Raw genomic sequence first — 111,777 nt, 5'->3', positions numbered from 1 at the left:
TGGCTACCGTGGACGGACAAACGATTGTCGGCGCGCTCAATATCTTCAATACCTCCCTTACCAACCCGGGGGCGATTCCTGATGACACGGTGCGTATGGCGACGCAATTCCTTGCCCAGGGGAAAATTCCGGTGATGATGTTTGGTTTGCCCGCTGCGGCGCTGGCTATTTATCACACCGCGCGGCCAGAGCATAAGCAACGGGTAAAAGCGCTGGTGCTGGCGGGGGCGCTCACTTCTTTTACTACCGGGATCACCGAGCCGCTGGAATTCTGCTTTATTTTTGTCTCACCGGTGCTCTATGTGCTTCATGCGCTGCTGACCGGCCTTTCATTTATGCTGATGTCGGTGCTGCATCTGATGATCGGTAATGTACAGGGCGGTGCCATTGACCTGGTGGTATTTGGCATCCTCGGCGGCAGTAAAACCCACTGGTGGTGGACCATTGCGCTGGGCATTATCTATGTCCCGCTCTACTACTATGGCTTTAAATTTATTATTCAGCGCATGCAGGTAGAAACCCCGGGACGGGAATCTGATGAGGAGCAAAAAGCGGAGGTGGTGCCTGCCGATGAACGTACTCAGGTCATCATCAGCGGCCTCGGCGGGCAGGGCAATATTGAAGATGTCGATTGCTGCTTCACCCGTCTGCGCGTGCGCGTCAAAGAGATGAAAGAGGTGGTTGATCAGACGTTGCTGACTACCGGCGCTAACGGCGTAAACCGCGTCAGTGATCATGATGTACAGGTGATTTACGGACCCCAGGTAGAAAAGATAGCTAACGAAGTAAAAAGGGCACTGGGTGTGGCCTGATAACAAATGGCGCTTCAGGCAGCCTCACTGACTGAAGCGCTTTTTTCATTACATCTGATGTCTGGCCAGTAGCGCGCCAGTAAAATGACCAGATTTTTTTAAAGGTTACTCCAGAGAAATATCGCTTTTTCTGTAAAAACAGGCCAGAATATCGCACACAACAGCGCTTGTTTTTTATATTCCCCTGAGTTTATAACCATGATTTATGATTGTTTTCTTTATTATGACGAAGATATGCTTTTATCTCTGCGTCTGAATACTTTACATAAGTATGTCGATAAATTTGTTATTGTAGAGTCGCTTTACACCTTTACCGGCGAGAAACGGGAAAAGTTGCATTTTGATGCGGAAAAGTACGCTGCTTTTAAAGAGCAGATTATCTACGTTGTTAATGACGCCCCTCCTGCTGAAAACCCCTGGGTGAATGAGGCGGCAGCACGTAATTCTATTATGAAAGGGTTGGCGGATGCCCGGGATGACGACATCATTATCGTTTCTGATGTTGATGAGATTATAAAGCCAGAAGCGATTGCGCAATTTAGTCGCAGCCATCTTTGCACTACGGTTTATCTGAATTTTTATAACTTCAAATTTAATGTGCAGGTGTTTAATCAGGATGAAACACCGCGTCAGTGTAAACTGCCTAAAATGGTAGCCCTTAAAAATCTGAATGGTTTTTTCCTTGGCCAGCCAGAGTTGCTGCGCAATGTGAAGCAAAAAGGTAATCCTGTACGTAACAGCTGGTTAAAGTGGAACTGGCTGAAATGGCGATCAAAAATCGTTTCTGACGGTGGCTGGCATTTCTCCTGGGTGATGACAGATGCACGCATCAGTGAAAAAATGTCGACCATTTCTCATACAGAGTATGATTTACCTGAGTTTAATAATCCCGATCACATACGATACTGTGTCGAGAATAATGTTGATATCTGGAACCGGCCGCGTAAATTTAAAGTTATCCCGTTGACTGAGGCGCATTTCCCCCGCTGGCTGGTGGAAAATAAAGCACAACTTCGCGACTTTATTCGCTGAAGCAATGCATGACTCAGTAAGGAACACGGTGTTCTGCTTGCTTACACCCGGCCGTCACCAGAAAAAAGCCCCGTCCTGCACACAGGGCGGGGCTGTCTTCCCTGTATTACCTGGCATCAACGATCTGCTGGAGCCAGACCAGCTCATCGTCAAGACCGGCATCTTTTAATCGCTGAAAATAGGAGTGCTGTATGTCAGTCGGCACGTGATTCAATAATAAACCCAGCATGCCTTTGGTCTTACAAATTTCGATTGCTGCTACTTCTAAAGACTCAAGATTAAAATTAACGTCATTCAAGCTTGCACTTGCCATTTTTATACTCCTTGCAGAGGTGTCCAGCCATTCCTCCTTTGCTGTATGCGTCTGCTTCCCACTCTCAGGCTGGCTGAAGGGCAAACATAGCGCGCTCTTGTGAACAGCTGAATCCTGATAAATATACAGTGTTATTATCGCTGCGGTCCTTTTTTACCGGCTCGTTTTGCACAACAATGGCGCGTTAAGGTCATCCGTAGAGCAGGTGAAATGCCTTTATTACTGATACTCTCTTTGGATTATTCCCCCGGCGTAGTTGAGGCGGGCCATCAGGCCAATAAGATAATTCCGGTTGCTCTGCACCATTTAAAAGCAAAGCGTAATAAAAAAATTTTTTTAACTGTGATTTTCCCCACTCTCTTGCCGTTTCGCTTATACCAGACGGATTAAATATTCTGCTTGTGGTCACCACAGCGCAGGGACAAAAAAAGCCCCGGACATTACTGTCGGGGCTAAACAGGATGTATCAGTGGAATTTACGCACCGCAGTGCGCTCTGGTGCAAAAGTGCACCGTCAAGCCGTCACGCATAACGGCTTTGCAGTGTCACTCTTGTCGGGAGCAGCATACAGACGGGTCGGTCTGCTGCTGTCTTCCCCTTTACTCATCGCATCCCGCGGCAAACCGTGCAAGGCAGCTGGCGCTTATTCTGATAAACCTGACGCAAACAGATCCGCGTATTTTATAAGGCGCAACGCGATTCTGATGCGCAATAAAATTTCTGACTGGTACGGCGGTAAGGTATTAATCCTGAAAAATGACAAATGGGATAACCAACTATTTTCCAGCGCTGAATGGTTACTATAGTAATGCTGTTGCGGCTAATCCCTCTGAGCGGAGGGGCGCAATGGTCATTTTTTCCCAGGCTGTGTGTATCAGGCGTGAGCAGGTTTGGCCATTTAACCACTCATCGGGAGGCACCTGAAGCCGTAGCTTTTAATCAGCCACAGCCTGTGGCCTGATTGCATCAGCGAGACTGGCCATGCTGTGGCTTTTTAATAATTAAAGTAAGCCGGGATTCAGCAGAGGAAATAAGCTGTCGCAACAGGGTAATAAGGTCGCCAGTATCATCAGGGTGATAAAATCTGCCAGCATCAGGATGTGACTTTCGTCACATTATCCTCGCTCCATATATCATTCCATCCGTCAGCTGCTATTGTCATATATTTTGCTGGTAGGGATCGGATGGAACGTAATTACCTGATTGATAATGCGAAAGGCCTGATGATTATCTTTGTTGTGCTGGGCCATTTTATGGAGTCTGAAAATGGCTGGGAGTGGAAGATCAGCCACCATATCATGGAAGGGATTTATATGATTCATATGCCAGCTTTTATCTTTCTGGCAGGCGCGCTTTTCAAGCGGGAAAAGTGGCTGTTGCGAAGCGTACAAATCATTTTCCTCTACATAATATTTCAGTTCCTGTACAGCCTGTACTTTGTTCTTGATCACACGATGGATATCCAGACTGCATTAACCAAACCCTATTGGTTAATGTGGTTTCTTCTGTCATTAGCCTGCTTTTATATTATTACAGGCATTTTTGGCATATCAGGGATTGTTCTGTTATCTTCTTTACTGATAGCGCTGGTTGCTGGTGCCGCATCAATATCAAGCTATGATTTTTCATGGTTAAGGACCCTGAATTTTCTGCCATTCTTTATTGCCGGGGCGTTGTATAAAATCAACGCGCCACTCTTGCGCCGGCTGAAATTACCTTCTCTGTGGTCAGCCATTCTCAGCCTGATAATAACCCTGTATTTTTCCATTGATTACAGGCTGTGGTTTGGGTCGTATACCTTTGTGGATATGGAGTATTCTTTTTTACAGGGGGTCGGGTTAAGGCTTTTCGCTACGCTGTCATCCTTTTGCCTGATTATTTCCTTACTTACCCTGCTACGTAATAAACAGGGTTTTCTGTCTGATATTGGAGCCCGGTCATTATCTGTTTACCTGCTTCATGGCTTTGTTGTCCTGGTTTTCGCTCAGGCGCGACCCACGCTTGAGGATTTTATGGGGCAGAGGGGATTATTAGCGTTCTCCATCGTGATAGCTTTGTTTGTCGTCCTGTTAATTACCCGCTCAAATGCAGAGTGGTTAATCAGAAAAGTGCTGGAATTCCCGGTAAAAAGCGTGCCGTCGCCTGACAGATCTCATGAGCATTTATAACAGGCTGTTTACCCGCCTTCCCGGCGCTAAGCTGACGCACCGGGAAGGCGCACTGATTAAAATTTGACCCTTTGCGACTTTCTTCTGCTGCCAGAATCTTTAATCAACAAGCTATGCGCTCAGTGCGTTATTTACCCCCTCCAGGGCCGCTTAAATGGAAAAGGCGCTTCATAACGGTTTCGGGTAAGATTAGTCCTGGCAGATGTGACATTATCTGAAAAACAGACAGATTCACATTGAGTACACGGATAAGTACCTGTTTTTATTTCCCTGATTCAATTTGAATATAACTTACTGAATATAAAAGATAATGGACATTAAGCAACTTATTTACCTGTGTAACCTTGAGCGTGAGCGCCACTTTGGTCGTGCTGCGGAAGCCAGTTTCGTCAGTCAGCCGACGCTCTCCATGCGCCTGAAGAATCTGGAAGGCGAACTGGGGCTCTCTTTAATCAACCGCAGCAATAACTTTGCCGGTTTCACCCCGGAAGGCGAGCGCGTACTGGCATGGGCCCGGGAGATCGTTTCGGTCTATCAGGGGCTGAAACTGGAAGTGGAATCCCTGAAGCATGGCGTCAACGGTACCCTGAGGCTGGGGGTGATGCCGCAATGCAGCGTCTCACTGCCCGGGTTGCTGAAGGCCGTTGCGTTGCGTTATCCGCAGCTCGATTACCGCATTTCAGTGCTGAGTGCCGATCAACTGCTTGAGGCGCTGAACAGCCATACCGTAGATGTCGGCATCGGCTTTTTTGAAATGGCGACGCTGCGGGAACTGCATTTCCAGACCTCTCTTCTGGCGGATCGCGGCGTCGAAGCCCTCTTTAACCCGGATTACTTCCCTGAACTGGTGCAGGAAAACAGGCTGACACTCGCCGCGCTGGCCACGTTGCCGCTCTGTCTGGCCGAACCCACGCGTTATTTCCGCCGTTACCTCGACAGTGCGTTTCGGGAAGCGAACATTACGCCGCGGGTAATTGTTGAAAGCGCCTCGATTCTGGAGTTGTTGCAGAGCGCACAGGCAGGATTAGGGGTGCTGGTGGGGCCCGTAGGACATCTGCAGCCGGAATTACTGCAAAAATTACAGCAGCGCATGATTGATGTCCCCGGCATGGCGCGTCAGGCGGCGCTGGTGATTGCCGAACCGGGCAAGGCAACGCCGCTGTCACAGCACTTTTTCGACGAGGCCCGGGGTCATCTTGCTGACTGAGGCTGTTTGCTTAACGCCGCAAACAGACGGTTATTCCAGTTCGCCAGTGCCACTGTCTGTATCAGTGCAAAGCAGTCTGCCTGCGACCAGCCAGCGTCGGTCAGCGGTTGCAGCTGGGCGGCGCTCAGGCGCTCAGGCGCACGCGTCATCTGTGCCGCCAGCATGATCACCGTGGCAGATTCCCGATCACTCAGATTCGCGGCTGCCTGATCGACACCGGCCAGCAGGGCGGTGCGCATTTCCCCCTGACAGTGCTGAAAACAGCGTGCGCTGCCATTAATGCGCGCGCTTACCGCCTGCGCCAGTGCCATGAAGGGCGACGTATGCTGCTGCGCCAGCCATAACTGCAATTGCGCCCAGCCGTAAAGCGCTACGGCATCCTGCGCCAGCAGCCAGATCGCATCCTGCAGCGCGGGCAGCGCCTGACAAAAGGTGATCGCCGCCAGCTGTTCGCTACTGGCATAGCGCAACTCTACTGGCCTGATGGCGGGCTGCCACTCTGTTGAGACGGCAAAGGCCGCACTGTCAGCATCGGGCGGGGTTGCCATTCCCGGCAGCCAGCGTACCGGGAATCCCATCAACGCCTGCAAACCGGCCACCACGCGCGCCTGATAGCAGACGAAACCGATCAGCTGATTCAGGGTAACGATATCCGGTTCACTCAGTCCTACCGCATCCAACGCCGCCAGCGCTTCCGGGGTGATCAGCTCGGGCTGCGTCGCCAGCTGGCGCGTGTACTGGGTGATTTGCGTCAGACGGTTATTGCTCTCTCGCGATGAATCCGGTCCGGGCAACGGGTTAAGACGCGCCGCATAGTGATTACACAGACGTTGCACGCCCGCCACCTGAGCCACCGTCAGCGCGACACTGAGGCGATCATAGAGCGTCAGCGTATGCAGCAGGTCAGTGCTCAGGGCATCAGGAAGCAGGCGCTGGCTCAGCTCGCGCGCCATCTGCAGAACAGGCTCACTGGCCTCAAGCAGCGACGCGGGCACGCTGGTCTCCTGACCCAGGCCAAGCAGGAAACGATCGTCAACCTCTGCCGCAGCGGGGACCAGCGGCGCAGTCTGCGAAGCGCGGGGACTGGCCTGGCTTTCATAAAACCAGTGGCTATGGCCGGGGTAACGGCGTTGATCCATAGTGATTCCTTTTGCAAATGACTGGCACGGCGCACACAGAAGTAATCTGAAATGCAGCCTGATGCGAAGCGCTTGCTTATCGTCGCCGAAGGGCGCAGCAGGGCAAAAGAATGATCGGTGATAATTAATAGCGTTGAGCTATAACGAGACGAGAATGGGAGCGGGGCAAAAAAAGAGAAGGGCGAGCCGTCAGGCCCGCCCGGAGAACTTATTTCAGTTCCAGTTCGTTCATTGCGGCGATGCTGAAGCCGCCATCAACGTGAACCACTTCGCCGGTGATACCGCCCGCAAGATCAGACACCAGGAAGGCTGCGGAGTTACCCACATCTTCGATGGTCACAGTGCGACGGATCGGCGTAACCGCTTCGCAGTGGGCCAGCATTTTACGGAAATCTTTGATGCCCGATGCCGCCAGGGTACGGATCGGACCGGCAGAAACGGCATTTACACGCACGCCTTCAGGACCCATCGCGTTCGCCATATAACGTACGTTCGCTTCGAGCGAGGCTTTTGCCAGACCCATGACGTTATAGTTCGGGATAGCACGCTCAGCACCCAGGTAAGACAGGGTCAGCAGGGCGGCACCCGGATTCAGCATCGCACGGCACTCTTTCGCCATTGCCACAAAGCTGTAGGCGCTGATGTCGTGAGCGATTTTAAAACCTTCACGGGTTACGGCATTCACATAGTCGCCATCCAGCTGATCGCCCGGGGCGAAACCGATGGAGTGAACAAAACCGTCAAATTTTGGCCAGGTTTTTGCCAGTTCAGAGAAAAGCGCTTTGATGCTCTCATCTTCAGCCACATCGCAAGGCAGAATAATGTCTGAACCCAATTCTTTAGCAAACTCTTCCACACGACCTTTTAATTTGTCGTTCTGGTAGGTGAAAGCCAGCTCTGCGCCCTGTTTATGCATTGCCTGTGCAATACCCCAGGCAATGGAGAGTTTACTGGCAACGCCAGTAATCAGAATGCGCTTACCGGAAAGAAAACCCATAGCTGTAATCCTTATGGTCACTGTAGTTGGCGGTCGTGATGATTAAAAAGTAAACGACCGACGTTAATAGACGTGGCGATTCTAACACGTCTCGCTGAATTCGGGTAAAACAGGCGGCGAATTCCGCTAGCTGAGGCGTGAATTGCCGCTTACCCGCCAGGCTTCAGCGGTCAGCGCTTCACCAAAATGGCTGGCAATCAGCCGTTTCGTCAAATCATGCAGCGGTGAGGCGAAAACATCCGCCGTACCGCCGCGTTCGACCACCTCGCCCTGATGCATCACCAGCACCTGATCGCTGATATGCTTCATCATACCTATATGCTGGGTAACATAAATATAGGCGATCCCGTGCTGCTCCTGCAGTTCCAGCATCAGGTTCACCAGTTGCGAACGCATGGTCATATCCAGCGAGGCGAGAGCTTCATCCGCTACAATCACCCTGGGCTGCAGGATCAGCGCACGCGCCAGACCAAGACGCTGTTTCTGTCCGGGTGCCAGCATATGCGGATAGTAACTGGCGTGATCGCGCAGCAGACCCACCTGGCGCAGGGTGGTGATAATGCGTTTCTCGCGGGCGCTGGCATCCAGATCGGTATTCAGGCGCAGCGGAAAATCGAGGATCTGACTGACGCGCTGGCGCGGATTGAGGGAAGTAGAGGGATCCTGAAAAATCATGCGGATGCGCTGGCTGCGATAGCGGTAATCACCAAAGCTGAGCGGATGGTCGTCGATGATAATTTCTCCGGCGGTAGGGGCCATCATGCCGCTGAGCATTTTCGCCAGGGTCGATTTGCCCGAGCCGTTTTCCCCGATAATCGCCAGCGTCTGCTTTTCCCGCAGGGTAAAGCTGACATCTCGCACCGCCTCCACATGCTGACGGCGAAACAGCCCGGTGCGGTAGCGAAAGGTTTTACTCAGGTTGCGCACTTCCAGCAGGGTTTCCATGACTATTTACTCTCCATATTCAGCGGGAAGTGGCAGGCAAAAAGGTGAGACTTGCCGCCATCCAGACGCGGCGTCTCCACACATTTACGCTGTGCGTAAGGGCAGCGCGGGCCCAGGCGACAGCCAATTGGCAGATGTTCCAGCGAGGGAATCGCGCCGGAAAGAGTATTCAGACGGCTTTTATGCGGCAATGCGCGGCCAAAATCGGGCATCGCGCGGATCAGCGCCTGGGTGTAAGGATGATGCGGCGTGGTCATCAGCTCTTCGCTGAGCGCGGTTTCCACCGTCTGACCGCAATACATCACGTTGATGCGGTCGGCCCACTGGCTCAGGGTGCGTAGATCATGGCTGATTAACAGAATCGTGGTGTTATTGTTCTGATTAAGGCGTCTCAGCAAACGAAAGATCTGCGCCTGGGTGGTCGGTTCCATGGCGTTGGTTGGCTCATCGGCGATTAGCAGGCGCGGCTGATTGGCCAGCGCAATGGCAATCATCACCTTCTGGCATTCCCCCTCGGTGAGTTCGTAGGGGAAGCTGCGCATAATATCTTTATGATCTTTAATTCCGACCCGGTGCAGCAGCTCAATGGCGCGCGCCTTGCGCCAGAACCACAGGCGGCGATACCAGTGGCCTTTCACTGTCCAGCCGGGGATCGCCTGCATCAGCTGGCGGCCAATGCTTTCCGACGGATCGAGACAGGACTGCGGCTCCTGAAAAATCATCGACACATGGTGACCGATAATGCGCCGACGTTCACGCGGCGACAGACGCAGCAGGTCAATATCGTTAAAGCGCATCCGATCGGCGGAGACGCGCCAGTTGTCGTTGGTGACGCCACAAATCGCTTTCGCCACCAGACTTTTGCCTGAGCCCGACTCGCCGACCAGACCGCGAAATTCGCCTTCGGCCAGCGTCAGATTCACGCGATCAACCGCTTTTACCGGCCCTTCGGCAGTCATAAATTCGATAGTCAGATTACGGATATCAAGTAACGGCATTATTCTACTCCCGCTTTGATGGCGCGGCGGATGCCGTCACCCAGCAGGTTAACAATCAGTACGCTGATCATCAGCGCAGCCCCGGGCAACATTACCGTCCAGGGGGCCACATAGATCAGCTCCAGCGCGTCGCCCAGCATCGCGCCCCATTCCGGCGAGGGGAGCTGCGCGCCCAGGTCAAGAAAGCCCAGCGCCGCAATATCGAGAATGGCCATCGACAGCGCGCGCGTCACTTCACTGACCAGCAAGGGTAGCACGTTAGGCAGGATCGCCGACCAGAGGATATTCACATTACTGGCGCCATCCAGGCGCGCTGCCACCACATACTCTTTTTTCAGCTCGTCATGCACGGCGGTGTAGATGGCGCGCACCAGACGCGGCATCAGCGCCAGCCAAACCGCCAGCATCGCATGGCCCAGACTTGGACCCATAAAGGCCACCACAATAATCGCCAGCAGCAGCGAGGGGATCGAGAGCAGGGTATCCAGCACATGGTTCAACACCGCCGAGCGCAGGCCATGGGTCATGCCCGCCAGGATGCCGGGCACCAGCGCACAGAGCACGGAAAAAAAGGTGACCAGTAGCGCCGAGCCCACCGTTGGAGCAACGCCGCTCAGCAGACGGCTCATCACATCGCGCCCGAGATCGTCGGTGCCGAGAAAGAAGGAGACATCACCGTAACGCGACCAGGAGGGCGGCAGCAGTTGATAGCCAAGGAATTGCTGATCGATATTATAAGGCGCCAGCAGGCTGCCAAACAGACAGAGCAACAGCAGCGCCGCAAAACCGTACAGGCCGACCATCGCCTGGGCATCAGGGTAGAACTGACGCCAGGTGCGCAGGAAGGCGCCTGGCGAGCGCTTCTCGTCGTAAATATTATCGGAGCGCATACCACTCCTTGTGGATCAGCGGGTTCATGGCCGCGCCGACGATATCGGAAATCACATTGACCAGAATCACCAGTCCGCCGATCACCATCACTCCGGCGGAAATCGCCGCGTAATCCTGCTGGCGAATGGCGTTAATCAGCCAGCGCCCCAGTCCCGGCCAGTTGAACACCACTTCGGTGATCATCGCCAGCGTCAGCATGGTGGAAAACTGCAGGCCGAGGCGCGGGATCACCGGCGGCAGCGCATTATGCAGCACATGACGGCGGATGACGGTCAGACGCGACAGCCCGCGCGTGGCGGCAGCCTTGATATAATTTCTGTCCATCACCTCGCTGGTGCTGTTACGCAGCAGGCGGATTACCTCGGTAGTAGGGGCAACAGCCAGAGTAAGCACCGGCAGAATCATATGGGTGAGGGTGCTGATCAGCATTTCATCACGCCAGGGCGAGCGGTTCATCCAGGCGTCGATCAACGCGAAGCCAGTGATATTTTTTACCGGATAGAGCAGGTCGAAACGACCGGAGACCGGTAGCCAGCCCAGCGTCAGAGAGAAAAACAGCGTTAACAGCAGCGCCAGCCAGAATACCGGCATCGAGAAGCCGAGCAGCGCCAACGCGCTGATCGCCTTGTCCGGCCACTTATTGCGCATTACCCCTGCGCAGATCCCGAGCGGGATACCCAGCAGCAGTGCCAGCGCAAACGCCAGCAGACAGAGCTCCAGCGTGGCGGGAAACACTTCGCGCAGCTGGAGACGGATCGCCTGACCATTGGTGCTGGAGACGCCAAAGTCGAGTTGCAGCATCCCTTTAAACCAGAACCACCAGGCATCCAGCAATGAAGCCCCCTGCAGCGGCGCATTAGGGGTATAGTAGCTCAGGCTGAAGCTCACCAGTGACAGCAGCAACAGCGTGACCACCAGCAGCAACAGACGACGCAAAATATAGATAATCACGGTTGCGCTTCCTCACTCTCATCACGGTAGACCCCGGCAAACGAGGCGTTACCAAAGGGGCTGAGCACCAGGCCTTTAATATCGTGGCGGTAAGCCTGCAGACGCAGCGACGAGGCCAGTGGCAGCACCGGCAACTCCTGCGCCAGAATGCGCTGGGCGTGGTTATAGCTGTCGATACGTGCCGACAGCTGCTGCGACAGCAGCGCCTTTTGCAGCACTTCGTCGAAGGCAGGAAAACACCAGTGGGCATAATTGGTTTGCGAATGGATAGCGGCGCAACTTAACAGCGGACGAAAGAAGCTGTCCGGGTCGTTACTGTCGGTCGCCCAGCCGGCAAGCGTCAGGTCATGGTTCATCGCCATCAGCTGCGCTTCCTGAAAGCGGCCATCTACCGGCACGATGGTCACCTGCACGCCAATCTGCGCCAGATCGGCCTGAATCAGTTCCGCCGTTTTCAGCGGGCTGGGGTTCCAGGATTGCGAGGCGGCTGGCACCAGCATGCGCAGCTGAAGTTTGCCGAGGCCCAGTTCATTCAGCGCCTCACGCGCGCGACGTGGATCGTAGGCGGTAACACGGGCATCCCTGTCATAGGCCCAGGAAGCGCGCGGCAGCACGGAGGCAGCGGTTTCTGCGGTGCCGTAATAAATAGACTCCATCAGGCGCTCATTGTTGATCGCCAGCGACAGCGCGTGACGTACCTGCGGACGGTCGAGCGGCGGTTTGCGCGTATTAAAAGCCAGATAGGCGATGTTCATGCCGGGACGCAGCGTCATACGCAGACGCGGATCGTCGCGCAAGATGGAGAGCTGGCTGGCGGAAGGGTAAGCCAGTACGTCGCATTCGCCGGTTAACAGCTTGGAGAGGCGTCCGGTGCCTCCGGCACCCATATCGATGACGACCTGCTGCAGGCGCGGCACCCCTTTCCAGTAACGCGGATTGCGCGCGAGGCGAATATACTGGCTGGCGCGATATTCACTCAGCTGGAAGGGGCCGGTGCCCACCGGTTCCCGGTCCAGCCGCTCCTGTTGGCCTTTCGCGCTCAGTTGGTCAGCGTACTCTTTCGATAAAACCGGCGCGTAGTGGGTCGCCAGATGCCAGAGAAAAGAGGCGTCCGGGCTGTTCAGGCGGATTTCGACCGTATCGCGATCGATCTTGCGCACGCTCTGCACCGCTTCAGCAAACTGCAGGCTATCAAAATAGGGATAGCTGCCGCCGTTCACGCTATGCCAGGGGTGCTTGCGGTCAAACATGCGGGCAAAACTAAAGACCACATCATCCGCATTCATGGTGCGCGTCGGGGTAAACCAGTTGGTGTGCTGGTAAGCGACCTGATGGCGCAGATGAAACCGGTACGTGGCCCCGTTGTCACGTACTTCCCAGCTTCTGGCGAGATCGGGGATCAGACGATAGGTATAGGGATCGACATCCAGCAGGCGGTCATAGAGTTGCGCCGCCAGCGTATCGACCGCCAGTCCGCTGCTCGCCATCTGCGGATTAAAGGTATTCATTACGCCATTAACACAGTAGATAAAACCCGTCTGACGGATATCGCCAGCAGGCGCAGACCAGGCAGGCGCAGTAAAAACGCCGAGGGCAAGCAACAGCGCAGGGAATAATCTCGACATAGAACTCAACGATTCACAGGCAATAAGCAGAGTGTATCCCAAAGGCGGCTACGACCCAAAATTTGCTGTATTCAGCCGGGCGAAACGGGCCAGGCGAGAGGAAATCAGCCTGCAAATCGTGTGGGGATGAGAAAAGTTCTCAATCAGCGCTTTACAGATGATAATAAGAATGATTATTATTCTTGTGTCCTTTGCGCCGGACTCTGCCGCCGAAGGGCACGACATTGCTCACATTGCTTCCAGTATTTTTTGCCCGCCTCTGCGGGCTTTTTTTTGCCTGAACCTCAGCGCTCGGCCTGAATACCATGTTTTTTCAGCATGGCGCGCAGCTGATGATAAGTCACGCCAAGCAGGTCGGCGGCGCGACGCTGATTATATTTTGCCTGCTGCAGACTCAGCTCCACCAGCTGGCGCTCCTGCTGATTCTGCCACTGGCGCAAATCGAGCGGCAGCCCAGGCAGGGCGCCGTGCGGCCCATCCACTGTTGTCGCTACCGGCAGCGGCGTACGCGGGGAAAAGGGGTTAATAATGATATTATTCAGCTCCGTCTCGCTGTTATGGTGACGATAGACCGATCGTTCCACCACATTTTTCAGCTCACGCACGTTGCCCGGCCAGGGGTAGTCAAGCAGGATACGCTCCGCCTGGGGCGAGAAGCCGGGAAACAGCGGCAGCCCGAGCTCACGACACATCTGAATCGCAAAATGGTTAGCCATCACCAGAATGTCGCTGCGCCGCTCGCGCAGCGGCGGCAACTGCACCACATCAAACGCCAGCCGGTCCAGCAGGTCGGCGCGAAACTTGCCTGCAGCAGCCAGCGCCGGCAAATCCTCATTGGTGGCGCACACCAGGCGCACATTGACCTGCAGAGACTGATTACCGCCGACGCGCTCCAGCTGGCCATACTCAATTACGCGCAACAGCTTCTCCTGCACCAGCATCGGCGCGGTAGCCAGCTCATCAAGAAACAGCGTACCGCCGTCGGCACGTTCAAAACGGCCAAGATGGCGTTTTTGCGCCCCGGTAAAAGCGCCAGCCTCATGACCAAAGAGTTCGGAATCGAGCAGGTTTTCATTCAGCGCGGCGCAGTTGAGTGAGACAAAAGGGCCCTGCCAGCGGTCTGACAGATAGTGCAGGCGACTGGCGATCAGCTCCTTACCGGTGCCGCGCTCACCCACCACCAGCACCGGTTTATCCAGCGGCGCCAGTTTTGACACCTGTTCCAGCACTTCCAGAAAGTTATCTGACTCACCCAGTAAGTTATCGTTGCTGCCAGTCATGATGATTTTCACCAACTGTTAATCAATTTACTTACCTTACCGGCTCGACTGAACAGAGTAAAATTTATAATTGCTGTAAAATCATTTAGTTAAAAACTGGCACGCAATTTGAATAGAGTAAGCAGCGCCTGGCGCAATAACCATTACGTTAAGAGGAACATCATTATGGGTATTTTTTCTCGTTTCGCCGACATCGTGAACGCTAACATTAACTCGCTGCTGGAGCGTGCGGAAGATCCACAGAAACTGGTACGCCTGATGATTCAGGAAATGGAAGATACGCTGGTGGAAGTGCGTTCTACCTCTGCCCGCGCGCTGGCCGAAAGAAAACAGCTGCTGCGTCGTATTGAGCAGGCGCAAATTCAGCAGGCAGAGTGGCAGGAAAAAGCGGAGCTGGCGCTGCGCAAAGATAAAGACGATCTGGCACGCTCTGCGTTGATTGAAAAACAGAAGCTGACCGACCTGATCGCCGCGCTGCAGCAGGAAGCGGCGCTGGTGGAAGAGACGCTGGAACGCATGAAAGGTGAAATCGGTGAGCTGGAGAAAAAACTGAGCGAAACCCGTGCCCGTCAGCAGGCGCTGATGCTGCGTCATCAGGCGGCGTCGTCCTCACGGGATATTCGTCGTCAGCTCGACAGCGGCAAGCTGGATGGCGCGATGGCGCGTTTCGAATCGTTTGAACGTCGCATCGATCACATGGAAGCGGAAGCGGAAAGCCAGCGCTTTGGTAAGCCCAAAGGTCTGGATCAGCAGTTTGCCGAACTGAAAGCGGATGATGCCATTAGCGAACAGCTGGCAGCGCTGAAAGCGAAAATGAATCGCGACGAGTAACCGATCGGGCCGCTGGCCCGGTCGTCATGCGACCTTTTAATGATTAAGGAGAGTCGATGAGCGCACTTTTTCTTGCCATACCGTTAACCATATTTGTGCTGTTTGTGGTGCCGATCTGGTTATGGCTGCATTACAGCAACAAACGCAACGGCGGGGCAGAGCTGTCGGCAGGCGATATGCAACGTCTGCAGCAGCTGACTCAGGATGCGCGCCGCATGCGCGAACGCATTGAGGCGCTGGAAGCCATTCTTGATGCGGAGCACCCGAACTGGAGGCAGCCATGAGCATTCTGAACGCGAAGCGTAAGCTCTGGCGTCTGCCTGAACAGGGTAAACTGATGGGCGTTTGCGCCGGCCTGGCCGATTATCTTGATATCCCGGTGCGTCTGATACGTGTCATTGTGGTGCTGTCGCTGTTTTTCGGCCTGTTTATGTTTACCCTCATCGCCTATCTGGCACTGGGTTTTATGCTGGATGCAAAACCTGCCGATGCGCCGGATGAACGTCCACCCAGCGCCAGCGAGTTGCTTGATCAGCTGGCTGGCGAGTTGCAGCGTGACGAAAAAAGCGTGCGTGAAATCGAGCGCTACGTCACTTCCGAAACATTCAGCGTCCGCAGCCGTTTCCGTCAGCTCTGAGCAGGCGCTACACGGGCCCGGCAGCGGGTCCGCATTCCCTACCCATCGCCGGAGGTCACCATGTCCGTTCAGGGACAATCCCGTTTTCGCCGTCATGCGGCGCCCGCATTGAAGTCAGCCGGAAAATTCATCATTATCAATGCTGTCACTTACGGTCCCGCCGGACTGACCGGCTGGGCAGTGAAATCTGTGGCGCGTCGTCCGTTACGTATTCTCCTTTCGCTGGCGCTGGAACCGCTGCTGGCCAGAGTGATGAAGCGCATCTCGGCGCGCTTCATCAGGGAGAACGATGAAAAGAGTCCACAATGAACTGATGTCGCTGGTCAACCGTGGCGTTGACCGCCATCTGCGCCTGGCCGTTACCGGTCTGAGCCGCAGCGGGAAAACTGCTTTTATCACCTCGCTGGTCAATCAGCTGCTTAACGTCCACAGCGGCGCGCGGCTGCCGCTGTTTTCTGTGGTACGCGAAGAACGCTTGCTGGGCGTGAAACGTGTACCGCAGCGCGATATGGGCATTCCGCGTTTTACCTATGATGAAGGGCTGGCGCAGCTTTACGGCACGCCGCCCGACTGGCCGACCCCGACGCGCGGCGTCAGCGAAATGCGCCTGGCGCTGCGTTATCGCACTAACGACTCCCTGCTGCGTTACTTCAAAGAGAGCGCGACGCTGTGGCTGGAGATTGTCGACTATCCGGGCGAGTGGCTGCTGGATCTGCCGATGCTGGCGCAGGATTATCTCAGCTGGTCACGTCAGATGACGGGTCTGCTGCAGGGCGATCGCGCGGCGTGGGCCAAACCCTGGCACGCCCTCTGTGCCGATCTTGATCCGCTGGCGCCGGCAGATGAAAATCGCCTGGCGCAGATTGCCGCCGCCTGGACCGATTATTTACATCAGTGTAAACAGCAGGGGCTGCATTTTATCCAGCCGGGCCGCTTCGTCCTGCCGGGAGATATGGCGGGCGCGCCAGCGCTGCAATTTTTCCCCTGGCCCACGCAGGATGACGCCAGCGCCGCGCGTCTGGCGCAGGCCGATAAACACAGCAACTTCGCCACGCTGCAGGCGCGTTTCAACTACTACTGCCAGCATGTGGTGAAAGGCTTCTATAAAGATTATTTTCTGCGTTTCGACCGGCAAATTGTACTGGTGGACTGTCTGCAGCCGCTGAACAGCGGGCCGCAGGCGTTTAACGATATGCGCCTGGCGCTGACGCAGTTGATGCAAAGTTTTCACTACGGCCAGCGCACGCTGTTCCGCCGCCTCTTTTCTCCTGTTATTGATAAGCTGCTGTTTGCAGCGACCAAAGCTGACCATGTTACCGCCGATCAGCACGCCAATATGGTGTCACTGCTACAGCAGATGGTGCAGGACGCCTGGCAAAACGCGGCGTTCGAGGGGATCAGCATGGATTGCCTTGGACTGGCGTCGGTGCAGGCGACCGAAAGCGGCCAGGTGCAGCATCAGGGCGAAACGCTGCCGGCGTTACGCGGTCACCGGCTCAGCGATGGCGAGGCGTTAACTTTTTATCCCGGCGAGGTGCCGCCGCGTTTGCCGGGTAACGCTTTCTGGCAGCAGCAGGGGTTTCAGTTTGAAGCCTTCCGGCCGCAACAGCTTGATGTGGATCGACCTCTGCCGCACATTCGGATGGATGCCGCGCTGGAGTTTTTATTAGGAGATAAATTGCGATGAAAGAGCCGTCGCTAAAACCAAGAATTGATTTTGCCCGTCCGCTGGATCAGCAGACGGAACAGGCGCTGCGTCCGGCGCAGGTATTTGATGCCGACGCGCAGGCGCGTTTTCTGGTGCAACAGGCTGAGGAGGCTGAGCCGCAGGACGAGGACGCGGGCGAACGCGTGGTTGAAGCGGCGTTACGCCCAAAGCGCAGCCTGTGGCGCAGAGTGGCGGGCGTGGGCGTGGGGTTGTTTGGCCTCAGCGTGGTGGCGCAGGGTGCGCAGTGGTTGCACGATGCCTGGCGGGCGCATGACTGGTTCGCGCTGGGGGGCGGTGTGGCGGCAGGGATGATTGTCGCAGCGGGCGCGGGGGCGCTGGTAAGCGAATGGCGTCGCCTGTGGCGCCTGCGTCAGCGCGCCGAAGAGCGCGATCGCGGGCGTGAACTGCTCAACAGTCACGGCATCGGTCAGGGACGCACTTTCTGCGAAAAACTGGCGCAGCAGGCCGGACTGGACCAGGGACACCCGGCGTTACAGCGCTGGCATGCGGCACTGCATGAAACCCATAACGATCGGGAAGTGGTGGCGCTCTATGCGCAGCTGGTGCAACCGGTGCTGGATCGCCAGGCGCGGCGCGAAATCAGTCGCCATGCCGCGGAATCGACCCTGATGATTGCAGTGAGCCCGCTGGCGCTGGTGGATATGGCCTTTATCGCCTGGCGCAACCTGCGGCTGGTGAACCGGATTGCGGGCATCTATGGTATAGAGTTGGGTTACTTCAGCCGTATTCGCCTGTTTCGCCTGGTGCTGCTGAATATGGCGTTTGCCGGTGCCTCCGAGCTGGTGCGCGAAGTGGGCATGGACTGGATGTCGCAGGATATCGCTGCGCGGCTCTCCACGCGTGCAGCGCAAGGGATAGGTGCCGGGCTGTTGACCGCGCGCCTTGGCATCAAAGCGATGGAACTCTGCCGTCCGCTGCCCTGGCTGGAGGATGACAAGCCGCGGCTGGGCGATTTTCGCCGCGAACTGATTGGCCAGCTGAAAGAGACCTTACAAAAAGGCGGCGCAAAGCCAGACCAACCCGCCAGATAAGCACGCCGGATTTCTCTTTCGCACCGGCTGCGGCGCGGAAGAGGGGATTTTTGCCTTGTGCTGGCACTTAACGCGTGATCATCTGCCAAAATTTCCCCCTGTGCGGTGCATTATTTTTTCGATAGTGTCAACTTTTCATGACAGGGGCCTTCTGAGGGAGCGCAAGTTAGCGTATTATCGCTGAATTCTGAACCTGACTAGGGCCATCGCAATGCGTTTGGAAGTTTTTTGCCAGGACCGTATTGGTCTGGCGCGCGAGCTGCTTGATCTGCTGGTCGCGCGCAATATCGATCTGCGCGGCATCGAAATTGCCCCTCTGGGCCGCATTTATCTCAGCTTTTCCGCTCTGGCGTTTGAGCAGTTCAGCACGCTGATGGCGGAGATCCGACGTACCCCCGGCGTTACCGATGTGCGCACGGTGGCCTATTTACCTTCCGAGCGCGAGCACCGGGCGCTGAGTGCGTTGCTGGTGGCGATGCCGGAGCCGGTATTCTCTATCGATCTGAAAAGTAAAGTGGAGCTGGCAAACCCGGCGGCGCAGAACCTGTTTAATCTCGACGAGCAGAAAATGCGGAACCACAGCGCCGGTAATTTAATCAGTGGTTTTAATTTTCAACGCTGGCTGGAGAGCGAGCGCGTCGAGGCGCAGGCGCAGCATGTGGTGATCCAGGGCCGTGATTTTCTGATGGAAGCGCGGCCTATCTACCTGGCGGCGGAAGATGAGCAGGACGATCAGCCGGTCGGCGCGATGATCATGCTGAAATCCACCGCGCGCATGGGGCGCCAGCTGCAAAATCTTACTGTGACTGACGATTCCGGCTTCGATCATATCGTAGCGGTCAATCCCAAAATGCGTCAGGTAGTTGAGCAGGCGCGTAAGCTGGCGATGCATGATGCGCCGTTGTTGATTGTCGGGGATACCGGCACCGGCAAGGATATGCTGGCGCACGCCTGTCATCTGCGCAGCGCACGCGGCAAAAAGCCGTTCCTCGCCCTGAACTGCGCCTCGTTGCCGGATGATGTCGCCGAAAGCGAACTGTTTGGCCATGCTGCAGGCGCCTATCCCAACGCGCTGGAAGGCAAAAAGGGCTTTTTCGAACAGGCAAACGGCGGTTCGGTACTGCTGGACGAAATCGGCGAGATGTCGCCGCGCATGCAGACCAAGCTGCTGCGCTTTCTGAATGATGGTACCTTCCGCCGCGTGGGCGAGGAGCATGAGGTGCATGTGGATGTGCGCGTTATTTGCGCCACGCAAAAAAATCTGGTTGAGCTGGTCCAGCGTGGCGAGTTTCGCGAAGATCTCTTTTATCGCCTCAATGTATTAACCCTGAACCTGCCACCGCTACGCGAGCGTCCGCAGGACATTCTGCCGTTGACGGAAATGTTTGTGGCGCGCTTTGCCGATGAACAGGGCATACCGCGTCCGCGTCTCTCTTCTCAGCTGAATGCCTTTCTGACGCGCTACAGCTGGCCCGGCAATGTGCGCCAGCTGAAAAATGCGCTCTACCGCGCGCTGACGCAGCTGGAGGGCTATGAGCTGCGCCCGCAGGATATTATGCTGCCGGAACAGGCGCTCGATATTTCGTTGGGCGATGAGGCGCTGGAGGGATCGCTGGACGATATTACCAGCCGCTTTGAGCGTTCGGTGTTAACGCGCCTTTATCTCTCTTATCCCAGCACGCGCAAACTGGCGAAACGCCTTGGCGTATCCCATACGGCGATTGCCAACAAGCTGCGCGAATATGGCCTGAGCCAGAAAAAAAGCGAAGGGGAAGCGGGCGAGGGAGAAAACCGGTGAAAGCAGCGGATAACGCCTGTTATCCGCTTTTTTTGATTACTTCAGCGCAGCCAGTGCCGCCTCATAATCGGGTTCGGTGGTAATTTCATCCACCAGCTGGCTGTAAATCACTTTGTCCTGCTCATCCAGTACCACTACCGCACGTGCGGTCAGGCCCTGCAGCGCACCACTGGCAATCTCTACACCGTAATCCTGTTTAAAGTTGCCGCCGCGCAGCGTTGAAAGGGTCACGACGTTTTCCAGGTTATCGCTGCCGCAAAAACGTGACTGAGCAAACGGCAGATCGGCGGAGATACACAGCACCACGGCGTTATCCATTTCGCTCGCCAGCTGGTTGAACTTGCGTACCGAGGCGGCACAAACGCCGGTATCCACACTCGGGAAAATGTTCAGCACTTTACGTTTTCCGGCATACTCAGCAAGAGAGACATCCGCCAGGTTTTTTGCCACCAGCGAGAACGGTTTTGCCTGCTCGCCAGCCTGCGGAAACTGGCCGGCTACGGAAACCGGGTTACCCTGAAACTGTACTGTCTGCGACATAAAGATTCCTTTTTTATCATGGTAAATAACCTGACGGTTTGCTGCCGCCAGGGCAAGTGTCACGCCATTATATGACATAAATTTGAAGGATTTACGATAACAGATCATGAAAAGGGTTTAGGATAACAGAGGGTGTAATCGTCGCTGCACTGTATAAACCGCGTTTTTAACAAGGAGTTGCCATGAGAACGGTTAAGAGTTATCCCGAAGCCTGGCCGCTGCATTCCCCCTTTGTCATTGCCCGTGGCAGCCGTCATGAAGCCAAAGTGGTGGTGGTCGAGCTGGAGGAGGCGGGTGTCAAAGGCGTGGGAGAAAGTACCCCCTATGCGCGCTATGGCGAAAGCGAAGCCTCGGTGCTGGCGCAGATTGCCTCGGTGCTGCCCGCATTACAGCAGGGAATGACGCGTGAGGCGCTGCAACAGGCGCTGCCCCCTGGTGCCGCACGTAATGCCATTGATTGCGCCCTCTGGGATCTGGCTGCGCGCCAGCAGCAGCAGAGCCTCTGGCAGCAGACCGCCGCTACGATGCCCGCACAGATTGTGACGGCGCAAACGGTCAGTATCGATACGCCTGAAGCGATGGCCAACAGCGCACGCGCACTGTGGGAAAACGGGGCAACCCTGCTAAAAGTGAAGCTGGATGACACCTTTATCACCGAAAGGCTGATAGCCATTCGTGCGGCGGTGCCGCAGGCGACACTGATTGTCGATGCTAATGAGTCCTGGCACCCGGAAGGGCTGGCGGCACGTTGCCAGCTGCTGGCGGATCTGCAGGTGGCGATGCTGGAGCAGCCTCTGCCGGCACAACAGGATGAGGCGTTGTCCCATTTCCGCCATCCTCTTCCCATCTGCGCGGACGAGAGCTGCCACACCCGCGCCAGTCTGCCCGCGCTGCAGGGGCGTTATGAGATGATCAACATCAAGCTGGATAAAACCGGCGGTCTGACCGAAGCACTGGCGCTGGCGGATGCCGCGCGCAGCGCGGGTTTTGAGTTGATGCTCGGCTGTATGCTCTGCACCTCACGCGCGATACAGGCAGCCTTGCCGCTGGCCCCGCGCGCGCGTTTTGTCGATCTCGACGGCCCGACCTGGCTGGCCGTCGATGTGGAGCCTGCCGTGCCCTTTGTCGGCGGCGCTATCCAGCTTATGCCGACCAGCGCAGCAGGTTAATCATCGCCTCAAGATAGCGCTCGGTGGCTTCATCAACCGAAATCACTGGCATTTCGGCGGTGATGCAGGGCAGGTTCAGATCCTCGCACCAGCTGCCAAACGAGCCCGGCGTGGCGTAACCCACCGTGCTGACCAGCGGTAAATCGGTCTGCGCGGCCAGCCAGTGCCCGAGCGCGCTGGCGTGGGGATCTTCAATGCAGGCCAGCGGCTCGTGCCAGGAGACGACCCAGCGCGGTTTTAACTGATGAATCAGGGCGCAGAGCGCAGCCGTTTCCGGCTCCGAGGCGGGGCGTTCGCCGGTAGAAAGCAGTACATCGCGCTGCTCCGCCACGCTGTTCCAGCGGTACACCGTGTCGCCCGGCTGCCAGTTAGCGGCAGGAAAATTGCGGTTGAGGTCGACACCGCGGGCGTTGGCGCGCAGTCCCAGCTGACAGCCGTCCGGGTTTACCGTCAGCACCACATGGTGACGGCGCAGTGAGTCTGGCAGGGTGCGCAGCGCCGCAGAGAGCACGGCAATGGTGGCATATTCGTCGCCGTGCGTACCGGCCAGAATCAGACCGCTTTCGGCATCCGCCTGCGGGGCGGGAAACCAGAGCAGCGGCGCGCCCAGCGGTGATTGACCATAGATCTGCCAGTGGGCGTCAAGCTTGCCGCGCAGCGGGCGCGGGTGTAACGATGACATAGACTTATCCTCAAGCAGGCTTTAGTTAAAACTAACGGAAAACCGCGTCTCAGAAAATAGCTATTTACCGATCAGCAATTTGCGCTAAAGTGCCGAAGAGAATCGACCCTGAGGCGCAGGTGCCCCGGACGCCGCGCCTGTTTCTGGCATTGAGGAAAGTTCATGAAGATAAGATTTCGCGTTACGCTCTGCGCGCTGCTGAGTGCCAGCGCTGTCACGCCCGCGCTGGCGGCCGATGTTCCCGCAGGTGCGCAGCTGGCGGCTAAGCAGGAAATTGTACGCCATATCAAAGATGAACCCGCCTCACTGGATCCGGTGAAAGCGGTGGGCCTGCCGGAAATTCAGGTGATTCGCGATCTGTTTGAAGGGCTGACCAGTCAGGATGCCGCAGGCAATATCGTGCCTGGCGTTGCCGAGAGCTGGAGCAGCAATGACAACAAAACCTGGATCTTCACGCTGCGTAAAAATGCCCGCTGGTCAGACGGGAAACCCGTCACGGCGCAGGATTTTGTCTACAGCTGGCAGCGGCTGGTGGATCCGCAGAACAGTTCGCCTTTCGCCTGGTTCGCCGCCCTGAGCGGGGTGCAAAACGCGGAAGCCATCGTAAAAGGCGAGATGCCGGTAGAAAAACTGGGCGTCAGCGCCCCGGACAGGACCCATTTGAAAGTCACGCTGGCGCGGCCGGTGCCCTGGTTTCCCAGTCTGACGGCCAACTTCGCCCTCTATCCGGTGCCGCAGAGCGCCATTACGCAGCATGGTGCTGACTGGACCAAACCGGGCAAACTGGTGGGTAACGGCGCTTATCAGTTGCAGGAGCGGGTGGTGAACGAAAAGATCGTGCTGGTGCGCAACCCCCACTACTGGGACGATGCCCATTCGGTGCTGACCAAAGTGACCTTCCTGCCGCTGAATGAGGAGTCGAGCGCCACCAAACGCTACCGCGCCGGAGATATCGATATCACCGAATCCTTCCCGAAAAATATGTACAGCCTGCTGAAAAAGAATCTGCCGGGCGAGGTCTACACCCCCGATCAGCTCGGCACCTATTACTATGCGTTTAATACGCAAAAAGGACCAACTGCCGATGTGCGCGTGCGGCGGGCGCTCTCCTGGAGTATCGACCGGCGCATCATTGCCGAAAAAGTGCTGGGCACCGGGGAGAAACCCGCCTGGCATTTTACGCCGGAAGTGACTGCTGGCTTTAAGCCGCTGCCTTCCTTCCTGCAGCAGCACAGCCAGCAGGAGCTGAATGCGCAGGCGAAAGCCTTGCTGGCGGCCGCAGGCTATGGCCCCAACAACCCGCTGCGCCTGAAGCTGCTCTATAACACCTCCGAGAACCATCAGAAGATCGCCGTGGCGGTCGCCTCCATGTGGAAAAAAAATCTGGGCGTTGAGGTAACGCTGCAGAATCAGGAGTGGAAAACCTATATCGACAGCCGGAACAGCGGCAACTTTGATGTGATCCGCGCTTCCTGGGTGGGCGACTATAATGAGCCTTCCACTTTCCTCAGTCTGTTAACCCGCAGTCACAGCGGCAATATCGCGAAATTCAGCAACAGTGACTATGACGCCGTGCTGGAAAAGGCGAGTCTGGAATCCAGCGCAAAAGAGCGCAATGCGGATTACAACCGTGCAGAGCAGATTATCTCCGACCAGGCACCGATAGCGCCGATTTATCAGTACACTAATGGCCGTCTGATTAAGCCGTGGGTGAAGGGATATCCGGTGACCAACCCGGAAGATGTCGCCTATAGTCGTGAACTGTGGATTGAAAAACATTAAGGCGAATGTGTGACGGTGATTGAAGCGAAAGCACTACAGATCCCCGATGCGATTATCGCCTGCCAGCTGGATGGCAAGGGCGGGTTAGTCGCTATCGAAGACCGGGATGTGATCCACGCGGAGCGTCCCTGCTGGCTGCATCTCAACTATACCCACCGTAACAGCGCGGCGTGGCTGCATGCCACGCCGCTGCTGCCCGATGCGGTACGCGATGCGCTGGCGGGCGAAAGCATGCGCCCGCGTGTCAGTCGGCTGGGTGATGGCTTTATGATTGTGCTGCGCAGCATTAACCATAACAGCGATGCCCGACCCGACCAGCTGGTAGCGATGCGCGTCTTTATCAACGACAGGCTGATCGTCTCCACGCGTCGGCGCAAAGTGGCGGCCATCGACGAGGTGCTGGGCGATCTGCAAAACGGCAACGGGCCGGTGGATTGCGGCAGCTGGCTGGTGGGCGTCTGCGACACGCTGACCGATCACGTCAGTGAATTTATCGAAGAGCTGCACGATAAAATTCTTGAGCTGGAGGATGCGCTACTCGATCAGCGTATTCCGCCGCGCGGTGAACTGGCGCTGCTGCGTAAACAACTGATTATTATGCGACGCTATATGGCGCCGCAGCGCGATGTGTATGCGCGTCTCGCCAGCGAGAAGCTGAGCTGGATGGATGATGGCGAGCGGCGGCGCATGCAGGAAATTGCCGACCGGCTGGGGCGCGGGCTGGACGATCTCGACGCCGGGGTAGCGCGTACTGCGGTGCTGGCCGATGAAATCGCCTCGCTGATGGCGGAGGCGATGAACCGCCGCACCTATACCATGTCGCTGCTGGCAATGGTGTTTTTACCCACCACCTTTCTTACCGGGCTGTTTGGCGTCAACCTCGGCGGTATTCCCGGCGGTGAGTGGCGCTATGGCTTCAGCGTGTTTTGTCTGCTGCTGATGGTGCTGGTCATTGGTGTCGCCTGGTGGCTGCGCCGCCGCAAATGGCTTTAAGGGGGCTGCGTTTCAGAGAAGAGGAAATTATGCTAACTGTTTGTTAAAAAACAGGGCGGGCAGGGGAAACTGCAAAAAAGCTGATCGAAATCAATATGACGCGGCGCAGAAAGCGGCACACTCTCTCCCGCAGGTGAATGCAACGTCAAGCGATGGGCGTTGTACTCTTCATTGTCTTACTTCCTTTTGAATTACTGCATAGCACATTTGATTCGTATGACGCCGGCATAACTTCTGTGTCGGCTTTTTTTTCCGGTTTGCTCCTGCTGCTCATCCTTTCTATGCTTAAACAACCACAATGAAAAGGAGAACGGCATGTCAATGATAAGCGCAACCGATCCAATCCCGACCGATCCACCGCCGATCCCTGAACCTATCCCACAACCGCAGCCGCAGCCCGATCCGCCGCCCGACACGGTTCCGGTGGGCGATCCGCCGCCGAATCGCATGTAAAAAAAGCGCGCTCTGTAATCAGGAGCGCGCTTTCTATTTCTGTGTCTTACTTAATCTGCAACACGTCAAGACGGGCGCTGAGATCTGGCGCGTCTTCATCTTCCGGCTGCCAGCCCACAGGCTGAAGCGGCAGCGTCTCGCGGTCAAAGGCCAGGTCACCACCGTCCACCACGGCATCACCATGGCGGATGCCTTTAAAATCGAACAGCGTAGCGTCGGCCAGGTGGGAAGGCACCACGTTTTGCATTGCGCTGAACATGGTTTCGATGCGTCCCGGATAACGTTTATCCCAGTCGCGCAGCATATCGGCAATCACCTGACGCTGCAGGTTGGGCTGCGAACCGCACAGGTTGCAGGGGATGATCGGGAACTGGCGCGCCTCTGCGAAGCGGATAATATCTTTTTCACGGCAGTAGGCCAGCGGACGAATCACGATGTGTTTCCCGTCATCGCTCATCAGCTTGGGCGGCATACCTTTCATCTTGCCGCCATAGAACATATTCAGAAACAGCGTCTGCAGGATGTCGTCACGGTGATGGCCGAGGGCGATTTTTGTGCAGCCGAGTTCGCTGGCGGTGCGGTAAAGGATGCCGCGACGCAGGCGCGAGCAGAGTGAGCAGGTGGTTTTGCCTTCCGGGATCTTCTCTTTAACGATAGAGTAAGTGTCTTCTTCGACAATTTTATACTCCACGCCAAGGGCATCGAGGTATTGCGGCAGAACGTGAGCCGGAAAGCCTGGCTGTTTCTGATCCAGATTCACCGCCACCAGGCTAAAGTTCACCGGCGCGCTTTGCTGCAGATTGCGCAGGATTTCCAGCAGGGTATAACTGTCTTTACCGCCGCTGAGGCACACCATAATGCGATCGCCCTCTTCGATCATATTGAAATCGGCAATGGCTTCGCCCACGTTACGGCGTAAACGCTTTTGAAGTTTGTTAAGATTGTATTGCTCTTTTTTTGTAACGTCTTGATTATGATGCATTATTTTATTGCCTGACCTGAAGGAGAGGGGGCGGGGAAAACCGGGATTAATCGGCTGCTTCCCGCTGACCGCGTTCTGTACCTGGAAATATGCACTGTATGGTACGGATTGCAGCGCTGAAAGCCAGCGCGTTTTCAGGGAAAACAGGGGGAAGCGGTGGAAAAGTCGGTGAAACGCCCCGGCCCCGGCATGAGAAGCGCTGCAGCCCGGCCCCTCGCGGGAAAACAGGATTATTCCGCTTGTAAAAAGTTAGAGAGAATTTTGTAAAAAGTGATTTCTCCCCTCGACCCGCCAGCCACCCTGACATATGCTGAGCGGGATTTTCCCTCACAGCTTCCCGGAGTCATCACTGATGAAAGCAGCCCCTTTTTTGCTGGCCGGCGCAGCACTGCTGCTGTCAGCCTGCAGCAGCAACGTTGATAACGAGCCGCCCCAACAAGCAACCGCTGCCCATATGCAGCCGCAGGTTGTCATGTCTTCTCTGGCCGCCAGCAATTGTGCTCAGGCCGGCGGCTCGCTGGCTTTCTCGCATCAGCTGGATGGCTCACGTATCGGTATGTGTCAGCTAAATAACGGACGCCGCTGCGATGAGAACGCCCTGATCAGCGGTAACTGCGCCCGCTTCTGATCGCGGGCGACAGATCCGCACTATGCTCAGGCCGGACGTACCTGATTCGGACAGGGCTCACCCTTACTTAGCTGGCTCAGGTTGCTGAGGGTCGTTTCCGAAATAGCCGTCAGCGCTTCGGCAGTGAGAAAGGCCTGGTGGCCGGTAAACAGCACGTTGTGACAGGCAGAGAGGCGGCGGAACAGGTCGTCCTGAATCACATCATTCGATTTGTCTTCAAAAAACAGGTCGCGCTCGTTTTCATACACGTCCATGCCCAGCGAACCGATTTTTTGCTGTTTCAGCGCATCGATGGCGGCCTGCGAGTCGATTAAACCGCCGCGGCTGGTATTGATGATCATCACCCCATCTTTCATCTGGCTGAATGCGCTCTGGTTAAGCAGATGGTGATTCTCTGCGGTCAGCGGACAGTGCAGGGTAATTACATCGGACTGCGCAAACAGCGAGGGGAGATCGACATATTCCGCGCCGAGATCCAGCGCCTGAGCGCTCGGCCAGGGATCGAAAGCCAGCAGTCGCATGCCAAACCCTTTTAAAATGCGCATGGTGGCGATACCGATCTTGCCGGTGCCAATGACTCCGGCTGTCTTGCCATGCATATTAAAGCCGGTCAGACCCTCCAGTGAAAAGTTCGCATCGCGGGTACGCTGGTAGGCGCGATGTATGCGGCGGTTCAGGCTTAGCATCAGGCCAACGGTATGTTCTGCCACCGCTTCCGGCGAATAGGCGGGCACGCGCACCACTTCAATGCCCAGCGCAGCAGCGGCGTCCAGATCGACGTTATTAAAACCGGCACAGCGCAGTGCCACATATTTCACCCCCAGCGCCGCCAGCTCCTCCAGCACCTCTTTGCCGCCGTCATCATTCACGAAGATACAGACGGCGTCACACCCCTGCGCGGTTTTGGCGGTGCTGGGGGTTAACAGAAAATCGAAAAACACCAGCTCGAAGCCGTAACGCTGGTTAACCTGTTCCAGATACTTCTGGTCGTAATGTTTTGTGCTATAAACTGCGATTCTCATCATTTACTCCTGAAGCGGGGAAGCGGATATCAGAAAAGAGTTATATTTTCGCTATAGCTTTACCTTTTCTCAGCAGGCAAATTGCCGATTTCATTCAGCAAAACTTCACCTCATTGTTGTAACATGCCATCATCTTTGTATGGACGGGATCAAGGAAAAGGATAGTCGATACCATGACGCGAAGCATTCGGCGAGCACTGGCGGCACTACTGGCGCTGACGCTTTTGGTGCTGGGCTTACTCCTGAGCGTCACGCTGTGGCTGCCCCGTCTGGCCGGGATCTGGTTGCCGCCCGACACCCATATTGTCCTGACCGGCACGCCGCGCTGGCGTCACGGCGGCCTCTGGTTCCCGGAGATACGTTATCAGGTAAAACAGTGCGAACTGGCGGCGGTGCGCTCTGTTTCACTGGCGCGCGCGGCGCAACGCTGGCAGCTGCAGGCGCAGAGCGTGCAGCTGAACAGTGATTGCCTGAGCCAGCTTCCCGCCAGTGATCAGCCATCCACTCCCCGAACCCTGGCGCAGTGGCAGGCGCTGCTGCCCGGCGCTCACATCCATCTCGATCAGCTGATTATCTCTCCCTGGCAGCACTATGCCGGTGCTTTTGATCTTACCCTGGAAAAAAATCAGCAACGGCTGCGCTATCAGGGCGAAAATCTCCGCCTGCAGGCAAGCTTACAGGGCCAGCAGCTGCAGCTTGAACAGTTCAGCGTCACCCATCCGGCACTGCCCGAGCCAGTGACGCTGACGGGGCGGTTGCAGCTGCCCGCAACCCTGGATCAGCTGCCGCAGGCGGGTGAAGTGCAGAGCAGCGTGACGCTGTCACAATATCCCGTGCCGCTGGACCTTGCGCTGCACTGGCAGCAGCACCAGGGGGAGTTGCGTATTCAGCCCCGGGGCGAAAGCGACCCGTTGCTGACGTTACCCTGGCAGGCGAGCCAGCAGCAGATCCAGATTAGCGGTGGCCAGTGGCGCTGGCCGCTGGCCGATCAGCCGCTGGCCGGTGGCCTGAGCCTGACGCTGGATAACTGGCAGGCGGGGCTGGAGGAGATGCAGGTCCAGGGACGCGCTAATCTGCTGACACGGGGACGCGGCGGCAAAGGCAATATGGTGCTCAGCCTGGGACCGGGCAAACTGGGCTGGCTGGCGAGCGCGTTGCCGTTTCAACTCACCGGCGAGAGCAAGCTGGCCGCCTTACAGCTGTATGGAACGATTCCCGCCACCCTGACAGGGCCGCTGCTGGACCCGCAGATCGTGGTCAGGCCCGGCGCGCTGCTGCGCCTGCGCGGCCGTCTGCTGTCAACGCTGGAGGTGGATGAGGCGCGCTGGCCGCTGGCGGGGGTGAAAATTTCCTCGCGCGGCGTGGATGGCCGCCTGCAGGCGATTCTGCGCGCCCACGATGCTGGTTTTGGTCGCTTTACTCTGCACCTCGACGGAGGGGCCAGCGATTTCTGGCCCGACCGCGGACGCTGGAACTGGCGCTACTGGGGTGAGGGGGTGATGGCACCATTGCAGGCCAGCTGGGATGTAAAGGGCACCGGCAGCTGGCAGGGCAAGCGCATTGAGCTCAGCACGCTCTCAACCGGTTTTGACCAGCTACGTTATGGCATGGTGACGGTAAGTGCGCCGCGCCTGGCCCTGAGTGCCCCCGTGGTCTGGCAGCGCGAGGCGCAGCATCCCGCTTTCAGCGGCGCTTTTCAACTGACGTCCCAACAAACAGCATTCAGCAACGGCGGCGGTCTGCCGCCCTCAGCGCTGAACTTTGAGGTAAAAGGCGCGGGACCGGCGGACTTTCTCTGGCGCGGCGCGCTGCGTGCCGATGAGATTGGTCCGCTGCGCGTGCATGGGCGCTGGGATGGGCAACGGCTGCGCGGCGAAGCCTGGTGGCCGTCGCAGTCGCTGACGGTGTTCCAACCGCTGCTGAGTCCGGATCTGAAAATGAAGATTCAGGGGGGACAGCTGCGTGCGCAGATGGCGTTTTCCGCCGCGTCTGAGCAGGGATTCGAGGCGGGTGGTCACTGGGCGGTGACGCAGGGCAGCGTGCGTACGCCGGACAGCGAGGTAAGCGGCATCGACTTCTCGCTGCCGTTCCGCCTGCGCCAGCATCAGTGGCAGCTGGGGGTGCACGGTCCGGTATCGCTGCGCATCGCGTTGCTGCAAAATCAGTTTGCCATCGAAAATATCCGCGCCGATCTGCAGGGTTTCTACCCCTGGAGTGAGCAGCAGCCGCTGCGCTTAAGCAATGTCAGCCTGGGTATGCTCGACGGTCATATTGCCCTGGCTGAGCTGCGTTTACCGCAGCACGACGCCGCACGACTGACGCTACGCGACATCAGTATGAGCCGCCTGATCACCGCGCTGAAAGCGCGTCAAATCGCCCTGTCGGGGAAGGTCAACGGCGAACTGCCACTCTGGGTGAATCAGCCGCGCTGGCTGGTAGAGAAGGGCTGGATCGCCAACAGCGGCCCGCTGACGCTGCGTATGGATAAAGATATGGCCGATGCGATTGTCAGCAATAATATCGCGGCGGGCGCGGCCATGGAGTGGCTGCGTTATATGGAAATTTCCCGTGCCTGGGCAACGCTGGATCTGGACACGCTGGGCAATCTGACGCTGCAATCTCAGCTCAGCGGCATCAGCCGCTTCAGTAACCGCAGCCAGCGGGTGAATCTGAATTACCGTCATCAGGAAAATCTGTTTCAGCTCTGGCGCAGCCTGCGCTTTGGCGATAATTTGCAATCCTGGGTGGAAGAGAATGCCACCCTGTCATCGAAAAAGGATCCCACACCATGAGCCTGAGGGCATTACTGGTTCTGGCGCTCTGGCTGCCGCTGGCCGGCTGCGTGCCGCGCATTGAAGTGGCCGCGCCAAAAGAACCCATCACCATTAACATGAACGTCAACATTCAGCACGAAATCCATATCAAAGTGGATAAAGATGTCGAGGCGTTACTGAAAAATCAGAGCGATCTGTTCTGAGGAGAAATGTTATGAAACGCAGATGGGCCGCGCTGTGGCTGACAATGGTGCTGGTGGCACCCGCGCAGGCGCTCACGCTCAACGAGGCGCGGCAGCAGGGACGGGTTGGTGAAACCTTGAACGGTTATATTGCACCGCGGCAGCAGGATAGCGAAACCCTGGCGCTGGTAGCGCGCATTAACCAGGGACGGGAAGCGGAATATCAGCGCGTCGCGCGCCAGAACAACCTGACCACCGAGCAGGTGGCGCGTATTGCGGGTGAAAAACTGGTGCAGCGCGCCTCGTCCGGCGAGTATGTGCGCGGCATTAACGGGCAGTGGCTGTTAAAAAAATAGTCAAAAAAAGCCGGGCATCTGGCCCGGCAAAACCAGCGTCAATAGTGTTGTGGATCAGGCAGCCACAATCTGTTTAATCGCTTCACGGGCATCACTGGCCGCTTTGCTGGCCGCTTCCGGCCCATAAGCGATACCTTCAGCAAAGACAAATTCCACCTCGCTCAGACCCAGGAAGCCGAGGAACAGCTTCAGGTAAGGGGTCAGCAGGTCCGCCGGGGTATCTTTATGGATGCCGCCACGGCTGGTGATCACCACCACGCGTTTGCCTTTCACCAGACCTTCCGGACCCGCTTCGGTGTAGCGGAAGGTAACGCCCGCACGGGCAATCAGGTCGAAATAGTTTTTCAGCTGAGTCGGAATATTGAAATTATACATGGGTGCCGCCATAACAATCACATCATGGGCTTGCAGCTCAGCGATCAGGGTATCAGAAAGCGTCAGCGCTTCCTGCTGACGCGGCGACAGCGGCGTGTCGGACGGGCGCAGCGCGCCAACCAGTTCACCATCCAGCACCGGAACCGGATCGGCCGCCAGATCGCGTACCGTCACGTCATCACCTTTGCTGCGCGCCTGCTCAATATAGAAGTCGGCCAGCTGGCTGGACTGGGAGTAGCCTGCAAGGATGCTCGATTTGAGAACTAATACTTTGCTCATACTTATTTCCTGTCGGTAACGCGGAAGGCTTCCCGCTCAATGGGTTACACTTTAAGGTCATTACAGGCTCGCGAAAAGCGCAATATTTCGAGAGCAATGTTCGAATTTATTGAACAAGCATAGCGGGCCGCAACATCGGGCGCAGGCAAACTGTGCTATGATGCGCCCAATTAACGCTGCATCAGCCAGTTAAACTGGCCGACCGGGCGAACCGCGTTGCGGCTCTCAGCCTGGCAGAAAAGGTACATCATTACTATGTCATCACAGGTTACAACTCCCATCGCCGCGCTCTGGCCCCGGCTGGATAATCTGATGTTACGTGACCGTCAGCGGTTGCAACGTCGCCTGCAGGGGGCGGGCAAAGTCAAAAATCCCACGGCGCAGCAGGCGATTGCCGATGAGCTGGCGCAGGATATTGCCCGGGCGGAGCAGCGGGTGGCGCAGCGTGCTGCCGCGACCCCGCGTATTACCTTCCCGGACAATCTGCCCGTCAGTCAGAAACAGCAGGATATTGCCGACGCTATTCGTGATAACCAGGTGGTGATTGTCGCCGGGGAAACCGGCTCGGGTAAAACGACCCAGCTGCCGAAAATTTGTCTCGCGCTGGGCCGCGGCGTAAAAGGTCTGATCGGCCATACGCAGCCACGCCGGCTCGCGGCACGCACCGTGGCGAACCGCATTGCTGACGAGCTGGAAACCTCCCCCGGCGGCTGCATCGGTTATAAAGTGCGCTTTAACGATCAGGTCAGTGACACCACGCAGGTGAAGCTGATGACCGACGGTATTCTGCTGGCCGAAATCCAGCAGGATCGGCTGCTGTTGCAGTATGACACCATCATTATCGATGAGGCGCATGAACGCAGCCTGAACATTGACTTCCTGCTGGGTTACCTGCGCGAGCTGCTGCCGCGTCGCCCCGATCTCAAAGTGATTATCACCTCGGCGACAATCGATCCGCAGCGCTTCTCGCGCCATTTCCATAATGCGCCGGTGATTGAAGTTTCCGGCCGCACCTGGCCGGTGGAGGTGCGCTACCGTCCCGTCGTGGAAGAGGCGGAAGACAGCGAACGCGACCAGCTGCAGGCGATTTTCGATGCGGTTGATGAGCTGAGCCAGGAGAGCCGCGGCGACATTCTGATCTTTATGAGTGGCGAGCGGGAAATTCGTGATACCGCCGATGCGCTGATGAAGCGCGATCTGCCGCATACCGAGATCCTGCCGCTGTTTGCCCGCCTCTCTAACGCGGAGCAGAACCGGGTATTCCAGTCACACAGCGGGCGGCGGATTGTGCTCGCCACCAACGTGGCGGAAACTTCGCTGACGGTGCCGGGGATCAAATATGTGATCGATCCCGGTACGGCGCGCATCAGTCGCTACAGCTATCGCACCAAAGTGCAGCGTCTGCCGATAGAGCCGATTTCGCAGGCCTCGGCGAACCAGCGTAAAGGGCGCTGCGGACGCGTCTCGGAAGGTATCTGTATCCGTCTCTACTCGGAAGAGGATTTCCTCAGCCGTCCGGCGTTTACCGATCCGGAGATTTTACGCACCAACCTGGCTTCGGTGATCCTGCAGATGACTGCGCTGGGGCTGGGCGATATCGCCGCTTTTCCTTTTGTCGAGGCGCCGGACAAACGCAACATTCAGGATGGGGTGCGGCTGCTGGAGGAGCTGGGCGCTATCACTCTTAATGAAGATGGGCACTACAAACTCACCGCTGCGGGACGCCAGCTGGCGCAGCTACCGGTGGATCCGCGTCTGGCGCGCATGGTGCTGGAAGCGCAGAAGTTTGGTTGTGTGCGCGAAGTGATGATCATCACCGCCGCGCTCTCGATTCAGGATCCGCGTGAGCGTCCGGCTGACCGCCAGCAGGCGTCTGACGAAAAACATCGCCGCTTCGCCGATAAAGAATCTGATTTCCTCGCCTTTGTGAATCTGTGGAATTATCTGCGCGAGCAGCAGAAGGCGCTGTCCGGCAACCAGTTCCGCCGCCAGTGTAAGAGCGACTATCTGAACTACCTGCGCGTGCGCGAATGGCAGGATATCTATACTCAGCTGCGCCAGGTGGTGCGTGAACTGGGCATCCCGGTGAACAGCGAACCGGCCGGGTTCCGTGAAATTCACTGTGCACTGCTTACCGGTCTGCTCTCCCATATCGGCCAGAAAGATGCGGAAAAGCAGGAGTTCACCGGCGCGCGTAACACCCGTTTCGCCATTTTTCCCGGCTCAGGCCTGTTCAAAAAGCCGCCAAAGTGGACGATGGTAGCGGAGCTGGTGGAAACCAGCCGCCTTTGGGGACGCATCGCGGCGCGCATCGATCCCGAGTGGATCGAGCCGCTGGCGCAACATCTGCTGAAGCGCAGCTACAGCGAGCCGCACTGGGAGAAATCTCAGGGCGCGGTAATGGCGATGGAAAAAGTCACGCTGTACGGTCTGCCGATTGTGCAGGCGCGTAAAGTGAATTACAGCCGCATTGATCCAGCCCTGAGCCGTGAGCTGTTTATCCGTCACGCGCTGGTGGAGGGAGACTGGCAGACGCGTCACGCCTTTTTCCGTAACAACCAGAAACTGCGCAGTGAAGTTGAGGATCTGGAACATAAATCGCGTCGCCGCGATATTCTGGTGGATGACGAGACGCTGTTCGCCTTCTATGACCAGCGTCTCGGACATGAGGTGGTTTCTGCCCGTCATTTTGACAGCTGGTGGAAACAGGCGAGTCGGGAAAACCCGGATCTGCTCAACTTTGACAAGCAGATGCTGATTAAAGAGGGTGCGGAGAAGGTCAGCCAGCTCGACTATCCCAACTTCTGGCATCAGGGCAACCTGAAGCTACGCCTCAGCTATCAGTTTGAGCCGGGGGCCGACGCCGATGGCGTGACCGTTTATATTCCGCTGCCGCTGCTAAACCAGGTGGAAGATCAGGGTTTTGAGTGGCAGATCCCGGGGGTGCGGCGCGAGCTGATTATCGCTCTGATCAAGTCGCTGCCCAAACCGCTGCGTCGTCATCTGGTGCCTGCGCCCAACTATGCCGAAGCCTTTCTCGGTCGCGTTACTGCGCTGGAGATGCCGCTGCTGGATGCGATGGAGCGCGAGTTTCGCCGCATGACCGGCGTGACCATTGAGCGTGATGCCTGGCAGTGGGAACAGGTGCCCGATCATCTGAAAATGACCTTTCGCGTGGTGGATGAGCACAACCGCAAGCTGCAGGAAGGCAAAGACCTGACGGCCCTGAAAGCGCAGCTGAAGGACAAAGTGCAGGAGACGCTGTCGCAAGTCGCCGATGAGGGCCTCGAGCAGAGCGGCCTGCATATCTGGAGCTTTGGCGATCTGCCGCAAAGCTACGAGCAGAAGCGCGGCAACTATCAGGTGAAGGCGTGGCCGGCACTGGTGGATGAGAAAGAGAGCGTGGCGATTCGGCTGTTTGACAGCGAACATGAACAGCAGAAAATGATGTGGCGCGGCCAGCGTCGCCTGCTGCTGCTGAACATCCCTTCACCGGTGAAATACCTGCACGAGAAGTTGCCCAACAAAGCCAAGCTGGGGCTCTATTTCAACCCCTACGGCAAGGTGATGGAGCTGATCGATGACTGCATCGCCTGCGGTATTGATAAGCTAATGGCGGAAGCGGGCGGTCCGGCGTGGCAGCAGAGTGCTTTTGAACAGTTGCGTGAGAAAGTGCGCGCCGAACTGAACGAGACCGTGGTGGAGATCGCGCAACAGGTTGAGCAGATCCTTACCACGGTATTTAACATCAACAAGCGGCTGAAAGGGCGCGTGGATATGACCATGGCGCTGGCGCTCTCCGACATCAAAGCGCAGATGAGCGGGCTGGTGTATCGCGGCTTTGTAACCCGTAACGGCTGGAAGCGGCTGCCGGATACCCTGCGCTACCTGCAGGGGATTGAGCGCCGACTGGAGAAGCTGCCGGTGGATCCGCACAGCGACCGCGCCCGCATGCTGAAAGTGCAGGCGGTGGAGCTGGCGTGGCAGAGCTGGCGCAACAAGCTGCCGCCGCAGCGCCAGGATGATGAGGACGTTCAGGAGATTCGCTGGATGCTGGAGGAGTTACGCATCAGCTATTTTGCCCAGCAGCTCGGCACGCCTTATCCGGTTTCCGACAAGCGCATTCTGCAGGCGATGGAGCAGATCGCCGCCTGAGAGCAAGGCAGTGCTGCCGGGAGGCCGCCTGCCAGTAGAGCAAGGCGGCGCATAAAAAGCGGCTGTCTCTCCGGAGAGAGCCGCTTTTTTACTGGCCTTTTCGCAACGGGCCTGCGCAGCAACTACTCATTGCCCCATTGATTCAGAAAATCAGCTATCTCATCAATGCGAAATTCGGCGATACCGGTTTCACGCGCCATCTCTTGCTGCGCCTCTTCGCTGATTTCTTCATTATTGGTTAAACGGGTGATCAGCAGCTGGAAATAGCGCGCCAGCGATTCGCGTTCAGTTTCGCTCACCGGCTTTGCCGATTCCGTCGCATACTCATCCAGGATGTCATAAAATTTCAGCGGTATTTCAGTGTTCATCGGTCATCCCCGGGGGTTAAATTCGGTCGCTGTGACGGCTTATTTCGCCAGGCCACAATAGCATTATGGAAAAGGGCGGGCGCGTTTTACAGGCATGCGGACAAAAAGCCCCGCAGGGCCTTTGTCGCTATCAGCGTCAGTAAAGCGCATTACCACATCAAATCATCAGGCACTTTAAAATCGGCATAAGGATCGTCTTCATCCTGCGCTTCCTGCGTCAGGACGCTGTTCAGGACAATACTGCTGGCGTCCCGCTGCGCAATTTTATCGGCCACGCTCGCCGGGATAATCGCATATTCACTCTCGCCTTTGCTGTTAACAACCAGACGGGCAATGGCGAGACGGCCATTGATCAGCTGCGCTTGCGTCGCCTTATCCACCACAACCTTTTTAATCAGATTGTTATCGGTGAAGTTAAAATCGATATTGCCTTTGGCAATAACGATTCTGTTCATTTCAATCAGTTGTTTGACCTGAGCTTTATACTCTTTTGATAAAGCATCCTGCTTTTTTTGTTCGTTCAGTTGTTTATCACGCTCAAGCTGCGCCTTTTTATTCTCTTCCACCGCCTCGCGGGCTTCACGCGCCTGCACACGCGATTTTTTAGCGGTCTTCTGCACTTTGGCCATTTTTTTGCTGGTGACTAATCCAGCTTTCAGCATCTGCTCTTGCAAGGTAAGTTTTGTCATTTGGCTGTCTGAATCTGTTAAATAATGAGGAAGATTATACCTGTTATTTTTCAGGCTGTATCAGGTTGTGAAACCTGCCCGCAGCAACGCGGCTTTCCCGACGTCGGCGAGGCGGCGCTGATGTCAGCTTCAGGTTATCAGGATGACATCTTCATCATAATGAGGCCGGCGACAATCACAACTGCCGCCAGAAGGCGCATCGGAGTGGCAGGCTCTCCCAGAAAATAAAGCCCCGCAAGAAACGAACCGACCGCACCGATGCCGGTCCAGATAGTGTAAGCTGTTCCCAGCGGCAGCGAGCGCATCGCCGCCGCCAGCAGGGCAAAGCTGGCTATCATGCCGACAAGGGTGATGACGGTGTAGAGCGGACGCGAAAATCCCTCTGAAAGCTTCATTGCATAAGCCCATACGATCTCAAGCACGCCCGCGGCGACCAGCATTAACCATGCCATTAACGTCTCCTTTTCGTGTCCGGGTCGTCCCGTAAAAGGCCTCAGGTGTGAGCGGGTCGTCCCGTCACGGCCGGAATCTGTCAGACGGCTGGCGTCAGTCTGGTGCCGCTCTTATAACGCCAGATCTTCCAGCTTATCGCGGAATGAGGTAACGGCGATGGCGCGGTTATCCGCCAGATAGCGATCTTTCGCCGCTGGCGCCGAGCTCTGTACCGCCACCAGCTGCCAGCCGTCAGCGCTTTTCAGCAGCAGCGGGGAGCCGCTGTCGCCGGGTAGCGTATCGCACTGGTGAGAGAGCACGGCACGTTGCGCCCAGCCGGTAACCAGGCAGTCACTGTGTGAATAGAGCGCAGCAAGGTGGTCTTGCGGATAGCCCGCCTGGGTCACTTTGCGTCCCGCGGCTTTCAGGGCGGCGGTCAGCTCACCGCGCGAGCCGTCAAACAGCGGGACTGGCGTAATCCCGGAAGGCGGGTTGTGTAAAATCACCAGGCCATAATCGAAAGGAGCTGCATCAGGGGGAACGATCCAGCCTTCGCCATCGGCCTTCAGCTTGTGCGCCAGGGAAGGCTCCACACGCGCGTCAACATCATGAATTTCGTAACGCCAGCCTTTCGCGCCTGCCATAAAACGCAGCGCCACCGGCTTATCAAAATCGCCGGGCGGAGTAAGCAGGCAGTGACCGGCGGTCAGCGCCAGATGCGGCGAAATTAAGGTGGCGGTGCAGAGGTTGCCGCTTTCGGTTTCCAGCTGGCCGATAGCCTCCCAGGGCATGGCGCTGATATCGTCAACCGCCTGGCGCTGATCTTTGCCAAAAAACAGCGTTTTGATCTCATCGGCATTGAGTACTTCATCATCATCGGCATGGACAGCAACAGTAAAACTGAATAAACCAACAAATAGCAGAATAGCCAGGCGCATAGGGCTCTCAATAGCGAGAATAAGGGAAATTATTGTTGTCACGCTTGAGCAATAACTATAGCGGGTGCCCTGTAAAAAAGGGAGTTTTATTGGCGGAATCAGCACGCTACAGCAACTAAAGAAAAAAGCAGAGCGCAATAATACCGCACAGGATCAGCAGCAGCAGGATAATTTCGAAGCGATAGCGACGCACCATTCTTCGCTCCTTCCGTAAACGCACACCCGGCAGAACCGGGTGTGCTGGTACTTTCAGGCCGCGTCAAACGCGGATAGCCTTATTGGGCCGCCGCTTTTTTCCCTTTTTTAACGTGCTTTTTCGCCGCCTGCGCTTTCTGCGCAGCAGGTTTTTGCATCACTTTTTTATGATGTTTTTTGGCCGCCTGCGCTTGCTGTGCAGCAGCTTTTTTGTGCTTATGCAACATTTTATGGGGCGCTTTGGCCGGTGCAGCGGTGGTGGTGCCCGCGCTTGCGGGAGCTGCAGCGGTATCCGCCGCGAAAGCGACAGAAGAGAGGCTCAGAGTAGCGGCAATCGCCAGTGCGAGTAATTTTTTCATTGCGGATTCCTCAAACATTTTCATCAGCGGGCCCACAACGGGGCCGGTCACTGCACTCTAGGGAAAAAGGACGGCGGCTTCAGTGGGTGTTTGGTATCGGCGTGTAACGGATTGTACAAGCGAGGCGGGGCTGGCAGCAAAATGGGAAAAATGGCGACGCCCGGCGTCGCCATACAGGTTAATCGGCGAGGTAACGCTGTTCCAGATGCTGGCGGAACCAGTGCGGATTGAGCGCTTCGCCGGTGGCGTGGCGGAACAGCTGCGCAGTGGGGAAGCGACTACCGTGCTGCCAGATATTTTGCTGCATCCAGTCAAACAGCGGTTGCAGTTCGCCCTGACGGATCAGGGTGCTGATATCTGGCAGGGCGCGCTTCATCGCCTGGAACAGCTGGGCTGCGTACATGGCGCCGAGGGTATAGGTCGGGAAGTAGCCAAACGCGCCATCGGTCCAGTGAATATCCTGCATACAGCCGTCACGGTAGTTGCCGCGCGTATCCAGTCCGAGGCTCTGTTGCATCTTTTCATCCCACAGCGCGGGGATATCCTCGACTTCAATCTCGCCTTCGATCAGCAGACGCTCGATTTCATAGCGCAGGATGACATGTGCCGGATAGCTGAGCTCATCGGCGTCGACGCGAATCAGGCCCGGTTTCACCTGTTGCGTCAGGCGAATAAAGTTATCGCGCTGCAGGGCGGACTGATCGCCCATAAAGGTCACCACCTGCGGCAGAATATGTTCAAGGAATTCACGGCTGCGCCCCAGTTGCATCTCCATAAACAGGCTCTGCGACTCATGCACCGCCACCGAGCGCGCCAGCGCCACCGGCTGTCCCGCCCACTGTTGTGGCAGATTTTGCTCATAGCGCGCATGGCCGGTTTCATGGATCACGCCCATCATGGCGCTGAGAAACTCATTCTGATTGTAACGGGTCGTGATGCGCACATCTTCCGGCACGCCGCCGCAGAACGGGTGGGCGCTGACATCCAGACGACCATGGTTGAAATCGAAGCCCAGCAGCTTCATCAGGCTCAGGCCCAGCTGACGCTGTGACTCGACGGCAAAGGGACCCACAGGTTGCGTTACCGGCTGGTGCGCCTGGCGGGCGACCACTTTTTGCAGCAGTTCAGGCAGCCAGCTTTTCAGCTCGCCAAACAGGTTGTCCAGCGTGGCGCTGGTCATGCCCGGTTCGTAGAGGTCGAGCAGAGCGTCGTAGCGCGAGCCGCCGTTGGCCTGCGCCCGCAGCTGCGCCTCTTCCCGACTCAGTCTCACCACTTCTTTCAGGTTGGTGGCAAAGCCCTGCCAGTCATTGGCCGGGCGCTGCTGACGCCAGGCATGCTCACAGCGGGAGCCGGCAATCGATTTTGCCTCCACCAGCGAGGCGGGCAGCAGGGTCGCCTGCTGCCAGGCGCGGCGCATCTCATACAGATTGGCCTGCTCCACATCGTTTAATGACTCCTGTTCCGCCGCCGCCAGCAGGCTGCCAACGCTTTTGTCGGTCAGTATTTCATGGCGCAGCACGCTCAGTTCGGCGAGGGCTTCGCCGCGGGCACGGCTGCCGCCGCCAGGCATCATGGTCTGCATATCCCAGCCGGCAATAGCAGCGAGATGACCAAAACGGGAAAGGCGCAAAAATCTGGCACTAAGTTGTTGATAAGCTGACGTCACAACGGGCTCCTTGTAATGTTAACGCGACGGAATCTCCTGCAAGGGTAAATGAACTGGCCAGCAAAAGCGAACGCTGGCACCCCCCAGCGCACTGTTCCCGATAGTCACCTGACCACGCAACGCCAGGGCGACAGAGCGGACAATCGCCAGGCCCAGACCGCAGCCGCCGGTGGCGCGATCGCGACTCGGGTCGAGGCGGACAAAAGGCTCGAACACCCGCTCACGCTCCTGCGGCGGGATCCCCGGTCCGTCATCTTCAATCTGCAAGATGCCGTCATCGCCGTCAAACCACAGGCTGATACGCAGCCGCTGCCGCGTATAGCGCAGCGCATTGTTCACCAGATTATCCAGTACCCGCTCCAGCAGGCGGCGATCGGCCATCCCGGTGTTTTCCCGTTGCGGCAGATCCAGAGTAATGGCGAGCTGCGGGTGCAGGGCGCGCACATCGTCGATGCGTTCCTGCAGCCAGCGGGCAACATCGAGCAGCTGCAGATTGAGATCCACGCGCGGACGATCCAGCCGGGCATAGGTCAGCAACTCTTCAATCAGGCTCTCCAGCTGACCAATATCGCGATTGAGCGCCTGGGATTCACTCTGGCTCAGGTTGTCGCTCATCGCCAGTCGGTAGCGCAGCCTGACCAGCGGTGTGCGCAGCTCATGGGCGATGCCATCGATCAGCTGCTTTTTGCTCGCCACCAGCCTGTTGATATTGTCCGCCATCTGGTTAAAGGCGACGCCAGGGCGGAACAGGCTGGAGGCGCTGTCAAAATGGATCCGCACATCCAGTTCGCCCTGGCCAAAGCGCTGCGCCGCGTTTTCCAGCCGCAGCATCTCCTGCCAGTGCGGGCGCATCCAGATAAACACCGGCAGCGCCAGCGACATGCCGATAAACGCGAGCAGGGCGATATCCAGCAGCCGCATCTGATGGAGATAAAACAGGTAGGGGATCGGTCCCACTGAAAGCACATAGTGACTGCGCGGAATGCGTTGCAAAAAACTGTACTGGTCATCCAGCGCCACAATTTCGCCGGCGTTGAGGCGACGCATATTGCGGTCGTCCAGGTGGAATTTACTGAGCGGCTCAATATGCAGATCGAACGAGAGGTCGAGATCCAGGTTTCTGATGGTCCTGTTCCAGTCGCGCGGCGGGATTTCCCGTAGCTCGCTGCGTATCAGAAACAGCGAGCTGGCCATCAGATCATTCATCGACTGACGACCGGCGCGCTCGGCGGTAAATTTGTAGACCAGGCCGACCAGCAGCGTCATCACCAGAAAGCAGACAAACAGCAACAGATAAAACTGAATAAAGAGCTTTTTCATGGTGACGGGGTATCCCAGGCCTGAGGCGCAAACAGATAACCTTTGTTGCGGATGGTTTTGATGCGGTAAGGCTCGCTGGCGCTGTCGTGCAGCTTTTTGCGCAGGCGCGAAATGGCGACGTCAATACTGCGATCCAGACCATCGTAGCTGACGCCGCGCAAGGCTTTCAGCAGGGCGTCGCGGTGGAGAATTTCGCCCGCCTGCGAGGCCAGCGCCCACAGCAGATCAAAATCGGCTGTGGAGAGGGCAATCTGCCCGGCAAACAGCGTCACCTCGCGATTGAGACTGTCTATGGTAAGAGCGCCAAAACGCAACACTTTTTGCGTGCGCGGTGCGGGCGGGGTATCGGCGCGTAAAAATGGCTGCGTCTGGCGTAAATGCAGGCGCAGGCGCGCCAGCAAGACGGCCGGCGGCGTGGTTTTCAGAATATAATCACTGGCGCCCAGCTCCAGGGCCAGTATATGGTTCATATCGCTGTCCAGCGAGGTAAGCAGGACAATCGGGCCGGACCAGCGACTGCGCAGGTCACGACAGAGCGTCATGCCATCTTTGCCCGGCAGCATAATATCCAGCATCACCAGGTCGGGGTTTACCTCGGCAATCAGCGCCTCGGCACGATCGCCGCGGGTTTCGACGGTCACCGTAATATCGTGACGGGCGAGATAAGCCGCGATCAGTTCACCCACTTCCGGCTCATCCTCAACAAAAACGATTCTGTTCATGATTCACTGCGCCTGCTCAGCGTGATCGGCAGCCTGGCTTATCCGGTAACAGCGCCCGGGGCTACCGCACTAAATATCCCTGGGTTACTGGTATCTCCCCTGCAAAATGTGCCATCATTACCACTCTGCATTGGTGCAAGGTTCGGAATCCTATTGAAAAACAGGGGGAGTATGAGGGTGTCTGATAAAGAGCTGGCTTCAGCCATAGACAGTGACCGCATCTGCTTCAATTACAGTGATTTTCTTTCCGCATCTTGCAAAAAACGCTGGAGCTTTGTTGACGCTATTTACGGGGTATTACCTATTTTCGGTATGGTGACACGTAAATCCGCTCACAGTGTACAGGCCAGCAATGAGCAGTTGAAAGAATTAGCGTTGCAAATCATTTCAACCCAGGTGAGTGATGAGATTAATATTGCGCGCCTGATTACCCTGGCAGAACAGCAGCAGATTGGTCGCTTTACCATCCAGCTGCCGTATCCGCTTTCGGCGCAGCAGCTTGAGGCGATTCATCATGAATACCGCAAGCCGCTGAACCTGTCACAGCGGGATGACCTGCTCTGTATTTTGATCCCCGGCGTGTCTCATTAAGCCGTCAGCTGCCAGAGGGCTGGCAGCGATCCTGCCATCAGTAACACAATTGCCACCCGCTCCAGATGCGTCAGGGCCATATCGCCACGGCCGCCACGACGCGCATAGAGAAACAGCAGAATACCCGGCGCGTAGAGTACTACCGACAGCAGCAGATGCAGCGGGCCCGAGGCGTAGAGCAGCCAGAGACCATACAGGCTGGCCAGCAGCCCGGTGAGCATCGCCAGTGGTTTGTTCTGACCGCGCACCACTTTCATCAGATAAAGACCGACCAGCAAATAGGGCACCAGAATCATCTCTGAGGCGATGGTCAGCAGCGTGTTGTAATCCGCATGGGTGACGGCGATCAGGATCAGACAGATCTGTACGCTGCCATTGGTCAGCCAGAGCGAGGCGGACGGCGCGTTACGCTGATTCTGACGTGCAATGCTGCGGGGAAAAGCGCCCTGCTGCGCAGCCAGAAACGGCACTTCCGCTGCCATAATGGTCCAGCTGAGATAAGCGCCGCACACCGAGATAATCAGGCCCGCCACAATCACCGCGTCGCCCCAGTTGCCCATCAGATGGGTCATCAGGCTTGCCATAGAGGGATTACGCATCTCCGCCAGCTCGGCGCGCGGCACCACACCCAACGACAGCAGCGTCACCAGCAAATAGACCAGCAGGGCAGAGAGCACCGCCAGCAGGGTGGCGCGTCCGACGTCTTTTTTCTGACGCGCACGTGCTGACACCACGACCGCGCCTTCCACCCCGATAAACACCCACAGGGTGATCAGCATGGTCTGTTTGACCTGCTCCCAGAGCGGCTGGCCCAGCGTCACGCCGCTGAAATCAAGGCGAAAGCGATCGAAATTAAACGCGGCCACCGCCAGCACGATAAACAGCAGCAGCGGAACCAGTTTGCCCAGTGTCGCCAGCAGATTGATGCTGGCGGCGGTTTGTACGCCGCGCAGCACCAGCCAGTGCACCAGCCACAGCAGGATGGAGGCGCCCAGCATCGCCTGCCAGGTATTGCCATCACCGAATATCACGCGTTCGGGAGTATCGGTAAAAAAGCTCAGGGCAGAAAAAACAATCACCAGGTACGAGACATTGGCAATCACCGCGCAGAGCCAGTAGCCCCAGGCTGAGCAGAAGCCCATCAGCTCGCCGAACCCGGCGCGCGCATAGGTGAAGATGCCGCCATCCAGTTCCGGTTTTAAGCGTGTTAACAGCAGCATCGCCAGCGACAGAAACAGAATGCCGGTGCCGGTGATTAGCCAGCCGATAAGCAGCGCTGCCGGACCGGCGACGGCCGCCATGTTTTGCGGCAAACTGAACACGCCTGCACCCAGCATTGAGCTGAGCACCAGCGCAGTAAGGGCACTGAGGCCTAATTTTTTCTCCAAAACGCCATCCCCGAACAGCATAAGTTGCTGGTTAATCTTATTCACATCGAATTTTAGCGTGCTTTTACGCCTTAAACGAAACGGAATCCCCTGAAAAGCAGGCGGCAGATTCTACGGAGTGATGGCAAGGAACGCAATGCGTGACTATGCAGGAAAGGGCAGGAATTATGCAGAAGAAAGGGCAGCGCAGGCTGCCCTCTGGCAACTTATTTGAACAGGTCAGCCGTTACGGTCAGGTTACCGCCGCTCTGGTTCTGCCACTGACGCGTAATGTGATAATACTTCGCGCCTTTATCCGCGGCGCGCTTCGCTACCGCTTCAGAAATTTCTGTTGGCGTACCAAAGTGACCGGTAAAGGTGACGGTATCAAACGGCTGCATCTGCGCAGCAGTGATGGTGTTCACTTCCTGGATCGATTGACCGTTCGGTAGTCTTACCGTATAGCGCTGACCGGTAGAGGATTGCGTTTCAAAGAAACGACCCACGTTACTGCTTGGCCGTTCAGAGGAAGCCACGCCCGGGATTTCAACCTGCTTCGCGGCAGCGCCGCCTGCGGCCAGGGCGGCTTTACCTGCTTCAGAATCGGCAGGAATCGCGTTCGGGGTCTGCACCTGACGCTCTTTGGCATCCGCTTTATAGATATAAGCTGTTACATACTGATTGCCACCGTTGTTGGCATCCACCTGACGCACGATAAAGAAAGAGGCCGCGCCTTTTTCTTTCGCCGCTTTGGCAATCGCGCTGTTGACGTCAGGCTGGCTGGCAAAAAAGCCGCTTACCGACACGGTGTCGAAAGGCTCAAGACGATAGGCTTCCGCTTTCGGTAACTCTTTTACCCCGTTAAAGGTGCGGTATTGTTTTGTTTCCTGCGCTTTCGGTGCATCCGCATGATAGAGATCGGCCGTTACGCGCCAGTTGCCGCTGTTGCCATTAGTGTCATTGATACCCTGAATATAGAAAGCCTCAGCACCCAGCTCATCCGCACGTAGAGAAACGGCTTTTGCTGCATCGCCGATATTATTAAAACGGCCGGTGATATTAATACGTTCGAATGGCTTCAACGCGGCCGCTTTTTCTGGCGCTAACTCCTCGGCAGCAAAAGCGTTTGCCGCCAGCAGGGATAACAGAGTAGACGCCAGAATAGTGTTCTTCAGCTTCATAAAAATGATCCTTCGCCTTACGCAAAAATGAGTACGAAAACGTGCTGGACTCTTGATGTATAACAGATTAGCCGCTGATTATTGCATGTAATAATGACGCTGTCTCAGGCAATTTCTGTAATGCTAATCACCCGTCGCCACCCTGAATAAATCGCTGCTGCCGGGAAATCACCATGACCTTTTCCGCATCAGTTTACCACTCAGAATGTTAACCTTTAGTGGTATTACTGGTAACTGATTGTTAATTAAATGTTTTTTGTGGTATTTGCTGCGCCTTGACGCCATGTTTCGCGGAAGATTATTTCTTGCTGGCAGGCAATGCCAGCAGCAAACCAGAGTATTTTGCATTTCGCTGTGGATATTTGTGTGAATGTCATAAGTGTGGGTTATTGCTGTAGATCGCTAAATACATTTTCAGTAGCTTATAAACACTTTGAAACATCTGTGTTCCCTTTATCCAGGGCGACCTGTTTTCGTCTGCGGCAGGGAATACGGCTACAGCCCATCATCATTCACCGACGAAAGGGAAAAGTATGATTATCGGGATACCCAAAGAGCGGTTGTACAATGAGTCTCGCGTGGCGGCCACGCCGAAAACGGTGGAACAGCTGATTAAGCTGGGATTCAGTGTGACGCTGGAGCACGACGCGGGCAAACTCGCCAGCTTTGACAATGAGAGTTACCTGGCAGCAGGCGCGACGCTGGCGGACAGAGAGCAGGTCTGGCAGGCCGATATTGTGCTGAAGGTCAATGCGCCTGACGAGGAGGAGGTGGCGCTGCTGCGTGCCGGTGCAACCCTGATCAGCTTTATCTGGCCAGCACAACATCCTGCGCTGCTGGAAAAACTGGCGGCGCGCGGCGTTAACGCGATGGCGATGGATGCGGTCCCGCGCATCTCCCGCGCGCAGTCGCTGGATGCGCTGAGCTCCATGGCCAATATTGCGGGCTATCGCGCCATCGTAGAAGCGGCTCATGAGTTTGGTCGCTTCTTTACCGGCCAGATTACCGCGGCGGGGAAAGTCCCGCCAGCCAAAGTGATGGTGATCGGTGCCGGCGTGGCGGGCCTGGCGGCCATCGGCGCGGCAGGCAGTCTGGGCGCGATTGTCCGCGCCTTTGATACCCGCCCGGAAGTGAAAGAGCAGGTGCAGAGCATGGGCGCCGAATTCCTTGAGCTGGATATTAAGGAAGAGGCGGGCAGCGGCGACGGCTACGCAAAAGAGATGTCGGATGCTTTTATCCGCGCAGAGATGGCGCTGTTTGCCGCTCAGGCCAGAGAGGTCGATATTATCGTCACCACCGCGCTGATCCCGGGCCGTCCCGCGCCCCGACTGATTACCGCAGAGATGGTGGCGGCCATGAAGCCGGGCAGCGTAATTGTCGACCTGGCGGCACAGACTGGAGGTAACTGTGAACTGACGGTGGCGGATCAGATCACCCTGACCGCAAACGGGGTAAAAATCATTGGCTACACCGATTTGCCGGGCCGTTTACCGACGCAATCTTCTCAGCTCTACGGCACTAACCTGGTGAATCTGCTGAAACTGCTGTGTAAAGAGAAGAACGGCGAAATCGCTATCGATTTTGACGACGTGGTGATCCGCGGCGTCACCGTGGTGCGTGAGGGTGAGATAACCTGGCCCGCGCCGCCCATTCAGGTTTCGGCGGCTCCTGAAGCGTCACAGCCTGCGCAGGTGCAGCAGAAAAAAGAGGAGAAGCAGCCCGCTCCCGGCTGGCGCAAATATCTGCTGCTGGCGCTGGCGATTGTGCTGTTCGCCTGCCTGGCTAACGTAGCGCCGCCAGAGTTTCTGTCCCACTTTACCGTTTTCGCCCTTGCTTGTGTGGTGGGGTATTACGTGGTGTGGAATGTCAGCCACGCCCTGCATACGCCACTGATGTCAGTCACCAATGCTATCTCCGGCATTATTGTTGTCGGGGCGGTGCTGCAGATGGGACACGGCGGCTGGGTGACGTTTCTCGCCTTTGTTGCGGTACTGATTGCCAGCATCAATATCTTCGGTGGTTTCACCGTTACGCAGCGCATGCTGAAAATGTTTCGTAAGCATTAAGGGGTAACTTATGTCTGGCGGATTAGTGACTGCAGCATACATTGTTGCCGCAATTCTGTTTATTTTCAGCCTGGCCGGTCTGGCAAAACATGAGACTGCAAAGCGAGGCAATATTTTTGGCATCAGTGGCATGGCGCTGGCTCTGCTGGCGACCATCTTTGGTCCCGATTCGGACCATGTGGTCTGGATCCTGCTGGCGATGATCATCGGCGGCACCATCGGTATCCGACTGGCGCAACGAGTCGAAATGACCGAAATGCCGGAACTGGTGGCGATTCTGCACAGCTTTGTGGGTCTTGCAGCGGTGCTGGTGGGGTTCAACAGCTATATCGACCATGCGCCGGGCCTGTCGGCGGTGCTGGAAAACATCCATTTAAGCGAGGTGTTTATCGGTATCTTTATTGGTGCTGTGACCTTCACCGGTTCACTGGTGGCGTTTGGCAAGCTGCGCGGTAAGATCGCCTCAAAACCGCTGATGCTGCCGCATCGCCATAAGCTCAACCTGCTGGCGCTGGTGGTTTCCTTCCTGTTGTTGCTGTGGTTTGTGCGTACTGACAGTAGCGGCATACAGGTGTTTGCGCTGTTGCTGATGACCGTCATCGCGCTGGCGTTTGGCTGGCATCTGGTGGCCTCCATCGGCGGGGCGGATATGCCCGTGGTGGTGTCAATGCTCAACTCCTATTCCGGCTGGGCCGCAGCGGCGGCGGGTTTTATGCTCAGCAACGATCTGCTGATCGTAACCGGTGCGCTGGTGGGCTCCTCTGGTGCGATTCTCTCTTACATTATGTGTAAGGCGATGAACCGCTCCTTTGTCAGCGTGATCGCCGGTGGCTTTGGTTCAGACAGCAGTAGCGATGGCAGCAGCGACGAGGCCGGGGAATACCGGGAGATTTCGGCGGAAGAGACGGCAGAGATGCTGAAAAACGCCTCATCGGTGATTATTACCCCGGGCTACGGCATGGCGGTGGCGCAGGCCCAGTATCCGGTGGCCGAGATCACTGAAAAGCTGCGCGCACGCGGCGTCAAGGTGCGCTTTGGCATTCATCCGGTGGCCGGACGCCTGCCGGGTCATATGAACGTGCTGCTGGCAGAAGCGAAGGTGCCTTACGATGTGGTACTGGAGATGGATGAGATCAATGACGATTTCAGCGATACCGACACGGTGCTGGTGATCGGGGCCAACGATACGGTTAACCCGGCGGCGCAGGAAGATCCACGCAGTCCGATTGCCGGAATGCCGGTGCTGGAAGTGTGGAAAGCGCAGAATGTTATTGTGTTTAAACGCTCCATGAACACCGGTTACGCGGGTGTGCAGAATCCGCTGTTCTTTAAAGAGAATACGCAGATGCTGTTTGGTGATGCCAAAGCCAGCGTGGAAGCGATTCTGAAAGCGCTGTAATGAAAAAGGGGCGAACCATTCGCCCCTTTTTCTGTCTGCTGAGGTGACCGTCAGTCCTCCTCATCCTCTTCATCATCATCCTGCGTAATCGGCGATTTGAAATCGTCCGGCTTAATCGCCAGCAGATCACAACGAAGATGATCAATCACTTGTTCGGCGGTATTGCCGAGAAACGCGGCCGAGATGCCGGTACGGCCGATGGTTCCCAGAACCACCACGCCAGCGTCAAGCTGCACGGCCAGATCCGGGATCACTTCCTCAGGCAGGCCTTTCGCCACATGAGTAAACTCTTCGCCGATGCCAAACTTCTGCCGCAGCGCCTTCATGGCGACCAGATGCTGGCCACGAATGGCATCGTTGTAAACGCTGGGATCGAAATCGGGCAGTTCAATGGCGATATTGATGGGGGTAACGGGATAGGCACCTACCAGATGCACTTCCGTGTGGTTCACCATCTCTGCCAGCAGGGTGGTTTCGCGGATCAGTTTCTGATTAAGTGCGTCGTGATGGGGTTCTTCACTGGCCAGGTTTACGGCGACTACTGCTTTGCCGCCTTCAGGCCAGGGCTGATCTTTCACCATCCACACCGGGCAGGGGCATTTACGCAGCAGATGCCAGTCGGTAGGAGTAAAAATCACCGCCTCCAGGCGATCGTGCTGATGCGCCATTTTTAACACCAGATCGTGATTATGCTGCATCACTTCCTGAATAATCGCTTCATAGGGACGGTTATGCCAGATAACCTTGATCTCAATATCAACGCCCGCTTCAAGATAAGCCTGCGCCTGCTCGCGGATCCACTCGGTACGCTGGCTAATCACGCCTTTGCGCATGGTAACGCGTTCATCAGGCGAAAGCAGGGTGGTCATCTCGTAGGAGAAGTCATAGATAGGCAGGAAAGCTTTGATTTTTCCGCCAATGCGCTGGTTGAGATAGACCGCTCGGCGCAGCGCGGGCTGGTCATCCTGCTGCGCATCGATAGCGACCAGTATATTTTGATACCGGGACATGAAACATTCTCCTTAAACCAAAGCGAGTCTGGTTTAAAGATAGCCTAAGTCATCGTCAGGAAGAAGGGAAAAAGCCCTAGCCGGATCAATAAAATAAGATTTATTTCCCCGGCTGCGCCTCAGGCTGCCTGGTGGCTCTGTCCGGCCAGCTCCGCCAGCTGGGCATGGTCTTCAATCATGATATATTTTCCTTTCACCGCCAGCATGCCGCTTTTCTGGAAACGCCCCAGCAGACGGCTGATGGTTTCTACTGTCAGACCGAGGTAGTTGCCGATATCGCCGCGCGTCATGGTGAGGCGGAATTCACGCTGGGAAAAGCCACGCTGACCAAAGCGACGCGCCAGATTCCAGATAAAGGCCGCAAGGCGCTCTTCGGCATTCTTTTTCGACAGCAGCAGGATCATATCCTGATCGCCTTTAATCTCGCCACTCATCAGGCGCATCATCTGCTGCCGCAGCGCGGGCATTTTACCGGAGAGATCGTCCAGAGTTTCAAACGGAATTTCGCACACCATCGCCGTTTCCAGCGCCTGGGCAAAACTGGGGTGGTGACCGCTGACGATAGCATCGAACCCGACCAGATCGCCGGCAAGGTTGAAACCGGTAATCTGCTCATCACCCTGTTCGGTAATGGTATAGCTCTTGATGGTACCGGAGCGAATGGCGTACAGCGATTTCAGTTCATCACCTGCCTTGAACAACGTCTGGCCTTTCTGAATCGGCTTTTTGCGCTCGATGATGTTATCCAGCTGATCCAGTTCATGCTCGTTTAACGTAAAGGGGATACAGAGCTGGCTGATGCTGCAATCCTGACAATGAATGGTACAGCCACCAGCCTGAACACGACGAATGTTACGTTTTTCCGGGATCATAGTATGGGCTCGACAACGATTGACTGAGGTCAATTTTAACATTTCTGGCGGTGAATGGAACTCATCCGAGCAGTAATAAACCCGGAAATTTCAGGGTTAATAGCAGGCGGTTAAGGTAAACGGTGAAAAAGACGGCAGGCTGGCAAATCACTGTCAGGGGGTTACGCTTAGCAGTCCGACTTTGATAAAATTTTCACTTCCGCGGCGTATGTTGCGTCCGGGATGTAACTGGCGTGAGAATGAATCATGAACCCTGATGATAAAAATCTTTTTCGAGACGCCATGGACGATGTCATACCGCTAAAAGATCAGGCCAGCACGCACTGGCTGAAAACACCTGCAACGAAAGCACCCCGACAGCCGGAAGCGCGCAGCGAAGAGGAAAATTTTCTGACGCGCGGCTACCTCGATATTATTCCGTTGAATACGCCGCTGGAGTATAAAGCGGACGGCATTCAGCAGGGTGTACTCGACAAACTGCGTCAGGGAAAATACCCACTGGATGCCAGCCTGAACCTGTTGCGTCAGCCGGTAGAGAACTGCCGTCAGGCGCTGTTCAACTTTATACAGCAGGCGCGCAAGGCGGGGTTACGCAATTTGTTGATTATCCATGGCAAAGGCCGCAATGACGAGTCTCATGCCAATATCGTGCGCAGTTATCTGGCGCGCTGGCTGAGACAGTTTGATGATGTCCAGACCTATTGTGTGGCTCAGATGCAGCATGGTGGCGCCGGCGCGCTTTATGTCGGCCTGCGTAAAACTGATAAGGCACGGCTCGACAATCGCGAGCGGCACGCCAAACGTAGCCGCTAATAGCCGCTAACTGTGCAGCTTGCGCATTGTTGCCATCAGGATTTCCACGCTCAGGCTCAGAGTATCGCCGGTACGGGTAATAATCCCGACTGGTTCTCCGGCCCCCGACGCGTTAATCGGCAGGGCGCACAGCGCATTGTGGCTTAAATCCTCTTTAACCGCGCCAGAAGGCACAAACCAGATATAGTCGTAGCGTAACGCCAGCTGGCGCGCCAGTGAGGTCGACGAGGTTTCTACACAGTGGGCTGGCAGGGTACAGCCCTGTTCATCCAGCATCTGCTGGGCGATACGGCGTGGCGCGGTCCCTTCCGGCGAGATGACCACCGGCCATTGCATGGCGCGAGAGAGCGTGACGTTGTCACTTAGCAGCGGATGCTCGGGACGCACCACCAGCCGCAGCGACTCCAGAAACAGCAACTCATAGGAGAGTCCCTTCATCATTTCGCTGTCGGCCATACGGCCAATGCCGAGATCAAATTCTCCCGCTTTCAGGCCGGCAAGCAGTACATTATTATGTAACGTCGCCACCTGAATCGTGGTATTGGGCTGCTGCTGATGAAAACGGTCAAGAATTTGCGGCAGCATGCCCATTGCCGCCGTGGTCAGCGCACCGAGACGGATCACCGTAGGACGTTCGCTGAGCGGTGCATGAAAGCTTTGTCCGGCATGGTTAAGGGCATCCAGCACGCGTACCGCATGAGTGAGAAACTGCTCGCCCATGGTGGTGAGCTGGGCGCCGAGTCGGCCACGCTCAAACAGGCGTACGCCCGTCAGCTCCTCCAGTTCGTTAAGGGTTCTGGAGAGCGCAGGTTGGCTCAGGTTGAGCGTTTCTGCCGCACGACCCAGCGTACCTTGCTGAGCTACGGCAACGAAAGTATGTAAATGGCGCAAACGAATGCGCTGATTGAAAAGGATATTTTTGTCCATTGCACAACGTTAGTGACAATCCACCCGCGCAATCAACTGCTAAAATGTGATTTTGTTAACTTTGTTGCAAAATTTATTTAACAAAGGCGGGGTGGCAGAGGAAAAATCGATAACTTTCTGTTATTAAAATCATTTTATTTTTTCCTGCAAGATGAACAGAGCGCTCAATCGGTAAAATTTAACGCTTTACACTGGATATTATTTATTCTTTTTTATGATGCTCTGCGACTCAGCGCCCGATACTTAACCCCGCGCTATCATTATTGCTCATCTTTTTACCAAAACGGATGATCGCCGGCAGCGTTAACAACCCCTGTCTCTCTGGCCTTTCTCTGCTACCAGACACTAACTGTCTCGACGATCACAGTTCAGAGATTTTTTCGCCTGCCGTCATAACGTTGTTTTACAGTAGCAGCAACGCTCACTCAAACAGGTGAAAAACATGGAGACTTTTCTCAGTGCCGACCAGATCCTCAGCCTGTTCTCCCGGGCGATGTCAGCCATGTATCAGCAGGAGGTGCCGCAGTATGGCACGCTGATGCAGTTGGTCGCCGAGGTAAATCAGCAGGTATTAATCCGCAATCCGGCGCTGACTGCGCGCCTTGAAGCGGCCGATGAGTTGAACCGTCTCAGTATTGAACGTCATGGCGCCATCCGCGTGGGCCGGGCCGACGAACTCAATATGCTGCGTCAGCTGTTTGCCATTATGGGGATGGTGCCGGTGGGCTATTACGATCTCTCCCAGGCGGGCGTCCCGGTGCACTCCACCGCTTTTCGCCCGGTGGAGGATGAGGCGCTGCGCCGCAACCCGTTTCGTCTGTTTACTTCGCTGCTGCGGCTGGAGCTGATCGAGGATGAGGATCTGCGCGCGCAGGCGGAACGTATTCTTGCGGCACGCGATATCTTTACGCCGCGCTGCCGGGAACTGGTTGCGCTGCATCAGCAACAGGGCGGATTGACTGCATCACAGGCAGAGGTTTTTGTGCAGGAAGCGCTGGAAACTTTTCGCTGGCACCGGCAAACCACCGTTGACAGCGCCACCTGGCAGGCGCTGAACCAGCAGCATCGGCTGATTGCAGATGTGGTCTGTTTTCCCGGTTGCCATATTAATCATCTCACGCCTCGCACGCTGGACATCGATCAGGTGCAGGCGCTGATGCCCACGCGCGGCATTACGCCCAAAGCAATTATCGAGGGTCCGCCGCAGCGTCGCGTGCCGATTTTACTGCGCCAGACCAGCTTTAAAGCCGTAGAGGAGCCGGTGCGCTTTCAAGATGGTCATCCGGGCACCCATACCGCGCGCTTTGGCGAGATCGAACAGCGTGGTGTGGCGCTGACGCCGGCAGGGCGCGCGCTCTATGATCGTCTGCTGGCTGAGGCGGGCAGCGGCAGCGATAACCAGCAGCATCAGCGTCAGCTGGCTGAAACGTTCCGCGCCTTTCCGGATGATGAAAAGCAACTGCGTCAGCAGCAGCTGGCCTGGTTTGATTATCGTCTCAGTGAACAGGGACGGGCACAGCCGCCCCAGCCGGGAGAAGCGCTGGAGACGCTGATTGAACAGGGGCGTGTTATCGCCGAACCTATCGTGTATGAAGATTTTCTGCCGGTAAGTGCGGCAGGCATTTTCCAGTCAAATCTGGGCGATGAAGCCCGGGCGCGTACCGCCGGACATGCCAGCCGGGCCGCTTTTGAGCAGGCGCTTGGCGCGCCGCTGCTGGATGAGATGGCGCTGTATGAGGCGCGGCAGCAGCGCAGTCTGCAGCGTTGTGGCCTGACCTGACGCTCTCTGGCTGTGGCTGGACTCGCGTTCAGTGAACTGTCTGAAATCTCGGCATAATCTGCAAATGAGGTGTACATATGGACTTTGTCTGAAGGCGCGGAAATAATGGATTGACGCATTTGCAGGAATAAGCAATGAAAAATCAACGTCATCTGAAGCTCATGACAGCTGAAGGCGAGGTCAGAGGGGCGATGGATGATAACCTCTTTGTCTTCAGAGGATTACCTTATGCAGCCCCGCCGGTGGGTGCGTTACGCTGGCGGCCGCCACAGCCAATGGCCCGCTGGCAGGGCGTGCGCGATGCGATCCAGTGGGGCAATGCCTGCTGGCAGAATCGTGAATATTGCATTAACGTCGGCGGCGGCGATCCGGGCGTGTTCAGCGAAGATTGCCTTTATCTGAACATCTGGACGCCCGATATTACTCCGTCGCGACCGCTGCCGGTGATGGTGTGGTTGCACGGAGGCGGCTTTACCCTGGGGGCAGGCAGTCTGCCGCCCTATAACGGCCGTTACCTCGCCGGGCGTGGTGTGGTGGTGGTGACCCTCAATTACCGGCTGGGCCACCTCGGCTTCTTTGCCCATCCGGCGCTTGACTCTGAGTATCCTGAGGGGAAAACGGTCAATAATTTCGCCTTACTCGATCAGATCGCTGCCTTGCAATGGATCCAGCGCAATATACCGGCATTTGGCGGCGATCGACACAACGTGACGCTATTTGGCGAATCGTCCGGCGCGCGCAGCATACTCTCGTTGTACTGCTCGCCGCTGGCGCAAGGGCTGTTTAACAAAGGGATTGTACAGAGCGCTTACAGCCTGCCCGATGTTGAACGCCGTCAGGCGCTGAACAACGGCATCGCGCTGGCCAAACACTTTGGCCTTGAGAACGCGACTGCGGAGGAGTTGCGCCGCCTTCCGGCCGAAGCTTTCTGGTCGCTCGGAGGGGAGCTGGCTACGCAGCCGGTCCCCATTGTTGGTGATACGCTTTTGCCCCGGTCGATGCTGGCGACCTTCCGTGCCGGACAGCAGCAGCGGCTGCCGCTGATCATTGGCAGTAACAGCGATGAAGCCAGCGTGCTGGACTATTTTGGCATTGACGTTACGCGCATTATACGTGAGATGCGTGCCCAGCGACCCCTGATCTATCGCCTGGTCAAATGGCTGTATGATATTCATGATGACACCCTGCTGGGACGCGCGCTGGCGCGCGACATGGCCTTTAGCGCGCTGACAACACTGGTCGTGCAGGCACAACATGATGTCGGCATGCCCGGCTGGCGTTACTGGTTTGATTATGTTTCCGAACATGCCCGCGACAGCTACCCGCACGGCAGCTGGCACGGTAGCGAAATCCCCTATGTCTTTAATACGCTGAGTCAGCTGGCGGATGTCAGCAACCAATCCCCCGCCAATGCGGCAGATGACGCCTTTGCCCGCAACCTCAGCGCGTACTGGATCGCTTTTGCCCGTGATGCCAGTGAATTTACCCACACGCTGCCGGGGGAGCTGCCCTGGCCCGCCTGGCATCCCGGCGACGACCTGACGTTAGCTTTTGGTGAGGGCGGTAAGGGCGGACTGCGGCTGAAGCGCAATTTTATGCAGGCCCGCATGCGCCTGTGTCGATTGATGATGCATAGCCAGGTGCGCCTTTCCTGAACGGACGCTACAGTAACCTGCGGCTAATAGATAACATTTACGGTCATTTATGATCAATTGCCTGAATTACATCACAATTCTGCTGCGTGCTTAAGAAAAATCTCATTATCTACTTAAGTAAGCCTTACATTTTACCCTGAGCTGCCGATAAACAAGATCAGCCTGATTTATCGGGCCATTTCTGATTCTCATCGTAAGGGACCAGCTATGGGTATATTCAAAAATTTTTCTGTTCGCGCTGTGCTGCTCGGCATCCTGGGACTCTTTTGTCTGCTCTGGACCGGCGTTGGCCTTTACAGCGTGCATTCGCTGTCACAACTGGGTACCGGGAACGATATCGACCGCCATTTAGTCAGTCAGATGACGATACTGAGCAAAGGTAACGATCAATACTTCCGTTTCATCACCCGGCTTACCCGCGTTATGCAGGGCCAGGTGGCAGGCAAAACGCCCGGTGAGGAAGAGTATGCGACGGTGCAGAGCGCACTGGATAATATGACGCAGCAGCTGGCGCAGTTTAAGACCATGGCGCCTGGCCCGTTGGAGGGTGCCATTGTGAACAGCGTGCTGAACAACTGGCAGCAACTGCTGGATAAAGGTGTCAGGCCGCAACTGGAACTGGCGCGCCAGGGGAATCTGGATGCCTATTTTCAGCAGGCCAACAACGTAACACCGGCGCTCAGCCGCGCCTTTGGCGCCAGCGCCGATAAATTTAACCAGACTGCCAGCGTCAGGCTCGGCGAGACGCGCGTAACGGTCGATACACTTACGCTGGTGACGCGAACGATTATTATTAGCGCAGTGATTATCGGCATGCTGTTACTGGTTTTTACCGATCGCTATCTGGTGGCGTTACTGGTGAAACCCTCTGAACGGCTGAAAGCGCACCTGATTCAGATCACCAAAGGCGATTTAACCCACCCGGTGGAGGATTTCGGGCGTAACTGTCTGGGTAAACTGGTGCCCTTACTGGGCGCGATGCAGGATAGCCTGCGTGATGCCGTGAACGCGATCCGCAGCGGTACAGAAAATATCTATCGCGGCGCCACGGAAATTTCTGCCGGTAACCGTGACCTTTCCTCGCGTACCGAAGAGCAGGCGGCCGCGCTGGAGCAGACGGCGGCCAGTATGGAGCAGCTGACCGCAACGGTGAAGTTAAATGCGGAAAACGCGCGCCAGGCGAGTGAACTGGCCAGTACCGCTTCCGGCACGGCGCAAAAAGGCGGCAAGCTGGTGGGGGACGTGGTTGAAACCATGGAAGGCATCTCCGACAGTTCGAAAAAAATTGCCGAGATCACCCATGTGATTAACAGTATCGCCTTCCAGACCAATATTCTGGCCCTGAACGCGGCGGTAGAAGCGGCGCGTGCCGGTGAGCAGGGACGCGGTTTTGCTGTGGTTGCCAGCGAAGTGCGCAATCTGGCGCAGCGCAGCGCCGGGGCGGCCAAAGAGATTGCTGCGCTGATTGATGATTCCGTACAGCGTGTGAAAAAGGGGTCTCAACTGGTGAGTGAAGCAGGCAGCACCATGGACAACATTCTGAGGTCGGTGCTGGATGTGAATGACATTATGACGCAGATCGCCTCGGCATCTGAAGAACAAAGCAAAGGCATTTCTCAGGTGGGGATCGCGGTAACACAAATGGACAGCGTCACCCAGCAAAACGCCTCGCTGGTCGAGCAGGTGTCCGCTGCGGCCAGCGCTCTGGAGCGGCAGACCGAAGCGCTGCAGACCTCGGTGGCGCAGTTCCGTCTTTCCCGTGAGGAGGCGGTAACGCCACCGCCGCAGAAAAAAGAGCCTTCAGATCCGGCGCACCTGCTGACCCCGCGTCAGCCTGTCACCTCTGAGGAGTGGATCGCGTTCTGAGGCTGACACAGCCATGCCACCAGCGCCGGCAGCAAAGGCGGCGCATTCTCCTCCGGGCGCTGCAGCAAGCTGTATGCTGCGCCCGTCTTCACCCCCGCCGCAAAAGGGGCCACCAGACGGCCACTGGCAATATCGCTCTCTACCAGACTGACATCCGCCACTGTAACGCCAAACCCCTGCAGCGCTGCGCTGATCGCCAGATCCATGGTATCGAAGTGCTGATTACGTCGCATCGTCAGCGTAGCCCGTTGCGCATCAAGCCACAGACGCCAGTCGCGGCTGTCAGCGGTGGGATGCAGAAAGGTATAACGCGCCAGCGCCTCAAGGTTATCCGGGGGGGCAAGGTGCGCGGCCAGTACCGGCGTCAGCACCTCATCAAACAGGGTAATGGCGTCGGATGGCGGCTTGCCGTACACAATGGCCGCATCAAAATTCTCCAGCTGTGAATGGTGCTCCAGCGTGGTGGTCAGCGCGACCTGGATCTCAGGCCGCTGCTCCTCCAGTGAAATCAGCCGCGGCAGCAGCCAGCGCATCGCACAACTGGGGGCCTTCAGACGGATCGTGGCATGGTGGTGACTGGCTTTTTCCGTCGCTTTAATCAGCATCTCAAACCCCTGACGCAGCTCGGGCAGCAGCGCCGCCCCCTGGGCAGTAAGATGCAGGCCGCGGGCATGGCGCTCGAAAAGGGCAAAACCGAGCCAGTTCTCCAGTGTGGCAATCTTGCGGCTTACCGCACCCTGCGTAATGCAGAGTTCACTGGCAGCGCGGGTCAGATTCAGATGGCGGGCCGTAACCAGAAAGGCATCGATGGCATTCAGGGGAGGGACGCGACGGGACATGGCAGCCTCAAGCTATGATTTTTTGTCATGGCTATTATGACAACTTTTCGCTTGTCGGGACAAGTGGGAGCCCGTTGAATAGAAATCTGTTTCTTTTACGTTATTATGCATCAGCCCGGAGTGCTTATGGCCCTTAATTCCAGCGTTCATACCGCGTCAAAATTACCTGACGTTGGTACTACCATCTTCAGCGTCATTGGGCAACTTTCCGCGCAATATAACGCCATTAACCTCTCTCAGGGGGCGCCTAATTTCCCCTGTGATCCGGCGCTGGTAGAGGCGGTGAGTCGTGCCATGCGTGACGGGCACAATCAGTATGCGCCGATGACCGGACTGAGCACGCTGAAAGTGGCGCTGGCGGAAAAAATCCACACGCTGTATGGCCAGCACTACGATGCGGCCAGTGAAGTATTGATTACCGGCAGCGCCAGCCAGGGTCTTTATATGGTGATCTCAGCGCTGGTGCATGCAGGTGACGAAGTGATCTTCTTTGAGCCCGCTTTTGACAGCTATGCGCCGGTCGTCCGCTTGCAGGGTGCCACGCCGGTGGGGCTCAAGCTGCAGGTACCCGATTTCGCCATCAACTGGGATGAACTGCGCGCCACCATCACGCCGCGTACGCGCATGATCATTATCAATACCCCGCATAACCCCAGCGCCCAGGTGCTGAGCGCGCAGGATCTGGATCAACTGGCGGCGCTGACGCGTAACACCGATATCGTGGTGCTGTCAGACGAAGTGTATGAGCATATCCTGTTTGATGGTCGTCGCCACTGCGGTATGGCAACCCATCCGGAGCTGGCACAGCGCAGCGTTATCGTCTCCTCTTTTGGCAAGACTTTTCACGTTACCGGCTGGCGGGTGGGCTACTGCGTGGCGCCCGCCGAACTCATGGCGGAAGTGGTGAAAGTGCACCAGTTTATGATGTTCTCGGCAGATACGCCGATGCAGGTCGGTTTTGCCCACTATCTGCAGAACGCGCAAAATTATCTGTCGCTCGGCGACTTTTATCAGCAAAAACGCGACCGACTACTGGCGCTGATGCAGGATTCGCCTTTCAAACTGCTGCCCTGTGCTGGCTCCTTTTTTTTGCTTGCCAGCTATGGACATTTCAGTGACGAAGCCGACAGTGAAATGGTACAACGTCTTATCAGGGATTACGGCGTCGCCACTATTCCGCTTTCAGCGTTTTATATGGACGGAACAGACAATAAATTAATTCGTCTCTCTTTTGCCAAAGACGATGCCACCTTGCAGGCGGGCGCGCAGGCGCTTTGCCGGGTGAACAGCTAACTATTAAGGGGTATAACAATGATCAAGAAAAAAGCACTGTTACTGGCGTTAGGCATGCTGACCTCCGTAAGCGCCCTGGCGCAGGAAACCTTACGTTACGGCCTGGAGTCGCAGTATCCGCCATTTGAAAGCCGCAATGCGCAGGGCGAGCTGGAAGGCTTCGATATCGAACTGGGGAAAGCGATTTGCCAGGTGGGCAATTTTAAATGCAGTTGGGTTGAAAGCAGCTTTGATGCGCTGATCCCGGCGCTGCAGGCGAAAAAATTTGATGCCATCAACTCGGCGATGAATATCACTGAAGCGCGTGCCAAAAGCATCGGCTTTACCCGTCCGATTTATCGTATTCCGACCATGCTGGTAGGGAAGGAAGGCCAGGGCCTGGCCCCGACGGCCGAAGCGCTGAAAGGCAAAAACATCGGGGTGTTGCAGGGATCAATTCAGGAAACCTACGCGAAGCAGCACTGGGAGCCGAAAGGGGTGACCGTAACCGCCTATCAGGATCAGAATCAGGTCTATAACGATATGATCGCTGGCCGTCTTGATGGCACCCTGGTGATGTCGGCTGCCGGTCAGTCCGGCTTCCTGAACAAACCGCAGGGCAAAGGCTTTGCCTTTATCGGTGAGCCGGTTGAGGATGACAAGATCCTCGGATCCGGTATCGGATTTGGTCTGCGTAAAGATGATACTCAGCTGAAACAGTCGCTGGATGCCGCTATCGAGAAGGTGCAGACCGATGGCACCGTGACAAAACTGGCGGAGAAATTCTTCCCCGGCATTGATGTCAGCGTAGCGAAATAAGTTCTGTACCAGGCGGCCCGTGAGCCGCCTTTTTTTTCGCCACTATTTAGCCGCCAGGTAGCAGAGCTTCTCCGCCACCTGATAGGACTTCACAAAGGACGGCACCGGCAGAAACTCAAACTTTGAATGGAAGTTGTGCGCGCCGGTAAAGAAGTTGGGCGTCAGTAACCCTTTGGCCGACAGTGCCGCGCCGTCCGTGCCGCCGCGCATCGGGATCACTTTAGGTTCAATCGCCAGTTCCTGCAGGGCAGTAAAAATCAGATCGATGGCGCGCCGGTCATCACCGATGGCATTACTGATATTGCTGTAGGTATCGCTGATGGTGACTTCCACCTTGCCGGTGGGATAGCGGGCGGCGATCTGCTGCGCGACCTCCCCGATTTTTTGTTTACGCGCCGCAAAAGAAGCGAGATCAAAATCGCGGATAGAGGCTTTCAACACTGCCTCGCTGGCGTTTGCCTGCATATCGTTAAACCAGACGTAGCCTTCGCGCCCTTCGGTGTGTTCGGGCGTCTCAACGCGATCAAAGGCGCTGATAAAGTCGTGCGCCATCAGCAGCGGATTCACCAGCACCCCTTTGCCCGACATCGGGTGAGCCGTCACGCCGGTAAAGCGAATCTGCGCCGCCGCCGCATTGAAATTCTCATACACCACTTCGCCCAGTTCGCAGCAGTCAATGGTCCAGGCAAAATCCACATTGAAACGGGATGACAGATCCAGCGCTTTTGCCCCGCGCAGACCAATCTCTTCATCCGGTACAAAGGCGACCACCACATCGCCATGATCGCCGCTCAGATTCTCCATCAGCGTCATCACCACACTGACCGCTGCTTTGTTATCAGCACCCAGCACGCTGGTACCGTCACTGAAAATAATCTCCTGGCCGACATAGGGCAGGATCTCCGGATGTTCGGCGGTGCGCAGCCAGATCTGCAGCTGTTCATTCAGACAGATATCCTCACCGGTAAAGGTCAGGGTTTGCGGATGAATATGCGGCGACAGACCGACATCAACGGTATCGATATGGGCAATAAAGCCGACGCGCGGGGCATGCGGACAGTTGCCTTTTTTCACTGCGGTCACGGTGGCATGCTCATCAATCACCACCTCAGCCAGACCCAGCGCACGCAGTTCATCTGCCAGCAGCTGCGCCATCGCATGCTGTTCCGGCGTGCTGGGCAGGGTCGTGGCTTTGGCATCGCTCTGGCTGGTCACCGCCAGATAACGATAAAAACGGGATGTCAATTGCCTCGCCAGATTGTCTGTCATCACTTTTCCTTATTTGTGAGCCCGGAGGGTTATTCGCTAATGTGCGATTCATGTTATCTGTTTATTAAGTTAATGTTTCATTTAGTAATCCCGCTCAGCGGAAGTCAATAAAAAGCGAGAGACAATATGAAAAAGGTGATGGTACGACTGGCTCTGACTGCATTAAGCGTGGCGCTGGCCACCACGGCGTCAGCAAAAACCCTGGTGTTCTGCTCGGAAGGGTCGCCGGAAAATTTCAATCCTCAACTCTATACCTCGGGTACCAGCGTGGATGCCAGCGCGGCGCCGCTGTTCAATCGTCTGGTGGATTTCAAAGTCGGTACGACCGACCTGGTGCCTTCGCTGGCGGAACGCTGGGAAATCAGTCCTGACGGTACGGTCTATACCTTTCATCTGCGGCGCGGGGTGAAATTCCACAGTAATAAATTTTTCACTCCCAGCCGCGAGATGAATGCTGATGACGTGATTTTCTCCTTTATGCGTCAGATGGACAGTAACAACCCCTATCACAATGTCTCTGGCGGCTCCTACGCTAACTTTGAAAGTCTTGAACTCAGCAAGCTGATCACAAAAATCGACAAGCCGGATGACTACAGCGTGCGCTTTACGCTGAGCCATGCCGAAGCGCCGTTCCTCGCCGATCTTGCCTGGTATTTTGCATCTATTCATTCGAAGGAGTATGCCGATAAGATGCTGGCCGCAGGGACGCCTGAGAAGGTGGATATGAACCCGATTGGCACCGGTCCCTTTATGCTGCAGCAGTATCAGAAAGACTCCCGCATTCTCTTTAAAGCCTTTCCGGATTACTGGCAGGGCAAGGCGAAACTGGATCGGCTGGTTTACACCATTACCCCGGATGCCTCGGTACGTTTCGCCAAACTGGAAAAGAATGAGTGTCAGGTGATGCCGTTCCCTAATCCGGCCGATCTGCCGCGCATGCGCACCAACCCCGATATTACGCTGATGCAAAAGCCAGGGCTGAATACCGGCTTCCTGGCGTTTAACACCACAAAAGCGCCGCTGGATAAGGTGAAAGTGCGTCAGGCGCTGGCGATGGCAATCAACAAACCGGCCATTATTGACGCGATATTTAAAGACACCGGTAGCGTGGCGAAAAACATTCTACCCCCCGGCGTCTGGAGTGCAGACAAAGGTTTGCAGGATTACACTTACGACCCGGTGAAAGCCAAAGCGCTGTTGCAGGAAGCGGGGATTAAGCCCGGCACGGAAATCGCGCTCTGGGCGATGCCGGTACAGCGTCCCTATAACCCGAATGCGCGCCGTATGGCAGAAATGATCCAGGCGGACTGGGCGAAAGTCGGCATCAAAGCCAGTATCGTCAGTTATGAGTGGGGAGAGTACCTGAAGCGCGTGAAGGACGGGGAGCATCAGGCGGCGCTGATGGGCTGGACCACTGCAACAGGCGATCCGGATAACTTCTTTGGACCGCTCTACAGCTGTACCTCAGCCAACGGCGGTTCCAACTCATCGAAATGGTGCTATGCGCCGTTTGAAAAAATCATCACCACGGCGCGGGCAGAGCAGGATCATGACAAACGGGTCGAACTCTATTTGCAGGCGCAGCAGATTATGCATGAGCAGATGCCTGCCGTGATGATTGCCCATTCAACAATCTTTGAGCCGGTACAAAAATCTGTCAGCGGCTATGAGATTGATCCTTTTGGGAAACATATCTTCTATCAGGTTGATATTAAAGAGTAACAGGAAAAAGGCGGGCTAGCTGACCAGCCCGCATCTTTTACGGGTTCGTCTGAGTCTCTCTAGTTACAACATTCTATAATAAAGTATCAACACTATGGCCCATCAGCAAAAGAGCAAACAGAAAAAAAGAGCAGCACAAGGCAAAACAGGATTAACAGCCCTTTACTGTTGCTGGCCCGCGTTCACTGCTGCGCTTAGCGCATGAGCGGGCAGGGCGCGATGGTAAACCAAAAGGCACTACTCATGCCGGGAGAGGCAAAAAGAGGTTAAAAAGCAAGCGACATATTTCCTGTGCTATCGCTTTGAAATAACACTGTTACATGGGGTGGTTGTAATTTAGAAAACTTTTCTCATTGTAAAAAATATAATATCGCAACACACCATTAGCGAAGCGGTAATTAATTTCATGATTTTCTTTTCTTTAATTACAGCGAGTTAAACCTTCTGGCTGAATAAAAAACAGAGATAAGGCAGAAAAATTTGCGCTTTATTGTCCGCATGCTACTCTTAATAACGCAACACGAAAATGTCCGGCGTAATTAGCATTATGCTGGTTGCCATTAAATCAATGACAAATATGTCCAGGAGGAATTTATGGCCGGTTCAAATAATCCAGGTAATTTCGCAAACGATCGTGAAAAAGCCTCTGAAGCGGGTAAAAAAGGCGGGCAGAATAGCGGCGGTAACTTCGCTAATGACCGCGAAAAAGCTTCTGAAGCAGGTAAAAAAGGTGGCGAGCATAGCCATGGTGGTGGACGTCCATCCAAATAAAAAAGAGGTTATTTATCTTTTTTAACCACCGGCCCCGGCAGATTCTGCCGGGGCTAATCGTTTTATATAAACCATTTTCATCGCTGCGTTAATCTCCTTTTAACGCTGGCGTCTATAGTAAATTATTATCACTTACACAGCTGAAGTGAATATTAAATGTGTCGCCGTTTCGCTTTCCAGAATCATCTCTTCAGCTTCTCCTCCTGGAGAAACAAAAGTTACGGCATCGCCTTTCTCCTTACTCTGAAAAGCCTCTACAGGCTGCCTCGCTTTCTGAATTTCAAAGTGGCTTTTTCCGTCCACGTCAGTGGTGTAATAGTTGCCCGTAAAGGTATATTTCGGCTGATCTTTAATGTGCATCTGAACTGAGGGCATAACACCTCCTGATTAATGTGACTGAATTAACAGCCTAAGCGCCTTTTGCCAGATTGCCATGTCCGAACCAGATGCAGGCATCTATTAAGACAATTCTTAATTATGGTGGCCTGAGGTACAGGATTTTTTCTTTCTGGTCCCCAGGCCTTCGCCCCCGATGCACCAGGCATTGCAGCGTTTACTGTTAAGCCGGATATCGGGGAGAGGAGAGTGAGCGCATTCCTGCAAGCGCCAGCTACGTGAAGGCCACTGTATCGCGGCCTTTTTCTTTCTGCGCAGAGCAACGCTGTTGCAACCTGACGGGCAGGGCGCGTCAGACACTGCTGTCAACTGTTACTGATTCCGGCACTGCTGGTTCCGAGGGTTTCGGCACCTTTGGTCTGCGCGCCCGGGACAAGAATTATCTTGCGGCAATCCTGTTCACGCTTCTCAAAGATTTTATAGGCCTCGGCAGCTTCATCGAGGGGAAGATGATGCGTCACAATCTCCTCCGGCGTCAGTAGTCCCTGCTCGATCAGCTTCAGTAATTCGGGCAGGTAAGCATGCACATGAGTTTGTCCCATTTTAAACGTCAGTCCCTTATCGAAGGCATCGCCAAACAGGAAACCATGGATAAAGCCGGCATAAACGCCAGGCACGCTGACAATCCCGCCACGCCGCACTGCAGCAATGCACTGGCGCAGCGCTTTACCGCTGCTGCCTTCCAGCTTGAGGTTAGTCAGGATGGTTTCTGTGGTGCTGCCTTTGGCCTCAAAACCCACTGCGTCAATAACCGCATCCACACCCCGGTTGCCCGGCGTGTTATCAATAATCACTTCAGCCGGATCCTCGGTTTTATCGAAATTGATCGGGATAACGCCATAGCGGTTTTGCGCAAATTCGAGACGGTAAGGGTGATGATCGACCATAAAAATCTGTTCCGCGCCAGCCAGACGAGCACAGGCAGCTGACAGCAGGCCAACCGGACCGGCACCAAAGATAGCGACGCGTGATCCTTTCCCTACCTGGGCATTTTTGACGGCCTGCCAGGCGGTGGGCAGGATATCGGAAAGGAAAAGCACTTTGTCGTCGGCCAGCAGCGGCGGCACTTTAAAGGGGCCGGTATTCGCTTTCGGCACCCGAACATACTCTGCCTGGCCGCCAGGCACGCCGCCATACAGATGGCTGAAGCCAAACAACGCCGCCGGCGGTGGGATCTGCTTTTTATTGATAATCGCACCGCGCCCGGTGTTGGTGGTTTCACAGGCGGCGTACTGATGCATCTGACAGAAAAAACAGTCGCCACAGGCGATCACAAAAGGGATGACGACCCGATCGCCTTTTTTCACGGCGGTGACATCACGGCCGGTTTCTACCACTTCGCCCATAAACTCATGGCCAAAAATATCGCCATGCCTGGTTTGAGGAATTTTACCGCGATACAGATGCAGGTCAGAGCCGCAAATGGCCGTCGCCGTGACGCGCAGAATAATATCATCCTGTGCTTCAATCACCGGGTCGGGCACGTTATCAACACTGACGCGATGAGGGCCATGATATGTAAGTGCTTTCACGAATGAAATCCTTATTCAGGTGAGGGTTTGTTAACTTTAGTGCTGAATTACGATTTCTGCGCATTTCCGAGCAGTTCGTATCTGCATAACGTGACCCTGACAGCAGAGCAGAACCTGTTTTCTGCCGGCGTTAACACGTTAGTTTTCACCTATCCCAAAAAGAAGTGTTAACAACTGGCTCTCCTGCGGTTTTGGCAAAATAATCAGCCCATGACTACATATCGCGTAAGAGTAGGGTTTCATAACCCGTCAGCATTAACCTTTTTACAGTTGGATGAGTTGCTTGAACCCCGTCGGTTTTGTCGGCTCAGTTCCTATGGTGAAAAATTCAGGTGTTTTATTGATTATGAATATAAAACGGAAACGAAAGATCTTTGCGCGGTCTGCTCCATAGCCCAACAGGCCGCCAGTCAGATTAAAAAAAATCCGCTGGTTCTGGTCGAAGTTAAAGCCTGAACCCTGGCCCCCTCCATTAGCGTAACGGCAAGCAGAAAAGCAAGGCGCATGAACGCCTTGCCCACCTCTGTAACTTATTACCTCTGCCAGGAGAGCAAGCACGACTCCCGGCACGTCAAAGGAATCTGCAGGCAGTTTTATATTAAAAAGCGAACAGTGCTTGCCAGCCCAGGGGAAACGTGCGTTAATAGCGTTATCGGTTTGATACGCAGACCATGCCAAAGCAGTTTAGTAAAGCAGTTCTCATCATAAGTGTTATCCTTCGATATCCCTTCTTCGTGAGTCTCCTCTTTAAGCGCTCTGTAAATTCTGTACCCAGACCACGTTCGCCGAAAGGCTATCAATTAAAGGTAATAGTTATGTCTAAGAAAATGACTGGTTTAGTAAAATGGTTTAACGCTGAGAAAGGTTTCGGCTTTATCTCTCCTGAAGATGGCAGCAAAGACGTATTCGTCCATTTCTCTGCTATTCAGAATGACGGTTTTAAATCGCTTGATGAAGGCCAGCGCGTTGAGTTCGAAATTCAGGACAATCCCGCTAAAGGTCCTTCTGCAATCAACGTGGTTGCTAAATAAGATTTAGCCGTAAAGGAAAATGAGAATAACGATGATGGCCGCTGGCCGGAACCGCTGATTCTCCTTACGCTGAAAAACCCGCCATGGTGCGGGTTTTTTTATGGCTGCCATTCAGACTTTACCGCTTGTGATTGAAATTCCCGCTTTTGCCGCCATAGTTAGTAAACAGACGTCAGATAAACAGGAAGGCGAACATGGCAAGCGGTTGGGCTTCTGACGGAGCCGTACAGGACCAGATCGATACCACCGTCAATGATGAAATTACCCGCGTGCGCCAGTCGATCGGGCAGGGGGAGAGCGCGCGTTTTTGCGAAGAGTGTGGCGAAGAGATACCTCTCGCCCGGCGCAATGCGCTGAAAGGGGTAAAATATTGTCTCGCCTGCCAGCAGGAAATCGATAAACAGCAGAATAACCATGCGCTGTTTAATCGTCGCGGCAGTAAAGACAGTCAGTTGCGCTGAGCTGTCACAGCCTGATGTTAACTGCCCGGCACGGCGGCGCCGCTGAGAACAAACCAGGCCAGAAATGAAACGCCCACAACAATAATCGCAATGGGAAAAAGAACGCCGATTTTCACTTTTTTTCCTGCAGGGTCAGGCAACTTGCAGTATTGCCCGTGATGTTTTCATCATGGTGAACAGCTGAAACTGGCTGGCATCATCCGCCCGGCGCGTTAACTCGCCGGATTGAAACAGAATAGTGTTGATATAACCCAGTTGCCGCCAGACGATAATGGCTGAAGCGATCAGCGCACAGAACCGCTCATCCTGCACACACTCCAGCGTGGTATACCGCTGTTCATCCAGGCCATTAATAAAGATGCGCAGCGCGTCGCCAGGAATGATCGCTTTCAAATCCTCCAGCATCACCCGGCTTACCGGACGGGAAAGGCAGAGCGTCAGATATTTCATGATCCTTTCCCTCTCGCAAGCGATGTAATCTGGCCAGTTGTTCGTATGCCAGCGCTATGCTTTTGCCTGACACACGCCTGTCAGTTTTGGCCAGAGAGCCATCATGGTATCAATAATGCTGTCCAGTTCTTCCCGTATCGCACCTTCACGTGCCCGTACTGACATGCCCTGCAGTATACAGGAAAGATAACGCGCGAGGGCGGTGGTATCGGTATCTGCTTTCAGCTCGCCCAGTTCCAGCCGTTCCTGCAGAAAAGCCTTCAGGCTGGCTTCCTGTGCCTGATGGCGCTGTAACAGTGTGCGCGCCAGTTCGCCCGAGGAAGCCGCCAGGGCCGTCGAGGTACAGATAAAAAAGCAGCCTGCAGGTTTGCTGCAATCGGTAAAGCAGGCAGCAGTGGCGCGAAAATAATTATCAATGGCCTCAGTCACGCTTTGCCCCGGACTGCGTAGCGCCGCATCGCGCTGGGCAGTGAATTTCTGGCTGTAGTGATCCATGACCGCCCGGAACAATCCCTCTTTACTCTCAAATTCCGCATAGAGCGTAGGGGCTTTTGCGCCAGTTGCGCTCACCAGGTCGGAAAGCGAGGTCGCTTCATAGCCGTGTGCCCAGAAAAGCTCCAGCGCCTTATCCAGTGCGGCTTCACGGTCAAAGCGTTTCGGGCGCCCGCGACTTTTCTTCACCACAGTATCCTGATTCTGGCTCATAGCACCTCACACACAAAGAAACACAGCCAATAAATTACCGATCATTAAAAAAATATGCAAGGCGCACAGCGGCTGCCTGAGACGAGATTTAACCTTTTGTGTGCCGACCGGATAAAACGCCTGATTGGTTCAGTGGCAACCGGCCGCCACGGCCATAATGACGCCACCTTGTGATTAAAATATCGATCATTAATAAAATAGTTGACGCCCTGACAGAAGAGGCATACTCTTTAATTAATGATCGTTAATTAAATGACGACATAAACCTTATCAAAATCTGAAGAAGAGAGTCGCTATGAAAAACATCAAACTGACCCTGGCTGCCGTTGCCCTGACTTCCATGTCCTTTGGCGCTTTTGCTGCTGAACAGGTGACCAGCGATCCGCTGCATCAACAGCCGGTAGGCACCATCTCCGCCCAGGGCGGTAGCAGCCTGGATTCGCTGGAAGCTCAGCTGAATGCGAAAGCCGATGCCGCCGGTGCGAAATCGTTCCGCATTACCTCTACCACCGGCCAGAACAAACTGCACGGCACCGCCGTGATTTATCAGTAAGCCAGACGCCGGAGAGAGGAAAGGAGGGTTATCATGACAACAATGAAAGTGATTACGCTGGCACTGCTGTCGGGTTTCTTTTCCCTTGCCAGCCAGGCCGCCCAGCAGGCTAATGAAATTCCTGGTGTTTATAATGAAACCGGGGTTATCAGCGCCTTTGGCAGCAGTACGCTGCTGCCGCTGGAGGAGCAGCTTGGCGCAAAGGGCGTGGCGGCGGAAACAACGTCGTTCCGCACCGCTTCGATCTCTGGCAACAACGCCCTGCATGGCATCGCGAACCGCTATAACTGAGCGGCATAACAGCGTAGTCAGCAGACTTCAGCGGGCCACGGCCCGCTGAAAATCTTTATCCGTTACTGCGCAACTGCGGATAGCGGCGAAAACTCCAGAGACACCAGAACAACGCAGCCAGCCCCAGCAGCGCGCCCACATTACCCACATCCGCCATATGCAGATGTTCACTCACCTGATTCCCCAGCAGTGCACCCGCCCCGATACCAATATTGTAAATACCAGACATCAGCGACATCGCCACATCGGTAGCATCAGGCGCCAGCGCCAGCACACGTACCTGCATCGCCAGACCAATGGTCATCATGGCCATTCCCCAGACAATACACAGCACGCTAATGGCAGCAGGATGCACGGCGGCAAAAATCAGCAACCCCATGCTCAGCGTAATCAGCGCAATGGCGAGCAGCAGCAGCGCAGACGGGAATTTGTTGCCCAGCGTACTGAACAGCACGCTGCCAAGAATCCCGGCCGATCCAAACAGCAACAGCAGCAGAGTCGTGAAGTTCTCGCTTGCCTGTGCCACAACGGCCATAAAAGGTTCGATATAGCTGTAGGCGGTGTAGTGCGCCGTGACCACCAGGGTAACCAGCAGATACATGCAGACCAGTGCAGGACGACGAAACAGCATCGGCACACTGCTCAACGAGCCGGTATGCTCACTCGGCAGTTTGGGCAGCACTTTAGCCAGCAGCAGCATCAGCACCAGCGCCGAGATACCGATCATGCCGAACGTGGTACGCCAGCCGAGATATTGTCCCACCACGCGCCCAATCGGCACCCCCAGTACCATCGCCAGCGCCGTACCGGTAGCCAGCATACTCAGTGCCTGAGTTTTCTTGCCCGCCGGGGCAACGCGAATCGCCAGTGAGGCGGTTATCGACCAGAACACCGCATGGGCCAGCGCAATGCCAACGCGTGACACCACCAGCGAAGTAAAATCCCAGGCGACGGTAGAGAGCACATGGCTGGCAATAAAAATAATGAACAGCACCGAGAGCAGCAGACGTCGCTCAATCTGTCGCGTCAGTAGCATCAGCGGCAGGGAGAGTAGTGCAACAACCCAGGCGTAAATGGTGAGCATAATCCCCACGTCCGCCGTCTTCATAGCGAAACTGGTGGCGATGTCGGAAAGCAGGCCGACAGGAACAAATTCTGTGGTATTAAAAACAAAAGCAGCAATAGCCAACAGCACGACGCGCAGCCATGCCGTCTTACGGGAAACGGGTGTTGTTTGCATGAGAAGTCAGATCTGTCAGAGCAGCAAATGCGGACGCAACGTGCGCCCAGTTTAAGTGACCTGCGTCACAAATTAATCGCTATTGTGGATGAAGAGTGCGCGCAGGGAAACAGCAGACGGAAGTTTTTTTCAGAAAATGACCTGGCCTGTACGGCCAGACGCAGGTGGGCGTTCACTGTTTATCAGGAGGGATAGCACAGCAAATCGCGCAGCCCAACGCGTTGGGATAATCTTTTTGCCTGCTGAATGGCGGCGCTGGCACTGTAAAAGGTGCCAGGGAAAATGCGCGCCGGCACACCGGGAAGAAACTGGCAGCCTGCCCGATGCACGATATGGTTATTACTGAAGCCGGAGGTTTTATTGACGTAATACCAGCTGCCCATGTTGACGCCTCGACTGAACAGCGAAGAAGAGTGGATAGTGGGAGTGTAGTGTGGGCGGGGCGACGCGGTTTGATGTGGAACTAACGACGATCGTGCTAAGCGAGAACCTGCAAAAAGGCACCGTAGCGCCTTTTTTCGTTCCGTTAGCGCGGTCCGTTACAGCTGACGTTGATGCAGACGCCAGCCAACCAGCAACGCCATTATCAGCAGTGTGCTGATAAACAGCGTAATGCCGCACCAGCCAAAGTTATGCCAGAAAAGGCCCCCCACTGTACCGGCCACACTGGAACCGACGTAATAGCTGAACAGATAAAGAGAGGAAGCCTGGCCTTTGGCGCGACGCGCACGCGGACCAATCCAGCCGCTGGCTACCGAGTGGGCGGCGAAAAAACCGGCGGTAAACAGCATAATTCCCGGCAGAATCGCCCAGACGGTACTGAATGCGGTCAATACCAGGCCGGTCAACATAATCGCGGTTGAGGCGAGGATCACCGGACCGCGCCCGAAACGCACCGTCATCGTCCCCGCTTTGGGCGAGCTCCAGGAGCCGAGGAGATACACCAGCGATAACAGCCCCACAACGCTCTGGCTGAGAAAGTAAGGCGCGCTCAACAGGCGGTAGCCAATATAGTTAAACAGGGTAACGAAAGCCCCCATCAGCAGAAAGCCTTCCGCAAACAGCAGCGGCAAACCCGCATCACGCCAGTGCAGACGAAAGTTGATCAGTAAACTGCGCGGCTTCAGTGACGCCGGACGAAAATGACGTGAGGGGGGCAAGATTTTCCAGAACATCAGGGCGGATGCCAGCGCGAAGCAGCCGATGGTCGCCATGGCGACACGCCAGGAGAAAAAATCGGTGAGCACACCGCTCAGCAAGCGTCCGCTCATGCCGCCAATGGCGTTGCCGCTGATATAAAGGCCCATAGAAAAGGCGATAAAACCGGGATGAATCTCTTCGCTCAGCCAGGTCATCCCCACTGCCGCCACGCCGCTCAGCGCAAGACCAATCAGCGCACGCATGATCAGTATGCCGTGCCAGCTGTGCATAGTGGTCGAAATCAGGGTAAAGATGGCCGCCAGCATCAGTGCGGTCACCATGACTGATTTGCGTCCCACCGCATCCGAGAGCGGGCCGGTGATCAGCAGGCCCAGCGCCAGCATACCGGTGGAAAGCGAGAGGGCGAAACTGCTGGCCGCAGGCGAGACGCCAAACTGCTGCGACAGCACCGGCAACAGCGGCTGCACGCAATAAAGCAGCGCAAAGGTGGCCAGTCCGGCAGAGAAGAAGGCCAGAGTAACACGCATAAAAAGTGGCGAGCCCCGTTTGATCAGGGGGCGTTGTCCAGCGGCAGAGACCGGCGCGTGCACAGGTGCCATGTCATGCAGCGGCGCGGTCCGGGAAGAGCGGCTCACGGAAAAATCCTCAGTTAATTCAACATGAGGTTTACTGTAAAAAAGGTGCCATATGTTGTCTAATATATTAATAATCTCAAATAAGACGTTTAACATATGAATATCGAACTGCGTCACCTGCGTTATTTCGTGGCGGTCGCGGAAGAGTTGCATTTCGGCCGTGCCGCCCAGCGCCTGAATATTTCCCAGCCGCCGCTGAGTCAGCAGATCCAGCAACTGGAGCAGGAAGTGGGGGCACGGCTGTTTTCCCGCACCAACCGCAGTGTGCGGCTGACTGCCGCTGGCAGCCAGTTTTTGCTGGATGCGCGCGCTATTCTGCAGCAGGTGGAGCAGGCAGCGGAACGCGCGGCGCGCCTGCATCGTGGGGACGCGGGCGAGCTGCGCATCGGATTTACCTCATCGGCACCCTTTATCGGTCAGGTATCAGACGCGCTCTATCATTTTCGCCAGCGCTGGCCTGAGGTGCATATTCAGATGCAGGAGATCAATACGCGTCAGCAACTGGCGCCGCTGCATGACGGACGCCTTGATCTGGGTATTATGCGTAATACGCCGTTGCCGGACGATTTGCGCTATCAGCTGCTGTTGCGCGAACCGTTGTGCGCAGTGATGCACCGGGCGCATCCGCAGGCGGAGGCCGGGCGCATCTCAGTGCTGGCGCTGGCAAATGAGCCTTTTGTGTTTTTCGATGCGCAAGGCGGTACGGCGTTGTACAGCGAAATTCTCTCTCTGCTGCACCGTTATCAGGTTCAGCCTTACATCACCCAGGAAGCGGGGGAAGCGATGACCATACTGGGGCTGGTCGCCACCGGACTGGGCGTCTCCATTCTGCCCGCCTCATTTCGCCGCGCCCGAATGGATGACGTTGTCTGGCTGCCACTCACGGAGCCCGATGCACTGTCAGAGGTATGGATGGTATGGGCTGAAGGTCGCGACCCCAGCGCACAAATGCAGCATATGATGGCGCTGTTACAACGTAACGCGGAAAAAGAAACGGAATAATCTGCTAACTTTCATCTCTTTATGTGCAGTGAGTCACATTTCGCGGCAAATTATTAACGGAACCTTTAAATCTGCTCCAACATAGCTCCAGTTTATTTTGAAGCACGAAAATATTATGGAGCAGGGCGTGAATCTGGACAGTCAGCCTGGCCATATTGACCAGATAAAACAGACCAACGCGGGCGTTGTTTATCGACTGATCGATCAATATGGCCCGATTTCTCGTATTGAACTCTCGAAACGTGCCCAGCTTGCACCGGCCAGCATCACTAAAATCGTTCGTGAAATGCTTGATGCCCATCTGGTACAGGAAACGGAGTATCAGGAACCCGGCAGCCGTGGGCGGCCCGCTATCGGTCTGATGCTGGACACCGTTGCCTGGCACTATCTGGCGATTCGCATTCGCCACGGCCAGATTACGCTGACGTTACGCGATCTCAGCAGTCGCGCGCTGGCTGAAGATCAGCTGCCACTGCCTGCGCAGGCGGAACAGCCGCTGCTGGATCGCCTGGTGGAGCAGGTAGATAACTTCTTCGTGCGCCATCAGCACCAGCTGGAGCGCCTGACGGCTATCGCCATTACCCTGCCTGGCTTGATTAATGCCGCCTCCGGTGTGGTGCATCGTATGCCCGGCTATGACGTACAGGATATGCCGCTGGGCGACACCCTTGAGCAGCGCACTGGCCTGCCGGTGTTTGTCCAGCATGATATTTCCGCCTGGACGCTGGCAGAGTCGCTGTTTGGCGCGTCGCGCGGTGCCCAGGATGTGATTCAGATTGTGATTGATGATACGGTGGGCGCCGGGGTGATCAGTGCCGGCCAGCTGCTGCACAAGAGTGGACGCGCGCTGGTTGAAGTGGGTCATACCCAGATCGATCCTTATGGGCAGCAGTGTTACTGTGGCAACCACGGCTGTCTGGAAACGGTAGCCAGTATCAAAAACTTGCTGACGCTGACAGAGCAACGTCTGCCGGTACAACCGGGCAGTATGCTGCATCAGCAGCCCGTTACGATAGATACATTGTGCCAGGCAGCGCTGTCGGGCGACCAGCTGGCGCGTGATGTGATCGCCAGCGTGGGCCATCATGTTGGCCGCATCTTATCGATGATGGTTAATATCTTTAACCCGCAACATATCCTTATTGGTTCACCGCTTAACCAGGCGGCAGAAGTGCTGTTTCCGGCGGTGCATACCACCATTCGCCAGCAGGCGCTGCCCGCCTACAGTCAGGAAATCGTGCTGGAGCCCACAGATTTTCGCGATCCCGGCACGCTTTGCGCTGCCGCGCTGATTAAAGATGCGCTTTACAGCGGATTTCTGCTGGTTAAGCTTCTTCAGGGTTAACTTCGCCTTAACCTTGCGCTAACGCAAGCCCCGCTCAGTTTCTCTCCTTTAGAATTTGCTTTCCGGGCGCTGCCCGGTTATCAACGCCGTCATTCGGGCATCTGAAGGAGGAGCAGGGTGAAAACATTTTTTGTAACCGGCACCGATACTGCGGTAGGGAAAACCGTGGTTTCCCGTGCATTGCTGCAATGTTTTATTCAGGCCGGGTTTTGTGCTGTAGGGTATAAACCGGTGGCAAAAGGCTGCGTCGTGACAGAAGCTGGTCTGCGAAATAAAGATGCATTGTTGTTGCAGGCGGCTTCCGCCCTCGCGCTGCCTTATGAAGCGATCAACCCAGTCACCCTGGTGGAGGAGGAGATCGCGGTCGGCAATGCCAGCGCGCTGAATTACCGTCGCCTGAGCGCCGGACTGCAGCGGCTGCGCGCACAGGCCGATAATGTGGTGGTGGAGGGCACCGGTGGCTGGCGCTGTCTGATGAACGATTTGCGGCCGCTTTCCGGCTGGGTGGTGCAGGAGCAGCTGCCGGTGATCCTGGTAGCAGGCATTAAACAGGGATGTATCAGCCACGCGCTACTCACCGCGCAGGCGATTATCCATGACGGGCTGACGCTGGCTGGCTGGGTAGCCAATCGCATCAATCCGGGGCTGGCGCCCTATGAGGAGATCGTCCGGGTGTTGCGTAACAAGATCGATGCGCCTCTGCTCGGCGAGTTGCCTTATCTGCCCCGGGCAGAACAGCGCGACCTGAGCCACTATTTTGATCTTTCGTTGCTGGATCTGCCGGTGACGCGCTGAAGCGCGATAAAGCTGCTCTCCCGGGCGGGAGAGCAGCCAGCATCAGGGATTGAGACGACGGCGGGTACGGCCGGAGCTGAGATAACTGGCGATATAATCCTGCGAAATCTCGCCGCTGTAGCGTCCCTCTTCATCCACAATCGGCATCCATACCAGGTTATGTTCATACAGCTTTGAGAGAACCACACGCAGGTTCTCTTCCCCTTTACCGGTAACGGTAAAGGTGTGGAGCAGCTCTTCGCACTGGCCGCTGGCATTGCGCGCTTCACGACGCTTTACAAACCCCAGCGGTTTGCCGTCATTATCCACCACGGTGACCGAGCGCATATCGTGTTCATCCATCAACGCAAAGGCTTCCGCCAGCGGGGTTGTGCGTTTCACGGTCAGGGTGGGCTGCTGATCGGTAACGTCACCTGCCTGTACCAGCAGCAGACGTTTCAGGGTGCGGTCCTGACCGACAAAGGAGCCGACAAAGTCGTTGGCCGGTTTTGCCAGCAGCTCATCCGGACTGGCGCACTGCACAATTTTTCCCTGACCAAAGACCGCAATACGGTCGCCCAGCTTCAGCGCCTCATCAATATCGTGGCTCACCAGCATCACGGTCTTTTTCAGCTGGCGCTGCATATCAAGAAACTCGTTCTGAATGATCTCACGGTTAATGGGATCTATTGCGCCAAAGGGCTCATCCATCAGCAGCACCGGTGGATCCGCCGCCAGCGCGCGAATAACGCCAATACGCTGCTGCTGCCCGCCGGACATTTCACGCGGGTAGCGCTGCAGAAACTTTTTCGCATCCAGCGCCATCATGCTCATCAGTTCGCTGGCGCGCTCGTGGCAGCGTTTTTTATCCCATCCCAGCATGCGCGGCACCACGGTAATGTTCTCTTCGATGGTCATGTTCGGAAACAGGCCAATCTGTTGAATCACATAACCGATACTACGGCGCAGCGTGACGCTATCCTGGGTACTGGTATCCTCACCGTTAATATAAATTTTCCCGGATGTCGGGCGGATCAGGCGATTGATCATCTTCAGGGTAGTGGTTTTGCCGCAGCCGGATGGGCCCAGCAGCACACACATTTCGCCTTCCGGCACCTCAAGGCTGACATTATCTACAGCCTTAACCTCGCTGCCGCGTTTCTGGCTGAATGTTTTCGTCAGATTTTCCAGTTTGATCATTAGCGAATCCCTCGGGGTGTCAGCGCTGACTGCAGGCGGTGCAGCAGCCAGTCAAGAATAATAGCCAGCAGGCAGATCATCAGGGCGCCGGCAACTAACATACGGACATCACTGCCGCTGATGCCATCCAGCAGCAACAGACCCAGGCCGCCGGCGCCAATTACCGCCGCGATAGCCATCACGCCCACGTTCATGACCACAGCGGTGCGAATGCCGCCAAAAATCACCGGCAGCGCCATCGGGATTTCTACCCAGCGCAGACGCTGCCAGAAGGTCATGCCGATACCACGTCCCGCCTCACGCAGCCCTGATGGCAGATTTTCCAGCGCGGTATGGGTGTTGCGCACAATCGGCAGCAGCGAATAGAGAAATACCGCTGTAATGGCCGGTACGGCGCCAATGCCCTGACCAATCAGGGAGAACAGCGGAATCATCAGGCCGAACAGCGCAATAGTCGGAATGGTCAGCACCACGGTAGCGATGCCAAGTACCGGCGCCGCCAGCCATTTAACGCGCACAATCAGAATGCCCAGTGGCACGCCGATCAGGATAGCGCAGCCCACGGCGACCAGTACCAGCCAGACATGCTGCCAGCTGAGTGTGAGCAGATAAGGCCAGTTATCGATGATGTAATGAATAGTATCCATGGTATCTCCTTACAACATCTTTTGGGCGAGAAGAAAATCACGCGCCACCCGCTGCGGTGACTGATGGTCGATGTCCACGCGCTTGTTCAGGTCGGTAATCACATCATCCGTGATCAGTGCAGAGAGCTTATTCAGCGCCTCCGCCAGTCCCGGATGGCTTTCCAGCACTTCCTGGCGCACCACCGGCGTGACGTTGTAACTTGGGAAGAAGTGCTTATCATCCTTCAGCACCTTCAGGTCAAAGCCTTTTATCCGGCCATCGGTGGTATAGATCAGGCCCGCCTCAACAAAGCCATCACGAATGGCGTTATAAACCAGGCCCGGATCCATCGGCCGGATCTGCGGACGGTCCAGCGTCAGGTTGTAGGTTTTCTGCAGCGGCTTCATGCCATCGGGGCGACCGGAAAACTCCAGATCCAGCCCCAGCTTCCAGTTGTGTTCAGGGTCATCTTTACGCAGCTGGTCGATTTTCGCCACCAGCTGCGACAGGGTGGTAATACCCTCTTTTTCCGCCCGACTGCGCTGCATGGCAAAGGCATAAGTGTTATTCATCGGCGCGGGATTGAGCCAGACCAGCCCCAGCTTCGCATCCAGCCTCTTTACCGTTTCGTACGCCTCTTCTGAGGACATAGGCTTATTAATATGGTTGAAGTTAATCAGTGAAGTACCGGTGTACTCCCAGGTCATGTCGATCTGTTTATTCACCATCGCATTGCGACCAATGATGGCGGCGATATTGGTTTTGGGGATCACCTGAAACCCGTTCTTCTCCAGCCAGAGCCGCGTCATGGCGGAGAGAATATGCTGCTCGGTAAAACTTTTGGTTGCCATGACGATCGGGGTGGCGGCGCTGGCGGCCTGACTCAGCATAAGCGTCATCATCAGTACCTGCGCAGCCTGCGTTAACCAGCGCGTTATCCGGTTTTTTGTCGTCATCCTTTTCTCCTGAAGATTATGCCGCGGTATGCGGGCTGAGGTAACGTCCCAATGCCGCCAGCAGCATATCCAGAATCAGGGCGAACAGCGCCGTAGCCGCCGCACCCAGAATCAGGGTCGGGAAATCATTAAGGTAGATACCGGGGAAAATCAGCTCGCCATAGCTGCTCGCGCCGATGAGAAAAGCCAGCGGGGCCGTGCCCACATTGATGGCGGTGGCGATACGGACACCGGCGAGGATCACCGGCATGGCATTGGGCAGCTCGACCAGACGCAAACGCTGGAAGCGGGTCATACCGATACCGTTGGCCGCCTCAAGCAGCGCGTCAGGCACCGCCTGCAGCCCCGACCAGGTGTTACGTACTACCGGCAGTAGTGAGGCGAGAAACAGGGCGATAATGGCCGGGCGGTCGCCGATACCAATCACCACCATCGCCAGCGCCAGCACCGCCAGCGGTGGCAGCGTGTTGCCAACGTTAAAGATCTGCATCACATATTCCGCCCAGCGGCGGGCAAAAGGACGACTGAGCAGGATACCGCTGGGGATGCCCACCAGCAGCGCGAAAAACATCGACCAGAAAACCAGATAGAGGTGCTGTTTACCGAGATAGACAAGATCGACTTTGTGCGCCTGAAATGTCTCCAGGCCAATACCCCAGAGCAGCAGCCCCACAATCACAACGATGGACAGGAGGGCCAGCCCGGCGCGCTTAGCCAGCGCAGAAGTTTGCATGAGGTGAATCTCCCTGATATGACTTAAGGCATTTTCTGCATCTTCTTTTGTGATGTTATGGCAGTAACAGTCCAACAGAAGACGCTAAACTTAGCTGCCGTCCCGTGACATCTCTGCGTTAAAGTGCAGATGAATTGAGTAATTTTTTGCACCATCCCCGGAAAAAAGCAGATAAGTGCTTTGAACCTATAGCAGCAGAAAAGAGATGTAACCAGTTTTGTCCGGCAAATTCGGATAACCAGAAACAGCTGATCGCGCTTTAGCCCGCGGAGTATGGGATGATGCGTGGCAGGCCGTTTCTGTGGCAGATTAAGTGACAATGTCACTTCTCTGTGCTGGCTGTTTCCGATCGGCCTTGCCTATAACACAAGGATAAACATGACAGAGAGTGCACAGTTACACGCTGGCCAACGCCACTGGATCCTCATTGCCTGTATGCTGGCGATGTTTATGGCGGCGATTGAAGTCACCATCGTCGCGACGGCGATGCCGACCATCGTGGCCGAGCTGGGCGGCTTTGCTCATTTCGGCTGGGTTTTCTCTATCTATTTGCTGACGCAGGCGGTCAGCGTACCGCTGTATGGCCGCCTGGCCGATCTCTGGGGCCGTAAAAAGGTCTTCTTTATGGGTGCGTCGCTGTTTTTGATCGGCTCGCTGTTGTGCGGCTTTGCGCACACCATGACCTGGCTGATTCTGTTCCGCGCCTTTCAGGGGCTGGGAGCTGGGGCGATTATGCCGCTGACCTCAACCATTGTGGCGGACATCTATTCCGCCCGGGAGCGCGCCAGCGTGCAGGGCTGGCTCTCCAGCGTCTGGGGCGTGGCGGCGGTAGTGGGGCCGCTGACCGGCGCCTGGCTGGTGCAACACTTCAGCTGGTCGGTGATTTTTTGGGTTAACCTGCCGATTGGCGTGCTGTCGATGCTGATGCTGGCGCGCTGGCTGCCGGACCGGGCACAGCAACAGAGCGCTTCGCTGAACCTTACCGGCAGCGCCTGGCTGATGCTGTGCATCAGCGCACTGTTAATTGCGCTGCTGCAGGCGGAAATTCTGGGCTACTGGCTGATTCTGTTCCTGCTGCTGGCAGGGCTGGCCGCGCTGCGCTTAAAACGTAACGAACAGCGCGCTGAGGCGCCGCTGTTTCCGCTGGCGCTCTGGCAAAGCCGCATTATTCTGGCGGGTAATGCGGGGAATCTGATCATTGGTGCGGCGATGATGGGCATCAGTGCTTTTCTGCCCACCTGGATTCAGGGTATTACCGGCGGCACGCCGCTGCAGGCGGGCAGCGCACTGGCGATGATGTCCATTGGCTGGCCGCTGGCAAGCACGCTGAGCGGCCGTCTGATGCTGCGTACCTCCTACCGTTTTACCGCCCAGCTCGGCGCACTGCTGTTGATCGCCGGCAGCGCGCTGTTGCTGCTGCTACGGGCGGAGAGCTCCATTATTCAGGCCGGGATCACCGCATTTGTGATTGGCACTGGCATGGGGATGACCAGCACTACCTTCCTGGTGTCGGTCCAGAATCATGCCCATTATGAAATTCGCGGCATCTGCACGGCCTCGATTATGTTCAGCCGGATGATAGGCTCAGCCATCGGCACTGCGCTGATGGGGGCCGTACTGAATCTCAATCTGGCCCGACGCCTGCCGCAGGCCACAGATCCGGTGCAACAGATTATGTCAGCCGAAAGCCGTCAGGCGTTGCCGGACGGCACGCTGCAGCAGATGGTGCATCAGATCGCCTTGTCACTGCACTGGGTATTTATTGTCGCGCTGGGGATTGCGCTGATGTCGCTGTGGGTAGCGCGGGCGATGCCACCTGCACGGCCGGAACAGGGGTAACTGCGGAGCGCGTGAAGAGGGCGGATTAACTCCGCCCTTAGCGTCGGTCAGAGTTGTGTGGTGCTGTCCTGCGAACTGCCCGCCGTGGCGGGAATTGTCTCTTCGGTGTCACGATTCAGTCGCTTATAGACAATTTTATGGGAATCGTTTTCACAATGTCCGACCACCTGACCGCCTGCCTGATCCACCTGATCGTTCGGCACGACATCCAGCGTAAAGCCCGACTCAGGTACCCCATTGTTAACAATTTTCCGACTGATATCCGCTTTGACGCTTTCACAGGAAGCCTGCGCCAGCAGAGGAGCCGCCAGTAACGCGGTAAGTAACATTCCGGTGTGTTTTTTCATCACGGTTTCCTTATGTTATGCGCTTCTGTTAACTATAGCAGGCGACGCTTTTCAGGGCGTTATTGCACGACCGGTACGGCGATCCAGGCAGCGCAGGGTTTCCGGTTCCCAGTACGCGTTCAGGTTATAGCTCTTTTCACAGGCGTCGCGGCTATCAAAAGCGCGGTCCGCTTTATCGAACTCTTTTTCAACGCGGCTGTTGACCTTGTTTCGCAGCATGCGCGTGTCATTCCATTGCTCTTTGCTCTGACGCGCTTCTTCATTGCTGCGCGCGTTGTTGCCATTATCAATGATCAGGCGTTCGGTATTCGCCAGCGTCAGAGGAGAAGCCAGCAGCGCGCTGCCGGAAAGCAGCAGGGTCAGGCAGAGATTGAGGCTCAGCTTTTTCATCATATTTTCCCTTTAAGGATGACACAGCCAGAAGAACGGCTGTCGCGTCAGACAGCAGCAGTATATCATCGCCGTTTCCGCCGCCACCAGAGGCGCCCGCGGTTGTTTTTCTGCCAAAAGGAGATGATATGCTGATTAAAACGACACTGCTGTTTTTCCTGACGGCGCTGGCTGAAATTCTGGGTTGCTTTTTACCCTGGCTGTGGCTGAAGAAGGGTGCTTCGGCCTGGCTTTTGCTCCCCGCAGCGGCCAGTCTGGCGCTGTTTGTCTGGCTGTTAACCCTGCATCCTGCCGCCAGCGGTCGTGTCTATGCCGCTTACGGCGGGGTCTATGTGCTCACCGCACTGCTGTGGCTGCGTGTGGTGGATGGCGTGAAGCTAAGCGCCTGGGACTGGGCAGGAGCATTTATCGCCTTTAGCGGGATGTTAATCATTGTGCTGGGCTGGGGAAAAGCGTAACAGGCCAGCGCGGCGGCTGGCCTGCTGGCGGCTTATGCTTTTTTATCGACTTTCAGCCCTGCCAGGGTCTGGCTTACCGGCATCATCTCCAGGGTATTGATGTTGACATGGGCGGGCAGCGTCGCCACCCAGTGTACCGCTTCGGTGACATCCTCAGCCGTCAGCGCGGTGGTTCCCTCATACACTTTTTCGGCCTTATCCTCATCTCCTTTGAAGCGCACCTGAGAAAATTCGGTGCCGCCCACCAGGCCGGGCTCAATATCGGTGACGCGCAGGGCGGTGCCATGCAGATCGGTACGCAGGTTCAGGCTGAACTGACGCACAAAAGCTTTAGTGGCACCATAGACATTGCCACCCGGGTAAGGCCAGCTGCCCGCGACAGATCCGATATTAATAATATGTCCTTTATTGCGCGCTACCATCTGTGGCAACAGGGCGCGCGTCATATAAACCAGCCCTTTATTATTGGTATCGATCATCGCTTCCCAGTCATCAAGGCTGGCCTGATGGGCCGGCTCAATGCCCAGCGCCAGACCAGCGTTATTGACCAGCACATCGATATCGCGCCACGGCGCAGGCAGGCTGGCGATGGCCGTCTCGATGGCGCTGCGATCGCGCACATCCAGCTGCAGGGTGTAGAGGCTATTTTCTCCCAGATCCTCTTTCAGCGCCTGCAGGCGTTCAGTACGCCGTCCGGTGGCGATAACTTTATGGCCACCGGCAATAAAACGACGGGTAATACTCTGTCCAAAGCCAGCAGTTGCGCCGGTCACAAAAATGATCATCTCACGGTTCCTTACAGGTGTTCAGATTCGGCTGACTCACCATAGCATTAACATTTCCTCTTTGCCCACCCTGACCAGGCTTGATTTTATTGTATATTTAACAGACACAACTCTGACACTGCGCTTTCCGCCGTTATGCGCCAGCGATAAGGGATCTCTATGCCTTCCAGCACGGTACAAGCGATTCGGGCATCATTCTTTGATTTCCGCGCCACTGCGTCCAGCGCAGAAGAGATTGCCGGGCAAGCCCGTTATATTGAAGATGGCGTGTTGTTGATTGAGGCAGGCCGCATTGTGCGTTTACAACCCATCGCTCCCGGAGGTGATGTAAAGGCGGCGGAGGTGATCGATCTGCGCGGCAAACTGATTATGCCGGGTTTTATCGATACCCATATCCACTATCCGCAGACTGAGATCACAGGCGCTCCTGGCGGGGAGTTGCAGACGTGGCTGCATCACTACGCCTTTCCGGCCGAAGGGCGCTATCACTGCGCACAGCACGCGGCACGCATGTCTGACTTTTTCCTCGATCAGCTTCTGCGCAACGGCACCACCAGCGCGCTGGTGTTCGGCTCGGTGCATCCGCAATCTGTAGATGCGCTGTTTAGCGCCGCCAGCGCGCTGAATATGCGGCTGATTGCCGGCAAGGTGATGATGGATCGCAATGCCCCCGACTATCTGCTTGAAGATGCGGAAACCAGTTTTCAGCAAACCTGTGAACTGATTACGCGCTGGCATCATCACGGTCGGCTGAGCTACGCGCTGACGCCGCGCTTTGCGCCAGGCTGCTCACCGGCGCTGCTGGAGAAAGTGCAGATGCTGCGCCGACGCTGGCCCGATCTCTGGCTACAGACACACCTGAGCGAAACCCCGCAGGAAGTGGCCTGGGTGAAATCGCTGTTTCCGGAGCGGGAAAATTATCTCGATGTTTATCATCATTATCAGCTTACCGGTCGCCGCAGCGTTTTTGCTCATTGTCTCCATCTGGAAGAGAAGGAGTGGGATTGCCTGTCCGCAACCCATTCCTCCATCGCCTTTTGCCCGACCTCCAATCTCTTTCTTGGTAGCGGGCTGTTTAATCTGCAACGCTGCTGGCAGAAACGGGTAAAAATGGGGATCGGCACCGATATCGGGGCAGGCACCACCTTTAATCTGCTGCAAACCCTGAATGACGCGGGAAAAGTAGGGCAACTGAATCACTATCGGCTGAGCGCCCGTGAAGCGTTCTATCACGCGACGCTCGGTGGCGCCCATGCGCTCGACCTTGATAAATGGATCGGCAACTTTGAAGCGGGCAAGGAGGCGGATTTTGTGGTGCTCGATCCCGCCGTCTCCCCGTTGCAACAGCTGCGCGGTGCCAACAGCAAAGATATCGATGAGAAACTGTTTGCCTTAATGACGCTGGGCGACGACCGGAACATTATGCAGACCTGGGTTAACGGTCAGCCGGTGTGGCCACGCACGGTGTAAAGTTGCGGCAAAGGCGCGCTAAGCTGTTAGCATGTTGTTTTACGCGGCCTGTCAGGAGTCATCATGAACAGCAAACAGAACCCTTTCTTAAGCCCCAGTACTTTGCCATATCAGGCACCCCCGTTTGACCATATTTGTGAAGAAGATTTTCTGCCTGCGCTGCAGGCGGGGATAGCCGCCAAACGTCAGGAAGTCGCCCGTATTGCAGAAGCGAGTGACGCGCCCACCTTTGCCAATACTTACGAGGCGCTGGAGCGCAGCGGCGAATTGCTGAACCGCGTGAATCTGGTATTCAGCGCTATGACCGCCGCCAATACCAGCGACTATCTGCAGCAGGTTAATGAGGAGATAGCGCCGCAGCTTACCGCGCTGGAGGATGATATCCATCTGAACAGCCAGCTCTTTGCGCGTCTCGATGTGGTTTATCAGCAGCGCCATCAATTGCAACTGGATGCAGAATCCCTGCGCCTGGTGGAAGTGACCTGGCAGCAGTTTCAGCTCGCAGGTGCCAGACTGAGCGCAGAGAACAAAGCCGCGCTTAAAGCGCTGAATCAGGAAGCCAGTACGCTGAGTACCAGGTTCACCAATAAGCTACTGGCGGCGACCAAAGCGGGCGCGCTGACGATCCGGGATCCGCAACAGCTGGCGGGGCTGAGCGCGGCCGATCTGGCGGTCGCTGCCGACGCGGCCCGCGCCCGCGGTCTGGACGGGGCCTGGCTGCTGCTCCTGCAGAACACCACGCAGCAGCCCGCGCTGCAGGCGCTGCAGTCCCGCAGTACGCGCGAAGCGCTGTTCAATGCCTCTGTCAGCCGCACTGAAAAAGGGGATGAAAACGATACGCGCCAGCTGGTGCTGCGTCTGGCGCAGGTCAGAGCCCGTCAGGCACAGTTGCTGGGTTTCAACAGCTATGCCGAATGGCAACTGCAGGATCAGATGGCGAAAACCCCGGCGGCAGCACTCAACTTTATGCGCAACATCGTGCCTGCCGCCACTGCACGGGCACAACGTGAAGCTGCGGCGATCCAGCAAACCATTGATGAACAGCGGGGCGGTTTTACCCTGACGCCCTGGGACTGGCATTTTTATGCTGAACAGGTGCGTCACGCCCGCTACGATCTCGATGAAAATGCGATTCGCCCCTATTTTGAGCTTAATAACGTGCTGGAGAAAGGGGTGTTCTGGACCGCCTCCTGCCTCTACGGGATCCGCTTTAGCGAGCGCCACGATCTGCCGGTTTATCATCCGGATGTGCGCGTCTATGAGATTTTTGATGCCGACGACACGCCGATGGCGCTTTTTTATACCGACTACTTTACGCGCGATAACAAAGGCGGCGGCGCCTGGATGAGCAACTTTGTTAATCAGTCCCACTTGCTGAACAGCAAGCCCGTTATCTACAACGTCTGTAACTACACCAAACCGCCTGCCGGAGAGCCGGCGCTGTTAAGCTGGGACGAAGTGATCACTCTGTTCCATGAATTTGGCCATACGTTGCATGGCCTGTTTGCCGAACAGCGCTATCCGACACTTTCCGGCACCGCCACGCCGCGCGACTTTGTGGAGTTCCCGTCGCAGTTTTATGAACACTGGGCCAGCGAAGCGCAGGTATTCCGGCACTATGCCCGCCATTATGAAACGGGCGAGCCGATGCCTGCGGTGCTGCATGAAAAAATTATCCGCGCGGAGCAGTTTAATAAAGGCTATGACATGACCGAGCTGCTGGCTGCGGCCTTGCTCGATCAGCACTGGCACAGCCTGAGTCTGGATCAGATTCCCGCGGCCACCGACGCTTTTGAACGCCAGGTGCTGGCGCAGGAAAACATTGATCTGGCAGCCGTACCGCCGCGCTATCGCTCCAGTTATTTCCAGCATATCTGGGGCGGGGGCTATGCGGCAGGTTATTACGCTTACATCTGGACGCAGATGCTGGCTGATGACGGCTACCTGTGGTTCGTTGAGAACGGCGGCCTGACCCGGGAGAACGGGCAGCGCTTCCGGGAGATGATTTTGTCGCGCGGTAACAGCTGCGATCTAAAAGCGCTTTATCAGCGCTGGCGCGGCCATGAACCGCGCATCGAACCGATGCTGAAAAACCGCGGACTGGCGGAGTAACCCTTCAGCTGTTGTGATGGCTGAACGCCTGTCGGGGTTCAGCCTGATCCTGTTGCGCTGTTTTGCCGGGCGTGACCAGCTTGCATTTTCCGCCTGCTGCTCGCGTACGCAATCAGAAATGTTGCAGAGTCAGTGTCTTCTCAGCCGGCTAAAAACTTAACTATTGCTGTTAAATATCCTGCCCCTGACAATAACCATTAAAAATTTCCCATCCTGTGCGGATTAACGGCTGCGGTTATTCCTGGTGAAAATTATCCACTTGTGCGCTGTAAAAACAGTCGACAGGAAAGAAAAAAACAACCTTCAATTTATTTCTCTCTTAAATTCATTTATTTAAAACCTTAACTACAGGTTTAACTGGCGCTGACTTTTGTTACTCAGGCTGAATCCTGAAATCAGCCACCTCACTGACGGAGGAAATAATTGCGTCTCCCGGGAGGAATTTACTTAATCGTTTTAAGCGCCGCGCAGCTTTAAGATATTTCGCATAAGGTTCTGGCAAATTTTCTGTGCTATAGATGAGAGAAATCATGCTGCAGGACGAAAGAGATCATGAATGTAGGCGTCTCTAACACATTATACCCGGAACAAAAAAATATTTTGATTAATTCCGAAAATAACTATATCAACCTGAAAAAAAGCAATGTTTTTTATTATCTTAACCCCCTACGCAGACGATTATTTAAAAAGAATAAATGCTTCGTTTTTTTACCCATACCGCTTACAACCCCGGGTAAAGTGGATGTATTGCACTTATTTAATGAGGTGGCGATTACCCGTAAAAAATGGGTCGCGACCTTTGAAACCGAACTGCCACGTGTATTGCCGGTGCCTGGCGTCGCCAAACAGGATAATCCTGAACTTTATCGGCTCGCTTCGCAGGTGTTAAAAGACAATTGCCTGGGACTGATTGCCATCTCGGACTCGGCTTTGCATATGCAGAAAAAACTTTTCAGCAAACAGCCCGATCTGGCTGCACGCATTTGCGCCAAAACGGTGGTGATGCATCCACCGCAAAAACTTATCGTTCAGCAAAAAGCAGTGAAGATCGATGAGATAGTGCGTCTGGTTTTTGTCGGCAATGAGTTTTATCGTAAAGGGGGAGCCGAGGTCGTTCTGGCGATTAGCCAGTTAATCGGGAAGGGCGAGATTGATGCGCAGCGCCTGGAGGTGCACCTGATTGGCGATCTGAGCAAACGTCATAACATTGCGCATCGCCAGTTTCAGGATGAAGAGCCGTTTTATCGCCATATTGAGCAGTCTATCGCACGTCATCCATGCTTCCGGCATCAGCCTGCGATGACGAATGAGGCATTGCTGGCGCTTTTTGCGCGCAGCGATATCGGTTTATTACCTACCTGGCAGGAAACCTATGGTTTTTCCGTGCTGGAGATGCAAGCAAGCGGCTGTCCGGTGATCACCAGCAATGTGCGCGCGCTGCCGGAAATTAATCCGCCGTCAGTGGGCTGGCTGCTGGAAAATCACCTGAATGACGATCGGGAATTATCTGTTAGCGGCCTGAAAAAAAAGGAGCAGATACGGCAACAGTTGGTGGATCAACTACAAAGTACACTGCTGTCCATCATTAATGATCCTGCGCAGTTACAGCAAAAAGGCGAGGAGGCTATTCAACGCATCCGTGAGCAGCACGATCCGCTGACTTACAGCCTGCGGCTGAATGAAATTTATCAGCACGGGATTAGGGCAGGCTTTAATCCGGCTCTGGCACCCTGATGCCGGGCCGGAATTTAACATAACATTAAGACCCCTGGTCCCGGACTGTCGCTCAGGACGGGATCAGCTGTTCCTGTTTCAGTTTGTCGAACAGCGCAAAAAAGTCGTCGCGTGTGGCGTGATAACCGGTGAAACCTGCTTTACGGCTTTTGCTCATATCGGTAAAGACCTCCATCGGACGTCCCAGATCCGCGTCGGTATGCCACCAGGAAGCCAGCTTATTAATATCGGACTCTTTCAAATGGAAGCGTTGCGCCAGCGCCTGCCACAGTCGATCCGCTTCTGCGCTCTGCATCCGGGATTCCAGCGGTTGCGGCGTGTCAGGTAGCGGGGCGGCCTCAATGCCGAAATAGCTGGCGATCTCTGACCACATCCATTTCCAGCGAAAGACGTCACCGTTCACTGTATTGAAATCCTGATTGCGCGCCGCAGGCGAGGTTGCCGCCCATTCCAGCTGTTCCGCCACCAGGCTGGCGCTGCTCATATCGGTAACGCCGTGCCACTGCGCTGAGGAACCCGGAAAGATAAAGGGCAGGCCATGATATTTACAGAGCGAAGCATACACGGCCAGCGTCTGTCCCATGTTCATCGCATTGCCCAGCGCATAGCCAATCACGGTATGCGGACGGTGAACGCTCCAGCTGTAGCCATAGCGTTGCGCACCGGCAAAGAGTTCATCCTCCTGCGCATAATAAAAGTTGTCGACCGGCTGGCGGCCTTGTTCTTCACGAAACGGCGTTAACGGCACGGCGCCTTTGCCATAAGCATCAAAAGGACCGAGATAGTGTTTCAGCCCGGTAACCAGCGCCACATGCTTATCTTTTAACCGGTGATTCAAGGCATCGATCACATGACGAATCATGGCACCATTGACCCGAATATTCTCTTTTTCATTCTCCTGACGTGCCCAGACTGAGAAGAAAAGGGCGTCGATCTGTAGCTCGTCCAGCGCCTGTTTGACGTCATCAGGCGCAGTCAGATCGGCCGTCAGGGCATGGCAACCAGCAGGAACGGGCGAACGCCCGCGCGATAAACCATATACTGTCCAGCCTTGCTGGATCAGCCGCTCTGCCAGCGAGGAGCCGATAATCCCGCTGACACCGACGATAAGCGCACGTTTTTGCATACTTCCTCCAATATGTGTGTCAAAAAAGCTTATACGCCGACAGCGGTTTTCTCCTGAAAAAATGTTACAAAGCCTGTTATCCGCGCTGGTTACAGCCATACTGATAACAGGCCAATCCTTAGCGGAGCAATGAAATGACTACTATGCTACGTAACCTGATTATCGTTCTGGGCTGCCTGGTCAGCGGCAACCTGTGGGCACAACAGGCGCAGCCCGCGCTTTTTCAGCCCAAAGCTGCCGTGCCATTTTTCACACCCGCGGCGGCAAAATGTGATGTCTCGACGTGTCAGGCGAACTGTTATGTCGCGCGTAGCCATTGCAATAATAAAGAAGGCGGCGGCTGTAGCTCGGAAGCGCAGATGTGTGTACAGGCCTGTGCGGACCAGTGCAGATAGGTGCGGCAATTCGCAGGCAGGAACGTTAAATGCGCGCAAAGCAGTGGTATTGTATTGCTGGTAAAATGAGTATAAATTTAAAATATGATTCGTTCAGGTAACAGCATTATGTCTCCATTACGTTTGAAAGCAGAACAGCATGCGCGTTATGACGCAGAAGCCCTTGCCGTGGTGAAGGGGGAAAAAGGCTATAAACCTGCCGAGAAACCACGTTACAGCAAAGCGTCAAAAATACGCACTAAGCATGTTGTTAGCTTTGCCTGAACAATACTTCTGATACAGAATAAACCATCTATAAAAGGATGGTTTTTTTATGTCTGATGCTCTGATCATTCCCGCCCACGAACAGGCCTATCTTCTCAACAAACAGCTGATCGCCAGAGCTGATAACCTTCATGATGCAGTTATTACTATTGGTGGCCAGGCCGTACAGTACTGGGTAGCGTATTATCGTGAGTTATATTCGGGCGTACTGCCGGATCAAAGGATTATTACTTCAGTTGATTTAGATTATTCCGCACGACGTCACGATATCATTGCGATTGCTGAGGCTCTGGGCGTCGATCCGGCCATGAACGAAGGCGGGCATCCGCCATCGCTGGCCCGTTTTGCTTTACTGGACAGCAAAACACACGCCATAAAAGAAGTTAACGGGCGGTATTTTGCTGAGCCGGATTGTGAGGAGCTCAGACCTAATACCATTGATGTCATTGATTTTCCTTCAGGTTTCACCTGGGAGGATTTTTCTGGAGAGCGACTGCTGCTTAATACTGAGCGTTTTTGGATAGAAGCGCAGGGTCCCGATGAGCCGGAGTCACATGAGCTGGTTCGCGTCATCAACCCGATCGCCTGTCTGAAATCGCGGTTCAGCAATCTGATGGATTTACGCCGAAATCCTGAGATCGAGACTGGACGCATTAAAGCGTTGATGCTGCCAGCAGTTTACTTTTTGCTTGAGAAGCTTGAGCAAGGCTGTGAAGGTGACGGAACTACGTTTCGTGATATGAAAAAACATGTGGATGCGCTTTTCGCGCTGGTGATGCAAGAACGGGTGGCAAGAAAGCAGGCAGAATACGATCTCAAACTGTATGCCATCTTTGAACAGCTGGCTGCAATCTACGCCGCAGAGCCAGAGCACTATGATGTGCCGCCATTATTCTGGCAACGCGAATTGCCCAACAAAGCCATGAAGGTAAGGCAAAAAGTGATGCGCCTGGCAAAAGACATCGCCAGACGTAAGAAAGAGACGCAGAACAGGCAAAATCGACAGCGGTCTCACACAGGCTGAAATAGTCAGTAGCGACGCTGCGTTACCTTGATGCGTATAATGTATATTATGTTAAATAAGATCTCAGGGTATCGCTGTCATCATCGCCTTCCCGGTTCAGAGAACCGGAATCCGTAAGATCCCGGCCCCGGCCATCAGGCCGCTGTTATCTGCAGTTCATAAACCACGCAAGGCACATCATAATGCTGTTCAATACCTTTGTATCTCATTCCCAGTCTCTGCATCACCCGTTGCGATGCGTTGTTTTCAGGATCAGCCACCGCCACCAGATACGTTGCGCCAACCTTTTCAGCGGCAAATTCAATAATCGCCTGCGCCGCTTCCGTCGCATAACCTTTGCCATGAGAACTGGCGTTCAGACGCCAGCCAATCTCCAGAGGCGCGCCGTCCTGGTTGGCTAAATGTTGCAGGCATGCTGCGCCCACTACCGCATCAGATTTTTTTTCCCGGATTGCCCACCATGAAAAACCATATTGTTGCCAGCGCTGCGTGACGCGTTCGATATTGGCTCGCGTTTCTTCGGGCGTTTTAACCTTGCCATTACTGATATAGCGCATAATCTCAGGATCATTCTCCATCGCCCGCAGGCCATCATAATGTTCGTGCCGGAATGGCTCCAGGCGCAGACGCGTCGTCTCTAACTCCATTTTTCCTCCCGTTAACCTTCACTACTGTCGTACAGCCCCATTAATGGTTATTAACATAATCTAAAACGGTTAAGCCGCACAGATAAATCATTCACTCTCAGGCAAGGGATATAAATAATCTATAACCGTGAATATATTAATCCGCATCCTGCTGACGTAACCTGAAAAGTTATAACTCTCAAATTCACCTTTTGTGCTGCAATCTCAATATCAATTCGCTAAATTTTTTTTAATCTGCGTAAAATGCAAATGAAAAATAAATCTGTTTTAATCGCTCTTGCCGCGTGATTTTCCTGTTTAATTAAGAGTGTAACGCATGGTCTTTGCATGTTGCATGCAAATAAAATCTGGCATATTGAATAACTATTTCTTTCTGTAAAATTGAGTAAACAGTTCTTTATTGAAGTCTGTCGATGCGATAAATCTCAAACAGAGGGTTGCTAAAATGATTGACGTTGAAAGTATTTCTGCCTGTGAAAAAGTTGAGCGCGATGCCTGGCTGGATTTATTTGCCGCAGCGCCTGCAGTATTAAGCGAACAATTGAAATTAAAGCATACTATTATTCATGGTCTGGGTTTACTGGCCTGTCCGGCGATACCCATCACCGAATTAAACAGAGCTATGGCGCTGGGTGCGGAGCAGCCCGTCAGTGATGAAGAACTGGCTGAGGCCCTGCAATGGCTGAATACTCACGCTGACGCCTGGGCCTTCCAGATAAATCCCGCGCTAAATACCTCCGCAACCATTGACTGGTTACGCAAACAAGAACTGGCTCCTGCCGGTAATGGCTGGGCAAAATTTTATCTGCATCATACCGCTATTTCAGATACCTCCCATCCCCCCTCGGCTTATGAAATCAGGCCCGTTCGAACTCATGATGCCGATAATTTTGGTCTGGTTGTGCAGTCAGGTTTCGGGCTGCCTGAACAGGTCCGGCCATGGTTTTCCGCTTTAGTGGGCAGAGAAAAATGGAAAACTTATCTTGCCTGGGATAATAACCGGCCCGTGGCCGCCGGGGCGATCTATATTGATCATCACACGGCCTGGTTGGGTATTGATACAACCCTGGCAGAATTGCGACAGAAAGGTACGCAAAGGGCATTAATTATGCGTCGGTTACGCGATGGCAAGCAGTCTGGTGTTACAGCATTTACGGCTGAAACAGGACACCCGGCGACTGAGAATGAACCTGGCTATTCATCATTTCGCAATTACCTGAACAGTGGCTTCAACAAAATCTGCGTTCGTCAAAATTATAAAAAATAACTTTTCCCGGAATAAATTGCAGGGTGCGTTATTCTGACGCTCCCTTCCGTTTACTTTACTGGCACAGCCGATGGCCTGGCATTGCCTCTCACGCTCGTTGCGTTCTTCATCCGATGCGCTGATCACATCATCTTCCCTGTTCTTTAACCAGACAATTGTCTATAATCAACCCTGTCAATTGTCTGCTTGCGGAGCGAGTTATGCGTACCTACATTCCTGCTGTACAGCCCGGTAAAGCGGCGCTCTGGCGCGTTGCCGGGTTGCCCGCCAACACCGGACGTGAACTGACGCGCGCTCTGCAGGCCGGGTTGCCGGTGGAAGTTCTCGATAATATTCATCGCTGGGCTGACATGTCGAAGGCCGATATTTTGCGTATTGCCGGGATTAATGAGCGCAATGTGGCGCGGCGCAAAAGCGCAGGCCGTACGCTGTCGCCGGATGAGAGCGAGCGCGTCGCGCGTCTGGTGCGGGTGTTTGATGCCGCCGTACAGCTGTTTAATGGTGATAAAGATGCGGCCTGGCAGTGGCTGCGCAATCCGGTGAAAGCGCTGGGCAATATTGCGCCTGTCACTCTGGTCGCTACAGAAAGCGGCGCCATTGAAGTACTGGATTTGATTGGACGTCTGGAGCACGGTGTCTGGTCATGATCTTTTACCGCCTGACCAAAACGGCCTGGGCGCAGGAAGCATGGACCGGAAATGGCGCAAAATGGTATGGCGGTCGCTGGAACCATAAAGGCAGCGCCGCCGTCTATGTTTCCACCTCTATCGCCCTCGCCTCACTGGAAATTCTGGTCCACCTGCAAAAAGAGAGTCTGCTTGAGCACTATGCGCTGTTTACGCTCGAGGTGCCGGATACGGAAGTTCAGGTACTGGAAAACCGCTATTTGCCTGAGGACTGGCGCGCAGATCCGGCGCCGGTCTCCACCATGGACCTCGGCAGCGGCTGGCTGGAGAGCAACAGCAGCCTGGCCTTAATTGTACCCTCCAGTATTATTCCGCAGGAGAGTAACGCCCTGCTCAACCCTCAGCATCCCGCATTTACGGCGGCGCTGAAAACGGTGCAACAGCATAGCTTCTCCTTCGACCCGCGTCTGCTGCGTTAATCCCCGGCCATAAAAAAAGCGCCCCGCGGGGCGCTTTAGCAAGTCGGTATATTGTTACTTCAGACGGAAAGCGACCAGCGTATCTCCCGGTGTCGTCTTCATCGAACCATGACCACCGGCAGCAATCACCACGTACTGCTTACCATCTTTGCCCATAAAGGTTGATGGTGTGGCCTGCGCACCCGCATTCAGCTCGATCTGCCAGAGCAGCTTACCGGTATTGCTGTCATAGGCACGGAAGTAGTTATCTGCCGTCGCGCCGTGGAAGACCACATCACCTGCCGTTACCAGCGGACCGCCATGCGCCACCATTCCCATCGGGAAGCCAATCGGGAAAGGACCCGGCAGAAAAGTAGTTTTCAGGTTTTTCGTGGTACCAACACGACGCAGCCACTCGGTTTTACCGGTCTTCAGGTCGACGCCCACCATACGGCCCCACGGCGGCGCAATACAGGGGATGCCCAGATCGGAAGCCAGCTGCTGGATTCGGATAGCGTAATCTCCCTGGAAGTTTTCGTTCCAGTAAGGTTCGCCCTCTTTGGTGAACTTACGTTCACTGGCGGTTTCTGGCGTACGTTTAATCAGCGTGTACTTATAAGCCAGGCGCAGCGGCGCAGCGATCAGCAGCTGACGCTCCGGATCGATGGCCACAGAACCCCAGTTAAAGACACCCATATTGCCCGGGAAAATAATCGAACCTTTTTCCGTAGCCGGCGTCCAGGGGTTACCGTCATAACGCAGCGATTTGAAATCAAGACGGCAGGCCATCTGATCGAAAGGCGTCACGCCCCACATCGCTTTTTCGGTTAACGGCTCAGGGATAAAGTTCAGGCTGGAAACCGGCTGCGTCGCGGCAAATTTCTCGCCCGGCACGCCGCCTTCCTGAGAGACTTTAACCTGATTAACCGGATAGACCGGCTGGCCAGTAAGGCGATTGAGTACAAACAGGTTGCCTGATTTGGTCGGCAGGATGACGACCGGCTGATTTTTACCCTGATAATCGATATTCAGCAGCGAAGGCTGAGAGGGGTTATCGCGGTCCCACAGGTCGTTGTTGGCACTCTGATAACGCCATTTGAAGGCGCCGGTTTTCAGATCGAGCGCCACCAGCGCGTCACGGAATTTTTCCGTGTTGCTTTCAGGATCACGTCCGATACCCACTTCATCCGGCGAAGCGTTGCCGAACGGCACATAGACCAGACCGTTTTGCAAATCCGCACTCAGCGGCGCCCAGGCGACCGGCGAGTCATAAGGATAGTTTTTGTCTGCGGCAATCGGCCGGGTATTTTCCGGGTTAGCCGGATCGAAATTCCACACCAGACGACCTGTGGTGGCATCATAAGCGCGGATTACGCCAGAAGGGTTACCGTTCTGGTAGCCGTTATCCATCACTGAACCACCAACGATCACCAGATCGCCCGCCACCAGCGGCGCAGAGGTATGCATCAGCGCATGTGAACGCGTTTCGCCCATGTTGTCATGCAGATCGATAACGCCATTGTTACCAAAATCGGTACACAGCTTACCGCTGTCGGCATCCAGCGCAACCAGACGCGCATTCGCGGTAGCGTTGAAAATACGTTTACGGCACAGAGCGGGCGCAGCAGTATTGTCTGCCGGAGCTGGGCTGTTGGTATAGTAGCTGACGCCACGACAGGTCTGATGCTGTTGCAAGTAAGAACGATCTTTAGGCGGGATATATTTCCACAGCACCGTCCCGGTTTCCGGGTTCAGCGCGTGCACCTCGTTATGAGGCGTACAGAAATAGAGCATGCCGTTGACTTTCAGCGGGGTCGCCTGGAAGGTGTACTCGCTGGCGTCGTCTTCTTTACGCACATCGCCGGTGTGATAGGTCCAGGCGATTTCCAGATCCTTCGCGTTACCGTTATTAATCTGGTTCAGTGCGGAATAACGCAGACCATTGGTAGTACCGCCGTAGGCTGTCCAGTCCTCTTTCGGCACGGTCAGTTCGGTGGGCTTACGCTCACTGGTAAGAGTGCCGTTCTGAGTCACCGGATCATAGAAGCACAAACCAAGCGTCACGAGGATCATGACAATAACCGTTGTGCCGAGAAATGGATGGAAAGCGCGCTCGCCGCGGAAAAGTGGACGAACCACCCACGGCATCGCCAGCCAGAGGCCGATAATACCGAACAGATCGCCACGGGGGATCCATTGCCATTTATCGAAACCCACCTCCCAGATAATCCAGAATAAGGTGATCCACATCAGTACTGCGTAGAATGCCAGCGCCCCCCGTTTCTGCAGGAACAGCATTATCGCGGTGATGAGTAATCCAACCCCCATCAGGGCATAAAAGAGACTGCCGCCTGCGAACAGCAGCTTGCCTCCCATATACACCAGCGCAACACCCAGTATGGCAAGCACCACACCGGTAATTTTACTAATCATTGAAAACCCTCAAGATAAATACTAACGTATTGAAATTAAAATACATAACTTCAACATCATTTTAACTGAGGTAACAAAAATGCAAAAATAGTTAAATTAAAGTTTCATAATAAATACTTATCAATACCTGGCCAGAGAGGCCTGAAACAGACGCATCGGGAATAAATGTGATGAAAATCACCTTTCAATCTGGTGGGCAGCGCTAATGAATGCTCAAAAAATTCCGCATCTTTTGTTTAAACGCTGGTGGAAAAAGTGCGGCAAATGAGTGATTTATCACGGCAGGCTCTGCTTTGCAGACGCTAAGCGCGCAATAAGCTGACGAAAATCGGTACGGGTGATGCCGTGTTGTGGGTCGTCAAGGCGTAGCCGGAAGCCTGACGGCAGCAGCGCGTAAAGCGCATCCGCACTTAGCGTCTGGTGTTGCGTTGCCCCGCCGTGCCGGGTACAGGTGGTGTCGAAAAGCGTGTTTATTCTGCCATCAGGCAGCTGGCGCGCCAGTTGCAGATGATGCCGGAAGTGAGAATCAGGCCAGGTAGAAACAAAGTGATTTGCCATCAGGTAATCAGCGGCATACTGCATGGTCAGATCGAAGCGATAAAGTGTCAGCCACTGCTGCTCTTTTTGCCGCATCAACAGATAGTCACTGCCCGTTTTCACGATTTTTACCGCGCCATGGGGCGTCAGTTGCTCCGCGTCACTGTCGAGACGCACCGGCGCGGTCAGCGTCAGCCCGCCAAAACCCACATCGGCGATCCAGCGTTCCTTCTCCAGCGTCACGCAGAGTAAACGATGGGTGCGTGGCGGCATCGTTTCCGGCTGCATTAACATGACGCGCGCCGCCAGAGGTTGCACCTCAAACCCGATAGTCTCCAGCGCCCGACTAAAGAGCGCGTTCTGTTCATAGCAATAGCCGCCGCGTCCGGCGCTTACCAGCTTGGTAAAGACCGCGTCATCATCCAGAACAATGGGCCGTTCTAACAGCACATCCAGATTCTCAAAAGGGATGGCGCAGCTGTGATGCAGATGCAGCTGCCGCAGGGTCGCCAGATCTGGCTGTGGCGCGCCCTGATAACCGATACGGGCAAAATAAGCGGGCAGGGAAAAAGTCATAACCGTCTGTCACCAGAAAACCGATATGTTAGTTGTAGTTCATCCCCGGAACGTAACGTAAAAATTTTCTGTTTTATTGCCGCCGGTACAGCTTTATTGCTGGCAAACTGACCAGGATCAAGATGCCGGGTAAAAAACAGACAAACAATACCTTAAGCCAGATTTTCTGCATGATGTCCCGTTCGCGGGCTTAAGGAGAAAAGTATGAAAACGCAAACCATGAGCGTACTTGAAATGGCCTGTTATACCGGTATTGACGAGCGCCAGCTTATCAGGGCGATCTGCAACCGCGGCACCCTGGCAGGTGTGCCACTGCCGGAGTCGCTCGATCACACCCCGCTCTCCTCACGCCGCTGGCTGCGTAGCGAGGTGCGGCTGTTTAAGCATGCGCTGACACGCGCCCGGGCATAATGCGCGCAATCCATCCCCCTGACTTCACCTGATGCGGGCCGTTCCCGGACGGTCCGCCGTGCGCCTTTTTATCAGCACGCCCGCTCTTCCGCTTCGCTCGCAGTTTCCCTGGCCTGTGCTTAACTCAACATGTCGATGCTGAGCGTTGATTCGCTTTTATTTTCCCCTTCAGGGGTATAAGGAGGCCACTTGACCCATTCAACTGACACTTTTGCTGCAGTGGATAACGATCGCGATTTGATTCTGCGCCGCTGGATCACCATTGGACGCCCCGCCCCTGAGCTGTGTCAGCTCTGGTTACAACCCGACACTTTGCCGCGCATTATGGCGCATTTCGCCCGTGTCGAAGTGATTAACGACAGCGATGCCCGCTGGGAAGTGGATGGTCCGGTGAAAAAGAACTGGCGCTGGGAGAGCCGTATTACGGAGATTGAGCCGGGACGGCTGATCGCCTGGCGCTCGCTGGAGGGAGCGGATATTCCGAATGAAGGGCAGCTGGAACTGAGCACCGCGCCGGGTGAATGGGGAACGGAGCTGGCGTTAACGCTGCGTTTTACACCGCCGGGTGGCGTTATCGGTAAAAAGGTGACCTCGATGCTCGATCTCTTTCCGAAAGAGATCGCCAGTAAAGCGCTTCATCGTTTTAAAAGTCTGGCTGAAACCGGTGAGATCCCTACGCTCTACAGCCAGCCTGCTGGCCGTCATGCTCAGGGCAAAGATAAGAAGGAGGTATGATGCGAGCTCTATGTTGGAATGGCGTCAATGATCTGAAAGTAGAAACCGTGGCCGATCCCGGCATTCTCAATCCCCATGATGCGATCATTCGGGTACGGCTGACCACCACCTGTGGCTCCGATCTGCACGTGATTGATGGCCTGATCCCGACCATGCATGAGGGGGATATCCTGGGCCATGAGTTTATGGGGGAAGTGGTTGAGGTGGGCAGCGCGGTACGCAATATCCGGCGCGGCGATCGCGTCGTGGTGCCGTCGTTTATCTCCTGCGGTTCCTGCTGGTTCTGTCAGCATCAACTGCCCTCCTGCTGTGATAACACGAATCCGCACTGGGAGCTGGGTGAGTCGGTACTGGGACACGCTACCGGCGGTATCTACGCCTACAGTCACGCCTTTGGCGGCTATGCGGGTTCGCACGCGGAATATGTCCGGGTGCCCTTTGCGGATAACGACTGTTTTGTGGTGCCGGAAAGCGTCAGCGATGAACAGGCGCTGTTTCTGTCGGATGCGGTTCCCACCGGCTACATGGGCGCTGACTTCTGTAACATTCATCCCGGCGATACCGTGGCGGTCTGGGGCTGTGGCGGCGTCGGTTTAATGGCGCAGCAATCCGCCTGGCTGATGGGGGCCCACCAGGTGATCGCCATCGACCGTTATCCGGAGCGACTGGCAATGGCGCGCCAGCAAAATGCCGATACTCTGACCCTTGATTACAGCAAAGAGGATATTCACGAAGCGCTGCTGGAACTGACCGGCGGACGTGGTCCTGACAGCTGTATTGACGCGGTGGGGATGGAAGCCCGTGGTGAGGGGTTAACTCAGGTCTATGACCGCACCAAACAGCTGCTGCATCTGGAAACTGACATTGGCGCGGCGTTGCGGCAGATGCTTTACAGCTGCCGTAAAGGCGGCAATATCGCCATTCTCGGCGTGTATGGCGTGATGGATAAATTCCCGCTGGGGCTGATTATCAATAAAAGCCTGACCATCCGCACCGCCCAGCAGCACGGTCAGCGTTATATGCCACGCCTGCTGGAGCATGTCGCACAGGGCGAGCTGAATCCGGCGATGATGGCGACCCATCGCTTCCCGCTGGAAGAAGCCGCACGTGGTTATGAGATGTTTAAACACAAAGAGGATGGCTGCGTACGCGCGGTGTTTGTTCCCTGAGCCTGCGCTCAGGCGCGAAAAAAGGCGGAGTGGTCAGCTCCGCCTTGTTTCAAGTTCCGGCTGCCGCTAACAGGCGTGGCCGGTCAGTTGCATAAGGGCAACGATGATCTGCAAGATGATTCTGATGATATCCAGGACCAGCTTAATCAGTTCCATCACTTTCCTTCTCCTCTGCAGGAGAGCGCTTTTCAGCTTCCGGAGCCTTTACTTAACCCGCCGGGAGCCTGAGCACGTTGTGAGGAATGCTGAGCGGCTCTCGTTGCGAAAGCTACAGGCCAGCACCACCTGTTACCTGCCGGGATTTTGAAACCGTGCCCCTGGGAGCGACAAGTTGCAACGGTGCCCCGCCCGGACATTCAACACCTGTATAAGCATACAGTATTTTAGCGAAACTTGAAAACCTCTCAACCTCTCTTTAGAATTAAAGTGTGAGGAATGCTGAGCATCCCTGTTCTGCCAACGGCTACCACCCGCTGACAGAACATAAAATAAAAGGATTTGGCCCAGGCCAAATCCTTTTTTTATTGCCGTAAGAAACGCCTCAGGGCGCGGCGCTGATCCGCCACAGGGTATTACCGGCATCGTCAGCAATCAGTACCCCGCCCTGTTGATCCATGGCCAGTCCCACCGGCAAACCACGTACCTGTTTCTGATCGTCGGTCAGGAAGCCCGTAACCACCGGCTGCGGCATGCCCACCGGCCGCCCCTGCTCGAATTTCACCCATACCACCTGATAGCCGTTCAGCGGCGAGCGATTCCAGCTGCCATGCTCACTGATAAAGGCGCCGCCACGATATTGCGCCATGTTGTCGCCGGTATAGAACAGCAGTCCCAGTGGCGCGACGTGCGAACTGAGGGCATAGTCAGGTTTAATCGCCTTCTCCACCAGATCGGGACGCTGTGGCTGCGCACGCTCATCCACATGCTGACCAAAATAACTGTAAGGCCAGCCGTAAAAGCCGTTCTCCTGTACCGCAGTCATATAATCCGGTACCAGATCGGAACCTATTTCGTCACGCTCGTTGACAATCGCCCACAGACGCCCGCTTTCCGGCTCCCACTGCATCCCGGTGGGATTGCGCAGTCCACCGGCATAAATACGACTCGCCCCGCTGGCGGCATCGACTTCAAGAATGGCCGCCCGCCGGTACTCCGCGCCGATGCCGTTTTCGGTAATATTACTGTTGGAGCCGACGCCCACATAGAGCTTGCTGCCATCAGGGCTGGCCAGCAGTGATTTGGTCCAGTGATGATTAAGCGGGCCGCCCGGTAACTCGGTGACTTCGACAGGCGGCGTACGGATTTCCGTTTGCCCTTCCTGATAAGGGAATTTCACCAGACTGTCAGCATTGGCGACATACAGCGTATTGCCCACCAGCTGCATACCAAAGGGAGAGTGCAAATTTTCGATAAAGGTGTGCTGTTCCCATTTGCCGTTCACATTGCGCAGCAGCACGATGCGATTACCGCCCTTGCCGCCTTTACCCGACGCCTTCTGCACAATGCCCATAATCAGCTGCTTGGGCCGGGTGGTGGGTCCGCCGGGCGCATTGGCTTCTGCCACCAGCACATCATTGTTCGGCAGGACATACACCTGGCGCGGATGTTTCAGCCCCCCGGCAACTTTTTCGATTTTCAGCCCTTCCGCCACCTTCGGCATCTCGCCCGCTTGCCAGGCGACCCCTTCCGGCACCTGCATCGGCGGCATAAAGAAACTTTTCGCTTGCGGCAGTTCCGGGTTGGGCCCCATCTGTTTTTGCGGGTCGAGCTGAGCCGCCTCATCACAGCCTGCCAGCAGCGCAGCCAGCATGAGCATCATCAGGCTTCCGTGACGTTTTTTCATGATGACTTCTCCTTAAGCAGCACGTTGACGTAACGCGAGTTGCACATTTCCCAGCAGCAGCAGGATCACTGTCAGGGTCGAAAGGATCACGCCCAGCGGCACCACCGCATACGCGTCACGGCTGTGGACAAAGGCGTTAAGGATCGCCAGCAGCAGCGCCAGCAGATTAAGCCAGAAATGGGCTTTTCCCGCCGCGCCAGTGCGAGCGCGATGAAGGAACCAGACCTGCACCAGGTTAATCAGGCGCGGGATAATGGCAATGATCAGACCGAGCGTAATCAGCCAGCTGGCGGCATGGGTCCACATCACCACCGCGCTGTTTATATAGATAATGTCGAAGATCCAGGCGGCAACAAAAAAGCCGAGCGGAACAGGATTAAGCAATTCATACAGCGCCACGGCCAGCGCCGAAGGTTCGGAACGAGAATGGGTATTCATTTTTTTCTCCCGGGTCGCTGCTGACATGGCGACGGGCAGGCTGCAGCCCCGTCAGCCCGGCAGGCGACCTGTAACGATGCGTTGATGGGTAAGCCAGTAAAAGGATCCAGACATCAGCGGCGCTGGCGCAGCGCTTCCAGTTCGCGGGCATCGTGACTGCAAAACATCGTCACCTTTGCCTCCGCGTTAAGCGACAGTTCACGCAACCGCTGTTGGTTATGCTGCCAGGCGCCGGTATCACTGCGCATCAGCCACTGATAGAAACGCAGGCCGGGTGTGCAGTGCCGCTCAGGCTGGTACATTTCGCCGCGGTAAAACCAGGCGTCGCCCCCGTGCAGCAGCCAGCCATCGCCATGACGGATCGCCACCCCGGCATGCCCCAGCGTATGCCCGGGCAGCGGTACCAGCAGGATCTCATCGTTAAGATCGTCAATTGCCCGCACCGCATTAAAGCCATGCCAGCTCTCGCCAGCGGAAGGATAACCCCGCCAGCCGTTGTCGCTGTTCCACTGCTGCGGCCGGTAACGTTGCCGACGCAGCCAGCCCTGTTGGGTGGTGGCGCTGTCCAGCTCTTTTTGCAGCAGATGAATGCGCGCCTGCGGGAAGTCGCTGATACCGCCCGCGTGATCAAAATCGAGATGGGTCAGCACAATATGCCGGACATCTTCCGGGCGAAAACCCAGCGCGATAATCTGTTTTACCGCGGTCAGAGATTCATCGTAGCGAATATTGTTCATCGCGCGGAAGAAGCCTGACAGACGATCTGCCGGACGCTGCATATCCCGTAAGCCAAAGCCGGTATCAACCAGCACCAGACCATGACGATCGGTCTCCACCAGCAGGCAGTGACAGACCAGATGAGCAACAGCGCCTTTGCTGAAACCATCATAAAGCGCCCCGCCCACGGGACACATACAGCCGCAGTTAAGATGATGAATACGCAATGGAGTACCTTTTCGCTATCGGATGAGATAACTGCCAGAGACAGCTATCTCCGGTTTACATTTCAGATAGCGGGCGCGGCCCGCCAGCATGTTCCGGTAATAAACGGACTAACTCTCGCCTGGATACAGCCAGATCAAAGGGTCTTTGCCTGACATAACGAAACATTGCGCTCTCCTGCATCATAATTACTGTCCATTCAAGGGGTAGAAAAAGGTCTAATTGCGTGCAGACGCCTCCAGACATAACCTCTTAATTTATCGGAAAGGATTCTTTATTTTGCAACAAGCGAAGGCGTACTAATTTCCGTTTTGCAGGACGCTGCATTTTAACTGACTGAAAAAGGGTGACTTTCTCTGGCGAGATTTTTTAACCCGGCAGGCGCATTCTGAGAGCCAAAGCTTTTCTCTTTTCCTGACCATTTTACATCGCAGCAGGTGAAATGTTGGGCGCTGGCAACCTGAGCAGAATTACCGTCCCGCTTTTTCCTCTGAGTGAAATTATTTTATAATCCCGCTTCTGTTTTTAACTGAAACATCGTTTCATTTTCTTCCCGAGCCGCTACATTAGGGAGAATCAGACGTCTTAGGGTAAGGCGTAAGGATTCAACCTGACAGTGAGAGACAGGCATGTTTATCTATAAAAGCGATACGCAACAGGAAGATTTAGGTAACGGCGTTACCCGGCGAGTGCTGGCGCATGGCGGCCGTATGATGGCGGTAGAAGTGACGTTTGAGCGCAACGCTGTCGGGCCGCTGCATCATCATCCCCACGAGCAGCTGACTTATGTGCTCTCAGGCCGCTTCGCCTTTACTATCGATGGCGTTACCCGGGAGGTCAGCGCCGGGGATACACTCTACAAAGCACCTGATGTGGTGCATGGCTGCGTCTGCCTGGAAGCCGGCACCCTGCTGGACACCTTCACGCCGCAGCGCGAGGATTTTCTGCCATCAGCCTGAGGGCGGGTGCGGCTCTGCTTCATGCGAACCCGCCGGAGGCTGATCCTCATCCTCCAGAAAACGACCGGGATAATCGGGCGTCAGATGTTGCTGGCTGTCATAGCGACCAAACAGGCGATAACGGTTCAGGGCGATGCGGTCGTAACAAAAGTTGCTGACTGCATCCGGGAAAAAGCGCAGCACGCTCAGAGAGCGCCACGGTTGCGGCACCTGACGCATCACCCGAAATATCGCCTGCGCCCGTTTCCACACCTTGCCATCGGCAATTAACACAATAGTACTCACATTATCCACCGGCATCTCTGCCCAGCGCAGCAGCGCTTTGCCTTTTTCGCTCTGCACGGCGGCAAAGCGTACATGACGCGCCACATGATGACGCAGCAGAAAATTAACCCAGCCATTGCACAGGCGGCAGGTTCCGTCATAAAGCACTGCGGCCTCGCCGGGCTGCAAATAAGGAGGTGGCATCGCGTTTCTCCCTCAGCCAGATAATGGCTGAGTGTAGTTGTTCCTGCGCAGGATCGTTGCGCCATTGATCATTCTTTTAAATCCCGGGCATTATTAAGCGCAGCGGAGAAAAAAATATAACAGCGTTGCATAATCATCTTTATTATCTGTAAATAAAATAAACCTGTTTTTTGTCACGCTTTAATTTAATCAGGTTGCGCTTTATCTGCGTCACTTCTACGCTATTAATGTTCAATCGATAATATTATTTACGCACCGGTTTCGTTTTTATTTTCTCTGGTCTTGTCAGAAGACAATCTGTGGCCTGAACCCTGCAAATCCTCATGCTTTTACAGGAGAAGCTTATGAGAACCCTTGATATGGTTGCACTTGTTCTGCTGATTGTCGGTGGTCTTAACTGGTTGCTGGTTGGACTGTTTCAGTTCGACCTGGTAGCAGCCATATTTGGTGGGCAGGCGGCGATTCTTTCCCGAATTATTTATATTATCGTTGGCCTTTGCGCGCTTTACTGCATTACTTTCTTCGCCAAACTGCGCCTGTCCCGCGATCCCCGTTAATGACGGAGCCGGGCCTCCTGAAAATCCGCGTCGTTACAGACGCGGATTTTTTATCTCTCTCACCGGCGCTAAATTCTGCTCTGGCATCTGGTTCAGACGCTGCCTGTTTTAATTCCCCTTTGCGGGTGCCATACGCCCGCCGCAGAACAGTACCTGCCAGCGACGTCGGCTACGCAGCACCTGCTGATGCAGCTGGCGCAAACCGGCAGGGGTCAGCGCCCCAATGGCCGCTTGCGTCAGCTCAGGTAATCCCGCCTCTCGCCGCAACGCCGTGCGGAGAGCCTCAGTCGCCTCCTGCGCTGACATTAACTGACGGAGCCGGGCCTGGAGTGTGCTGAACAGCTCGTCACTGAGCGCATCGATATCACCGCTGACGTCACGCAGAAAGTTTTTGCAGTGGCGCAGCAGCCTGGCGGGCGGGCAATCAGGGGACTGCAGCAGAAAAACAATACCGTCACGGTCTGCGCTGCGCAGATAGCGACAGTTGACCACATAGCCAATCTGTTGCTCTGTGCGCAAACGCCGGAAAAAACGCGGTTCGTAAAGTAACGCCAGCGCCCGTGCAGCGGCCAGCGTGGTGGCATCCTGGTCAGGCAGCGGCACAAACAGCAGCAGCGCCTGTTCAGCACTGCGATGCCGGATACGCCGCAGGGAGGGCTTTACCGCTGCTGGCAGCGCTGCGCTGGCCGCGCACACGGGGAAGGCGCTCAGCAGACGTGACACCGCCTGATGAAATGCCTTATCGCCGCCGCTCAGGGCAGCACACCAGCTGTCGGGCGCAGTTGATGACGCCAGCTGCTGCGGCAACTCAGCGAGCAGAGCGCGAATGGCGATCTCCTCTTCTTCTGGCTCCGGGCAGTGTGACAAAGGAGGCATCAGCCCGTCGAGTGCCGCCCTGACGGCCCACAGACCCTGTTGAGCGGGCAGACGCAGCTGCAGTTGCCAGACGCCCTCACAGGCGCTGAATTCACCTTCTCCGCCGAGATGACGCAGCGTAGCGAAGAGCGGTCGTAATCGGGCGGCACGCGCTGTACCTTCGGCCGGTGAAAAGGTCTGGCCGAAAGCGGGCCGCAGCAACAGCCGGTTCGGCGCTGCCTGTGCGTGACAGTGTAACAAGGGGGCGGTCTGTGACGGCAATGGCGGATCAGCAACAGCGGCAGGCAGCGGGTGGAAATAGAAGTCACCGGCGGCAGGTATTGCCATGGGCGGCTGGTGCCAGGCGCAACGCTGCAACCTGAAACCCAGCGCGCTGGCGGTGTCCCCCTGCACATCCGATGCAGCAAACAGGCGTGTCACGGGAGCGCAACCCAGCGCTGCAATAAGCGCATTAAGGTCATCGCTTGCGCCAGGCGCAAAGCCAAAGGCGCGCTCACGTAATTGATCGAGCGGTGTAAGGCGGGCAAAACGCGCCGCCGCCAGCTGGCCGTAGTGACTTCGTTGCACAGGTGTGCTGCGCGCCAGCGCCTGTAGCCAGCGATGCCACAGCGTTTCCGTCGCCTGCGCCCCGGCGGGCGTCAGTGTCTCCCCTTCAAACTGCAACACCAGCCAGCGTGAACGATCGGAAAGATAGAGCCACTGCAGGCTCAGGCGGTCGCATAATCCCCGGTCGCGCAGTGTGGACAGCAGGCCGCCGGGCGCATCATCAAGTGCAAATTCACGCAATAAAGTGACACTGTCACCTGCGTCAGGCGCAGCGCCCGGCAGCAAATAGCTCAACCAGAAGTGCGGCGCGCCCTCGATGCGCAGCAGGCAATCCCGCACAGCTGCCAGCTGTGGCTGCCCGGGCGGAACGGAAACGCCCCCGGCAGGCAGCTGCGCGCAGGCGCGGCGAGCCATCTGCTCCAGCTGATCCAGCGACTGCGGCCCCTGTAACCAGAGCTGCATATTTGCACTCCGGTAGTCACGCTGATGGAAAGCAAACAGTGCAGCGCGCAACGCAGCGATGTCATCACCAAAATGGGCCCGGCTGCCAACCTGAAAACGCTGAAATGCTGCCGGTTGTGTAACGCCGGACAGCAGTGCGACTTCACACAGCGTTGGCGTATGACGCTGCAACAATTGATACTCAGCATCAATGACCGCCACCTCCTGGGCAATGGCTGCCGGGGTAAACAGCGGTGCTGTCAGCATATCCGTCAGACGGGACAGCCCGTCAGCCAGCTGTGGCGCAGCCACCTCAAAGAAAAATGCGGTACGCTGCTGCAACGTGGTGGCGTTAACCCGTCCGCCCTGACCCTGAATCCACGGCATCAGGCGCTGCTCATCCGCAAAAGCCCTGCTGCCGGTAAACAACAGATGTTCCAGCAGATGCGCCAGTCCAGGCCAGCGCGCGGGTTCATGGTGACTGCCGGTGGCGACCTGTACCAGCGCCGCCGCCCTGCTCGCATCCGGCTGATGGATTAGCTGCAATTGCAGCCCATTGGGCAGTTGCAGGCTACGCGACACCAGCGGCATTACCCGACCCGGGATTTATAGATCAGTTGAGAGTTGACGCGGTTGCGGAATTGCAGCTGGCCAATATGGATATCGCTGCAGCTCGCTTCCCGACGCGCCTCAAGAATTTTGTCATGATGCGGCGATTTGCTGCACACCGGATCGGCATTGTCCGCATTGCCGGTCAGCATAAAGGCCTGACAGCGGCAGCCACCAAAATCTTTCTCTTTTTCATCACAGGAGCGGCAAGGTTCCGGCATCCAGTCGAAGCCGCGATAGCGGTTAAAACCGAACGAGTGATACCAGATATCCTGCAGGCTCTGTTCCAGCACCGACGGAAACTGTACCGGCAACTGACGCGCACTGTGACAGGGTAACGCCGTCCCCTCCGGCGTAACACTGAGAAAAATGGCTCCCCAGCCGCCCATACAGCCTTTTGGCCGCTCTTCATAATAGTCGGGCGTGACGAACAGTAAGTTGGTCAGATTACCGCTGGCTTTCATGCGCTCACGGTACTGATTTACGATGCCTTCGGCACGGGCAATCTGCTCACGGGTAGGCAGCAGCCCCTGACGATTCAGGTGCGCCCAGCCGTAGAACTGGCAGGTGGCCAGTTCTACGTCATCCGCCTCCAGCTCAATACAGAGATCGATAATGCGGTCAATCTGATCGATATTATGGCGATGCAGGACAAAGTTAAGCACCATCGGATAGCCACGCGCTTTTACCGCTTTCGCCATCGCCAGCTTCTGCTGAAAAGCTTTCTGCGAGCCGGCAAGCGCGGCGTTCAGCGTCTCGTCGCTGGCCTGAAAACTGATCTGAATATGATCCAGTCCGGCATCGCTGAAAGCATCGAGTTTTTTCTCGGTGAGACCAATACCGGAGGTGATCAGATTGGTATAAAAACCGAGGTCGCGCGCCGCCTGGATCAGTTCGGGCAGATCCTTACGCGTCAGAGGTTCGCCGCCGGAAAAGCCGAGCTGCACGCTGCCCATGGCGCGCGCCTGGCGAAACACCTCAATCCACTGCGCCGTGGTCAGTTCTTTCTCCTGTTCGGCAAAGTCGAGCGGATTGGAGCAGTAGGGGCACTGCAGCGGGCAGCGATAGGTTAATTCCGCCAGCAGCCACAGCGGCGGATTCACGCCGGGTTTAATTGGGTTCACGAAATTGTATCCACTTTTGCTCATACGCCGCCTGCAGGAAGGCTTTCACATCCTCATCCACACCGCCCGCCTCAGGGAAACGCGTATTCAGGGTATGAATAATGGCCGCGACATCCTGCTTGCCATCCACCAGTTCCAGAATGGCGGTCGCGGTTTCATTCAGTTTCGCCATCCCTTCCGGATAGAGCACCACATGACTCTCCTGCGCGGGCTCCCACTGCAGGCGATAACCGCGACGGAACGCGGGAATTAAGTTATCTGTCATCATTTATACCAGTCGGGTTGTATGCCAGGCCGCCTTATCGGTGACCGTATGATAAGGCGGACGCTGCAACTCATAGGCCATGGTCATAGCGTCCAGCATACTCCAGAGAATATCCAGCTTAAACTGCAGGATCTCCAGCATACGCTGCTGCTTCTCCCGGGTATCGCAATATTCCAGCGCCAGCGCCAGGCCGTGCTCCACATCGCGATTCGCCTGACTCAGACGGCTGCGGAAGTAGAAATACCCCTCTTCCTTGATCCAGGGATAGTGCTGCGGCCAGCTTTCCAGTCGCGACTGATGGATCTGTGGCGCAAACAGCTCAGTCAGCGAACTGCAGGCCGCTTCCTGCCAGTTGGCGCGGCGGGCAAAGTTCACATAGGCGTCAACCGCAAAGCGCACGCCCGGCAGCACATGTTTCTCCGAAAGCAGCGCGTCGCGCTCCAGGCCTACAGCCTCACCCAGCTGCAGCCAGGCTTCAATACCGCCGTCATGGCCGTTGCTGCCATCATGGTCCAGAATGCGTTGCACCCATTTGCGACGCGTGGCGGGATCGGGGCAGTTCGCCATGATCGCCGCGTCTTTCAGCGGGATATTGGTCTGATAGTAGAAACGGTTCGCTACCCAGCCCTGAATCTGTGCCCGGGTCGCCTGACCGTTATGCATGGCAATATGATAGGGATGATGAATATGGTAGTACGCGCCTTTGTCGCGCAGCGCCTGTTCAAAGGCGGCTGGCGTCAGAGTTTCTGTTATCTGCATCGCTTAGTCCTGAAGATTAATTGCCATACCGTCCCGGCTCACCTCAATGCCCTGCTGCTGCAGAAACTGACGCTGCGGTGACTCCTCATTCAGGATCGGATTGGTGTTGTTAATATGGATCAAAATTTTGCGTCTGGCCGGCAGGGTGGCCAGCAACGCCATCAGCCCCTGCTCTTCCGCCAGCGCCAGATGGCCCATCGCTTTGCCGGTGTTTTTCCCGACGCCAGTGGCGAGCAGCTCGTCATCCTGCCAGACGGTGCCGTCAATCAGCAGACAATCCGCTTTTTGCAGCCACGGCATAATCACCGCATCGGGCTCGCCCAGCCCCGGCGCATAAAGCAACGTCTTACCGTTGGCGCGGTTTTCTACAAACAACGCCACGTTATGCCCC

At 55.7% G+C, this 111,777-nt stretch carries 113 protein-coding genes and 1 pseudogene (2 of these 114 only partly in view); 56 read left to right on the top strand and 58 right to left on the bottom strand.

Features of this window, described 5'->3' with window-relative positions:
- On the top strand, positions 1 to 812 hold the 3' portion of the coding sequence (locus E0E17_RS16585; protein ID WP_130835098.1) for a PTS transporter subunit EIIC. 778 nt of this gene lie to the left of the window's left edge; the window shows 812 of its 1,590 coding nt (coding positions 779-1,590); its start codon lies beyond the left edge, outside the window; it ends in the stop codon at positions 810 to 812.
- A gap of 198 nt (positions 813 to 1,010) precedes the next feature.
- Positions 1,011 to 1,844, top strand: coding sequence for a glycosyltransferase family 17 protein (locus E0E17_RS16580; RefSeq protein ID WP_130835097.1), 834 nt, complete (start codon positions 1,011 to 1,013; stop codon positions 1,842 to 1,844).
- A gap of 106 nt (positions 1,845 to 1,950) precedes the next feature.
- On the opposite strand, the gene E0E17_RS16575 is transcribed toward E0E17_RS16580, so the two are convergent.
- Positions 1,951 to 2,157, bottom strand: coding sequence for a hypothetical protein (locus E0E17_RS16575; RefSeq protein ID WP_130835096.1), 207 nt, complete (start codon positions 2,155 to 2,157; stop codon positions 1,951 to 1,953).
- 461 nt (positions 2,158 to 2,618) lie between these two features.
- Here E0E17_RS16575 and E0E17_RS16570 point away from each other — a divergent pair, with 461 nt between their 5' ends.
- The 3 genes from E0E17_RS16570 (at position 2,619) to E0E17_RS16560 (ending at position 5,532) form a co-directional block, all read left to right on the top strand.
- On the top strand, positions 2,619 to 2,963 hold the full coding sequence (locus E0E17_RS16570) for a hypothetical protein (protein ID WP_130835095.1): 345 nt from the start codon (positions 2,619 to 2,621) through the stop codon (positions 2,961 to 2,963).
- A 378-nt stretch (positions 2,964 to 3,341) separates the two neighbouring features.
- Positions 3,342 to 4,325, top strand: a complete 984-nt coding sequence (locus tag E0E17_RS16565) for an acyltransferase family protein (RefSeq protein ID WP_130835094.1) — start codon at positions 3,342 to 3,344, stop codon at positions 4,323 to 4,325.
- Positions 4,326 to 4,635: 310 nt separating this feature from the next.
- Positions 4,636 to 5,532, top strand: a complete 897-nt coding sequence (locus E0E17_RS16560) for a LysR family transcriptional regulator (RefSeq protein ID WP_130835093.1) — start codon at positions 4,636 to 4,638, stop codon at positions 5,530 to 5,532.
- Here E0E17_RS16560 and E0E17_RS16555 read toward each other — a convergent pair.
- From E0E17_RS16555 to pspF, 8 genes are all read right to left on the bottom strand, one after another.
- Positions 5,517 to 6,671: a carboxymuconolactone decarboxylase family protein gene (locus E0E17_RS16555; protein WP_130835092.1), complete on the bottom strand. Its 1,155-nt coding sequence runs from the start codon at positions 6,669 to 6,671 to the stop codon at positions 5,517 to 5,519. The two genes, E0E17_RS16560 and E0E17_RS16555, sit on opposite strands and share 16 nt — an antisense overlap.
- Before the next feature lie 208 nt (positions 6,672 to 6,879).
- Positions 6,880 to 7,668, bottom strand: coding sequence for an enoyl-ACP reductase FabI (gene fabI / locus E0E17_RS16550; protein ID WP_130835091.1), 789 nt, complete (start codon positions 7,666 to 7,668; stop codon positions 6,880 to 6,882).
- Positions 7,669 to 7,794: 126 nt separating this feature from the next.
- Positions 7,795 to 8,613, bottom strand: a complete 819-nt coding sequence (sapF, locus tag E0E17_RS16545) for a putrescine export ABC transporter ATP-binding protein SapF (protein WP_130835090.1) — start codon at positions 8,611 to 8,613, stop codon at positions 7,795 to 7,797.
- Between the two features lie 2 nt (positions 8,614 to 8,615).
- A complete protein-coding gene (sapD, locus tag E0E17_RS16540) occupies positions 8,616 to 9,611 on the bottom strand; it encodes a putrescine export ABC transporter ATP-binding protein SapD (protein WP_130835089.1) in 996 nt (331 codons plus the stop codon).
- Complete coding sequence (sapC, locus tag E0E17_RS16535) at positions 9,611 to 10,501, bottom strand: putrescine export ABC transporter permease SapC (RefSeq protein ID WP_130835088.1); 891 nt, start codon at positions 10,499 to 10,501, stop codon at positions 9,611 to 9,613. Before sapC ends, sapD begins: the two co-directional genes overlap by 1 nt.
- A complete protein-coding gene (gene sapB, locus E0E17_RS16530; protein WP_130835087.1) occupies positions 10,488 to 11,453 on the bottom strand; it encodes a putrescine export ABC transporter permease SapB in 966 nt (321 codons plus the stop codon). The genes sapC and sapB overlap by 14 nt, the downstream gene beginning before the upstream one ends.
- Positions 11,450 to 13,078: an ABC transporter substrate-binding protein SapA gene (gene sapA / locus E0E17_RS16525; RefSeq protein ID WP_130835086.1), complete on the bottom strand. Its 1,629-nt coding sequence runs from the start codon at positions 13,076 to 13,078 to the stop codon at positions 11,450 to 11,452. The genes sapB and sapA overlap by 4 nt, the downstream gene beginning before the upstream one ends.
- Before the next feature lie 284 nt (positions 13,079 to 13,362).
- Positions 13,363 to 14,358: a phage shock protein operon transcriptional activator gene (gene pspF / locus E0E17_RS16520; protein ID WP_130835085.1), complete on the bottom strand. Its 996-nt coding sequence runs from the start codon at positions 14,356 to 14,358 to the stop codon at positions 13,363 to 13,365.
- Between the two features lie 165 nt (positions 14,359 to 14,523).
- On the opposite strand from pspF, the gene pspA reads away from it, so the two are divergent.
- The 7 genes from pspA (at position 14,524) to tyrR (ending at position 20,384) form a co-directional block, all read left to right on the top strand.
- Positions 14,524 to 15,189 (top strand): phage shock protein PspA, encoded by a 666-nt coding sequence (gene pspA, locus E0E17_RS16515; RefSeq protein WP_130835084.1) that lies wholly within the window; start codon positions 14,524 to 14,526, stop codon positions 15,187 to 15,189.
- Positions 15,190 to 15,245: 56 nt separating this feature from the next.
- Positions 15,246 to 15,473 (top strand): envelope stress response membrane protein PspB, encoded by a 228-nt coding sequence (gene pspB, locus E0E17_RS16510; protein ID WP_130835083.1) that lies wholly within the window; start codon positions 15,246 to 15,248, stop codon positions 15,471 to 15,473.
- A complete protein-coding gene (pspC, locus tag E0E17_RS16505; RefSeq protein WP_130835082.1) occupies positions 15,470 to 15,826 on the top strand; it encodes an envelope stress response membrane protein PspC in 357 nt (118 codons plus the stop codon). The genes pspB and pspC overlap by 4 nt, the downstream gene beginning before the upstream one ends.
- 60 nt (positions 15,827 to 15,886) lie before the next feature.
- Positions 15,887 to 16,135, top strand: coding sequence for a phage shock protein PspD (gene pspD, locus E0E17_RS16500; protein WP_130835081.1), 249 nt, complete (start codon positions 15,887 to 15,889; stop codon positions 16,133 to 16,135).
- Complete coding sequence (locus E0E17_RS16495; RefSeq protein WP_130835080.1) at positions 16,116 to 17,513, top strand: YcjX family GTP-binding protein; 1,398 nt, start codon at positions 16,116 to 16,118, stop codon at positions 17,511 to 17,513. Before pspD ends, E0E17_RS16495 begins: the two co-directional genes overlap by 20 nt.
- Positions 17,510 to 18,586 carry a YcjF family protein gene (locus E0E17_RS16490; RefSeq protein ID WP_130835079.1) on the top strand — a complete coding sequence of 359 codons (1,077 nt, stop codon included), beginning with the start codon at positions 17,510 to 17,512 and terminating at the stop codon, positions 18,584 to 18,586. Before E0E17_RS16495 ends, E0E17_RS16490 begins: the two co-directional genes overlap by 4 nt.
- A 211-nt stretch (positions 18,587 to 18,797) precedes the next feature.
- Complete coding sequence (gene tyrR, locus E0E17_RS16485; RefSeq protein WP_130835078.1) at positions 18,798 to 20,384, top strand: transcriptional regulator TyrR; 1,587 nt, start codon at positions 18,798 to 18,800, stop codon at positions 20,382 to 20,384.
- A gap of 36 nt (positions 20,385 to 20,420) precedes the next feature.
- Here the strand turns inward: tyrR and tpx are convergent, their stop codons facing one another.
- Positions 20,421 to 20,924 carry a thiol peroxidase gene (tpx, locus tag E0E17_RS16480; protein ID WP_130835077.1) on the bottom strand — a complete coding sequence of 168 codons (504 nt, stop codon included), beginning with the start codon at positions 20,922 to 20,924 and terminating at the stop codon, positions 20,421 to 20,423.
- Positions 20,925 to 21,106: 182 nt separating this feature from the next.
- Here tpx and ycjG point away from each other — a divergent pair, with 182 nt between their 5' ends.
- The gene (gene ycjG / locus E0E17_RS16475) at positions 21,107 to 22,093 is read left to right on the top strand and encodes an L-Ala-D/L-Glu epimerase (protein WP_130835076.1); all 987 of its coding nucleotides are present in this window, start codon (positions 21,107 to 21,109) and stop codon (positions 22,091 to 22,093) included.
- Here the strand turns inward: ycjG and mpaA are convergent.
- Positions 22,068 to 22,775, bottom strand: a complete 708-nt coding sequence (mpaA, locus tag E0E17_RS16470; protein ID WP_130835075.1) for a murein tripeptide amidase MpaA — start codon at positions 22,773 to 22,775, stop codon at positions 22,068 to 22,070. The two genes, ycjG and mpaA, sit on opposite strands and share 26 nt — an antisense overlap.
- A gap of 162 nt (positions 22,776 to 22,937) precedes the next feature.
- On the opposite strand from mpaA, the gene E0E17_RS16465 reads away from it, so the two are divergent.
- From E0E17_RS16465 to ynaL, 3 genes are all read left to right on the top strand, one after another.
- Positions 22,938 to 24,557, top strand: a complete 1,620-nt coding sequence (locus E0E17_RS16465; protein ID WP_130835074.1) for a peptide ABC transporter substrate-binding protein — start codon at positions 22,938 to 22,940, stop codon at positions 24,555 to 24,557.
- Positions 24,558 to 24,566: 9 nt separating this feature from the next.
- Positions 24,567 to 25,550 (top strand): zinc transporter ZntB, encoded by a 984-nt coding sequence (zntB, locus tag E0E17_RS16460; protein WP_130835073.1) that lies wholly within the window; start codon positions 24,567 to 24,569, stop codon positions 25,548 to 25,550.
- Between the two features lie 315 nt (positions 25,551 to 25,865).
- Entirely contained in the window at positions 25,866 to 26,003 is a 138-nt protein-coding gene (gene ynaL / locus E0E17_RS20265; protein ID WP_165446242.1) for a proline-rich small protein YnaL, read from the top strand.
- 46 nt (positions 26,004 to 26,049) lie between these two features.
- Here ynaL and ttcA read toward each other — a convergent pair whose 3' ends face one another.
- Positions 26,050 to 26,985: a tRNA 2-thiocytidine(32) synthetase TtcA gene (gene ttcA, locus E0E17_RS16455; RefSeq protein ID WP_130835072.1), complete on the bottom strand. Its 936-nt coding sequence runs from the start codon at positions 26,983 to 26,985 to the stop codon at positions 26,050 to 26,052.
- 352 nt (positions 26,986 to 27,337) lie between these two features.
- Between ttcA and E0E17_RS16450 the strand changes: the two genes are divergently transcribed.
- Entirely contained in the window at positions 27,338 to 27,613 is a 276-nt protein-coding gene (locus tag E0E17_RS16450; protein WP_130835071.1) for a putative hemolysin, read from the top strand.
- Positions 27,614 to 27,639: 26 nt separating this feature from the next.
- Here E0E17_RS16450 and E0E17_RS16445 read toward each other — a convergent pair whose 3' ends face one another.
- Entirely contained in the window at positions 27,640 to 28,635 is a 996-nt protein-coding gene (locus tag E0E17_RS16445) for a 2-hydroxyacid dehydrogenase (protein WP_130835592.1), read from the bottom strand.
- Between the two features lie 173 nt (positions 28,636 to 28,808).
- Here E0E17_RS16445 and E0E17_RS16440 point away from each other — a divergent pair, with 173 nt between their 5' ends.
- The 3 genes from E0E17_RS16440 to E0E17_RS16430 are packed head-to-tail and all read left to right on the top strand — an operon-like array spanning position 28,809 to position 31,947.
- Positions 28,809 to 31,427 (top strand): YdbH family protein, encoded by a 2,619-nt coding sequence (locus tag E0E17_RS16440; protein ID WP_130835070.1) that lies wholly within the window; start codon positions 28,809 to 28,811, stop codon positions 31,425 to 31,427.
- A complete protein-coding gene (locus tag E0E17_RS16435; protein ID WP_130835069.1) occupies positions 31,424 to 31,612 on the top strand; it encodes a YnbE family lipoprotein in 189 nt (62 codons plus the stop codon). Before E0E17_RS16440 ends, E0E17_RS16435 begins: the two co-directional genes overlap by 4 nt.
- A gap of 11 nt (positions 31,613 to 31,623) precedes the next feature.
- Positions 31,624 to 31,947 (top strand): YdbL family probable chaperone protein, encoded by a 324-nt coding sequence (locus E0E17_RS16430; protein WP_130835068.1) that lies wholly within the window; start codon positions 31,624 to 31,626, stop codon positions 31,945 to 31,947.
- 54 nt (positions 31,948 to 32,001) lie between these two features.
- Here the strand turns inward: E0E17_RS16430 and E0E17_RS16425 are convergent, their stop codons facing one another.
- Positions 32,002 to 32,601, bottom strand: a complete 600-nt coding sequence (locus E0E17_RS16425; protein WP_130835067.1) for an FMN-dependent NADH-azoreductase — start codon at positions 32,599 to 32,601, stop codon at positions 32,002 to 32,004.
- A 255-nt stretch (positions 32,602 to 32,856) separates the two neighbouring features.
- Between E0E17_RS16425 and hrpA the strand changes: the two genes are divergently transcribed.
- On the top strand, positions 32,857 to 36,756 hold the full coding sequence (gene hrpA / locus E0E17_RS16420) for an ATP-dependent RNA helicase HrpA (RefSeq protein WP_130835066.1): 3,900 nt from the start codon (positions 32,857 to 32,859) through the stop codon (positions 36,754 to 36,756).
- 122 nt (positions 36,757 to 36,878) lie between these two features.
- On the opposite strand, the gene E0E17_RS16415 is transcribed toward hrpA, so the two are convergent.
- The 9 genes and pseudogenes from E0E17_RS16415 to rstA all read right to left on the bottom strand — a co-directional run bounded on the left by E0E17_RS16415 (position 36,879) and on the right by rstA (position 43,445).
- The gene (locus E0E17_RS16415; protein WP_130835065.1) at positions 36,879 to 37,124 is read right to left on the bottom strand and encodes a DUF2543 family protein; all 246 of its coding nucleotides are present in this window, start codon (positions 37,122 to 37,124) and stop codon (positions 36,879 to 36,881) included.
- A 149-nt stretch (positions 37,125 to 37,273) separates the two neighbouring features.
- Positions 37,274 to 37,813: a DUF2058 domain-containing protein gene (locus E0E17_RS16410; protein ID WP_130835064.1), complete on the bottom strand. Its 540-nt coding sequence runs from the start codon at positions 37,811 to 37,813 to the stop codon at positions 37,274 to 37,276.
- Between the two features lie 137 nt (positions 37,814 to 37,950).
- Positions 37,951 to 38,265: a DMT family transporter gene (locus E0E17_RS16405; protein ID WP_130835063.1), complete on the bottom strand. Its 315-nt coding sequence runs from the start codon at positions 38,263 to 38,265 to the stop codon at positions 37,951 to 37,953.
- A gap of 111 nt (positions 38,266 to 38,376) precedes the next feature.
- Positions 38,377 to 39,183: a trypsin-like serine peptidase gene (locus tag E0E17_RS16400; RefSeq protein ID WP_130835062.1), complete on the bottom strand. Its 807-nt coding sequence runs from the start codon at positions 39,181 to 39,183 to the stop codon at positions 38,377 to 38,379.
- Positions 39,184 to 39,298: 115 nt separating this feature from the next.
- A complete protein-coding gene (ydgU, locus tag E0E17_RS20685) occupies positions 39,299 to 39,379 on the bottom strand; it encodes a small membrane protein YdgU (protein WP_500812375.1) in 81 nt (26 codons plus the stop codon).
- A gap of 88 nt (positions 39,380 to 39,467) precedes the next feature.
- Positions 39,468 to 39,737, bottom strand: a pseudogene (asr, locus tag E0E17_RS16395) (acid resistance repetitive basic protein Asr); the annotation flags it as partial.
- Positions 39,738 to 39,915: 178 nt separating this feature from the next.
- Positions 39,916 to 41,403: a carboxypeptidase M32 gene (locus E0E17_RS16390; protein WP_130835060.1), complete on the bottom strand. Its 1,488-nt coding sequence runs from the start codon at positions 41,401 to 41,403 to the stop codon at positions 39,916 to 39,918.
- A gap of 18 nt (positions 41,404 to 41,421) precedes the next feature.
- Positions 41,422 to 42,723 carry a two-component system sensor histidine kinase RstB gene (gene rstB / locus E0E17_RS16385; RefSeq protein ID WP_130835059.1) on the bottom strand — a complete coding sequence of 434 codons (1,302 nt, stop codon included), beginning with the start codon at positions 42,721 to 42,723 and terminating at the stop codon, positions 41,422 to 41,424.
- On the bottom strand, positions 42,720 to 43,445 hold the full coding sequence (rstA, locus tag E0E17_RS16380) for a two-component system response regulator RstA (RefSeq protein ID WP_130835058.1): 726 nt from the start codon (positions 43,443 to 43,445) through the stop codon (positions 42,720 to 42,722). The genes rstB and rstA overlap by 4 nt, the downstream gene beginning before the upstream one ends.
- A gap of 177 nt (positions 43,446 to 43,622) precedes the next feature.
- On the opposite strand from rstA, the gene E0E17_RS16375 reads away from it, so the two are divergent.
- Positions 43,623 to 44,036: a hypothetical protein gene (locus tag E0E17_RS16375; RefSeq protein ID WP_130835057.1), complete on the top strand. Its 414-nt coding sequence runs from the start codon at positions 43,623 to 43,625 to the stop codon at positions 44,034 to 44,036.
- Here E0E17_RS16375 and E0E17_RS16370 read toward each other — a convergent pair.
- Positions 44,033 to 45,424: a basic amino acid/polyamine antiporter gene (locus E0E17_RS16370; RefSeq protein WP_130835056.1), complete on the bottom strand. Its 1,392-nt coding sequence runs from the start codon at positions 45,422 to 45,424 to the stop codon at positions 44,033 to 44,035. The genes E0E17_RS16375 and E0E17_RS16370 overlap by 4 nt on opposite strands.
- Before the next feature lie 206 nt (positions 45,425 to 45,630).
- A complete protein-coding gene (gene ydgH / locus E0E17_RS16365) occupies positions 45,631 to 46,584 on the bottom strand; it encodes a DUF1471 family protein YdgH (RefSeq protein ID WP_130835055.1) in 954 nt (317 codons plus the stop codon).
- Positions 46,585 to 47,117: 533 nt separating this feature from the next.
- Here ydgH and pntA point away from each other — a divergent pair.
- Together pntA and pntB are read left to right on the top strand one after the other, a co-directional pair.
- On the top strand, positions 47,118 to 48,650 hold the full coding sequence (pntA, locus tag E0E17_RS16360) for a Re/Si-specific NAD(P)(+) transhydrogenase subunit alpha (RefSeq protein ID WP_130835054.1): 1,533 nt from the start codon (positions 47,118 to 47,120) through the stop codon (positions 48,648 to 48,650).
- Between the two features lie 10 nt (positions 48,651 to 48,660).
- The gene (gene pntB / locus E0E17_RS16355) at positions 48,661 to 50,049 is read left to right on the top strand and encodes a Re/Si-specific NAD(P)(+) transhydrogenase subunit beta (protein WP_130835053.1); all 1,389 of its coding nucleotides are present in this window, start codon (positions 48,661 to 48,663) and stop codon (positions 50,047 to 50,049) included.
- A gap of 50 nt (positions 50,050 to 50,099) precedes the next feature.
- Here pntB and uspE read toward each other — a convergent pair whose 3' ends face one another.
- Positions 50,100 to 51,059: a universal stress protein UspE gene (uspE, locus tag E0E17_RS16350; protein ID WP_130835052.1), complete on the bottom strand. Its 960-nt coding sequence runs from the start codon at positions 51,057 to 51,059 to the stop codon at positions 50,100 to 50,102.
- A 119-nt stretch (positions 51,060 to 51,178) separates the two neighbouring features.
- Entirely contained in the window at positions 51,179 to 51,931 is a 753-nt protein-coding gene (fnr, locus tag E0E17_RS16345; protein WP_130835051.1) for a fumarate/nitrate reduction transcriptional regulator Fnr, read from the bottom strand.
- 246 nt (positions 51,932 to 52,177) lie between these two features.
- On the opposite strand from fnr, the gene smrA reads away from it, so the two are divergent.
- Positions 52,178 to 52,744, top strand: coding sequence for a DNA endonuclease SmrA (gene smrA, locus E0E17_RS16340; protein WP_130835050.1), 567 nt, complete (start codon positions 52,178 to 52,180; stop codon positions 52,742 to 52,744).
- Between the two features lie 6 nt (positions 52,745 to 52,750).
- On the opposite strand, the gene E0E17_RS16335 is transcribed toward smrA, so the two are convergent.
- Positions 52,751 to 53,671: a LysR substrate-binding domain-containing protein gene (locus tag E0E17_RS16335; protein ID WP_130835049.1), complete on the bottom strand. Its 921-nt coding sequence runs from the start codon at positions 53,669 to 53,671 to the stop codon at positions 52,751 to 52,753.
- A gap of 442 nt (positions 53,672 to 54,113) precedes the next feature.
- On the opposite strand from E0E17_RS16335, the gene hglS reads away from it, so the two are divergent.
- The 3 genes from hglS (at position 54,114) to E0E17_RS16320 (ending at position 58,972) form a co-directional block, all read left to right on the top strand.
- On the top strand, positions 54,114 to 55,451 hold the full coding sequence (hglS, locus tag E0E17_RS16330; protein ID WP_130835048.1) for a 2-oxoadipate dioxygenase/decarboxylase HglS: 1,338 nt from the start codon (positions 54,114 to 54,116) through the stop codon (positions 55,449 to 55,451).
- Between the two features lie 134 nt (positions 55,452 to 55,585).
- Positions 55,586 to 57,106 (top strand): carboxylesterase/lipase family protein, encoded by a 1,521-nt coding sequence (locus E0E17_RS16325; protein WP_130835047.1) that lies wholly within the window; start codon positions 55,586 to 55,588, stop codon positions 57,104 to 57,106.
- A gap of 207 nt (positions 57,107 to 57,313) precedes the next feature.
- Positions 57,314 to 58,972, top strand: coding sequence for a methyl-accepting chemotaxis protein (locus E0E17_RS16320; RefSeq protein WP_130835046.1), 1,659 nt, complete (start codon positions 57,314 to 57,316; stop codon positions 58,970 to 58,972).
- Here E0E17_RS16320 and E0E17_RS16315 read toward each other — a convergent pair.
- Positions 58,936 to 59,811, bottom strand: coding sequence for a LysR substrate-binding domain-containing protein (locus E0E17_RS16315; RefSeq protein ID WP_130835045.1), 876 nt, complete (start codon positions 59,809 to 59,811; stop codon positions 58,936 to 58,938). The genes E0E17_RS16320 and E0E17_RS16315 overlap by 37 nt on opposite strands.
- Before the next feature lie 126 nt (positions 59,812 to 59,937).
- On the opposite strand from E0E17_RS16315, the gene E0E17_RS16310 reads away from it, so the two are divergent.
- Both E0E17_RS16310 and E0E17_RS16305 read left to right on the top strand, forming a co-directional pair.
- Positions 59,938 to 61,104: a methionine aminotransferase gene (locus tag E0E17_RS16310; protein WP_130835044.1), complete on the top strand. Its 1,167-nt coding sequence runs from the start codon at positions 59,938 to 59,940 to the stop codon at positions 61,102 to 61,104.
- Between the two features lie 18 nt (positions 61,105 to 61,122).
- Entirely contained in the window at positions 61,123 to 61,902 is a 780-nt protein-coding gene (locus E0E17_RS16305) for a transporter substrate-binding domain-containing protein (protein WP_130835043.1), read from the top strand.
- 42 nt (positions 61,903 to 61,944) lie between these two features.
- Here the strand turns inward: E0E17_RS16305 and pepT are convergent, their stop codons facing one another.
- The gene (pepT, locus tag E0E17_RS16300; protein WP_130835042.1) at positions 61,945 to 63,171 is read right to left on the bottom strand and encodes a peptidase T; all 1,227 of its coding nucleotides are present in this window, start codon (positions 63,169 to 63,171) and stop codon (positions 61,945 to 61,947) included.
- 126 nt (positions 63,172 to 63,297) lie between these two features.
- On the opposite strand from pepT, the gene E0E17_RS16295 reads away from it, so the two are divergent.
- Together E0E17_RS16295 and E0E17_RS16290 are read left to right on the top strand one after the other, a co-directional pair.
- A complete protein-coding gene (locus E0E17_RS16295; protein WP_130835041.1) occupies positions 63,298 to 64,893 on the top strand; it encodes an ABC transporter substrate-binding protein in 1,596 nt (531 codons plus the stop codon).
- A 594-nt stretch (positions 64,894 to 65,487) separates the two neighbouring features.
- Complete coding sequence (locus E0E17_RS16290; RefSeq protein ID WP_130835040.1) at positions 65,488 to 65,664, top strand: con-10 family general stress protein; 177 nt, start codon at positions 65,488 to 65,490, stop codon at positions 65,662 to 65,664.
- Positions 65,665 to 65,796: 132 nt separating this feature from the next.
- Here E0E17_RS16290 and E0E17_RS16285 read toward each other — a convergent pair whose 3' ends face one another.
- The gene (locus E0E17_RS16285) at positions 65,797 to 66,039 is read right to left on the bottom strand and encodes a hypothetical protein (protein ID WP_130835039.1); all 243 of its coding nucleotides are present in this window, start codon (positions 66,037 to 66,039) and stop codon (positions 65,797 to 65,799) included.
- 326 nt (positions 66,040 to 66,365) lie between these two features.
- Positions 66,366 to 67,592 (bottom strand): zinc-dependent alcohol dehydrogenase, encoded by a 1,227-nt coding sequence (locus E0E17_RS16280; protein WP_130835038.1) that lies wholly within the window; start codon positions 67,590 to 67,592, stop codon positions 66,366 to 66,368.
- Between the two features lie 210 nt (positions 67,593 to 67,802).
- On the opposite strand from E0E17_RS16280, the gene E0E17_RS20460 reads away from it, so the two are divergent.
- From E0E17_RS20460 to E0E17_RS16265, 3 genes are all read left to right on the top strand, one after another.
- Positions 67,803 to 68,048, top strand: coding sequence for a hypothetical protein (locus tag E0E17_RS20460; protein WP_130835037.1), 246 nt, complete (start codon positions 67,803 to 67,805; stop codon positions 68,046 to 68,048).
- Between the two features lie 359 nt (positions 68,049 to 68,407).
- The gene (cspE, locus tag E0E17_RS16270) at positions 68,408 to 68,623 is read left to right on the top strand and encodes a transcription antiterminator/RNA stability regulator CspE (protein ID WP_130835036.1); all 216 of its coding nucleotides are present in this window, start codon (positions 68,408 to 68,410) and stop codon (positions 68,621 to 68,623) included.
- 194 nt (positions 68,624 to 68,817) lie between these two features.
- The gene (locus tag E0E17_RS16265; protein ID WP_130835035.1) at positions 68,818 to 69,084 is read left to right on the top strand and encodes a DksA/TraR family C4-type zinc finger protein; all 267 of its coding nucleotides are present in this window, start codon (positions 68,818 to 68,820) and stop codon (positions 69,082 to 69,084) included.
- A 17-nt stretch (positions 69,085 to 69,101) separates the two neighbouring features.
- On the opposite strand, the gene E0E17_RS20260 is transcribed toward E0E17_RS16265, so the two are convergent.
- The 3 genes from E0E17_RS20260 to E0E17_RS16255 are packed head-to-tail and all read right to left on the bottom strand — an operon-like array spanning position 69,102 to position 70,239.
- Positions 69,102 to 69,200 carry a YoaK family small membrane protein gene (locus tag E0E17_RS20260; RefSeq protein ID WP_165446241.1) on the bottom strand — a complete coding sequence of 33 codons (99 nt, stop codon included), beginning with the start codon at positions 69,198 to 69,200 and terminating at the stop codon, positions 69,102 to 69,104.
- A gap of 16 nt (positions 69,201 to 69,216) precedes the next feature.
- Positions 69,217 to 69,534, bottom strand: a complete 318-nt coding sequence (locus E0E17_RS16260; RefSeq protein ID WP_130835034.1) for a hypothetical protein — start codon at positions 69,532 to 69,534, stop codon at positions 69,217 to 69,219.
- A gap of 54 nt (positions 69,535 to 69,588) precedes the next feature.
- Entirely contained in the window at positions 69,589 to 70,239 is a 651-nt protein-coding gene (locus E0E17_RS16255; protein ID WP_130835033.1) for a TetR/AcrR family transcriptional regulator, read from the bottom strand.
- A gap of 295 nt (positions 70,240 to 70,534) precedes the next feature.
- On the opposite strand from E0E17_RS16255, the gene bhsA reads away from it, so the two are divergent.
- On the top strand, positions 70,535 to 70,792 hold the full coding sequence (gene bhsA / locus E0E17_RS16250) for a multiple stress resistance protein BhsA (RefSeq protein WP_130835032.1): 258 nt from the start codon (positions 70,535 to 70,537) through the stop codon (positions 70,790 to 70,792).
- 33 nt (positions 70,793 to 70,825) lie between these two features.
- On the top strand, positions 70,826 to 71,083 hold the full coding sequence (locus E0E17_RS16245) for a YdgH/BhsA/McbA family protein (RefSeq protein ID WP_130835031.1): 258 nt from the start codon (positions 70,826 to 70,828) through the stop codon (positions 71,081 to 71,083).
- A 55-nt stretch (positions 71,084 to 71,138) separates the two neighbouring features.
- On the opposite strand, the gene E0E17_RS16240 is transcribed toward E0E17_RS16245, so the two are convergent.
- The 3 genes from E0E17_RS16240 to E0E17_RS16230 all read right to left on the bottom strand — a co-directional run bounded on the left by E0E17_RS16240 (position 71,139) and on the right by E0E17_RS16230 (position 74,119).
- Positions 71,139 to 72,323 (bottom strand): sugar transporter, encoded by a 1,185-nt coding sequence (locus tag E0E17_RS16240; RefSeq protein ID WP_130835030.1) that lies wholly within the window; start codon positions 72,321 to 72,323, stop codon positions 71,139 to 71,141.
- Between the two features lie 182 nt (positions 72,324 to 72,505).
- Positions 72,506 to 72,706: a hypothetical protein gene (locus E0E17_RS16235; RefSeq protein ID WP_237680804.1), complete on the bottom strand. Its 201-nt coding sequence runs from the start codon at positions 72,704 to 72,706 to the stop codon at positions 72,506 to 72,508.
- A gap of 156 nt (positions 72,707 to 72,862) precedes the next feature.
- Entirely contained in the window at positions 72,863 to 74,119 is a 1,257-nt protein-coding gene (locus E0E17_RS16230) for an MFS transporter (RefSeq protein ID WP_439654637.1), read from the bottom strand.
- Positions 74,120 to 74,215: 96 nt separating this feature from the next.
- Here E0E17_RS16230 and E0E17_RS16225 point away from each other — a divergent pair, with 96 nt between their 5' ends.
- The 3 genes from E0E17_RS16225 (at position 74,216) to bioD (ending at position 77,261) form a co-directional block, all read left to right on the top strand.
- A complete protein-coding gene (locus tag E0E17_RS16225) occupies positions 74,216 to 75,121 on the top strand; it encodes a LysR family transcriptional regulator (protein ID WP_130835029.1) in 906 nt (301 codons plus the stop codon).
- A 127-nt stretch (positions 75,122 to 75,248) separates the two neighbouring features.
- Entirely contained in the window at positions 75,249 to 76,466 is a 1,218-nt protein-coding gene (gene mlc / locus E0E17_RS16220; RefSeq protein ID WP_130835028.1) for a sugar metabolism global transcriptional regulator Mlc, read from the top strand.
- Between the two features lie 117 nt (positions 76,467 to 76,583).
- On the top strand, positions 76,584 to 77,261 hold the full coding sequence (gene bioD, locus E0E17_RS16215; protein WP_130835027.1) for a dethiobiotin synthase: 678 nt from the start codon (positions 76,584 to 76,586) through the stop codon (positions 77,259 to 77,261).
- Between the two features lie 42 nt (positions 77,262 to 77,303).
- On the opposite strand, the gene osmV is transcribed toward bioD, so the two are convergent.
- From osmV to E0E17_RS16195, 4 genes are all read right to left on the bottom strand, one after another.
- Positions 77,304 to 78,440 carry an osmoprotectant ABC transporter ATP-binding protein OsmV gene (gene osmV, locus E0E17_RS16210; protein WP_130835026.1) on the bottom strand — a complete coding sequence of 379 codons (1,137 nt, stop codon included), beginning with the start codon at positions 78,438 to 78,440 and terminating at the stop codon, positions 77,304 to 77,306.
- A complete protein-coding gene (gene osmW, locus E0E17_RS16205) occupies positions 78,440 to 79,087 on the bottom strand; it encodes an osmoprotectant ABC transporter permease OsmW (protein ID WP_130835025.1) in 648 nt (215 codons plus the stop codon). Before osmW ends, osmV begins: the two co-directional genes overlap by 1 nt.
- A 9-nt stretch (positions 79,088 to 79,096) precedes the next feature.
- On the bottom strand, positions 79,097 to 79,969 hold the full coding sequence (locus E0E17_RS16200; RefSeq protein WP_237680834.1) for a glycine betaine ABC transporter substrate-binding protein: 873 nt from the start codon (positions 79,967 to 79,969) through the stop codon (positions 79,097 to 79,099).
- 70 nt (positions 79,970 to 80,039) lie between these two features.
- Positions 80,040 to 80,756: an ABC transporter permease gene (locus E0E17_RS16195; protein WP_130835023.1), complete on the bottom strand. Its 717-nt coding sequence runs from the start codon at positions 80,754 to 80,756 to the stop codon at positions 80,040 to 80,042.
- 378 nt (positions 80,757 to 81,134) lie between these two features.
- Here E0E17_RS16195 and E0E17_RS16190 point away from each other — a divergent pair, with 378 nt between their 5' ends.
- Positions 81,135 to 82,595: an MDR family MFS transporter gene (locus tag E0E17_RS16190; RefSeq protein ID WP_130835022.1), complete on the top strand. Its 1,461-nt coding sequence runs from the start codon at positions 81,135 to 81,137 to the stop codon at positions 82,593 to 82,595.
- A 47-nt stretch (positions 82,596 to 82,642) separates the two neighbouring features.
- On the opposite strand, the gene E0E17_RS16185 is transcribed toward E0E17_RS16190, so the two are convergent.
- Both E0E17_RS16185 and E0E17_RS16180 read right to left on the bottom strand, forming a co-directional pair.
- Positions 82,643 to 82,942 (bottom strand): DUF1161 domain-containing protein, encoded by a 300-nt coding sequence (locus E0E17_RS16185; protein WP_130835021.1) that lies wholly within the window; start codon positions 82,940 to 82,942, stop codon positions 82,643 to 82,645.
- A 51-nt stretch (positions 82,943 to 82,993) separates the two neighbouring features.
- Positions 82,994 to 83,332, bottom strand: a complete 339-nt coding sequence (locus tag E0E17_RS16180; protein WP_130835590.1) for a DUF1283 family protein — start codon at positions 83,330 to 83,332, stop codon at positions 82,994 to 82,996.
- A 131-nt stretch (positions 83,333 to 83,463) separates the two neighbouring features.
- On the opposite strand from E0E17_RS16180, the gene E0E17_RS16175 reads away from it, so the two are divergent.
- Positions 83,464 to 83,790 carry a YnfA family protein gene (locus E0E17_RS16175; RefSeq protein WP_130835589.1) on the top strand — a complete coding sequence of 109 codons (327 nt, stop codon included), beginning with the start codon at positions 83,464 to 83,466 and terminating at the stop codon, positions 83,788 to 83,790.
- A 32-nt stretch (positions 83,791 to 83,822) separates the two neighbouring features.
- Here the strand turns inward: E0E17_RS16175 and ydfG are convergent, their stop codons facing one another.
- Positions 83,823 to 84,575 carry a bifunctional NADP-dependent 3-hydroxy acid dehydrogenase/3-hydroxypropionate dehydrogenase YdfG gene (ydfG, locus tag E0E17_RS16170; RefSeq protein WP_130835020.1) on the bottom strand — a complete coding sequence of 251 codons (753 nt, stop codon included), beginning with the start codon at positions 84,573 to 84,575 and terminating at the stop codon, positions 83,823 to 83,825.
- A gap of 159 nt (positions 84,576 to 84,734) precedes the next feature.
- On the opposite strand from ydfG, the gene guaD reads away from it, so the two are divergent.
- From guaD to E0E17_RS16155, 3 genes are all read left to right on the top strand, one after another.
- A complete protein-coding gene (gene guaD / locus E0E17_RS16165; protein WP_130835019.1) occupies positions 84,735 to 86,045 on the top strand; it encodes a guanine deaminase in 1,311 nt (436 codons plus the stop codon).
- Positions 86,046 to 86,108: 63 nt separating this feature from the next.
- Positions 86,109 to 88,157, top strand: coding sequence for a peptidyl-dipeptidase Dcp (gene dcp, locus E0E17_RS16160; protein ID WP_130835018.1), 2,049 nt, complete (start codon positions 86,109 to 86,111; stop codon positions 88,155 to 88,157).
- A 738-nt stretch (positions 88,158 to 88,895) separates the two neighbouring features.
- Positions 88,896 to 89,891, top strand: a complete 996-nt coding sequence (locus E0E17_RS16155) for a glycosyltransferase (RefSeq protein WP_237680803.1) — start codon at positions 88,896 to 88,898, stop codon at positions 89,889 to 89,891.
- A 52-nt stretch (positions 89,892 to 89,943) separates the two neighbouring features.
- Here the strand turns inward: E0E17_RS16155 and E0E17_RS16150 are convergent, their stop codons facing one another.
- On the bottom strand, positions 89,944 to 91,017 hold the full coding sequence (locus E0E17_RS16150) for an SDR family oxidoreductase (RefSeq protein WP_130835016.1): 1,074 nt from the start codon (positions 91,015 to 91,017) through the stop codon (positions 89,944 to 89,946).
- A 134-nt stretch (positions 91,018 to 91,151) separates the two neighbouring features.
- Here E0E17_RS16150 and E0E17_RS16145 point away from each other — a divergent pair, with 134 nt between their 5' ends.
- The 3 genes from E0E17_RS16145 to E0E17_RS20350 all read left to right on the top strand — a co-directional run bounded on the left by E0E17_RS16145 (position 91,152) and on the right by E0E17_RS20350 (position 92,700).
- Positions 91,152 to 91,412 (top strand): hypothetical protein, encoded by a 261-nt coding sequence (locus E0E17_RS16145; RefSeq protein ID WP_237680802.1) that lies wholly within the window; start codon positions 91,152 to 91,154, stop codon positions 91,410 to 91,412.
- Positions 91,413 to 91,520: 108 nt separating this feature from the next.
- Positions 91,521 to 91,676, top strand: a complete 156-nt coding sequence (locus E0E17_RS20255; RefSeq protein WP_165446240.1) for a hypothetical protein — start codon at positions 91,521 to 91,523, stop codon at positions 91,674 to 91,676.
- Positions 91,677 to 91,725: 49 nt separating this feature from the next.
- Entirely contained in the window at positions 91,726 to 92,700 is a 975-nt protein-coding gene (locus E0E17_RS20350; RefSeq protein ID WP_207302061.1) for a hypothetical protein, read from the top strand.
- A gap of 134 nt (positions 92,701 to 92,834) precedes the next feature.
- On the opposite strand, the gene E0E17_RS16135 is transcribed toward E0E17_RS20350, so the two are convergent.
- Positions 92,835 to 93,347: a GNAT family N-acetyltransferase gene (locus tag E0E17_RS16135; protein ID WP_130835015.1), complete on the bottom strand. Its 513-nt coding sequence runs from the start codon at positions 93,345 to 93,347 to the stop codon at positions 92,835 to 92,837.
- Positions 93,348 to 93,747: 400 nt separating this feature from the next.
- Between E0E17_RS16135 and E0E17_RS16130 the strand changes: the two genes are divergently transcribed.
- The 3 genes from E0E17_RS16130 (at position 93,748) to E0E17_RS16120 (ending at position 95,719) form a co-directional block, all read left to right on the top strand.
- Positions 93,748 to 94,614, top strand: a complete 867-nt coding sequence (locus tag E0E17_RS16130; protein WP_130835014.1) for a GNAT family N-acetyltransferase — start codon at positions 93,748 to 93,750, stop codon at positions 94,612 to 94,614.
- A gap of 200 nt (positions 94,615 to 94,814) precedes the next feature.
- On the top strand, positions 94,815 to 95,261 hold the full coding sequence (locus tag E0E17_RS16125) for an Xre family toxin-antitoxin system antitoxin (RefSeq protein ID WP_130835013.1): 447 nt from the start codon (positions 94,815 to 94,817) through the stop codon (positions 95,259 to 95,261).
- Entirely contained in the window at positions 95,258 to 95,719 is a 462-nt protein-coding gene (locus tag E0E17_RS16120; protein WP_130835012.1) for an RES family NAD+ phosphorylase, read from the top strand. The genes E0E17_RS16125 and E0E17_RS16120 overlap by 4 nt, the downstream gene beginning before the upstream one ends.
- A gap of 54 nt (positions 95,720 to 95,773) precedes the next feature.
- Here the strand turns inward: E0E17_RS16120 and E0E17_RS16115 are convergent, their stop codons facing one another.
- Both E0E17_RS16115 and E0E17_RS16110 read right to left on the bottom strand, forming a co-directional pair.
- On the bottom strand, positions 95,774 to 98,131 hold the full coding sequence (locus E0E17_RS16115; protein WP_130835011.1) for a membrane-bound PQQ-dependent dehydrogenase, glucose/quinate/shikimate family: 2,358 nt from the start codon (positions 98,129 to 98,131) through the stop codon (positions 95,774 to 95,776).
- Positions 98,132 to 98,407: 276 nt separating this feature from the next.
- Positions 98,408 to 99,244: an arylamine N-acetyltransferase family protein gene (locus tag E0E17_RS16110; RefSeq protein ID WP_130835010.1), complete on the bottom strand. Its 837-nt coding sequence runs from the start codon at positions 99,242 to 99,244 to the stop codon at positions 98,408 to 98,410.
- 204 nt (positions 99,245 to 99,448) lie between these two features.
- Here E0E17_RS16110 and E0E17_RS16105 point away from each other — a divergent pair, with 204 nt between their 5' ends.
- The 3 genes from E0E17_RS16105 (at position 99,449) to E0E17_RS16095 (ending at position 101,559) form a co-directional block, all read left to right on the top strand.
- Positions 99,449 to 99,655, top strand: coding sequence for a hypothetical protein (locus E0E17_RS16105; protein WP_130835009.1), 207 nt, complete (start codon positions 99,449 to 99,451; stop codon positions 99,653 to 99,655).
- A 189-nt stretch (positions 99,656 to 99,844) separates the two neighbouring features.
- On the top strand, positions 99,845 to 100,390 hold the full coding sequence (locus E0E17_RS16100; protein ID WP_130835008.1) for an SRPBCC family protein: 546 nt from the start codon (positions 99,845 to 99,847) through the stop codon (positions 100,388 to 100,390).
- Complete coding sequence (locus E0E17_RS16095; protein WP_130835587.1) at positions 100,390 to 101,559, top strand: alcohol dehydrogenase catalytic domain-containing protein; 1,170 nt, start codon at positions 100,390 to 100,392, stop codon at positions 101,557 to 101,559. The genes E0E17_RS16100 and E0E17_RS16095 overlap by 1 nt, the downstream gene beginning before the upstream one ends.
- Before the next feature lie 541 nt (positions 101,560 to 102,100).
- Here E0E17_RS16095 and E0E17_RS16090 read toward each other — a convergent pair.
- From E0E17_RS16090 to E0E17_RS16080, 3 genes are all read right to left on the bottom strand, one after another.
- Positions 102,101 to 103,402 carry a PQQ-dependent sugar dehydrogenase gene (locus E0E17_RS16090; RefSeq protein ID WP_130835007.1) on the bottom strand — a complete coding sequence of 434 codons (1,302 nt, stop codon included), beginning with the start codon at positions 103,400 to 103,402 and terminating at the stop codon, positions 102,101 to 102,103.
- 12 nt (positions 103,403 to 103,414) lie between these two features.
- Positions 103,415 to 103,840: a DUF2231 domain-containing protein gene (locus E0E17_RS16085; protein WP_130835006.1), complete on the bottom strand. Its 426-nt coding sequence runs from the start codon at positions 103,838 to 103,840 to the stop codon at positions 103,415 to 103,417.
- Positions 103,841 to 103,953: 113 nt separating this feature from the next.
- Positions 103,954 to 104,784, bottom strand: coding sequence for an MBL fold metallo-hydrolase (locus E0E17_RS16080; RefSeq protein WP_130835005.1), 831 nt, complete (start codon positions 104,782 to 104,784; stop codon positions 103,954 to 103,956).
- Between the two features lie 627 nt (positions 104,785 to 105,411).
- Here E0E17_RS16080 and E0E17_RS16075 point away from each other — a divergent pair.
- Entirely contained in the window at positions 105,412 to 105,741 is a 330-nt protein-coding gene (locus E0E17_RS16075; RefSeq protein WP_130835004.1) for a cupin domain-containing protein, read from the top strand.
- Here the strand turns inward: E0E17_RS16075 and E0E17_RS16070 are convergent.
- Positions 105,733 to 106,209: a thiol-disulfide oxidoreductase DCC family protein gene (locus tag E0E17_RS16070; protein ID WP_130835003.1), complete on the bottom strand. Its 477-nt coding sequence runs from the start codon at positions 106,207 to 106,209 to the stop codon at positions 105,733 to 105,735. The two genes, E0E17_RS16075 and E0E17_RS16070, sit on opposite strands and share 9 nt — an antisense overlap.
- A gap of 344 nt (positions 106,210 to 106,553) precedes the next feature.
- Here E0E17_RS16070 and E0E17_RS16065 point away from each other — a divergent pair, with 344 nt between their 5' ends.
- Positions 106,554 to 106,766 carry a DUF378 domain-containing protein gene (locus E0E17_RS16065; RefSeq protein ID WP_130835002.1) on the top strand — a complete coding sequence of 71 codons (213 nt, stop codon included), beginning with the start codon at positions 106,554 to 106,556 and terminating at the stop codon, positions 106,764 to 106,766.
- Between the two features lie 108 nt (positions 106,767 to 106,874).
- Here the strand turns inward: E0E17_RS16065 and pqqF are convergent, their stop codons facing one another.
- The 5 genes in view from pqqF to pqqB are tightly spaced (at most 3 nt apart) and all read right to left on the bottom strand, a layout consistent with a single transcriptional unit that may run on beyond the window.
- Entirely contained in the window at positions 106,875 to 109,220 is a 2,346-nt protein-coding gene (gene pqqF / locus E0E17_RS16060; protein ID WP_237680800.1) for a pyrroloquinoline quinone biosynthesis protein PqqF, read from the bottom strand.
- Positions 109,220 to 110,386 (bottom strand): pyrroloquinoline quinone biosynthesis protein PqqE, encoded by a 1,167-nt coding sequence (gene pqqE / locus E0E17_RS16055; RefSeq protein ID WP_439654636.1) that lies wholly within the window; start codon positions 110,384 to 110,386, stop codon positions 109,220 to 109,222. The genes pqqF and pqqE overlap by 1 nt, the downstream gene beginning before the upstream one ends.
- Positions 110,349 to 110,627, bottom strand: coding sequence for a pyrroloquinoline quinone biosynthesis peptide chaperone PqqD (gene pqqD / locus E0E17_RS16050; protein ID WP_130835585.1), 279 nt, complete (start codon positions 110,625 to 110,627; stop codon positions 110,349 to 110,351). Before pqqD ends, pqqE begins: the two co-directional genes overlap by 38 nt.
- 3 nt (positions 110,628 to 110,630) lie before the next feature.
- The gene (pqqC, locus tag E0E17_RS16045; protein WP_130835000.1) at positions 110,631 to 111,386 is read right to left on the bottom strand and encodes a pyrroloquinoline-quinone synthase PqqC; all 756 of its coding nucleotides are present in this window, start codon (positions 111,384 to 111,386) and stop codon (positions 110,631 to 110,633) included.
- A 3-nt stretch (positions 111,387 to 111,389) separates the two neighbouring features.
- Positions 111,390 to 111,777 carry the 3' portion of a pyrroloquinoline quinone biosynthesis protein PqqB gene (pqqB, locus tag E0E17_RS16040; protein ID WP_130834999.1) on the bottom strand. It continues 530 nt past the right edge of the window, so 388 of the gene's 918 nt are visible here — the last part of the coding sequence; the start codon falls outside the window, past its right edge; the stop codon is at positions 111,390 to 111,392.

The sequence above is a fragment of the [Erwinia] mediterraneensis genome (assembly GCF_900604315.1).
GTDB classification, from domain to species: Bacteria; Pseudomonadota; Gammaproteobacteria; order Enterobacterales; family Enterobacteriaceae; genus Pantoea; species Pantoea mediterraneensis_A.
This window is presented reverse-complemented; position numbering and strand designations above follow the sequence as displayed.

What these genes read in the sequence shown, in the direction of transcription:
- E0E17_RS16580 (WP_130835097.1), top strand. Translation starts at nt 1,011, where the DNA reads ATGATTTATGATTGTTTTCTTTATTATGACGAAGATATGCTTTTATCT.
- E0E17_RS16575 (WP_130835096.1), bottom strand. Translation starts at nt 2,157, where the DNA reads ATGGCAAGTGCAAGCTTGAATGACGTTAATTTTAATCTTGAGTCTTTA.
- E0E17_RS16570 (WP_130835095.1), top strand. Translation starts at nt 2,619, where the DNA reads ATGTATCAGTGGAATTTACGCACCGCAGTGCGCTCTGGTGCAAAAGTG.
- E0E17_RS16565 (WP_130835094.1), top strand. Translation starts at nt 3,342, where the DNA reads ATGGAACGTAATTACCTGATTGATAATGCGAAAGGCCTGATGATTATC.
- E0E17_RS16560 (WP_130835093.1), top strand. Translation starts at nt 4,636, where the DNA reads ATGGACATTAAGCAACTTATTTACCTGTGTAACCTTGAGCGTGAGCGC.
- E0E17_RS16555 (WP_130835092.1), bottom strand. Translation starts at nt 6,671, where the DNA reads ATGGATCAACGCCGTTACCCCGGCCATAGCCACTGGTTTTATGAAAGC.
- fabI (WP_130835091.1), bottom strand. Translation starts at nt 7,668, where the DNA reads ATGGGTTTTCTTTCCGGTAAGCGCATTCTGATTACTGGCGTTGCCAGT.
- sapF (WP_130835090.1), bottom strand. Translation starts at nt 8,613, where the DNA reads ATGGAAACCCTGCTGGAAGTGCGCAACCTGAGTAAAACCTTTCGCTAC.
- sapD (WP_130835089.1), bottom strand. Translation starts at nt 9,611, where the DNA reads ATGCCGTTACTTGATATCCGTAATCTGACTATCGAATTTATGACTGCC.
- sapC (WP_130835088.1), bottom strand. Translation starts at nt 10,501, where the DNA reads ATGCGCTCCGATAATATTTACGACGAGAAGCGCTCGCCAGGCGCCTTC.
- sapA (WP_130835086.1), bottom strand. Translation starts at nt 13,078, where the DNA reads ATGTCGAGATTATTCCCTGCGCTGTTGCTTGCCCTCGGCGTTTTTACT.
- pspF (WP_130835085.1), bottom strand. Translation starts at nt 14,358, where the DNA reads ATGACTGGCAGCAACGATAACTTACTGGGTGAGTCAGATAACTTTCTG.
- pspA (WP_130835084.1), top strand. Translation starts at nt 14,524, where the DNA reads ATGGGTATTTTTTCTCGTTTCGCCGACATCGTGAACGCTAACATTAAC.
- pspB (WP_130835083.1), top strand. Translation starts at nt 15,246, where the DNA reads ATGAGCGCACTTTTTCTTGCCATACCGTTAACCATATTTGTGCTGTTT.
- pspC (WP_130835082.1), top strand. Translation starts at nt 15,470, where the DNA reads ATGAGCATTCTGAACGCGAAGCGTAAGCTCTGGCGTCTGCCTGAACAG.
- pspD (WP_130835081.1), top strand. Translation starts at nt 15,887, where the DNA reads ATGTCCGTTCAGGGACAATCCCGTTTTCGCCGTCATGCGGCGCCCGCA.
- E0E17_RS16495 (WP_130835080.1), top strand. Translation starts at nt 16,116, where the DNA reads ATGAAAAGAGTCCACAATGAACTGATGTCGCTGGTCAACCGTGGCGTT.
- E0E17_RS16490 (WP_130835079.1), top strand. Translation starts at nt 17,510, where the DNA reads ATGAAAGAGCCGTCGCTAAAACCAAGAATTGATTTTGCCCGTCCGCTG.
- tyrR (WP_130835078.1), top strand. Translation starts at nt 18,798, where the DNA reads ATGCGTTTGGAAGTTTTTTGCCAGGACCGTATTGGTCTGGCGCGCGAG.
- tpx (WP_130835077.1), bottom strand. Translation starts at nt 20,924, where the DNA reads ATGTCGCAGACAGTACAGTTTCAGGGTAACCCGGTTTCCGTAGCCGGC.
- ycjG (WP_130835076.1), top strand. Translation starts at nt 21,107, where the DNA reads ATGAGAACGGTTAAGAGTTATCCCGAAGCCTGGCCGCTGCATTCCCCC.
- mpaA (WP_130835075.1), bottom strand. Translation starts at nt 22,775, where the DNA reads ATGTCATCGTTACACCCGCGCCCGCTGCGCGGCAAGCTTGACGCCCAC.
- E0E17_RS16465 (WP_130835074.1), top strand. Translation starts at nt 22,938, where the DNA reads ATGAAGATAAGATTTCGCGTTACGCTCTGCGCGCTGCTGAGTGCCAGC.
- ynaL (WP_165446242.1), top strand. Translation starts at nt 25,866, where the DNA reads ATGTCAATGATAAGCGCAACCGATCCAATCCCGACCGATCCACCGCCG.
- ttcA (WP_130835072.1), bottom strand. Translation starts at nt 26,985, where the DNA reads ATGCATCATAATCAAGACGTTACAAAAAAAGAGCAATACAATCTTAAC.
- E0E17_RS16450 (WP_130835071.1), top strand. Translation starts at nt 27,338, where the DNA reads ATGAAAGCAGCCCCTTTTTTGCTGGCCGGCGCAGCACTGCTGCTGTCA.
- E0E17_RS16445 (WP_130835592.1), bottom strand. Translation starts at nt 28,635, where the DNA reads ATGAGAATCGCAGTTTATAGCACAAAACATTACGACCAGAAGTATCTG.
- E0E17_RS16440 (WP_130835070.1), top strand. Translation starts at nt 28,809, where the DNA reads ATGACGCGAAGCATTCGGCGAGCACTGGCGGCACTACTGGCGCTGACG.
- E0E17_RS16435 (WP_130835069.1), top strand. Translation starts at nt 31,424, where the DNA reads ATGAGCCTGAGGGCATTACTGGTTCTGGCGCTCTGGCTGCCGCTGGCC.
- E0E17_RS16430 (WP_130835068.1), top strand. Translation starts at nt 31,624, where the DNA reads ATGAAACGCAGATGGGCCGCGCTGTGGCTGACAATGGTGCTGGTGGCA.
- E0E17_RS16425 (WP_130835067.1), bottom strand. Translation starts at nt 32,601, where the DNA reads ATGAGCAAAGTATTAGTTCTCAAATCGAGCATCCTTGCAGGCTACTCC.
- hrpA (WP_130835066.1), top strand. Translation starts at nt 32,857, where the DNA reads ATGTCATCACAGGTTACAACTCCCATCGCCGCGCTCTGGCCCCGGCTG.
- E0E17_RS16415 (WP_130835065.1), bottom strand. Translation starts at nt 37,124, where the DNA reads ATGAACACTGAAATACCGCTGAAATTTTATGACATCCTGGATGAGTAT.
- E0E17_RS16410 (WP_130835064.1), bottom strand. Translation starts at nt 37,813, where the DNA reads ATGACAAAACTTACCTTGCAAGAGCAGATGCTGAAAGCTGGATTAGTC.
- E0E17_RS16405 (WP_130835063.1), bottom strand. Translation starts at nt 38,265, where the DNA reads ATGGCATGGTTAATGCTGGTCGCCGCGGGCGTGCTTGAGATCGTATGG.
- E0E17_RS16400 (WP_130835062.1), bottom strand. Translation starts at nt 39,183, where the DNA reads ATGCGCCTGGCTATTCTGCTATTTGTTGGTTTATTCAGTTTTACTGTT.
- ydgU (WP_500812375.1), bottom strand. Translation starts at nt 39,379, where the DNA reads ATGGTGCGTCGCTATCGCTTCGAAATTATCCTGCTGCTGCTGATCCTG.
- rstB (WP_130835059.1), bottom strand. Translation starts at nt 42,723, where the DNA reads ATGAAAAAGCTCTTTATTCAGTTTTATCTGTTGCTGTTTGTCTGCTTT.
- rstA (WP_130835058.1), bottom strand. Translation starts at nt 43,445, where the DNA reads ATGAACAGAATCGTTTTTGTTGAGGATGAGCCGGAAGTGGGTGAACTG.
- ydgH (WP_130835055.1), bottom strand. Translation starts at nt 46,584, where the DNA reads ATGAAGCTGAAGAACACTATTCTGGCGTCTACTCTGTTATCCCTGCTG.
- pntA (WP_130835054.1), top strand. Translation starts at nt 47,118, where the DNA reads ATGATTATCGGGATACCCAAAGAGCGGTTGTACAATGAGTCTCGCGTG.
- pntB (WP_130835053.1), top strand. Translation starts at nt 48,661, where the DNA reads ATGTCTGGCGGATTAGTGACTGCAGCATACATTGTTGCCGCAATTCTG.
- uspE (WP_130835052.1), bottom strand. Translation starts at nt 51,059, where the DNA reads ATGTCCCGGTATCAAAATATACTGGTCGCTATCGATGCGCAGCAGGAT.
- fnr (WP_130835051.1), bottom strand. Translation starts at nt 51,931, where the DNA reads ATGATCCCGGAAAAACGTAACATTCGTCGTGTTCAGGCTGGTGGCTGT.
- smrA (WP_130835050.1), top strand. Translation starts at nt 52,178, where the DNA reads ATGAACCCTGATGATAAAAATCTTTTTCGAGACGCCATGGACGATGTC.
- E0E17_RS16335 (WP_130835049.1), bottom strand. Translation starts at nt 53,671, where the DNA reads ATGGACAAAAATATCCTTTTCAATCAGCGCATTCGTTTGCGCCATTTA.
- hglS (WP_130835048.1), top strand. Translation starts at nt 54,114, where the DNA reads ATGGAGACTTTTCTCAGTGCCGACCAGATCCTCAGCCTGTTCTCCCGG.
- E0E17_RS16325 (WP_130835047.1), top strand. Translation starts at nt 55,586, where the DNA reads ATGAAAAATCAACGTCATCTGAAGCTCATGACAGCTGAAGGCGAGGTC.
- E0E17_RS16320 (WP_130835046.1), top strand. Translation starts at nt 57,314, where the DNA reads ATGGGTATATTCAAAAATTTTTCTGTTCGCGCTGTGCTGCTCGGCATC.
- E0E17_RS16315 (WP_130835045.1), bottom strand. Translation starts at nt 59,811, where the DNA reads ATGTCCCGTCGCGTCCCTCCCCTGAATGCCATCGATGCCTTTCTGGTT.
- E0E17_RS16310 (WP_130835044.1), top strand. Translation starts at nt 59,938, where the DNA reads ATGGCCCTTAATTCCAGCGTTCATACCGCGTCAAAATTACCTGACGTT.
- E0E17_RS16305 (WP_130835043.1), top strand. Translation starts at nt 61,123, where the DNA reads ATGATCAAGAAAAAAGCACTGTTACTGGCGTTAGGCATGCTGACCTCC.
- pepT (WP_130835042.1), bottom strand. Translation starts at nt 63,171, where the DNA reads ATGACAGACAATCTGGCGAGGCAATTGACATCCCGTTTTTATCGTTAT.
- E0E17_RS16295 (WP_130835041.1), top strand. Translation starts at nt 63,298, where the DNA reads ATGAAAAAGGTGATGGTACGACTGGCTCTGACTGCATTAAGCGTGGCG.
- E0E17_RS16290 (WP_130835040.1), top strand. Translation starts at nt 65,488, where the DNA reads ATGGCCGGTTCAAATAATCCAGGTAATTTCGCAAACGATCGTGAAAAA.
- E0E17_RS16285 (WP_130835039.1), bottom strand. Translation starts at nt 66,039, where the DNA reads ATGCCCTCAGTTCAGATGCACATTAAAGATCAGCCGAAATATACCTTT.
- E0E17_RS20460 (WP_130835037.1), top strand. Translation starts at nt 67,803, where the DNA reads ATGACTACATATCGCGTAAGAGTAGGGTTTCATAACCCGTCAGCATTA.
- cspE (WP_130835036.1), top strand. Translation starts at nt 68,408, where the DNA reads ATGTCTAAGAAAATGACTGGTTTAGTAAAATGGTTTAACGCTGAGAAA.
- E0E17_RS16265 (WP_130835035.1), top strand. Translation starts at nt 68,818, where the DNA reads ATGGCAAGCGGTTGGGCTTCTGACGGAGCCGTACAGGACCAGATCGAT.
- E0E17_RS16260 (WP_130835034.1), bottom strand. Translation starts at nt 69,534, where the DNA reads ATGAAATATCTGACGCTCTGCCTTTCCCGTCCGGTAAGCCGGGTGATG.
- E0E17_RS16255 (WP_130835033.1), bottom strand. Translation starts at nt 70,239, where the DNA reads ATGAGCCAGAATCAGGATACTGTGGTGAAGAAAAGTCGCGGGCGCCCG.
- bhsA (WP_130835032.1), top strand. Translation starts at nt 70,535, where the DNA reads ATGAAAAACATCAAACTGACCCTGGCTGCCGTTGCCCTGACTTCCATG.
- E0E17_RS16245 (WP_130835031.1), top strand. Translation starts at nt 70,826, where the DNA reads ATGACAACAATGAAAGTGATTACGCTGGCACTGCTGTCGGGTTTCTTT.
- E0E17_RS16240 (WP_130835030.1), bottom strand. Translation starts at nt 72,323, where the DNA reads ATGCAAACAACACCCGTTTCCCGTAAGACGGCATGGCTGCGCGTCGTG.
- E0E17_RS16235 (WP_237680804.1), bottom strand. Translation starts at nt 72,706, where the DNA reads ATGGGCAGCTGGTATTACGTCAATAAAACCTCCGGCTTCAGTAATAAC.
- E0E17_RS16225 (WP_130835029.1), top strand. Translation starts at nt 74,216, where the DNA reads ATGAATATCGAACTGCGTCACCTGCGTTATTTCGTGGCGGTCGCGGAA.
- osmV (WP_130835026.1), bottom strand. Translation starts at nt 78,440, where the DNA reads ATGATCAAACTGGAAAATCTGACGAAAACATTCAGCCAGAAACGCGGC.
- osmW (WP_130835025.1), bottom strand. Translation starts at nt 79,087, where the DNA reads ATGGATACTATTCATTACATCATCGATAACTGGCCTTATCTGCTCACA.
- E0E17_RS16200 (WP_237680834.1), bottom strand. Translation starts at nt 79,969, where the DNA reads ATGATGACGCTTATGCTGAGTCAGGCCGCCAGCGCCGCCACCCCGATC.
- E0E17_RS16195 (WP_130835023.1), bottom strand. Translation starts at nt 80,756, where the DNA reads ATGCAAACTTCTGCGCTGGCTAAGCGCGCCGGGCTGGCCCTCCTGTCC.
- E0E17_RS16190 (WP_130835022.1), top strand. Translation starts at nt 81,135, where the DNA reads ATGACAGAGAGTGCACAGTTACACGCTGGCCAACGCCACTGGATCCTC.
- E0E17_RS16185 (WP_130835021.1), bottom strand. Translation starts at nt 82,942, where the DNA reads ATGAAAAAACACACCGGAATGTTACTTACCGCGTTACTGGCGGCTCCT.
- E0E17_RS16180 (WP_130835590.1), bottom strand. Translation starts at nt 83,332, where the DNA reads ATGAAAAAGCTGAGCCTCAATCTCTGCCTGACCCTGCTGCTTTCCGGC.
- ydfG (WP_130835020.1), bottom strand. Translation starts at nt 84,575, where the DNA reads ATGATCATTTTTGTGACCGGCGCAACTGCTGGCTTTGGACAGAGTATT.
- guaD (WP_130835019.1), top strand. Translation starts at nt 84,735, where the DNA reads ATGCCTTCCAGCACGGTACAAGCGATTCGGGCATCATTCTTTGATTTC.
- dcp (WP_130835018.1), top strand. Translation starts at nt 86,109, where the DNA reads ATGAACAGCAAACAGAACCCTTTCTTAAGCCCCAGTACTTTGCCATAT.
- E0E17_RS16150 (WP_130835016.1), bottom strand. Translation starts at nt 91,017, where the DNA reads ATGCAAAAACGTGCGCTTATCGTCGGTGTCAGCGGGATTATCGGCTCC.
- E0E17_RS16145 (WP_237680802.1), top strand. Translation starts at nt 91,152, where the DNA reads ATGACTACTATGCTACGTAACCTGATTATCGTTCTGGGCTGCCTGGTC.
- E0E17_RS20255 (WP_165446240.1), top strand. Translation starts at nt 91,521, where the DNA reads ATGTCTCCATTACGTTTGAAAGCAGAACAGCATGCGCGTTATGACGCA.
- E0E17_RS20350 (WP_207302061.1), top strand. Translation starts at nt 91,726, where the DNA reads ATGTCTGATGCTCTGATCATTCCCGCCCACGAACAGGCCTATCTTCTC.
- E0E17_RS16135 (WP_130835015.1), bottom strand. Translation starts at nt 93,347, where the DNA reads ATGGAGTTAGAGACGACGCGTCTGCGCCTGGAGCCATTCCGGCACGAA.
- E0E17_RS16125 (WP_130835013.1), top strand. Translation starts at nt 94,815, where the DNA reads ATGCGTACCTACATTCCTGCTGTACAGCCCGGTAAAGCGGCGCTCTGG.
- E0E17_RS16120 (WP_130835012.1), top strand. Translation starts at nt 95,258, where the DNA reads ATGATCTTTTACCGCCTGACCAAAACGGCCTGGGCGCAGGAAGCATGG.
- E0E17_RS16115 (WP_130835011.1), bottom strand. Translation starts at nt 98,131, where the DNA reads ATGATTAGTAAAATTACCGGTGTGGTGCTTGCCATACTGGGTGTTGCG.
- E0E17_RS16110 (WP_130835010.1), bottom strand. Translation starts at nt 99,244, where the DNA reads ATGACTTTTTCCCTGCCCGCTTATTTTGCCCGTATCGGTTATCAGGGC.
- E0E17_RS16105 (WP_130835009.1), top strand. Translation starts at nt 99,449, where the DNA reads ATGAAAACGCAAACCATGAGCGTACTTGAAATGGCCTGTTATACCGGT.
- E0E17_RS16095 (WP_130835587.1), top strand. Translation starts at nt 100,390, where the DNA reads ATGCGAGCTCTATGTTGGAATGGCGTCAATGATCTGAAAGTAGAAACC.
- E0E17_RS16090 (WP_130835007.1), bottom strand. Translation starts at nt 103,402, where the DNA reads ATGAAAAAACGTCACGGAAGCCTGATGATGCTCATGCTGGCTGCGCTG.
- E0E17_RS16085 (WP_130835006.1), bottom strand. Translation starts at nt 103,840, where the DNA reads ATGAATACCCATTCTCGTTCCGAACCTTCGGCGCTGGCCGTGGCGCTG.
- E0E17_RS16075 (WP_130835004.1), top strand. Translation starts at nt 105,412, where the DNA reads ATGTTTATCTATAAAAGCGATACGCAACAGGAAGATTTAGGTAACGGC.
- E0E17_RS16070 (WP_130835003.1), bottom strand. Translation starts at nt 106,209, where the DNA reads ATGCCACCTCCTTATTTGCAGCCCGGCGAGGCCGCAGTGCTTTATGAC.
- E0E17_RS16065 (WP_130835002.1), top strand. Translation starts at nt 106,554, where the DNA reads ATGAGAACCCTTGATATGGTTGCACTTGTTCTGCTGATTGTCGGTGGT.
- pqqF (WP_237680800.1), bottom strand. Translation starts at nt 109,220, where the DNA reads ATGCCGCTGGTGTCGCGTAGCCTGCAACTGCCCAATGGGCTGCAATTG.
- pqqE (WP_439654636.1), bottom strand. Translation starts at nt 110,386, where the DNA reads ATGAGCAAAAGTGGATACAATTTCGTGAACCCAATTAAACCCGGCGTG.
- pqqD (WP_130835585.1), bottom strand. Translation starts at nt 110,627, where the DNA reads ATGACAGATAACTTAATTCCCGCGTTCCGTCGCGGTTATCGCCTGCAG.
- pqqC (WP_130835000.1), bottom strand. Translation starts at nt 111,386, where the DNA reads ATGCAGATAACAGAAACTCTGACGCCAGCCGCCTTTGAACAGGCGCTG.